Below are 115,343 nucleotides of genomic sequence, written 5' to 3' on the forward strand. Positions count from 1 at the left end.
AACCGAAGGGGAAGGTTGATATGCCACCCCGACAGCCTCCCACCCACACGGCCACCACACCCACCAAACTTACGAAAAGATCAGTAAAGCGTGTTTCGAAAGTCCCCCGCCACCGAGAAGCGTTCCGTCATGTCCCAGCCGAACCCCGAGCTGTCCCGCCTGCAGAAGCTCCGTGTCGTGGAGGAGTACCAGTCCTACCAGCTGGAACGGACCCGTCGGACGATCCGCGAGCTGCAGGAAGCCGAGGAGCGGCATCTGAAGCAGGAGCGTGCCGCGCGTGAGGCGTCGTCGTGGAAGGTGGAACCGTCCCGCGCGAAGGGCGAGGGGACGTGCGCCATCCTGCACCGGGGCGGCTGCCAAATGTTCAAGAACCCGATGGGCCGACTGAACCGGGAAGAGGCCCTGATCGCACTCGGGGAGCCGGACATCAGGTCGTGCGAGATCTGCCGCCCCGAGACCGGGCTCGCCGGCCGCTAGGACGCCTTCGGCTTCCGGCCGGCCGTCTTCTTCGCAGCCGCCTTCTTCGCTGTGGTCTTCTTCGCTGTGGTCTTCTTGGCGGGTGCCTTCTTGCCGGCCTTCTTCTTCGGCATCTCGTGAACGGTGGCGTCCTCTCCCCGGGATTCACGGGCCTTCGCAACCGACTCGCTCAGCGCCGCCATCAGGTCGACGACCTGCCCGGTCGGCTCCGGGGCGCCTTCGGGCCGGGGCAGCTTCTTGCCCTCTGCCTTGGCGGCGATGACCTCCTCGACCGCCTCGCGGTAGTGGTCGTGGTAGTCGGGCAGGTGATCCTCGCTCATGGTGTCCATGAGCGCCATGGCTCCCTCGATCTCCTCGTCCGTGAGGTCTACGGGGTCCGGGGTGATCTCGTCAGGGCTGCGGATCTCATCGGGCCAGTGCATCGAGTGCAGCAGCAACGCGTCGCCCTTGATGCGGAGCAGCCCGAGCCGCTCCCGGCCGCGGAGCGCGAACTTGGCGACGGCGACCTTGCTGCTCCGTTCGAGTGCCTGGCGAAGCAGCTTGTAGGGCTTGGCTGCCACGGCTCCGTCGGCTTCCAGGTAGTACGAGTCGCCGATGCGCACGGGATCGATCGAACCGGCCGGCACGAACGCGACGATCTCGATCGCCTTCGCCGTCGGGAGGGGCATGTCGGCGAGGTCCTCTTCGGTGACCGCGACGAGGGTGTCCTTTGAGACCTCGTAGCCCTTGATGATCTCGTCGTCGCGCAGCTGCCGGCCGTCGACCTCGCAGATCTTGCGGTACCGGATCCGGCCGCCGTCCTCCGTGTGGATCTGACGGAACGAGATGGAGTGCGACTCGGTCGCATTCACCAGCTTGATCGGGATGGTCACCAGGCCGAAGCTGATGGCGCCGGTCCAGATGGGGCGGGGCATGACGAACCTCCGTGACAGCCCCGAGCACGGCCAGTGTGCAGGCTCTCGATTCTCGTGTCATTTTTTCCGTTGCGCTGTCATGTGGTGCCTTGGCCCCCGGCCGGGGGCACTGCGGCCCGTTGCTGACAGCCGCTGTGATCGACATGAGCGTGGATCACAGCCACCACATGTATCGGTCGCCCCGCAGCAGAGCGGTGCCAGTTGCGACGCCGCAGGCCGGCGAGACCCTGGAGAAGGCCGCAGTCGATCAGGAACAGGGGCAACAGCTCCTGGGACACTGCACCTCCGGTCCGGTCCGCCTCTCCTGGCATCGGAAGGACGACCGGGAGGGGCCGAGAGGACCCAGGCCGGGGTCGTCCGGCCCAAGCGTCTGCGGGCCGGACCAGGAGACGCTGGCGGTGGGGCACCCCAGGAAAGCGGGGCGGCCGGTTCGGGAAGACAGAAGGAAGGCCGACGTCATGAAGGCACTTGTGTTTCAAGGCCCGGGGCAGACGTCCTGGCAGGACGTCCCCGATCCGGGCGTCGAAGACGCCGCGGACGCAGTGATCCGCGTCGATGCCGTGACGATCTGCGGTACCGACCTCCACATCATCAAGGGCGATGTTCCCGAAGTGGCCCCGGGGCGGATACTGGGGCACGAGGCCGTGGGCGAGGTCGTGGAGGTCGGCAGCGAAGTACGCACCGTGCGCCCCGGCGATCGCGTGCTGGTGTCCTGCATCTCGGCGTGCGGGCGATGCCGTTTCTGCCGGGAGAACCGCTACGGCCAGTGCCGCGAAGGCGGCGGCTGGGTACTGGGGCACTTGATCGACGGAACCCAGGCCGAGTACATGCGCGTGCCGTTCGCAGACCTTTCCGTGCACCCGCTTCCCAACGCCGTCGACAGCAACGACGCGGTACTGCTGGCCGACATCTTCCCCACCGCCTATGAGGTGGGTGTACTCAACGGCCAGGTGCGTCCGGGAGACACGGTCGTCGTGGTCGGTGCCGGACCGATAGGCCTCGCCACGGTCGCGACCGCGCGCCTCTACACCCCCGGGCGGATCATCGCGGTCGACCTTGCCGAATCCCGGTTGTCTGCTGCTCGGGCCATGGGAGCGGACGCCACGGTCAATGCGGCCGAAGGGCCGGAGAAGCTGGTGGAGGATCTCACTGAGGGCCTCGGAGCGGATGTCGTCGTCGAGGCTGTCGGCGTGCCGGAAGCGTTCGAGATGTGCACGCGAATGGTTAGTCCCGGCGGTCATGTTGCCAATGTCGGTGTCCACGGCAAGCCCGCGGTCTTGCACCTCGAAGACCTGTGGATCAAGGATGTGACCATCACCACCGGGCTCGTCGATACACACACCACGCCGCTGCTGCTGCGCATGCTGGCGGCAGGCCAACTGCCTACCTCCCAACTGGTCACCCACCGCTTCGAGCTGGGGCAGATGGAAGAGGCGTACGACGTGTTCTCCCGCCCGGCGGACACCGGTGCGCTCAAGGTCGTGCTCGGCGGACCTCAGCACGACGCCATCGAGCTGCCCGCCTAGGTCCTGTCCGGGCGATCTTTGAGGATCAGCCCGCAGCGTCGGATGCATTGCCCCTCCCCCAGCCCGCCAGGGCCGAGGGGACGCATCGCAAGACGGTGGAGGCACCACCGGCCGCCAGGCCGGGGGAAATCGTCCTCGCACTGGATGTACTCGGGCGACTTTGACAACACAGCGTGGGGGTACTCCTCCTGGCTCCGCCGGGGGGACCCCCACCGGCCGAAGGCTGGGGGAGCGCCGCAGCGGCGTCAAGGGCCCGAGAAGACCGCCCGAACAGCGCCTAGCGGGCTGCACAGGACGGGGCCGGTGCGACGGCGCACGGTTCCCTTCGTCTGGCGGTCGCCGCGTTCCCTGCTGAGGGCCGCCGCGGACGTCCCACATCTGCCGACCGGGATGGGCGAAGGACCGAATGGGCCCTGGTGGCGCGCCCGGAAGGTGCTTCTCTGGAATTGACGGGGAGAGCCCCCGAAGGACACGGGGAAGCGGACGCGAGCCGTGCACCGTCGTCCGCGCAGGCGTGACACCCGAACAACTGCGTCCCGGGCCCCGTCACTCACCGGGGACGCCGCTGCTGCCACCGCTCAGCGTTGTCCTGTGCTCCTCGGCCTCGACCTGGACTCTGCCGACGACGAACTCATCGCCTTCGAGGCGGCGGCGGTCCATGGGGTGCCGCTGGATGTGCTGCACAGCTGGAGGCTACCGCCGCTGTACTCCTACGGCCGGACCTACGACCCCTTCCCGACACCGGGTGCGGACGTCCTGACGGCCGAGAAGGGGCAGGCACTGTCGACAGCTCTGCATCCCTGGCATGACAAGTACCCCGGTCTGCCGGTCACGGCCCGGCTCGTCGAAGGCGGCGCAGCCGGCCACCTGCTCACGGCAGCCGCCCGGGCGAGCCTTCTCGACGGGCCCCGTGCGGAGTCAAGTCAGCGACGCGAGCGTGAAATGCCGCACCTCGAGTGGCGCGACGAGGTACTCGTCCTCGCCTTCGAGAACCACCGGCTGGTCACGCCAGTTCTCACCGGCGTAACCGACCAGGTCCTCCTCGCTCCGCCAGCGACTGACGTACAGCAGTGAGTGCGGCGGCGCGAGCAGAACTTCGTGGTCCACCAACCCCGGGTAGCGCACCGGGAACTCGCGCACGGCAGTGACGATCATGTCGTGGAACGCCTCGAAGCGATCAGGGCGTACTCGGGCCTCGCTCATCCTGATGATCACGGCCCTCAGGCTGCCAGACACCCCGCCACCCTGAAAACCCCAGAGCGCAGGTGTGGGGCTTCCTCGGCGTCGGCCCCGCGCTTGCCGCGCCGTAGCCCTGGTCTGTCCCGGCCACCGCAGATCGCCGGCCCCGGCTGCCGCTCCTGTCCCAGGAACACAGTCCCGGCTACAAGGTGATCCAGATGGCGCCCACCACACCAACGGGCGTCAGAACGCACAGCACCCCCGCCGCCAGGAACACGTGGGAAACGACCTTCAACGCCCGCTGCTGCTGAGCACGACATGCGGCGAAGCAGGTGAAACAGACAATGGCGAGAACGGGCAGCGAGATGAAGACGAAGCCCAACGCACCCATGATCCCGCCCCGCCCTGCCCCGTCCTTGCCTGCCCCTTGCGACGGGATGCTATGAGGGCGGTCGGGACGAATCACAGTCCCTGCATGAAATCGCGGTCGGAGCGCCGAGAATCCCGGACTCTGCCGGGGCCTCGCAGGTGAACGGGCATTCGTGCAGTGCTGGGCTCAGTGAACGGAGAACCCGCCGTCGACGAAGATCGCCTGCCCGGTGACGTAGCCGGATGCGCGGCCGGCCAGGAACACCGCCGCTCCGGCGAAGTCCTCGGCCAGGCCGTTGCGCCCGACCATCGTTCGCGCGGCCAGCGCCGCCACCTTCTCCGGGTCGGACGACAACTGTGCGTTGAGTGGGGTCATGACGAAGCCGGGCACGAGCGTGTTGCAGGTGACGCCGTGCGGCGACCACGCCTCGGCCTGGGAGCGGGCGAGCGACTCCAGCGCCCCCTTGGAAACCCCGTAGGCGCCACTGCGGACGAACGCCCGGTGCGCCTGCTGGGAGGTGATGTGGATGATCCGCCCGAAGCCCCGCTCGGCCATGCCGGGCCCGAACCGCTGGCCCAACAGGTAGGGCGCCTCCAGGTTCACCGACATCGTGGCGTCCCACACCTCCTCGCCCAACTCGTCCATCGGCGGCCGCACGTTGATCCCCGCGCAGTTGACGAGAATGTCGGGCTCGCCGTACACCTCGGCTGCCTGCTCCGCCGCCGCGCGCACCCCGTCGCGGGTGCTCAGGTCGGCGCTCACCCAGGCCGCCCGGCAGCCGTCCGCCGCCAGCTCGTCGACCGTGGCGGCCAGTTCCGGCTCCTTGCGCGCCACGATCACCACGCTCGCCCCGGCTCGCGCAAGAGCCCCGGCGATGGCTCGGCCGATGCCGGAACTGCCGCCCGTCACCACGGCGACCCTGCCGTCCAGCGAGAACAGTTCGGAGAGGTAGTTGTGCGAGATCATGACCGCACCCTAGACGGCGCGTCCACGGCGGCAGCGTCCGGGGCAGACGCAATGGCATGAGCACCGGGTCGGGGTCGAAGAGCGGCGGTCTTCTGCTCCCTCGCCGCATTCATGCGGCTGCGGGAGGTGGCGCCGGAGGCGCGGGATGCGCGACGGACCGCAAACGGAGACGGCCGCGATCGAGAGTCCCGCCGGCCGACCAAGGGCCGAGCTGCGCGGCGCCGGATCCAATGCCATGTTGGAGGGGAAGCTGCGGAGGCCGCCATGGGGTTCTACGTCGACCAGGTACTGCCGCGGATCATCAACGTCGCCTGTGGGGCAAAGACAGGACGGCCGTCGCGTCAGCAAGTGTGTGAGGGATTGTCCGGCGAGATCGTGGAGATCGGCTTCGGGACGGGGCACAACGTGCCCTTCTATCCGGACGAGGTCACAGGGGTGGCCGCAGTCGAACCCTCGGATCTGGGATGGAAGCTCGCCGCCGGGCGCGTCGCGGCCACGCGCGTGCCGGTGAGACGGGCCGGGCTCGACGGGCAGGCGCTGCCCTTCGGGAACGCCAGCTTCGACGCGGCCCTTTTCACGTGGACGATGTGCACGATCCCCGACGTCGGGGCGGCGCTGCGGGAGATTCGGCGTGTCCTGAAGCCGGGCGGCGCCCTGCACTTCGTCGAGCACGGGCTGGCACCCACGGGGGACGAGAACGTACGCCGGTGGCAGCGCCGCCTCGAACCGGTGAACATGCGGCTCCTCGGTGGGTGTCATCTCACCCGGCGGGTCGTCGAGCTGCTGAACGAAGCCGGGTTCACCATCAACTCGGTGGATGTCTTCTACGAGAAGGGGACACCAAAGCCCTGGGGCGCGCTGTCCCTCGGCACCGCCACCCCTGCCTGACCGCCGCCCCCGCGGCTGCTCTCGGATCATCCAATGGCTGGTCCGAGGTGTCATCGGGTGATCCCAGTGCGCACCCGGGAAGCTGCAAGACCTCGTGCTGCGGGAAGCACAGCACCACCGCAGCTGGAGGGGCCTGCAACTACAGGGCGGACGGCCGGGAGCGGTGTGTCGATCAGCCGACGTGGGCGGCGATGGTTCGCGCGCACAGCAGGGACTCGGTGTGCGTCGTGTCCACCTCCAGGTCGTAGAACACGCCCTCGTGAACCACATCCGCCTGCGACGCTGCCATCCCCTGGGCCCGATCTCCTCTTGCGACCTCACGGCCCGCGGCGACCGCACTCTCACACCTGACGCCGACCCACAACACCGCCAGTCCGCCGAGAGCCTTCTGCCACCGCTGCTGGGACGCCGTTCCGCCCAGGAAGACGTCGTCGATGATGACCCTGGCGCCCGCACGGGCCATTGCCACGACTCCCTCCGTCCAGGCCGCCTCCAACGCCCGGAAGTCCGCCCCGACGCTCACCCCGCCGTCGGCAGCGAACGTGATCCCCTCGTCCGACGCCTGCATCTTCGCGGGCAAGGCGTCGACGAACGAGTCGCACCCGAACGCCAGCCACGGATCCGGCAGTACGGCCTGCAGGCACCGTACGATCCCGGACTTGCCCGAGCTGGAACCACCGTTGAGAATGATCATCCGAGTCGTCACCGCGCCACAGTAGGGCGCTTCCCATACGACACGAAACGAATTTTCGGCAGGCACTGGCCGCAACCCGGTGAGCGTTCCGGGTCACGGCAATAGGGCCCGTCTTCAAACACGTTGATGCCGCAGTTCGGACGTTCCATGCCGCTCGGCGTAGAACGCGAGCAAGGGACAGAGCTTCCTCGACATCCGAGCGGTCAGGTCAGCAGGGCGGCCAGGAATGTCTCGCGGTGGGCCGCCAGCCAGGCCTGCATGCGGTCCCAGCGTTCCCATCCACCACGCTCGGCCAGCGCCTGGAGGTAGACGGGGGCGCCGTCGGCCGCCCGGCGGGCTACGAACGCCCGGCAGGTTTCGGTGGCCTGTTCGATGACCGCGGGCAACTCGGCACGTTCCTGCGGCGAGAGGCCGTAGCTGTCGGCGAGGATTCGCAGCCGCGCGGACGCATCCAGCCCGGCGGGGTAGAGGGCGATCGCCGATACGGGATCAAGCGCAGGTACCCAGTAGCGGGCGGCCATGGCGACGTCCCAGAGGGGGCGGCCCGGGGCCGCCATGTCGAAATCGATCAGGGCGACGGCCCGGCCCTCGCGGAAGACCACGTTGTCCGGGCACACATCGTTGTGGCACAACATCGTTCCCCCCTCCGGGTCGGCCAGGACCCGCGGCCACGCGACGCGGGAGTCGACCGCGATGGCGGCTCCGGCCTCGTGCAGGCGCCGCAGCAAGCAGCCCACCGATTCGAGGGCGGTGTCCGTCATCACCCAGCGTGGGAACGGCGGCAGAGCGACGTCGCCGGAGATGAAGGTCAGCTGCTCGCGACCGTCGACAGAGAGACGGACCGGGCTCGGAGCCGAGTCGAAGCCGTGCTCTCGCAGCGCGAGGAGGTGAGCGTGACTCCTCCCCCTCGTGAGCGAGGGGGCTTCTCGCTATGCCGGTGCGGCTTCGCGACGGACCAGCCCGGCCCGTAGGATGTTCAAGGCGCCCACCGTGTCAGCGTGCGCCTGGTGGCCACAGCCGACGCAGTGGAACTTCTCCTGTGTGAGCCGATTCTTTGCCGAGACGTGCCCGCATTCGGGGCAGGTCCGGGAAGTGTTGCGAGGGTCCACGGCGATCACTTCCCGCCCGGCACTCTCAGCCTTGGCATGCAGGATCGTCAGGAACACCCCCCACCCGGCATCCGAGAGCGAACGGTTCAGCCCCGCCTTTGCCGCCGCGCCATTGGGCAGAAAGCTGCCCGGCGCCTCGGGGTCAGGCTTCGGGAGCGGGGCCTTGACCATGTTGCGGATCTTGAGGTCTTCGTGCGCAACGAGGTCGTGCTCACGCACAAGAGCGAGCGCGGTCTTGTGTACGTGGTCGAGGCGTTGACGGCGCACCTTGCCGTGCAGGGCGGCGACCTTGTCCACGGCCCGCTGATGGTTGGCGGTGCGCTTGTCGCGGCGCACACGCGGGAACCGTGCGAGGGCCTGCTGTGCGGCTTCCAGCTTCGCGGCGGCACGCCGGCCGTGGCGGGGGTTGGGAACGAACTCGCCGTCGGAGTCGGCGAGGAAGTTGGCTATGCCCAGGTCGATGCCGATCACGGATCCGGTCGCGGGCAGCGGCTCGGCCGGGCCTGCTCGGCGGTCAGCACGACGAACCACTTGCGCCCCTCGCGCTTGACCGACACGGTCTTGACCTTGCCGACCACCGGCCGGTGCTGGTTGACCTTGACGTGCCCGACGCCCTGGAAGCGGACGCGGGTGACCCGGTCGTGCGGGGTGGAGTCCCAGCGACAGCCGTCACCGTCCTTGGGGAAGTCCACCGTGCCGAACCAGTCCACCCCACGAAAGCGCGGGTAGCCGGGCATCTCGCCGGACTTCATCCGGCGGAAGAATGCGGCGAACGCCTTGTCGAGGCGCCGCAAGGTGGCCTGCTGGCTGGAGAACGACCAGCGGCCCCGCCGGTCCGGATCGAACGCCCGGATCTCCTTGAGCTGCGCCGACTGCAGCCCGTACGTGATGCTCGTCTTCGACACATGTCGGTAGGCGTCACGGCGTTCCTGTAACGCGCCGTTGTAGAGGGAGCAGTGATCCCGCAGCATCTCGCCAAGCGCAGCCTGCTGGCCCACGGTGGGCCGCATGAGGAACTTGTACGCACGCATCATCTGGCACACCCCCTTGAGGTCATTGCCTGATCAACGTAGTGGAGGCCACTGACACAGCGAACTCCGGCGCTTCGCGCATGCGCGGCAAGGATGCGTTTCCCTCCCCGGCTGAAGCCGGGGATACCCACGCAAGATCAGGATGGAGGGCGTGCGCGTTGTGCGGCGGCGGTCCACCAGCGCACCGGGACGGAAGACCGCCCCGGCGTTCGCCATGCCGCCGGCCAGCGCTTCGCCGTCCGCCGCCAGGAACGGGTGCGCGAAGCCTCGTCCCACGCATGGGGGCTTCGGTAGTGGTTCCTGTGCCCGTCGGCGAGCACAGTGCGCAGCTCCGCGAGATGCTGCGTGTCCGGCGGAAGGGCCAGATCGACAAGGAGTGACAGCGCGGCGGACGGCTGGAGACTCCCGTAGAGGTCGTGATAGCTGCTCAGCAGGCCCTTGAAGAGCGCCGGGTGGAGCACGGGGAGCCGAGCCGCGATTCCATATGCCGCTTCCTTCGCCTGCCAGGGCACCGGGCCCGAACTCTCCAGGACCCGCCGGGCGCGGCGGAGCAGGGCATCCGGCGCACGTGTGAGCAGCCGATCGATGTCGTGCCCGAGAACTTCGGCGAAGGCCGTCGCAGCGGTCTCACGGTCCTCGAACCAGTCGACCCACAGCGAGTAGGTCACGGCTTCGGCCGCTCGGGGCGCCTCCAGCCGCCGTCGATATCCGTCCCAGAGCACCTTCGGCGGCAGGGGACCGTCCGGCCCCCGGTCGGCGAACCGGATCTCGCACGTCACCCAGTAGTCGTCGAGCAGATCCAGCAGCCCGAACGCCAACCGCAGCCGCCCGGCCATGTCCAGGCGCTCGTCGGTGAAGGCCTGCCCCGCCCAAGCGTGTGCGACGTCATTGGCGGTGAGCCGTGCGTCCGGGGTGTCGTCATCGGCCCATTCGCCGTCACCGACCTGCCTGATCCCCTCCTCCGCCAGCCACCGCCGGGCGTCGTCCACGGCCTGCGCATCCATCCCGACAGTATGTCCCGCACGATCCGGGAGGCAGCCGACGGGCGGCTTCCGTTGCCACCCGGCCGATCGCGTGTGCCGGCCGTTGGACTCGGTGCTGCATCAGCCCGGTCCGAGCACAGTGGGCGAATGTGCCTGGCCACCCGGTACCGGCCACGGTGGGTAGCTCCGCTCCTGCATCGCGCGCCCCTGACATCCGGTCAGCCCAGGGGCGGACGGCATCGGTCGTGGCTGCTCCGGGTGGAGCAGGTGCGGTTGCTCTCCGCGGACGACGACCGGGCGCGGCATGCCGCCAAGGATGACAACAACCGTCCCAAGGAGCCGACATGCGCAGTACCGCGGCGATTCTCGCGTGAACGTGCTCACGGTGTGAGGGTTCGCTACCGGGCCGCTGACGGCAGCCGGGTGGACACGACGCTCAGCCCGGGCGGAGGTTCGTGACCGGCAGGCCGTGCTCGGCGCGCATGCGCGCGGCCACGAGCGAGCGGTGGCAGGCTTCCGGATCGCGCTCGACGCAGAAAAGGGCGGTTGCCGAGTCGCTCGGAAGCTCGGCCACGAGCGCGCCGAGGTCGAACAGGGCGAGGATCTCACGGGTGTAGAGCTCGGTGTACTCGGGCGCCAGCGCGATGCGGTTGCGCTTGCCCACGCCCTGGCGGTCGTCCTCGCGGTACTGGAGTTGGCGCAGCTCGGTCGTCGGCGCCAGCTCCTTCACGTGCCGGTAGCCGATGTCCCCCGCGGCGAGCGCGCGCTGGAGCCGCGCCGAGTTCGCCCATGAGTAGTCGGGGCCCCGAACGCCGCGGCGCTGGCGGAGGTCGAGCAGCAGCCCCACGCCCCCGCCGGTGAGTTTCTCGAGGAAGGCTCCGGCCGTGAAGCCGTAGACGCCGATCGTCACGATGCGCCTCATCGCAGCACCCGGCCGGCTCGGTGGCGTAGTGGGACGTCAAGTCCATGTCCGAAGCACTTGCCGAAAGCGGTGCGGCGCGCGCGCCGCTGGTCCGCACGCCGCTGAGCGGCGGTGGGCTCGGTCACGCCGGCCCACCGCCGCCCCGCTACGGCGCGAGTGCCGGCTGGTCCGCGGCCCACAGCCACGACCCGTCCGGCTGGCGACGGGCGACCTCGACGGTCACGTCGCCGTTGGTCAGCGTTGCCGCTGTCAGTGCCAGATCGCCGGTCACCAGCGCTGGGTGCTGCCTACCCGGCGAGAGCACCGGCGCGGCCCCGACGAACTGCTCGTACACTTTGCGGATCTCCGCATGTCCGGTCGCGAGGTTGCCCGGCGGGAACGCCAGCACGGCGTTCGGCTCGTACAACGCCACCAACCCGTCGACATCGCCCGCGTTGGCTCGCTCGATGAAGTACCTGCCCAGGTCGTTCGGCTCTGTGGCCACTTCCTTGTTTGTCATGCTGATAAGCCTCCCAAGGAATACACGACACCCTATGTCGTGTATTCCTGTAGCGTTTTCATATGCGCGCCGACCGGTTGGTATCGCTGGTGCTGCTGCTGCGGCAGCACGGTCGGCTGTCCGCGGCCGCGCTCGCCCGCGAGCTGGAGGTATCCACCCGCACCGTGCTGCGCGACATCGAGGCGCTGTCCGCAGCGGGCGTCCCGGTCTACGCCGAACGCGGCCGGCACGGTGGGTTCGCATTGCTGCCCGGCTTCCAGACCGAGCTCACCGGACTGAACCACGACGAAGCACTTGCCCTGCTGGTCGCCGGATCGCGGCGCGGCGCGCAGGCATTCGGCCTCGGCGCGGCGCTCGCTTCGGCCATGCGCAAGGTGGTCGACGCGCTGCCCGAAAGCTATCGGGCCACCGCGGCCGGCGCGGCTCAGCGATTGCTCATCGACCCGGAGACCGACCTCCTCTCGCGTCGGCTGGTTGCCGAGGAGGTGCCTGACACCATCGTGGCCGAGGTCCGGCGCGCGGTGTTCGCCGGACACAAGCTGCGCATCCACTACGCGGCCGTGGACCAGACCCCGAAGTGGCGCACGGTGGACCCGATCGGCCTGGTCACCGTACGCGGCCAGGGCTACCTGCTGGCCACGAGGTCCGGCGCGGACCGCACCTACCGGCTGTCCCGGGTACTGGTCGCAGAGGAACTCGCCGAACCGGCGCAGCGACCCGACCGGGTCGATCTGGACCGGGCCTGGCAGGAACGCAGCACGCAGTTCCGGACCGGCGGTGACCAAGTCACCGTGCTGGTACGGGTGAACCCGGCGCGGCGGGAGGACCTGGTGGGCACCGCGCTGGCCGTCCGCGCCGAAGAAGCCGACGCAGACGGCTGGCTGCGTCTGGAGGTGACCTTCCAAGATCCGAGGCACGCCGAATGGGCGCTGTGGCAGCTCGCCACGAACGCGGAGGCCCTGGCCCCGCAGTGGTTGCGCACCTCCCTGCGCGACCGCGCCGCCGCGATCGCCACCTGCTACGGAGTGTCATCCTGAGAGTTGTCGCCTTCTGCGGGCCGCCGCCGAAGCCGGCAAGCGCCGGCCGGGCTCGCCGGAGTTCGACCTCACCCCGCGGTACCTGTCACCGCTCGCGGACGCCCCCTGTTCAGCGGACCCTCACCGCGCAGCCCCCCAGCTTCGCCGCGTAGAGCCAGGAAGCCTCGGCTCGCTGGACCCAGATCGATCAAGCGGAACCCCACCGTGGCCGTGAACATCGGCAGCGCCGGAAGAGCCGGTCGGCCTCGGACCGGACGTGGGTCGAAACGAACCATCTAGCGCCGCTGTGCCTCTTCCAGGATGCGCAGGCAGTTCCGCTGCAACTCCTCGTCCTCGTCCACGTGATGGCGCGTCCGGCGTGAGGGGGCGTCGTTGCCGTGCCGCCTGGCGCCGGCCAGCTCCGCCTGTGCCAGAGGTGCTGCGCCGGCCGCTGCCGGGCCGAGTTCGGCCAGGCAGGCGGCGATCTCCGGACGCAGGAAGGGCGTCTGTGTCCACTCCTCGACAAGGACCTGGGCGACCTCGTCCGCGGTCCCGGTAACGCGCCACAGAGCGACGGCCGCCTCGACCCGACGGTCGGTCTCCGCCATGCGTCCCCGCAGCAGCGGGGCCAGCGGTCCGGCGGATGACCCGATGCGCCCCCCGGCCTCGTACCCGTCCCTGCGGTCGTTCGGCCGTTCCAGGCAGAGCACCGCCTCGACCGCCCCGAGCACCAGTTCCAGGTCCTCCTCCCCCGTGACCGCCCACAGCGCCTCGGCTGCCTTCATGCGGCGGTAGGCCGACGGGTCCGACGTCACCGACTCCCGGATACAAGTGGCGTGTTCAGCGGCGCCGGCCCCGTACCGAGCCACCGTTCCCAGCGCTGAGATGTGGGTCGCGATGTCCTCGCTGCCCAGGAAGGACGCCGCGACGGGCAGCGCCTGTGCCGGCGCGGGCACGGCCAGGGCGTCGAGGAGCCGTGCCCTTCGCCGGTGTGCCTCGGGATGCAGGCCGACGAGCCGTTCCAGCAGTACCGGTCCCAGGGGGGCCGAGTAAGGCGCCACCGACTCCACACACCGCTGCAGGTCGTAAGGCAGAGGCCCCTCCCTCAGGACCCGCATCAGTTCCGGCACGACCCGCGGGTCGCCCTGCATCGCCAGCATCTGAACCGCTCGGCCGTAGCGAGTCCACCACCAGTCCTCGTCGCCGGCCTCGTGGCGGAACGCGGGCAGCGATTCCGCAACCACGTCGGCGTAGCCCCGCGCGAGGGGGTACAGATGCGCCAACTCGGCAAGTGCGGCACACGCCAGGCGCTCGTCCTCGTCGAGGACCTGGCGGGCCAACAGCCGTACCGGTTCCTCGCTGGGCAACCGCCATCCGGACAGCAGCATGCCCGCCTGCTCCGTCGCCGCGAGGCGCTGTCCGGGGGACGCGCTGCGCAGCTGATCCACCAGCAGTGTCAGACGCTCGTCCGTGCGGTCCGCGAGCGCCGTATGGAACTGCTGGAGCAGCTCGATCGCCTCGTCGGATTCGGCCTCCGCGCGATGCTTCGCCTGCAGTTCCCGCAGATAGGACACGAGGGTGTCCGTGCGGGGGCGGCTGGGCGCCGGCACAGGCACCGTCCCCTCCCTGGCGGCGCGCATGGCCTCCCGGGCCGCCACCACTGCATCGGGCGGCAGCAGGCCGGGCGCACACCGCGCCAGCCCGGTCAGCGCCGTGAGCACCAACTCCGGGTGCGGCTGCGCGTCGTACACCACGCGCACCAGGCAGGTCCCCGCTTCCCCGGCCGGCTCCCCGCCGTGCCGTACGCCGAGGTCGCCGATCGCGGCTACCAGGGCGCGAGCCACCCTGGCGCTCGGCTCCGCCTGCAACCGCTGCCGCAGGACTGCCAGGACGCGCCCGAAGTCCGCATGGAGCTGAACGAGCGCACCCGGCACCACGGCGCGCAGCTCCGTGTCAGGGTCGTCCAACAGCCCGAACAGGCGCACCGAGCGCCCTCGGATCATCTCGGACGCCTCCACGTAGTTGGCGACCCACGCGGCGTGCTCCTCCTCGTCGTCGAAGTCGGTCCAGATCTCGTCCGGTTCCGGCACCTCCTCGCCCGCGATGCTGCACAGCAGCCCCAGGATGGCGCCACGGTCCCGCACTGTCGGCAGAAGCAGGAGTTCGAAAAGGAAGGGGATGCAGGCGACGGTGCAGGCGTAGACATCGCCCTGATGATGAACCGCGCCGTACATGCCGTCCAACGCGACGTCCCGCTCGGCTGGATCGTCCGAGGCGAGACCGCCCAGCAGCCGGGGCACGTCCGAAGCGTCGCCGTAGGCATGCTCCATCGACGCCCAGTCCACGTCCTCGAGCCCCGTCAACACAGTTCTGTCCTCCATTGCCATGCGTGCCGCCACCACTGATCACAGTGCAGCACGCCACTGACAAGCGATCGCAGGAGACCCACCAGCCGACGGCGCCGAGTGGCCACCTACCCTCCAGGTACACGCCCAGACCGTCCGAATATGCTTGTCCGCCGTTCCGGCACCGCACTACCTTGCCGATGTGGACCACTTCTCACGCTCGTGGACGGCGTTGCGCGCAGCGGTCGCCGAACTCCCGGACAAGGACTTCGCGCAGCCGTCCGGCTGCACCGGCTGGCTCGTGCGGGACCTCGTGTGCCATCTGATCATCGACGCGCAGGACGTCCTGATCACCCTCGTCACCCCCGCCGAAACGGAACCGACCGTCAACGCCGTGACCTACTGGAGCGTCGAGGACCGACCGCCGACCGGCGAGGACCCGCTCGACGCGCTGATCGTCCGGCTGGCCGCCGCGTACGAGGAGCCGCGCCTGCTCAAGTTCCACCTCGACGACGTCGGCTCCGCCGCCGGACGCGCCGCCGAACTCGCCGACCCCGACGTCCGGGTGAGCACCCGCGACGAGGTCCTCACCGTGGGCGACTACCTCACCGCGTACGTCCTGGAATGGACGCTGCACCACCTCGACCTGATCGCGCACCTCCCGGACGCGGCGGAACCGCCCATGGAGGGCCTGGCCCGATCCCGGGCGATGCTGGAGAAGATCGCCGAGGCCGCGTTCCCCGCGTCGTTCACCGACAAGGATGCGCTTCTGGTCGGCACCGGTCGCCGGGCACCGACTGACGCGGAGAAGGCCGAACTCGGCGAACTTGCGGCGAAACTGCCGCTCGTCGTCGGCTGATTCATCCGCCGACGCTGCCTGGGTGCCGGGCCGTGCGGCCTTCGGGCGCCGCACGGCCGCCCACATGGGCAGCCCCAAACCCGGCGAGAACAACCAGGTCACGGCAGAGTCGCTGACCGGTCCTTCGGCTGAAGCACTCCGAACTGCCAGCGAAAGCGCAAATCCGTCGGCTGAACCGCTAGTTCCCACCCTGTGTGGCTGAGCGTTCCGGTTTCTCGGCAGCCCACCCCGGCACCGTCGGCAGCACCTCCTCGGCGACGCGGAGCAGCGCCGCGTCGTCCGGCCACCTGCCGTCCTCCCGCCAAAGGATCACGTCGAAGGAACCACCGCTGCCCTTGGCGTCCTGGGCCACGGTGAGAGCACGGACCGGGACGCCGGGACCGCTCTCGGTGGCGCTCCCGTCGAGGCGGAAGCTGACGCTGATGGTGCGGTCCGAGTAGAGGACCGCCGGGTGGCCCAGAACCTTCCGCTGCTGCGCGTCGTAACCCAGAAGTACGGCGGACCCGGCCACCGGAAGGCGGCCGTAGGTGGCCGACAGCTCCACGGTGTAGGTCCCGAACTCGACCCGGGCCGAGGGAGTTGCGGTCTCCTTGCCGCCGGCCGACTTGAAGGAACCATCGCCGCCGCTGGCGGTCTTCGCGATCTCCCCCGGTGTGCCCAGCAGTTCAGCGAGGTCGGGACGGTTCAGTGCCTCGCACAGTTGCACCCCGGAGACGCGCCGAGGCGCCTTCCCGGTCTCCGCCGGCGCCTTCTCGGGCTCCCCGTCCGAGCATGTGGCAGGCGACGGGGCGCTGCCAGAGGACGACGTCTCCCCGAACGCCCACAGGCCGAGACAGAGCGCCGCCACCAGTGCCACTGCCGCGACGGCCTGCCCCCACGCACTCGGCTCCTTCGTGGGCGCGTCGATATCGTCTGCCATGTCCCCCGCCTGCAGTGATCCCCCGATATGTGCCCGGGGACCTTAACCCGTGATCATCTGGCGGGCAAGAACGTTTCGCCGCCACCGCTGCCAACGTCGGCCGGCGTCCCCGGCCTTGCCAACTACTCCACGGGGCCACTCGAACCCGTACGCCGGCCCGTACGGAGGCCGGGACGAGGCCCGGATCTTTGTGGCTTCTGCCAGTACGACGGTCTGCCGGGGTGCGGGAAGACTGCCCGCCAGAGGCTGCGGCGTGTCCCGGTGGCGGGGGCGCCGAGGCCAAGGACATGGCGAAGCACAGGGGAGGACAGCAAGTGAGCGTGCAGCAGTACGACGAGATCGGTGAGGCGTTCGAGGGCTTCAAGGCCCTGCCACTGGCGCAGTACGGGGAGGTACCCAGCTTCCTGGCCATGGTCGGGGACGTGCGCGACAAGTCGGTCCTCGACCTGGCCTCCGGCACCGGCTTCTACAGCAGGGAGTTCAAGCGGCGCGGCGCAGCGGACGTGTTCGGAGTCGACATCTCCCGTGAAATGGTCGCCGTGGCACAGGCATTTGAAGAGCGCGATCCGCTGGATGTGCGCTACGAGGTGGGCGATGTGGCCGAACTGCGTTCCCTCGAGCAGCCCTTCGACGTCGCCGTGGCGGTCCAGCTGCTCAACTACGCGGAGGACGTCGCCGCCATGGAGCAGATGTGCCGCAACGTGCACCGGAGCCTGACACCCGGCGCCGAGTTCTTCCTGCTCAACCAGACACCCGACTACCGCTTCGACGGGCCGCCCCTGGACAAGTACGGCTTTCGAGCCGAGCTGACCGGTGAGGAGGCCGAGACCGGACCGCGAGTCCGGATCACGGCGCTGCTCGACCAGCCGATCGGGTTCGTCACCACCTGCCCGCGCCGCGAGGTCTACGAAAGGTGCCTGCGGGCGGCCGGATTCAGCGACGTGACCTGGGTCCCACTGGAGGTGTCCGACGCCGGCGTGCGCACGTTCGGTGCGGAATTCTGGGCGGACCTCCTCGCCAATCCCCCACTGGAGATGTTGCGCTGCCGAGCCTGACGACCGACCGGACATCCCGGTGGCCCGACCTCTGGAATCCCGAATGGGGGCCGGGCCGCCGGTCGTTGGTCCTGGCCACGGAGAGGTCTCGGGGAAGTAGCCGGTGCGGTTCCTCGTGCTCCAAAGGGCGCGGGGGCTGTGACGTGGTGCGGCTTCGCCGCGTGGGCGCGACAAGTCACGGCACACCCGCAGGTGGTGCACCGCGATCGCCGTTCACCGAGCTGGAGAAGCACGGCAATAGATCGAATTCGGTGACACGTGCACGGGCGATCCGGCTTTCGTTGCCAAGGGACACCCAGGTCACCTGAGACCCCAAGCGAATCGGACCGGATCACCTGAGACGGAGACCAGATCCTCGGAGACGGGACATCGGGCTCGGAGCCGGATGACCTGCGGTGTTTTCGTTCGGAGCGGTACGACTGGCGCGTGACGGGCACTGCGTCAAGACGTTCTCGAAGAGACGCGGCAGAGGATGTCCAGAACGGCGTGGCGGCTCCGTCTCAGGGGCGGATGCGGCCACCGTGGCCGTGCCACACCGAGGAGGCCCACCATGACGATCCAGCGGATGGACAACGTCCTCATCGTTGTCGACGACCTTGACGCTGTTATTGCGTTCTTCGTCGAACTCGGCATGGAGTTGGAGGGCAGGATGCCGGTCGAGGGACGTTGGGTGGAGCGTGTCATCGGGATCGACGACGTCCGACAGGACGTCGCCATGCTGCGGACCCCGGACGGCCACGGCCGAATCGAGCTTGCGCAGTTCCACACGCCGAAGGCGATCAGCGCCGAGCCGAAGGACGCGCCGGCGAACACGCTGGGCATTCGTCGCATCATGTTCGCCGTCGACGACATCGAGGACGTCGTTGCCCGCCTGCGCACCCACGGCGCCGAACTCGTCGGCGAGCTGGCGCAGTACGAGGACACCTATCGGCTCTGCTACGTCCGCGGCCCCGAGGGCATCGTCGTCGGACTGGCCGAGCAGCTCGGCTGAAGGCCGGCGAAGGGAACGAGCACCCGAAGAACCATCCGGGACCCGCGCCCGGGCGGTGCGCCGGACCGCCGGTCGCGTACGCACCCGCGAGCCCACCGCCACCCCTGACGACCAGGTACCCCGTGCCACCAAACTTCGATGGCACGAACCCAATGATCGTCAAGGTTCGGTGGCAACAATCAAGGTTCACTGTCAGAGGACCTCAGTCACAACACCCCTGCGCTCGGACAGCGGCCATGCGTCGTAATTCGAACATGTGCCCTAATTGAAGCGTGACGTTCCCGCCCTATCCCGACGACCTCGTGGCAGCCCAGCAGGACTGGGTCCGCACCTACAGCGCCCTCGCCCACATCGGCCCCGGGCAGGGGACCACGGCGCTGCGACGCAGGCTGCTGCGTCTGTCGGCAATGGTGTGGTGGCATCCGTTCTGGTCGACGCCCGCAGGTCGCTCCCCGGCGGGCAGAGTCGAGCTGCGTCGCCGTGCGCAGGCGGCGGCGACCGGCGGGGCGGTATCGCCCGCCGATACGGGGCAGGCAGGTATGCGGACCGTGAGGCGGTGGTCCCCCGGACAGCGATGAGTCCGCCCCCTCGTGCCGGTCTGTATCCGCGAGACGACCGCAAGTCGCATCCGAGAGCGGAGTGATCATCGTGACCGGGAACAGAGCAGAGGCGCTGGCACGCCTGGACGTGTTCGTCGGCGAGTGGACCGTGGAAGCCCGGTTTCCGGGCGACGCGCCGGCACCCTCCGATACGCACGAAGGGGGCCCCCTCGCGCACAGCCGGTTCGAATGGGCCCTGGACCGCCAATTTCTGCTGCAGCACACCGCCATTCCGATCCCCGAGGCGCCGGACAGCCTGACGATCGTCAGCGCCGACCTGGAGACCGGCGCGTACACGCAGCACTACTACGACTCCCGCGGCGTGGCCCGCGTGTATGCCATGACTCTCGCGGATGGGACGTGGACGCTCACGCGGGAGTCGCCCGACTTCACGCCTCTGGACTTCCGGCAGCGTTTCCGCGGCACGTTCAGCGAGGACGCGAACACCATCACCGGCGCCTGGGAGATCTGCTTCGACGGCCGCACGTGGGAGCACGACTTCGCCCTCGTCTACCGCAGGGTGGGATGACATGAGCACCAGCGATTCCGCCGCGCAGATGGTGCGGGAGATCATCGAGGCCAACCGCTACCTCGTCCTGTCCACCGCCGACGCGGCGGGACGGCCGTGGGGCTCCCCCGTCTACTTCGCGCACATCGACTTCGCCGAGTTCTTCTGGGTTTCCTCGCCCGATGTCACGCATTCCCGCAACATCGCGGTGCGACCGGATGTGGGCATCGTGGTCTTCGACTCGCAGGCGGCGATAAGCACCGGACAAGGCGTGTACATGTCCGGCGTCGCCCAAATGCTGGAGAGTGACGGGATCGCCCCGGGCGTCGAGGCGTTCTCGCGCCGGTCGGTCGCACAAGGCGGACGGGAGTGGACGACCGAGGACGTGGGGCCCGGCGGGGAGCTGCGGCTGTACCGCGCCACCGTCGACTCCCATTGGATCCTCGCCAAGGACGGCCAGCCCACCATCGCATGCCCGCACCGCTCACCCGACCCCGCGCCTGAGCACGAACTCCGCGCCGCAGTACCGCGTACGGGAAGGGGTGCATGGACGTACCGCGCTCGGCGACACCGGGCAGTTCGGCGCCCAAGCGGGGCGGCCCAGCCCTGCCCTGCCCTGCCCTGCCCTGCCCTGCCCTGCCCTGACGGTGACACGGCAGATATCCCGCTGGCGGGAGCCCGGGCCACTCCAGCAGAGTGAGGCCATGGAAACCCTCGTGCCCGTCAGCAGCGGCGAACTGTGGGCGGACGATTCGGGAGGGCACGGGCTGCCTCTCGTCCTTCTTCACCCGGGCGTCGGTGACTCGACGGTGTGGGATCCCGTCCTCCCGGCACTCACCGGGCGGCACCGGGTGATCCGCTACGACACCCGTGGCTTCGGCCGCTGGCCCGCACCCACTGCCGCCTATTCCGTGGTCGAGGATCTCGCCGAGGTCCTCGACCACTTCGGACTGGACCGTGCGGTGCTCGTGGGCTCCAGCATGGGCGGCGCAACCTCGATCAACTTCGCTCTGGACGCCGCGGACCGCGTGGCGGGCCTCGCACTCTTCGTGCCCGGGGTCACGGGGTACGAAGGGCTGACGCCGCCCGGTTTCTACGAGGAGGTGGGAAAGCTTGCCGCAGCCGACGACATGGAGGGCATCGTCCGGCTCGGGCTGGGCATCTGGGGGCAGGCCGGCAGCGGCATCCCCGAGGCCGATCCCGACGCGGCCGCCCAGCTCCGCAGTGCGCTGCCAGGCTGGTTCAGCAACATCGGCCACCAGGGGACCGACGCCCCCGCGTTCGACCGGCTCGGAGAGATCGCCGCGCCCGCGCTGCTGGCGCTGGGGGAACTGGACCAGCCGGAGGTCGTGCGCTGCAACGAGGAGATGGCCGATCGCATCCCCCACTGCCGACTGGCCCGGCTGGCGGCCTCCGACCACTTCCCGTCGCTGCGTCAGCCAGGCACCGTCGTCCAGCTGATCGAGGAGTCGTACGCCGACGCGCAATGATCCCCGGCGGCTCCGGGGTACACGCACGAGGCGACGCGCACCCTGGTCGTGTGGCGTCGTCGCTGGAACGGCCGCGCCATGTGCTGCTATTTCGGTCGCGGAGCAAAGATCCGGAACGTGTTGCCCTCAGGATCGCGGAACTCCACCCACTTGGCGCCGTCCTGCTCGTTGTCACTGATGCGCTCCGCGCCGAGCGTCTCCACGCGATCTGCCTGCCGGGACCAGTCGGGTTCACCGCCGAGGTCGAGCATCAAGCGGTTCTTCCCAGGCGGAACTTCACCGTTCGGCCGGTGGAACATCCAGGTCGGCCCGTCGCCCTCGAAGCCGATCGTCGCGAAGGCCTGTGTCGCGCCGTCGTCGACGGGGCGCATCAGCACCCTCGACCAGAATTCCGCCAGGGCTGCCGCGTCGCGGCAGTCGAAGGAGTACATGCGTACGTTCATGCTGTCCTGGGTGGTCGACATGGCTCGCTCCTCCGTTCCGGATGGGGGGCCGGGCAGGTGACACCGGCCATATGAGGTGGACCGTTCGGAACGGAAGATGTCATCGCCCGGCTGCCGGGGCCCGGTCCTGAGCGCCGGTACGGCGGACATGCCGTGGGACCGGACGCGGCCACGGATGATCGGGCTGTGCCTGAGGCAGTCATCCGCTGCGATGCTGCGGCCGGACAAGAAGCAAGGCGATGTCGTCGGTGCGGGCTGCGGCACGCAGAGCGTGGCGGATGAGGACGTCGCACAGGTCGTCCAGGTCGGCGGCCTCGGCTCGCCCTTCTGGAGCTCAGCGGAGCGACAAACCGCGGCTCGGCGGGCGGCAGGAGTCGACCGCTTCGCGTTCGGGTGCGTCGAGCTCCGGCGGATGCGAGATCGGCCACAGCAGCACGATGCCACCCCACACATGACTGTGGCTGCTGATGGGGGCGGCGCCGAGCATGAAGTCGTACGGGAGGACGATCCCCAGGCGCGGATACCGCCGAGCGATCTCTTCCTGGCTGCCCAGCCACAGCAGGCGCTCGCTGCGGATCGCGTCGGCCACCGGAATGGGAGCATTCACCGGGATGCGGGCCCACGGCGCCGTGATCTGTTCGGACGCCCCTGACACCAGTGCCAGGTAAAGCACCCGCTCACCGGGCTCCAGCAGGTAGACCAGCCCCACCGAAGCCCCGGTGTCTCGCATGACAGCGGCCATGCCGGCGTCCAGCTGCTCCAGCCCAGGACCGGAGGATGCATCCGTTCCAGCAGGCTGCGGCATACCACTCACCTGGCAACAGCGTGTGACGAGACGTCGCGATGGACTGCGAAGCACCGCCGGGGTACCTCGGTGCGGACTCCCGGGCCCCGGCCGATCCGAGCCGCTCGGGAGTCCAGGGGACCACGGAACCTCGGGCCCGGCCGGTGAACACCGAAGCGGTCACGCGGCCCGTCGCCCATACACGGACGATACGTCCGCTCCATGGCAAGGGCACCTGGCGGCACGGCCGGACCGTGGTGCCGGGAAGTACTACACCGTGCCGGCCGGTCACCGAACGCATCGGAGGCGATCACGCCAGGACACGTGGTGAATGAAGAGACGAAAGTCCGGCAGCGGAGCGACAGACGGTGGCGGTCATGGCTCGGCCGGTGTGGACCGCCGCTGCGGCCGGTACCCGGGACGCAAGAAGTCGTGCCCCGCCCCTGGCGCGATACGGCGCCGCCGTCCTCCACCGGGAGTTCCGATGCGCTCCCCTGCTGCCGGCTCGAACGCGCGACAGGCCGTCGTCTTCAGAACGCCGCCCTGAGGGCCGGGAGCAGCGTCTTCGCCGACCAGTCGAGGAATTCGTGCTGGCTGTCGCCACCGATCTGGACGAGGGCCGCATCGGTGAAACCCGCCTCGAAGAAGGGGCGTACGGCGTCCACGAAGTTCTCGGGGTTGTCTCCGCAAGGGATGGCGTCGGCCACGTCCTCGGGGCGAACGAACTTCGTTGCGGACTCGAAGGAGTCCGGGTGCGGGAGTTCCGCGTTGACCTTCCAGCCGCCCCCGAACCATCGGAACTGTTCATGGGCCCGCCGCACCGCCTCCGCACGGTCGGTGGCGTAACACACCGGCAGTTGCCCGATGCGCGGCTTGCCTTCCCCGCCGTGCCGGTCGAATGCGGCGAGCAGATCCGGCTTCGGCTCCGTCGCGATGACGAAGTCTCCCAGGCGCCCGGCGAGGGAACAGGACTGTTCGCCGGACACCGCGATGCCGATGGGAGGTAGTTCTTCGGGCAGGTCCCACAGTCGTGCGGAATCGACGTCGTAGTGGGCGCCGTGGTGGGTGACATGACCGCCCTCGAACAACGCGCGGATGATGCCCACCGCTTCCTCGAACATCTCGTGCCGCACATCCACGGGCGGCCAACCGGCCCCGACGACATGCTCGTTGAGGTTCTCCCCGGAACCCAGTCCCAGACGGAACCTGCCTTCCGACAGCAACTGCATCGTCGCTGCCTTCTGCGCCACCACTGCCGGGTGATAACGGAACGTCGGGCAGGTCACGTACGTCGTGAGCGGGATGCGTGAGGTCGCCTGCGCGGCGGCCCCCAGTACGCTCCAGGCGTAGGACGAGTGGCCCTGAGAGCGCAGCCACGGAAAATAGTGGTCCGAGGTCACCGAGAAGTCGAAGCCCACGTCCTCCGCGTGCACAACATGGTCGACCAGCTCACGCGGTGCCGCCTGCTCGGTCATCATCGTGTAGCCGATGCGCATTGATGGTTGCTCCCTTGCCTGCGGAATGCTCTCGTCCGTGTGCCACATGCTCTCGGGCGTGGCTGCGAAAGCGACGGACCCACGCCGGACGGTCGGCTCGGCAGGTGCTGCTCGCCGGTTTCCCACAGGAGCGGGATCGACACCCTCGGACCGCCCGCCGGGGCGATCGCTGCGGGGCTGCGCCCCACGCGGCGGAGCAACCGCCTGCTGCCCCGAGGCCGGAGGCGTTCACGCATCTGGAAGGCTGGGCGCATGACGTCAGGCAAGACCGGGGAGTTCACAGCCCAGCGCTCCAGGATGTTCGGCCTGGCCTACCAGTTGCTCGGTTCCGCCGAGGAGGCGGAGGACGCGGTGCAGGACGCCTATCTGCGCTGGAGCAACGCCGACCCCGATACGATCCGGCACCCGGGGGCCTGGCTCGCCAAGGTCGTCACCAACCTCTGCATCAACCGGCTCACCTCGGCCCGTTCGCAGCGCGAGCGGTACGTGGGGCCGTGGCTGCCGGAACCGGTGTTCACGCAGGACGGTTCGCTCGGCCCCTTGGAGTCCGCCGAGCAGCGTGACGCGGTGTCGACGGCGCTGCTCGTGCTGCTGGAGCGGCTCACGCCGACGGAGCGTGGGGTCTACGTGCTGCGCGAGGCGTTCGGCTACGGCCATCGGGACATCGCCGGGGTGCTCGACCTGAGCGAGGCCAACTGCCGCCAGGTGTACCGCAGGGCGGTACAGCGGGTCGCGACGGACGAGGCCCGCTTCACACCGACCCCCGAGCGGCAGCACCAACTCGTCGAGTCCTTCGTCATGGCCGCACGCGACGGCGACCTGGCAGGGCTGGAGGAGCTGCTCGCCAAGGACGTCATCTGGTGGAGCGACGGCGGGGGCAAGGTCACGGCGGCGCGGCGCCCCATCGTCGGCCGGGAGAAGGTTCTGCGCTTCCTGGGCGGCGTGCAGCGGTTCGCGGGCGGCGTGGGCCTCACGGTCGCCGAGGTCAACGGCGCGCCGGCGCTGGTGGCGCACGCGGCGGAGCAGCTCATCGGCGTCGCCTCCTTCGAACTCCGGGACGGCGTCGTCGCCGAGGTGCGGGTCGTGATGAACCCGGACAAACTCGTGCTCGCGGGCCGTCAGTTCGCCGCGATGGCGCTCCGAGGCGTCACCCACGGATGAGTGCGGTCACGAGGGGCTGTCACATCTGCGGAGGCTCGTCGGTTCTCAGTGGATGACCGGCGCTCCGGCAAGGAGCGCACGCCTCCCGAAGGGACGACCACTGCAATGACCACATTCCTGGTGACCGGCGGCACAGGAACGCTCGGCCGGTTCGTCACCGAGCAGCTGCGAGCCGGGGATCCCACCCGGGCCGGGGGCTCCGGCGGCGGGAACGAGGTACGCGTACTGAGTCGGCACTCCCGGCCTTACGCCGTGGACCTGCGCGAGGGCACGGGGCTGGCCGCGGCGCTCGCGGGCGTGGACACGATCGTGCATTGCGCGACGTCGCCGCGCGGCGGAGACGAGCAGGCGGCACGACATCTGATCGAGGCGGCCGGGCGGGCCGGGGTGCGGCATCTGGTGTACGTCTCGATCGTCGGCGTCGACCAGGTGCCACTCGGTTACTACCGGACCAAGCTCGCCGTCGAGGGGCTGATCGAGGAGTCGGGGCTCGGCTGGACCATCCTGCGCGCGACACAGTTTCACGACCTGGTGCTCAAGGTCCTGCAGGGCTCGGCGAAGCTGCCGGTCATGGTGCTCCCGGCAGGGGTCTCCGACCAGCCGATCGAGGTCGCGGAGGTTGCCGCCCGACTGGCCGAGCTGGCGACCGGGGCGCCCGCGGGACGGGTGCCGGACATGGGTGGCCCCGAGGTCCGTACGTTTCCGGAGCTGGCCCGCGCCTATCTGCGCGCGAGCGGACGACGCCGTCCCCTGCTGAACGTGCGACTCGGGGGCAAGGCCTACGGCGGATTCCGGGCGGGCGGGCATCTCGCCCCGGAGCAGGCCCTCGGCAAGGTGACGTTCGAGCAGTTCCTGGCGGGGCGTTTTCCTGTGCGGGGCTGACACCCGGACAGGGCGTGTGGGCTCGCGAACTCTGCCCTGCCGGCCTACTTCAGCACCGGCAGGGCTTCCCACCTGCGGGGTGCGCGACGCCGGTCGAGCCAGAAGAGGTATCCGCGCAGGTACTTCTCCAGCCCGTTGTCGATGTACGCCACGAAGTCCAGGTGTCCCTGGGCGGCGTCGTGGTAGTGCCCGTGAAATTCGGCGGATCCGTTACTGCCCCAGTTGGGGTGGGTGTCGGCGCCCCAGTCGGCCGCGATGGCCAGGGCCCACTCGCGAACCCGTTCACGGTCGCGCCACCAGGCAACGACAGTGGCAGGGGTCCAGTGGTCGTCGCCGTCCCAGGCGTATCCGCTGTACAGCTCCAGGCAGGCAGCCGAGACCAGGGCTTGTGTCTCGGCCTCGTTCACGGGCTGCCGGTAGACGAATTCCGTCCCGAAGCCGCCGCCGAGGTCGTCGTCGTAGGCTATGTGGTTCGGCGCGTCCAGCCGACCAGTGGCCATGGAGTCGGTGGCGGCACCGTAGAACGGGCCCGGGACATTGCGCCAATTCCGTTCCGCCCAGCGGCCGGTGAAGACGTCCCTCGTCGGAGCCGCTGCGGTGACGAGCCGCCGGGCTGTGGGCAGTGGGTCCCAGTAGCCGTGCAAGACGCCCCCTCCTCGGTCGAAAACGAGCCTGAGAAGATCATCCTCTTCCGGTCGTCGAGTCCCTCGGCGGGGTGGCTCAGCTCACCCGGCCAGAGCCACGTCCGGACCCCGGGCGCGCGAGTCCGCCGGGGCGATCACCGGGTCGATCTCCCGCCGTAGCGGCATGAGGTGCGCCACAACCACCGCTGAGCAGTGATCCACAGAAGGGCACCATTTGCCCGGTTCTGCAGCTTTCACAGCCATTCCACTCATCCAGATTGCCCATATATGTCCATTATCGCGAGGCCAGCCGCGGGCACCACGGCCCGCGCCCGCCCCCCTTCCGCGCTCGGCTCCCCCTCTGGTAGACGTGGCTGCTCCCGTTCGATGTCACCCGAAAGCACCCCCATGAACCAGGGCCCCGCACCCGACCACGTGACCTTCACGATCGACCTCACCACGGAGGAGGCCCGGCGACGGGCCGAGGTCGTGGCGGCGCTCGGCCCCGACTGGGACCCCGTGGCCGCCCTTCGTTCCGAAGAGGCGGCGCACGCGCTGCTCTACTCGGGCCTGGACGCCGACCAGCAGCAGATCCTCGACAAGCTCGTGGCAGCCGGCGTGCTGCCCCGACCGGAGCAGGGTCATGCGGCTTCCCATTGATCCCCAGGCCGATCGCGCCCGCCGGGCCTGGGTGGCCTGCCCGGGGTGCGACGACGCACGTGACTGCACGACGTGCTCCGAGCGGCGCAACTGCTCGGAGCACTGGCGATACCTCATCGCGAACAAGGGGCCGCGGGTCCATCTGCAGTGCCCGAACTGCACGCACACATGGACCCTCGACACCGCCCGCGGGAGGGGCCGCCGCACCGTGGACTGACGGTCAGCAGATCCGCGGCAGTTGTTCACCGAGCGGCATGTCCACGACTCGCGTGCCGCCGAGGCCGGTGCGTGCCACCACCATCCCCGGATGCGCATCTACCACCTCGCCGATCACCGTCGCCTCCGCTCCCAGAGGGTGCGCGCGCATGGCCGCCAGGACCTTCTCCGCGTGTTCGCGCGGGACGAAGGCCACCAGCTTTCCCTCGTTCGCCACGTACATCGGGTCCAGGCCGAGCACGGCGCACGCGTTGGCCACGGGCTCGGGAACCGGTACGGCCCGTTCCTGAAGGACGACCCCCGTGCCCGAGGCGGCCGCGATCTCGTTGAGCGAGGCGGCCAGTCCACCGCGTGTCGGATCACGCAGTACGTGCAGATCCGGCGTGACGGCGAGCATCGCGTCGACGAGTCCGCCGAGGGCGGCGCAGTCGCTCTCGATCCCGACCCCGAACTCCAGGCCCTCCCGCACGCTCATGATGGCAACACCGTGCGCCCCGATGGCGCCGCTGACGATCACCACATCGCCGGGAACGACGCGCTCGGGCCGGAGATCGACGCCATGGGGGATCAGACCGATCCCGGAGGTGTTGATGTAGACGCCGTCACCGTGGCCGGCTTCCACGACCTTGGTGTCTCCCGTCGCCACCTCCACGCCGGCCGAGCGGGCCGCCGCTCCGAGGGTTTCCGCGATCCGGGTGACGACATCGATCCCGACGCCCTCCTCGAGGATGAAGCCGCAGGAAAGGTACGCCGCGCGTGCGCCGCTCATGGCGAGGTCGTTCACCGTTCCGTTGACGGCCAGGTCACCGATGCTGCCGCCGGGGAAGAACAGGGGACGTACCACGAAGGAGTCGGTGGAGAAGGCCAGCCTGGCACCGCCGAGTTCGAGCGCGGCCGCGTCGGTCGTGGCCGACAGAGCCGGGCCCCCGAATGCAGGGGCGAAGATCTGCTCGACGAGTTCGGCGGACATGGCGCCGCCCCCGCCGTGCCCCATCACCACCCGGGGCCGGTCGCGCAGCGGTGCCGGACACGTCCAGGCGAGCATGTCGGGTGCGCCCTCCCGAGGGGCAGCACTGGTGGTGTCAGACAACGGAACTGCCCTCCAGGGACGGGGACTTCTGCGACGGGGTGCCGAGGTCGAGCCGCCGGTAGAGGTAGTAGGCGGCGCACGCCCCCTCGCTGGAGACCATCGTGGCTCCCAGCGGGTTGCGGGGGGTGCACGTGGTGCCGAACGCCTCGCACTCGTGCGGCTTGAGCAGGCCCTGAAGGACTTCTCCGCTGCGGCACTCGGCGGGCTCGCGCGTAGCGATGCCCTCCACCGAGAAGCGGTGCTCGGCGTCGTACTCGCGGTACCGCTCGGAAAGCCGCCAGCCGCTGTCCGGGATGACGCCGATCCCGCGCCATGCGCGGTCGGTGACCTCGAAGACGTCGTCCAGCATGGCCTGGGCGGCTCGGTTGCCCTCCGGTGTGACGGCACGCGGATACGCGTTGTCGACCGTGTGCTCGCCGCGCTCCAGCTGGAGAACACTGCGCCGCACCCCTTCGAGGATGTCCAGCGGCTCGAACCCGGTGACCACGATGGGAACCCGGAAGCGGGCGGCGAGTTCGGGATACTCCCCCGTACCCATCACACTGCACACGTGTCCCGCGGCGAGGAAGCCCTGCACGCGGCAGCTCGGGGACTGCATGATCGCCTCGATCGCCGGAGGGACCCGTACGTGCGAGACCAGCAGGCTGAAGTTGCGGATGCCCAGCTTGCGCGCCTGATGGACCGTCATCGCGTTGGGCGGTGCCGTGGTCTCGAAGCCGATGCCGAAGAAGACGACCTCACGGTCCGGGTTCTGCTCGGCGATCCGCAGCGCGTCGAGCGGTGAGTACACCACCCTGACGTCGCCGCCCTGTCCACGGACCTGGAAGAGATCCCGGTCCGAACCGGGGACGCGCAGCATGTCCCCGAAGGAACAGAAGATCACACCGGGGCGGGCAGCGATGTCGAGCGCCTTGTCGATCACCTCCAGCGGTGTCACACACACCGGGCAACCCGGGCCGTGGATCAACTCGATCTCGTCCGGCAGGAGTTGGTCGATCCCATGACGGATGATGGTGTGCGTCTGACCGCCGCAGACCTCCATCAGCGCCCAGGGCCGGGTCACGGTTGCGCTGATCTCGTCGAGCAGCCGCCGGGCCAGCTCCGGATCCTGGAACTCGTCGATGTACTTCACCGCTGCGCCTCCCCGGCCGCACCGTCGTGCGCCGCCCGTTCGTTTCCCGTCGCTTCGGCGGCCGACTCCCACGGGTCGCCGAACTCCTCCTGGAGCATGCCGAGGGTCTCGAACAGCTCCAGCGTCTTCCTGGCCGACTCCTCGTCGAGGCGCTGCAGCGCGAACCCGACGTGGACGATGGCGTACTCACCGACCTTCAGGTCCGGCAGGTACTCCAGGCACACCTCCTTGACCACTCCGCCGAAATCGACTGTGGCCATACGGGTGCCGTCCCGGTCCTCGACACCCAGCACTCTTCCGGGTACCGCCAGGCACATGTGTGTCTCCTCACTGTTGCTCTCCTGGTCCCGCGCCGTCAGCCGGCTCGGCCTGCACGCGGGCGGCCACGACGAGCTGGCCGAGAGCCAGTCCCCCGTCGTTCGGTGGGATCATGCGATGGCGCAGCACGGTGAAGCCGTCCTGCCGCAGGCCGTCGGCGCAGGCCGAGGACAGCAGCACGTTGGCGAACACCCCGCCGGTCAGCGCGACGGTCTCCAGCCCGAATTCCTTGCGGGCGGCGACACAGACCGTGCGCACCAGGCGGGCCACGCCCCGGTGGAACCGCGCCGCGATCACGGGTGCGGATGTACCGCCGCGTACGTCGTCGACGGCCGCCGCGAGCAGCGGCGCGGGGTCGGCGACGAGCGGCACGCCGCCTCGCTGCCCCAGCCGGAACGTGTAGCGCTCGTCGTCCTCGGCCTCCGCGCGCAGCGCCGCGGCCTCGAGTTCGATCGCGGCCTGCGCCTCGTACCCGGCCTGGTGACAGACGCCGGCAAGGGAGGAGACGGCATCGAACAGACGGCCCATGCTGGATGTGGGTGCGCAGTTCAGTCCGCGCGCCAACTGCTGTTCCAGCAGAGGAAGTTCATCGGGCGGGCAGGCCACGGTGCACGGCAGGTCGGGGCTCCGGGCGATGCCCGCGGCGTGCAGATGCGCCAGGGCCATCCGGTAGGGGCGCCGCACTGCCGCGTCTCCACCGGGCAGCGGAACGTAGGCGAGGTGCGCGAACCGGGAGAAGCCCGCGTAGTCCGCGAGGAGGAACTCGCCGCCCCACACCGCGCCGTCGTGACCGTAGCCGGTGCCGTCGAACGCGACGCCGATCACCGGGCGGCTGCCGTCGAGGCCGTGCTCCGCCATGGCTGCGGCGACATGCGCATGGTGGTGCTGCACCTTCACGACCGGGCGGCCCGCGGCGTTCCGCCGCGCCCACCGGGACGATCGGTAGGCCGGGTGGCGGTCCGCGGCAACGAGTTCCGGCCGCACCCCCGTGATCGACTCCAGTTGCTCCTCGGCGCGTGCGAAGGCCTGCTGGGTGGCCAGGTCGTCCATGTCCCCGATGTGAGCCGACAGCCACGCCTTGCGGCCGCGCCCCAGGCAGAAGGTGTTCTTGAGATCGCCGCCCACGGCGAGGGCGGGTGCGACCTCGACGGGGAGTGTGACCGGCAGTGGTGCGTGGCCCCGGGACCGGCGCAGCATCAGCGGCTCTCCGTCGCAGACGCGTACCACCGAGTCGTCGCAGGGCACATGGATGGGACGGTCGTGCAGCAGCCAGGCGTCCGCCAGACCGGCCAGCCGGTTCAGCGCCTCGGTGTCGTCGGTGACGATGGGCTCGCCCGAGAGGTTCCCGCTGGTCATCACCAGCAGGCGAGGCACGTCCGGGTCCTGCGACCCCAGCCCGAGGAGCAAGTGGTGCACCGGGGTGTACGGGAGCATGAATCCGAGGTCCGGGCTGCCCGGTGCGACAGCCGCCGACGGGACGGCCCCGGGCCGCGGCCGGGCGTCGTCGCGACGGCGCATGAGAACGACGGGGCGGACGTTCGCGGTGAGGAGCTCACGCTCCACGGGCCCGATGCGGACCAGGGGTTCGATGTCCGCGAGGTCCGCTGCCATCATCGCGAACGGCTTGTCGCCGCGTGCCTTGCGGCGGCGAAGCTCGGTCACGGCCTCGTGGCTCGTCGCATCGCAGGCGAGGTGGTATCCGCCCAGGCCCTTCACGGCGAGGATTCCACCGGCCGCGAGCAACCGCCGGGCTGCGGCGACCGGATCGTCGCCACCGAGGGCAGGGTCACCGGCCGGTGCGGCCGGCGTTCCGCGGTCGGCCGGGCCGGTGACCAGCCGCAACCGGGGGCCGCAGCGAGGGCAGGCGACGGGCTGTGCGTGGAAACGCCGGTCGGCCGGATCCTCGTACTCACGCGCGCAGTCCGGGCACATCGGGAAGCCGGCCATGGTCGTGTGCCGACGGTCGTACGGCAGTCCGGTGACGATGGTGAAGCGCGGGCCGCAGTGTGTGCAGGTGACGAAGGGATGGAGATGGCGGCGGTCGGTGGGGTCCGCGAGTTCGTCGAGACAGTCCCCGCAGGTGGCCGTGTCGGGGGAGACCAGTGTGCGCACCGGTCCGCCCGCGAGTGAGGGGACGATGGCGAATCCGCTGCCGCCGGTGGCCGGCACCTCGGTCGTGTCCACCGATTCCACCTCGGCGAGGGGCGGTGCGTCGGGGGCAATGCGTGCGCAGAAAGCCGCAACGGCGGCGGGCTCACCCTCGACCTCCGCGATGACGCCGTCCGACGTGTTGGTCACATGACCGGAGAGCCGCAGCCCTGTCGCGAGGGCGTAGAGATAGGGCCGGAACCCCACTCCCTGGACCACGCCCCGCACGACCACCCGGCTGCGCCGCACGGCCGCGGTCCGGGTGGCGGGCTGCGAAGTGATCACGCGCCGGCCTGTGCCATCACCGGGGCATGGACCGGGGTGCCCTCGGCCGCCGACAGGGCCCGATCCAGCAGACCGCCCGTCCCTTGGGCGCTGCGTACCGAGGTGAGAAGCACCTCGACGCCGGGGTTGACCTGCTGCACATTGCGGCGGAAGCCCGTCTCGTCGAACTCGGCGGCATCGGCCATGTCGGTCTTGGTGACGACCACCAGCTGCGCGAGACCGAAGGCGGTGGGGTATTTCAGCGGCTTGTCCTCCCCTTCGGTGACCGAGGCGAGGACGACCCGCAGCGACTCGCCGAGGTCGTACGAGGCCGGGCACACGAGGTTGCCGACGTTCTCGACGAACAGCAGCCGGGTGCCGTCGGGAAGCCAGTCGTGCAGGTGGCGCGCGAGCATGTCCGCCTCGAGGTGGCAGAGCCCGTCGGTGAGCACCTGCTTGACGGGTACGCCCGAGCGGGCCAGGCGTTCGGCGTCGTTCTCGGTGGCCAGGTCGGCGGTGAGTGCCGCGGCGCTGATGCCGCGTTCGCGGGCCAGCAGCAGCTCGCGCTCCAGCAGGGCAGTCTTTCCGCTTCCGGGGCTGGAGAGCAGATTGACCACCGTGGTGCCCCGCGCCGTCAGTTCGCTGCGCAGAATCTGTGCTGCGGCCTCGTTCTTGGCGAGCACCGCACGTTGCAGATCAACTACTCGGCACATGATCGGCTCTCCTGGGGAATCGGTTCGCTCGGTCGTTCACGGGCTGTGGCGGGTTCGGCCCACCGCACTTCGGAGATCCGCAGTTCACGGCCGGAGACGAGCTCGCCGGTGGCCATGCCGCACGCGGGGCAGAGCAGTTGCGGAGGCATCCCGACGTCCCAGTCGCTCTCGCACGGCTCACAGCGCGCTCTGCCCGGGACTGTACGAATGATCAGCTCCGCGCCTTCGAGGACGGTGCCTGCGCAGGCCAGTTCGAAGCAGAAGGTGAGCGAGTCGGGAACCACGCCCGCCAACTCGCCCACCTCGAGCCGGATGCTGCTCACGCCGACGGCCCGGCCGGAATGCGCCGCCTGTTCGACCTGGTCGATGACGGCCAGCGCGATGGACATCTCGTGCATCGGTCTCCGTCCTGCGCCTGGGGCTGCCTTCTCCGGCGCCATTACAGGACGGACATGCCGCGACCGGCCGACCGGCGCGCCGGGAGGCGGCGGTGTGTGGTCCGTTCGGTCCACCCGTCTCCCGGCCGGTCCGGTTCACCGACGCGGGAAACCTCGCCGTGGCGGGCGCGGACCCATCGGCCCACGTCCACCACGGCACCGCGCGGCACCGGACAGCGGTGCCTCACATCCTGCGGATGCGCAGGTAGCGCCGGAGGTCGGGGAGGACTCCCACGACGAACGCGACGGCCGAGGCTACGGTGACGGCGGCAGCGCCGCCGATGAGGGTCTTCTTCATCGGTTCTCCTTCGTGGATACCCCCGGCTTCAGCCGGGGAGAGCCGTTCGATTGCCAGGGCGGAGCGCCTCGGCGTTGTCTGTGGCGGCCGGTACGTTGGTCATGTGTATCTGCGGTATTCGTTCCGGATCGAGCCGACACCGGGTCAACGCATCGCGCTGGCCCGTACGTTCGGCTGCGCTCGGGTGGTGTACAACGATGCCCTGGCTGCCCGTAAGGCTGCCTACAAGGCGGACAGGTCCCGCATCGCGACAGGGGCCCTCGCCAAGCAGGTGATCACCGACGCGAAGAAGACGGCCGAGCGCGGATGGCTGGCCGGAGTGTCGGTGGACGCCTTGCAGTCCTCACTTCGCGATCTCGATACGGCGTACTCGAACTTCTTCGCGTCGGTGTCGGGCAAGCGTCGTGGGCGGCGGGTCGGGCTCCCGGTGTTCAAGTCCAAGCGCGAGGCCCGGCAGTCGGTCAGGTTCTCGAAGAACGGGTTCCGGCTGCGGGACAACGGACGGCTGAACCTGGCGAAGATCGGTGACGTGCGGGTGCGCTGGTCGCGCCCGCTGCCGTCCGCCGCGTCCTCGGTAACCGTGATCAAGGACGCGGCCGGCAGGTATTTCGCGTCGTTCGTCGTGGACGCGGCATCCGAGCCCCTGCCCGAGACGACAGCCGAGACAGGTATCGACCTCGGTCTGTCCGCCTACGCCGTCCTCTCCGATGGCACAGTGATCGACAATCCGCGCTTCCTGCGCCGCGCCGAGCGACGCCTGAGGAGGGCGCAACAGACCTTGAGCCGGAAGGCGAAGGGGTCGAAGAACCGGGCCAAGGCTCGTATCAAGGTCGCCCGCGCACACGCTCGGGTGGCCGACGCACGCCGGGACTGGTGCCACCAGCAGACTACGAGGCTGATCCGCGAGAACCAAGCGGTCTACCTCGAAGACCTGGCGGTGTCCGGCCTGGCGCGCACCCGTCTCGCGAAGTCCGTCCACGACGCGGCATGGTCCACCTTCCGGCGCTTGCTTCAGGAGAAGGCAGGCCGCCACGGGCGTCACGTGGGCGTGGTGTCGCGGTGGCTGCCGTCGTCCCAGACCTGCTCGGTGTGCTGGGTCGTGGACGGGAAGAAGCCCCTGCACGTGCGAACCTGGACGTGCCAGGCGTGCGGAACCTTGCATGATCGTGACCTCAATGCGTCGCGTGTGATCCTCGCCGCCGGGCAGGCGGAGAGGCTAAACGCCCCTGGAGGACCGGTAAGCCCCGGCGTGGCAATCCCACGCCAGGCACGGCCCGTTGAACGGGGAACCCACCCGAAGGACCAGCCGGTGACCACCGGCAGCCAGACGGGAATCCCCGCCCCCTAAGGCGGAAAGGATGCCAAGGTGTTCTCCGTATCGCGCTTCATACGACGGCTCCCTGCCGCACCAGTTCTGTCACCATGCGGACTGCTTCCGGCACCGCGGCGGCCACGTGCAGGCTGAGCCCGATGCCTTCGTCGAGGCAAGCCGGTTCGCATCCGACGACGAAAGTTCGCCTCGGTGGACTGGCCCCAGTACCCGCGCACAGGGTGTCCAGCAGGGCCAGGACGGCGTCCGGCGACATGCGGTGGCCGTCGAGGGGCACAGCCTCCACGGCCTGCGGGCCGGCAGGCGTTCCGGCGTCGATCAGGTACAGAGTGCCCGCATCTCCTCCCCGCGCTGTCGCGTCGACGAGGACGAGCGTGTCGTACCCGTCGAGGAGTTGGTAGGCGAGATGGACGCCGCGCACTCCGATGTCTGCCACCTCGACACCGAAGGGCAGTTGCTCCTCGGCAAGCCGTCGCACGGTTTCGACTCCGAAGCCGTCGTCGCCGAGGAAGATGTTGCCGACGCCGGCCACGAGGGTCCGGGCGGATCCGGGTTCGGTGCCGCTCACGCGTCCTCCAGTGCTTCGACCTCGTCGGGCTGGAAGTAGAGGAAGCGGCCCTGCTCGCGACGGATGTCGGCACCGGGGTCGTCCTCCACGGTCACGGCGATGTGCACGCCCCCGTCGACGTCGTGGAGGACGGCTTCGACCAGGGCACTGCGACCGCTCACGAACAGGTCCTGTGCGTCGGTGTGCCGCAGCCGCGGGCGCAGTACGACTCTGCTGCCGGCGCGCACGGCACGGCCGTCGACCAGCACATGGTCACGAGCCGGATCGACGCTCGTGTCGCCGCCGGGGTCCCACCAGGGGGTGTCCGGGCGCAGGACGCCCTGCGTGGTCTCCTCGTGCGGTGCTGTGACTTCCCGCAGGCTGCGCACCGCTCCGTGCAGGCGCTCCAGGACTTCCGGTGGCATCGAGTCCGCCAGGTCGATCACGGCCGCGGCGCGCGGGTCCGTTCCTCTGGCCTCGCGCTTCTCCTCGTCGGTGAGGGCAGCGGTGCGCAGGGCGAGGATCTCGTCGATCTCGGTGGCGTCGTACAGCGCCCCGGGGCTTTCGGGTGCGATGGCCGGGTGGTCCTCGAGGATGATGGGCGAGGAGAGCACGAGGTCGCCGCGGCCCGGTTCGCCGGCGAGGACGGGCCAGGTGTGCAGATTGCGGCAGGCTGCTGCGGCGCCTTTGGCCCATTCCGGCGGGTCGGTCATCGAGAGGAACGCTCCGGCGTCGAGCTGCAGGAGGGTATGGCTGGCGACCAGCGAACGAGGCAGGGCGGCATGCCGGTCGCCGCCCTGTTCGGCTCTCCAGGCGCTGGTGTTCTCCACGGTCACCGAGAGGCGCTGGGCGCGGTAGGGCCCGTCGAGTTCGGTCGCCGAGAGCCGCACGGCGCCGCTGATCTCCTCGCGACGGCGGATCAGGCGGCCGACGATGCGCCCGTCGGCGTCGGCGACCGGTTCGGTCTCCTCGGCGGACGGCCGGGTGAAGTGATGGACCGTGCCCTCCCCGGCCAGGTCCTCGACCGGGACGACGAGTGCGACCTTCTCCTCGACACCCTCGTCCCACGGGACCAGGACCCGGTCCTCCAGGCGCAGTTCACGTACCGGCGCGAACGTGCCGTCGTCGCGGGCCTCCTGCACGACGCGGCGCTGCGCGTGGAGGAACCGGACCTCCACGGCGAGTTTCGCTCCGCGTTTGGGTTCCATGAGGCATTCGGTGTGCTGGAAGTCGTGTTCCTCCGTCGCGGCACTCCAGGCCGGTGGGACGAGCACGCCGAACTGCCAGCGGAGCTTGTTCTTCGCGGCCGATGCCCGGTACGGGTAGAGCACATAGCCCTCGAAGAGGACAGCGTCCGCGACCTGCCGGGCTACGGCGAGTCGGTCCTGCGTCTCGGGTGTGAAGGTGACGGTCATCCTGCCCTCTCCCCCGCGGTGTCGAGCAGGTTCTCGACCGTCGCCTCCCATGAGGGCAGCGCCCGTCGCGACCGGTAGGAGAGCAGCGCGTCCATCGCCTCTCTGGGGAGCCGGATCCAGCCACAGCCCGGGAAGTGCTGCTCGATCATCTCCTGCCATACCTTCACCGGCATCCGGTGGGACACCTCTTTGTCCCAGGGCACGGGTTCGACGTGGAATCCGCCCGCGCCGGTGAAGGCGGTGCCCGAGAACAGCATCAGCAGCGGCACGTCTCCGTCGGACAGTGCGCGGAAGTAGCGTGATGCCGCGATGTCGGTGTCGTAGGTGCAGGGCACGACCAGGTCCGTCTCGATCTCGCCGGTGAAACCGGGGACCATCACGGAAACCTGCGCGAACTGCACCGGGTTGAGGCTGCTGCCCCACCGGGAGCGCTCGCCGAACAGGTCGGCCAGCGCCTCGGCCTCCGCGTCGTCGTATCCGCGCCGGGCCGGTTCGATACGGATCTGGCAGCGCAGCGCGAGGGCGTGCACCCGGGTCCCCTCGGACGCCGTGATCCGAAGCCGGAACACGAGGGTGGGTCCTGCCGCGTAGGCGTCGGCGCGCACACCGGTGCAGCCGAAGGAGAACTCGGTCACGGCCGGCTCCCCTGCGGGTCGCGTGCCCGGTCGCGTACGTGGAGGAAGAAGGCGTCGAGGTCGGCCCGGGCCTCCGCGCCGCCGTCGAAGCCCTGCCAGCGCAGTCGCATGCGGCCCACCAGTTCGTAGCAGATGTCGATCGGCACGAGGAAGCACTCGGTGAGGCCCTCGTGGCGGCGCAGCAGCAGGGCCTCCACATCGGGTTCGAGAAGTGCAGCAAGTTCGGTCGCGGCGAGCACCGACTGCCAGGACGACTGCTCCAGTTCGCTCTCGGTCGCTCCGGCAGGGCTCGGGTAGAGCGCCACCAGCCGGTCGAGAGCGGAGTTGTGGAAGAAGAAGGCCACTCCGACCGGGATCCGCAGCGCCTCCCAGGCGCCGTCGTCGATGCGGTGACCGGGGTCGCTCAGATAGCGGCCGGGGACCGCCCGGAAGCGGCCCTGCCGCCCGCCCGAGCGGTCCAGCAGCTGGGCGCAGGGACCGCATGCGCAGGCCAGTGCCCGCTTCTCGATGTCGACCAGATGCGGGTGACGCTCAGGTGACAGGGGCGCTGCGCACAGTTCGCACCGGTCCTCGCGTGGCCGCCGCGGGGTGGTGAAGCGGCGAAGGCCCGTCGGTCCCTGCGGGCGGCGTGAGTGCCCCGTGCCGATCAGGTGCCCGCTCACGGCGCGGTGGCCGATGAGCGGGCGTCCACGCCGGCGAGCGACGGGCCGGTGCCGATCTGGAGCAGTGTCGGCTCGCGCGAGGCGCCCGCCGGTTCCAGTTCGACGCCGGTCACCTCGGGCGCGAAGCACGCGAGCGCGTCCACGGCTGCCTGGCGGACGGACTCCTGGGTGCTCGGGCATCCGCACCCCGTCGAGGCGGTGACCCTCAGCCGCAGCGTTCCTGTCGCCGGGTCGAACCCCGCGTTCTCGGCGGGCTGCGGGAGGCTGCGCAGGGCGCGGGCGATGCGCGTGGGCACATCCTCCGGGTGCAGTCCGTGCAGATTCAGCAGGCCGGAGACGAGCTCGTCGCCGAGCAGCGCGCTCAGCGCGTCGGGGGACGTCGGGGTGCCGGGACGGTCGAGGAGCTCGACGAGGCGGGTGAGCCCGGCGCCGTAGAACTCCATCAGGGTGCGCACGAGTTCCTCCGCCGCAGCGCTGGTCTCGGCGTCACCGGTTCCCGCCAGCCGGTCGAGCACTTCCTCGACCTGCCGGCCCGCCTGCTCCGCGGTCGCCGGGCTCATCCGGCGAGACCGCTCAGGCCGGTGGGCACATGCATCGACTTCACCGTCTTGCCGCCGCCCACGTACATGTGGACACCGCACGGCAGGCAGGGGTCGAAACTGCGCACGGCGCGCATGATGTCGATGCCCTTGAAGTTCTCGGGCGGGTTCTCCTCGAAGATCGGGGTGTTCTGCACGGCGTCCTCGTAGGGGCCGGGGGTGCCGAAGGTGTCCCGCGTGGAGGCGTTCCACGGGGTCGGCGGATAGGGGTGGTAGTTGGCGATCTTGCCGTCCCTGATGACCATGTGGTGCGACAGGACGCCTCGTACGGCCTCGGTGAAGCCGACGCCGATGGACTCGTCGGGCACCTCGAACTTCTCCCAGGTCTGGGTGCGTCCGGCGCGCACTTCCTCGAGTCCCTTCTCGGCGCAGTGCAGGGCGACGGCGGCCGCGTACGCCTGGAAGTAGGTACGGGCACGGTTGCGCTCCAGCGCATTGCTCCACTGCGGGATCTTCCACTCGAAGGTGGTCTCCGGCTTGGTCATCGTGCGGGGCAGGTTGATGAGGACGCTGTGGCCGGTGGCCTTGACGTAGCCGATGTCGACGAGGCCGGACAGGGCGGTGGACCACAGACGGGCGATGGGGCCGCCGCCGGTGTCCAGCGCCAGGTGGTCCTTGCCGTCGAACCACCGCGGGGACATGACCCAGCTGTACTTGTCGTCGAAGTCCCGCTTCTGCGGGGCGGGAATGGTGTGCTGGTTCCAGGGGTGGCGCGGGTCGACCGGGTTGCCCAGCGGGTCGTGGGTGACGAACTGCTCCTGGCCCTGCCAGTCCTCGTAGTACGAACTGCCCAGCAGGATACGGATGCCGAGGTTGATCTCGGTGAGGTCGTTGGTGACGAGTTTGCCGTCCACGATGACTCCGGGGGTGACGAACATCCGCCTGCCCCAGTCGGTCATGTTGGCGTAGGTGAAGTCGCAGTACTCGGGGTCGTTGAGCGCACCCCAGCAGCCCAGCAGGACGCGACGGCGGCCGACTTCCTCGTATCCGGGCAGCGCCTCGTAGAAGAAGTCGAAGAGGTCGTCGTGCAGCGGGACGACGCGCTTCATGAACTCCACGTAGCGCATGAGGCGGCTGAGGTAGTCGGTGAAGAGCTGCACCGACGCGACGGTGCCGACGCCGCCCGGGTAGAGCGTGGAGGGGTGGACGTGACGTCCCTCCATCAGGCAGAACATCTCCCGGGTGTAGCGGCTCACCTGGAGCGCTTCGCGGTAGAACTCGCCCTCGAGGGGGTTGAGTGAGCGCATGATGTCGGCGATCGTGCGGTAGCCGTGGTCCGCGGCGTGCGGCGCCTCGGTGCGCTCGGCCAGTTCCAGGACACCAGGGTTGGTCTCGCGGACCATCTTCTCGCAGTAGTCGACGCCTACCAGGTTCTCCTGGAAGATGTTGTGGTCGAACATGTACTCCGCGGACTCACCGAGGTTGATGATCCACTCGCCGAGATGCGGCGGCTTCACGCCGTACGCCATGTTCTGCGCGTACACGGAACACGTGGCGTGGTTGTCGCCGCAGATTCCGCAGATGCGGCTGGTGATGAAGTGTGCGTCACGCGGGTCCTTGCCCCGCATGAAGACGCTGTAGCCGCGGAAGACCGAGGACGTGCTGTAGCACTCGGCGACGCGCTTCTGCTTGAAATCGATCTTCGTGTGGATACCAAGACTGCCCACGATCCGGGTGATGGGATCCCAGGCCATCTCCACCAGGCCGGTGCCGTCACCCGTCGTCTTCGCCGGAGATGCCATTGTGTGTGCGATGCCCTTCGTCAGCTCTTCGACTACGCGAACAGCAGGGTGGGTTGGGGTCGTGAGGGTGGTGGGAGTGTCACCAGGGCGGCCGGTAGCCCGTGGTGATCTCCTCGCCCGTGTGCCGCCACTTCGGCTCCTTGTCCACGGTCCTGGCCGTGATCGTCCGGAGCCTTCGGATCACGGAGCCGTACACTCCGCTGGCAGTGCTGGAGACCTTGCCGCCGGGCGGCTCGTCCATGAACGGCATGAACTTGTCCGGGAATCCGGGCATGGTGCACGCGATGCAGATACCGCCCACGTTCGGGCAGCCGCCGATGCCGTTCATCCAGCCACGCTTGGGGACGTTGCACTTGACGACGGGGCCCCAGCAGCCGAGTTTGACCAGGCACTTGGGCGAGTCGTACGTGGTAGCGAACTGTCCCTGCTCGTAGTAGCCGGCCCGGTCGCAGCCCTCGTGGACGGTCGCGCCGAACAGCCAGGTGGGACGGAGCTTGTCGTCCAGCGGAATCATCGGCGCGGATCCGGCGGCCTGGTAGAGCAGGTACGTCAGAGTCTCCGCGAAGTTGTCGGGCTGGATCGGGCAGCCGGGGACGCACACGATCGGGATGCCCGCATGGGACTTCCAGTCCCAGCCGAGGTAGTCCGGCACACCCATCGCGCCGGTCGGATTGCCGGCCATGGCGTGGATGCCGCCGTACGTGGCACAGGTGCCGATCGCGACAACCGCCAGCGCCTTGGGCGCCAGCCGGTCGATCCACTCGCTCGTCGTGATGGGCTGTCCGGTCTCCGGGTTGTCGCCGAAGCCGCACCAGTAGCCCTCCTGCTTGATGGCCTCGTTGGGGATCGACCCCTCGACCACCAGAACGAACGGGTCGATCTCGCCCCGCTCCCCCTTGAAGAACCACTCGATGAACGTGTCGGCGCCCCCGACCGGACCGCACTCGAAGTCGATCAGCGGCCAGTGGACCGCGATCTTGGGCAGTCCGGGCAGCCCGGCCAGGGCGATCTCCTCGATGCTGGGCTGCATGGCAGCGGTCAGGGCCACCGAGTCGCCGTCACAACTCAGCCCCGCGTTGATCCAGAGGATGTGGATCGGCTTCTCGTCGCTGCCGGGAGCGGCGGCGCCCTGTTCGTCGACCGTGGTCGGCGTTGCTGCATTCATGAGTGGCCTCCTGGGGAGGTTTGCGGCGATGGGTCTCGTGTTGGCCTTCGTTCTTGCTAACAGTCGACGGGCGCGCCCGCCTCCGCACCCGGTCCGTTCGAGTGCCCCGGGTGCGGAGACTCCTTGCGGACGAACGCCCGGCGCAGGGCGTGGTACGGCGCGTCGGGATCGGAAAAAGTGCGCAGCATGCGGGCCAGTTCCTGCTCCCTGTAGGCAGCCAGGGGTGTGGCGGACTCCCGGCGCTCGTGTTCCTCCTTCTTCGCGGCGAGGCGGAGCTGAGCGCCGGGAAGCAGTGCGAGGCGTGCCGCCAAGCGGGTGACCTCGGCGGTGAAAGCCTGCGACCCGCAGTCGACGATCCGGTCGACCAGTCCCGCGCTCAGCGCGGCGACGGCGGACATCGGCCGGGCCTCCTCGGTGAGCCGCTCGGCCATGGGAGCGCCCACTCTGCGGGGCAGCGTGTACGTCCAGTACTCCGACCCGTACAGACCCATGCGCCGGTAGTGCGGGTTGAGGACCGAGCCCGAGCGGCACCAGACCTCGTCCGCGGCCAGCGCGAGCATCACCCCGCCGGCGGCTGCATTGCCGCCGATCGCGCTGACGACGAGCCGGTCGGTGGTGGTGAGGACCGCCTCGACGAGGTCGTTCATGGCGTTGATGTTGGCCCAGGACTCCGCGGAGGGGTCTGCCGCGGCCTCGATGACGTTCAGGTGGATGCCGTTGGAGAAGAAGTCTCTTTGACCCCCCAGCACCAGGACGGAGGTCGGGCGGGAGCACACCGTCCGATAGGCGTCCAGCAGGCGGCGGCAGTGGCTCGTGCTCATCGCTCCGCCCGGGAACGAGAACGACAGGACGCCGACCGGGCCCTCCTCCCGGTACCGGATGTCGGACCAGGTCCGCATGCCTGCCGACGACCGTGACTGCGTGGGCAGATCCGGCAGCACGGGCAGCCGGTCGGCGAGAGCCACGGTGGCGGGCAGTTTGCAGGCCCGCGGCCGCCCGGGCCCGCAATGGGCCCGGAGCTCGGGAATCCACACGGCGCCGTCCACCGTGGCGCGACAGACCCCACCCGCACGGGTGGCCAGGAGATCGCCGGGCCGGCCGCGCAGGCCGTCCTCCGGATGACCGCCGTGAAGAAACCACTCGGCACCGAGCAGCTCGTCCCGTACGCCCGGCTGGGAATCGGCGCAGCGCAGTTTGCGAAGGACCGTCTCGGTGGTGTCGTCGTCCCAGGAGATCCTGCGCATCTCCTGGCGGAAGTACGGGCGCGTCCGCACGCCGCCGACCGCCGGGCCGACGGTCGCCTGCGGTCGGGGGGCACAGGTGCCGGTGGCGAAACGCTCGACCGCCAGAAGTACGGCGTCGACAGCGGCGTCCGAGACCTCGTTCCGGTAGAGGTCGCTCTTGGCAACCTCCGGCACGCGGAAGTCCGACGTGGCCCATACGTCGCCTGCGTCCATCTCCGCGTCGGCCTGGAGCACTGTGACGCCCCACTCGGCGACGCCCTCGTGGATCGCCCAGTCCAGGGAGGACGGTCCACGGTCACCCACGGGTCCCGGATGCACGATGAGGCAGGTGCGCGCCGACCACACGTCCTGCGGCACGACGGCCTTCAGCATGGGTGCCACGACCAGGTCGGGCTCGTGCCGGAGCACCGCGGTACGCACGGCAGCACCCTCGGGCGTCACCTCCACGGGGACGGCATGCCCTCGGTCGCGCAGTTCGGCCTGAACGCGCTGCGTAAGGCTGTTGTAGGCGCTGGCGACGAGCAGAATGCGCATGGCGGCCCTCCCGCGGTTGCTGTGGCCCTCGGTCGGCGGTCACACCCGGCCGCCAGCGATCGTCGGACATGTTCGTCCGCGAATGCCGACACCGAATCCCCCACCTCACCCGTAAGAGGCGCGATTCCCACCACATGGCCGCCGCGCGGATCCCCGTCGCAGGATCCCACCGCGGGGTCATTTCAGGAGGAGATTCACCGAAATGCCGAGTCCCTCAGGGAATGGGAAAATTCTGCTACAACCGGGTGCGCACGGGTGTGCCCATGACACGGGACAGGCAGGTCGGCGCATGGCCAGGAAACCGAAGTCCTCTCAGCCCTCTCACGGCGACGGCCCGAGTCGGCACCGGGGCACCGAGCAGCACGGATGGTCTCCCGACGTGGACGAAACCCGACAGCAGGACAATCCCAGCGCCTCGCGCTCGTTCCATCCTGAGGAGCACGCACCGGCCCCCGGCAAGGGGCGGAAGGTCTCCAAGGAGGAGAAGCGTGGCGTCCCCGGCGACACGGCGAAGAGCACGAGCGGACGCGGCGAGGAGTACGGCAAGGACTCCGAGAAGGGGATGCGGGACACCGGCAGCAAGGGTCGTTCGCAGCGTCCCAGCGGAACGAAGGACGACTCCGCGTTCACGGGCGTGGACCCGGACGACTCCTCCAATCAGAAGCGGCCGGGCTAGGGTCTTTCGTTTGGATCAGGCCGGAGCCCGGCCTGATCCAAACGAAAGGCCCCAGGGCGTCCGGATCTTCCGGCAGTGCCCTTGGCTCACCGTCGGCTCCTTGTCCGCGTTCTCCACCGGAACGCCGGCGGTGGCGCCTGCCCCGGGGCGGCCCGCTCGGGCTGCCGTCCGACCTCGCCGATCAGCCGGGAGCGTGGGGGCGCATGAGTTCATGGAGGCTCGATGGCCGTACGACACCGATTGATCCACCGCACTCCGCAGCAGGTGTGGGCCGTCCTGGCAGACGGTGACCGCTACGGGGAATGGGTGGTCGGACCGTCCCGATCGAGGGAGCACGACGGCACCTGGCCCGAGGAGGGCGCCTCCCTCACGTACACCGTGCAGCTCGGACCGTGGCAGGGCGAGGGGCGGACAGTGGTGCGGTACAGCGAACCGCCGAAACGACTCGAGCTCGAGGCTTTGAGCGGCCCGCTCGGCACGGCGAGGATCGCGATCGAGATCAGGCCGTGGGGCGAGGACACGTTGGTGATCCTCGACGAGCATCCGCTGCAAGGGGCCGGCGGCACGCTGCACAACGCGGCGGCGGACGCGCTGCAACAGCTGCGGCATCGCACCATGCTCAAGCGCCTCGCCGAGACGGTCGAGCGGTCTGTTCCCGCAGTTGGGCGATGACCCCGGCTGCCGGTACCCGCCATGGCCGAGCAGGCCGCCGCCCGCGGCAGGCCCCACCCGCAGGTGTGGCCGTCGGCCGCCGCCACCTTGGCGGAATCGCCCTGCCCCGCCCTGCCCCGATCGTCTGCCCCTGCCGACTCCTCTGCCATCCTGGCGCAGTGCAGAAGCCGGCCTCCGTCACGCCTGACGCCCCCACCGCCATACACACCCCGCTCCTCACCCAGCAGTGGCTCGACCTCTGCTTCATCCACTGGGCCGTCGAGCCGGGCGCCGTGGCGGACCTCTTGCCCAGCGGGATCGTCCCCGACACGCACGACGGGGTCACCTACATAGGCCTGGTCGCCTTCCGTATGCATCGCGTCGGATGGCTTCGGCTGCCCGGCGTCCCGTACCTCGGGTCGTTTCCGGAAACCAACGTGCGCCTGTACTCCGTCGACGCGCACGGCCGGCGCGGTGTGGTCTTCCGGTCGATGGACGCGTCACGGCTGATACCCGTGGTGATGGGGCGCGTCGGCTTCCGCCTGCCGTACCTGTGGTCCCGGATGAGCGTCCGGTCCGACGGCGACACCGTCACCTACACCAGTTCCCGCCGCCGGCCCGGCCCGCGCGGTGCGTACAGCCGCATCACCGTGCGGCCCGGTGAACGCATCGAGGAGCCCACGGACCTGGAACATTTCCTCACCGCCCGCTGGGGCATGCACAACGCCTTCTTCGGCGGGGCGGCCTATCTGCCCAACCACCATCCGCGGTGGCCCCTGTACCGCGCCGAACTGATCACGTGCGAGGAGAACCTGATCGCGGCGGCCGGACTCCCCGTGCCGAGCGGTGACCCGGTCAGCGTCCTGTACTCCCCCGGCGTCCCGGTCCGCCTCGGCCGCCCGGCCCGGCCGGCGGGCATCCCTACGCCATGAGGTCCGGGGCTTCCTCGCCGCGGCCCGCCGGGCGGCAGAGGCGATCCCGGGCGGCCTCGTACGCGCCCCGCGTCACCCCGTACGCCGCTCACGCCCCTGCCCGCACCGGTCGCCTGAGCAGGTAGACGGCCGCGATCGAGACCAGGGCGGCCATGCACGCGATGAATACCAGCCCCGCGCCCTCCAGGCCGATCGGACCCACCAGTACCCCAACTCCGACCACCGGCACGGAGATACCCGCGTAGGCCACGACGAACAGCGTCGAGATCACGGCCGCGCGGCGGTCGGCAGGTGACGCCTCCGCCACCGCGGACAGCGCTCCGCGGAACGCCAGTCCCTGCCCGAACCCGCCGACGAGCGCGCTCAGCACCACCAGCGACAGCAGGTCCCACCACAGCGCGCCCGCGAGCAACACCAGCCCGGCGAAGAGCGCTGCGGAGCCCAGCGGCAGCGATCGCGGCACCCCGGCCCGGCCGACCGCCAACTGCCCGGCGGTCGAGGCGAAGAAGGCCAGCGCGACGACCGACCCGCTCACGGCGTGATTGTCCACGTTCAGGGACTCGGACAGGAACGCAGGGCTGACCGACGTGAACACTCCGAACAGAGCGAAACCCACGAAGGAGGCGATCGCCGCAGGCCCGAACACCGCCCGCACCTGGGTGGGCACGCCGGGCCGTTGCGGCCGGACCGTGCTCAGCGGCTGCTGCTCCCCCACTGTCTCCGGGAGCCCCAGCAGGACGGCGGCCGCGCCGACGACCAGTGAGAGGTGCACGACGAACGGCAGGTACAGCGGCCAGGGAGCGTACTGCGCGAGCACTCCGGCGAGCAGCGGACCGCAGCCCAACCCGCCCATGTTGGCGGCCGTCGCCACGAACGTGGCCCGGGAAGCGCCGCCGTGCGGTGCCAACTCGATCACGTACACCGTGGCGGCCCCGGTGAACAGGCCGGCGGACAAGCCCGACAGCAGCCTGCCCGCATACAACCAGCCCAGCCCTGTGGCACACAGGAAGCAGACGGCGCTGGCAGCCGCGAATCCCAAGCCCGCCAGCAACACCGGCCGCCTCCCCACGGCATCCGAGGCGTTGCCCGCCAGCAGCAGCACGCCGATGACGCCGAACGCGTACACGGCGTACACGACGGTCACCGTCAACTCGGAGAACCCGAACTTCTCCTGGTAGAGGCTGTAGAGAGGGGTCGGCAGCGTGGTGCCGGCCATGCACACCAAGAACACCGACCCGGCGAGCAAACACCGGCGCCACCCTCGACGATCACCGTCCATGCCGCCGACGGTATCCCCGAGCACCGCGCCGGGCCCCACGCGGCGTGCCCGACGCGCCCGGCGGTCGCCCGCGGCCGCCGGCAGGCGGCATCAGGCCGGGAATGCGGTGGACTCGCTCACGTGGGACCAGGAATCGAGCTCCTGCGACTGGGTGCCGAGCTTGTCACGGATGGCCGCAACAGCTTCCTCGCCAAGGGCGAGACGCAGTGGGGGTTCGTCGGCTTCGACAGCACGAAGAACTGCCGCAGCGACTCGCGCCGGGTCGTTGGGCTGCTTCCCGGCAATGCCCTCGAACCACTCGAGAGCGGCTCCGACGCTGTCGGAGTAGTCCCTGATCATGGGTGCCCGGACCGTCGCGTGACTGCCGAAGCCGCTGCGCACGGGACCCGGCTCGATGATCGTCACGCGGAGACCGAGATGGGCGACCTCCTTCGTCAGCCCCTCGCACATGCCCTCCACAGCGAACTTCGTTGCCGCGTATGCACTCTCCCCGGCCAGCGCGGGGGCTGCGCCTTCGAGGGAGGACATCTGCACAATGTGCCCCGAACGCTGGGAGCGCAGTTGTGGCAACGCGGCACGGATCATGTGGAGCGATCCGAACACATTGGTTTCGAACTGTGCCCGCAGTTCGTCGTCCGAGAGTTCCTCCAGGGCACCGAACAATCCGTAACCGGCGTTGTTGACCACCACGTCGATGCGGCCGAACGCCGCAACCGCCTCGGAGACCGCGTTTCGCGCGTGTGCGGGGTCGGTGACGTCCTGTCGCACCGTGACGACACGGCCGGGAAGCGCTCGGCAAGGCCGGTGACCCGTTCGGGGCTGCGTGCGGTTGCGACCACGCGCCCGGCACCCTCCAGTACCGCTTCCGCCAGGCTCCTTCCCAGACCCGCCGAGGCTCCGGTGATCAACCAGACCCGGCTCGTTCCGGTCGAAGTGCTCATGTGCCCATGATCTGTGCCGCGTCGTGTGCGGCGCGACCCGAGCCCTGCGCAGTGAAGGCCGGCCCGTCCTCCGCGTTCCGTGCGAACGGCCACGTCAAGCGCCGGGAGGAATCATTTGACCTCAATCTTGGTTGAGGTCCTAGCGTGCTGGGTGTGCCCCGGGCCACGCCGGCCGAGGGGCCCGCGTCGGCCAACAAAGATTCCGGAGTCGCCCCCGTGGACATGGAAGTCACCGCGTGGACATCGCTGCACAACGCGATGAACGCCCAGCAGGACCGGAGGCCGTTCTCCCGGGCCACCCTGCGCCGTATCGCCTCCTTCGCCCAGCCGCACCGCGGGGAGCTGTGCCGCTTCCTCCTGCTCAGTGTGGTCACGGCGCTGCTCGCCGTGGCCACACCCGTGCTCGCCGGTCGCGTCGTCGACGCGATCGTCAAGGGCCAGGAGACAGGGACGGTCACCCGGCTCGCGCTGCTGATCGCTGTCATCGCCGTCGCCGAGGCCGGATTGGGTCTGCTCACCCGTTGGCTGTCGGCCACCCTCGGCGAGGGGCTGATCCTCGATCTCCGTACGGCGGTCTTCGACCACGTCCAGCGGATGCCGATCGCCTTCTTCACCCGCACCCGCACCGGCGCACTCGTCAGTCGGCTCAACAACGATGTCATCGGGGCCCAACGGGCCTTCAGCAACACCCTGTCCGGCGTCGTCTCCAACACCGTCACCCTGCTGATGACGCTTGCCGTGATGCTGACCATCTCCTGGCAGATCACCCTGCTCGCTCTCGTACTGCTGCCGGTCTTCGTCATCCCCGCCCGCCGGATGGGGTCCCGCATGGCCAAGCTGCAGCGTGAGGCCGCCGATCACAACGCCGCCATGGGCACCCAGATGACCGAACGGTTCTCCGCGCCCGGCGCGACTCTCGTCAAGCTCTTCGGACGCCCGGCCGACGAGTCCGCCGAGTTCGCCGTTCGTGCACGCCGGGTGCGCGACATCGGCATCCGTACGGCCATGGCCCAGTCCGTTTTCATCACCGCCCTCACCCTGGTCTCGGCCCTGGCGCTGGCGCTCGTGTACGGACTGGGCGGCTACTACGCATTGCGAGGCAGCCTGGACCCGGGAGCCGTCGTCGCCCTCGCCCTGCTCCTCACGCGTCTCTACGCCCCGCTGACCTCGCTGGCCGGCGCCCGTGTCGAGGTCATGAGCGCCCTGGTCAGTTTCGAGCGGGTCTTCGAGATCCTCGACCTGGAACCACTGATCGCCGAGAAGCACGACGCCCGCCGGGTGCCGGACGGGCCGGTGTCCGTGGAGTTCGACGAGGTCCGCTTCGGCTACCCCTCCGCCGACAAGGTCTCCCTCGCCTCACTCGAAGATGTCGCCACCCTCGACTCCCGTGGTGGCGCCGAGGTGCTGCACGACATCTCGTTCCGCGCCGAACCCGGGCGGATGGTCGCACTGGTCGGCTCGTCCGGCGCGGGCAAGTCCACGATCGCCCAACTCATGCCGCGGCTGTACGACGCCGACGCCGGTTCCGTACGGCTGAACGGCATCGACGTACGCGACCTGACCTCGGACTCGATCCGCGAGACGATCGGCATGGTCACCCAGGACGGCCATCTCTTCCACGAATCGGTGCGCGCCAACCTGCTCCTTGCCCGGCCCGGGGCAACCGAGGAGGAGATCTGGGACGCTCTGCGCCGGGCCCGACTGACCGGACTGGTGGCCTCGCTGCCCGACGGCCTGGACACCGTGGTCGGCGAGCGCGGCTATCGGCTCTCCGGTGGCGAACGCCAGCGGCTGACCATCGCCCGGCTGCTGTTGGCCCGCCAGCGGGTCGTCATCCTCGACGAGGCAACCGCCCACCTCGACTCCACCTCCGAGGCCGCCGTACAGGAAGCCCTGGGGGAGGCGCTCGAGGGCCGCACGGCCGTGGTCATCGCGCATCGGCTCTCCACCGTGCGGGCAGCCGACCTGATCCTGGTTGTCGAGGGAGGCCGGGTCGTCCAACGCGGAACCCACAGCGAGCTCATGGCTGCAGGCGGGCGGTACGAGGAGCTGTACCGCACCCAGTTCGAACGCCCAGGGGCGGATGAGGCGCGCACGTCCACCGACGTCCACTGACCTGCTCCGCCTCTCACCGAGGGTGGCAGGTCTCGCCTTCCGTCGGTCTGCCGTCATCCGCCACACGACATCGATGCCGACCTCAGCAGGGGCCCCCGTTGCCCGACCGGTGGGGAGGCACACCGACCGGGCCGGTGGGCGGGCCGTCGAGCAGTGGTCAGCCGGTGCGTACCGCGGTGATGGTGAAACGCTCGACGTCGGCGACGTGCCCGCCGGTGGATGCGACGACCGTGAGCACCGGGTCCCTGGCTCCGGAGAAGGACACCGACACCTTCCATGGCTGGTCGTTGCCGCCGGCCGCAGTGCAGCACGCGGAGGTGCCCAACGGCGCAGCGGACGACGGCTGGTGAACCGTCACGCGGATGCTCTCATCCACCCCGGTGATCCGCCCGCCGGTCACCACCGGGGAGCGCACCAGCGACCCGTACGCGGGGGTGGTGAGCGAGAACGTCGTGTCGTCGGTGCCGACGACCTCCCACGGGGCGTCCTTTCCGGTGCCGTAGCGCACGAGGTGAATCACCGCTGCGGTGCCGCTCTCGGGTCCGGTCGGTGCGACACCGATGCGGGCCTGCCGACCACGGACCGAGCGGGAGGACACCCGGTCGATCTCCTTGAAGCCCAGGTAGCCACGGGTGAAGGACAGCGCGGTCTGCTCGGGGTCGAGATGCCAGGGCTGGTGGCCGCTGGAGCGGTAGGCACGCTCCCACGCCTCGGCTTGGGCGAGCGTGGCGAACGGCCACACCGGCTGGAGGCTCAAGGAACCGAGCGGTGGTGTGCCGTGGGGAGCGGGCGTGGTCGGTGCTTGCGTGCCCGCCGGGGTGGTCGTCGGCGGCGCGGAGGGGCGGGGCGTTGCGGACTGCGCGGAGGTCCCCGTTGCGGCGGACGGCGATCCCGATGCGCCCGGGGACCCGTCGGAGCCGCTGCAGGCGGTGAGCATCAGGCCTGCCACAGCCGTTGCGGCCAGAAGTCGGAACGGGAGCCGGATGTTCATGAGTGCCCCAGGCGTGTGGACTGGACCGCCGATACGGCCTGTTCGGCCAGTGTGCCACCAGTCCGGCCCCTGTCACAGAGGGCCGTGTCGTCCTGCCGGCCGCAGCCGACGCCGACGGGCCGACCGGCGTGACACGGGCGACTTGAACGTGTTCAATAGGGCAGCGGCCGCCACGGTGGACGGCGCGCTCCCCGGCGCCTTTGGGCACAGGGCCTCACCCATAGACCGACAGGGAGACCGCATGCCGCTCGGACGCAGGCACGCCCGGTCCACTGCCTTTGCCGCAGCGGCCGGCTACGTCGCCCTGGTGACCGTCGCCTCCCTCGCGGCCGGCGCGACGGGCGAACAGGACGGCTGGGCCGCACCGCTGTATCTGGCGACCTTCCCAGGGTCCACCCTGGTCACCGTCCTCGTGTACGCGCTGGCATCTGCCATGGGCGCCGAGACGTCGACGGCCGAACACCCACCCGGCACGTTCGACCTGCTGATCCCGCTCGCCGGCGGAGCGCTGGTGAACGTTCTCCTGCTCTGGGGTGCCGTCGCCTTCGCCCGGCACTTCGCGCGCGAGGCCCGCGCCGCCCGCGACCTCCGCCGTACGGCCCGCCGCGGCGACTGAGCGCAACAGCTCGCCCTTACGGGCCCGGCGCCTGGAGGGAGGCACGTGCGCCCTCCCGGCGCCCTGGGCCGGCAGCCACGAATCGCCGCGGCAGCAGTCGCAGGGGCCGGCCGTGCACGCTCAGCCGGCCCGATGCGCCACGGGCTGTTGTGCCATGCGCCGGGCGACGAGCGACGCACGGATCTCACCCGCCCGTACGGCCGTGTTCGACAGCAGCGTCGAGGTGATGCCGTGGGTGTGCTCGGTGCCGCCCTGGAGATAGATGTCCGACGTGACGTTCGTCAGCGTGGCGACCCGATGGTCTCGCCCCACCACCAGGGCGTCCTCCTCGTCACGCAGGCAGAGTTTGGTGATCTCGCCGAGTCGTTCGCCGATGCCCCGCGGCTGATAGCCCGTCGCATGGACCAACAGGTCGGCGGTGAGCACGTCGCGCTCTCCGGTCGGCAGGTACTCCACCGTGATGTCGAGTCGGTCGCCGCTCGTGTCGACCTCCCGGATCCGGGACACGTTCAGCATCCGCAGCCGCTCGCGGCCCTGGACCTTCTCCTGGTACATCGTCCTGGACAGGGCCTCGATCAGGTCCATGTCCACGACGGAGTAGTTGGTGCCGCGGTGGTAGTCGAAGAGGGACTGCTTCACATCCCGCGGCGCCTGGTAGTAGATGTCGACCGCCTCGGGGTCGAAGATCCGGTTGGCGAACGGGCTGTCGTCGGCCGGTGTGTAGCCGTACTTGGCGAAGACCGAGCAGATCTCGGCGTCCGGGAAGCTGCGGTGCAGGTAGTCGACGGCTTCCGCGGCGCTCTGTCCGGCGCCGAGCACGACGGCGCGGCGTACCGGTGTTCCGTCGCCTACGAGTTGGGCCACACGGGGCATCAACTCGCTGTTGTGCCAGATGCGGTCGGACAGAACGGTGTCCGGCGGGAGGTGGGGTTCCATGCCCGTGGCGATGCACAGGCTGCGTGCGCGGCGGACGATCAGGCGTTCCGGGTCGGCCGGATCACGGCCGGCGACGTCGAACCAGCGGACCTCGCCGCCCTCGGTCACCGGCTTCACCGAGACGACTTCGGCGGAGTACTCCACCAGGCCGGAGACGCGGGCGGCGGCCCACTCGAAGTAGTCGTGGAACTCGATGCGGAGCGGGAAGAGCGTCTTCTGGTTGAGGAAGTCGACCAGACGTCCCCGCTCGCGCAGATAGCACAGGAAGCTGAAGTCGCTGGTCGGATCGCGCATCGTGACAAGGTCCTTGAGGAACGACACCTGCATCGTGGCGTCGTCGATGAGCATCCCGCGGTGCCAGCCGAACCGCGGCTGCTTCTCGAGGAAGCCCGCCTTGATGCGGTCGTCTTCGGCGACTTGTGCGTTGTACTCCTGGACGGCTATTGCGAGAGCAAGATTCGACGGCCCGAACCCAATGCCCAGAACGTCGTAGATGGTGCCCGGCCCACTCTGCAGTGTGTTCACCGCGTCATCGCCTCCCTAAGCACGCATATGTTAGATAAGGTTAGCCTTACCTTGCAATGTCTGAGGAGGAATCACATGCGGGTCGTCATGTTCGGCTACCAGACCTGGGGCCACCGCACGCTGCAGGCCCTGCTGGACTCCGAGCACGAAGTGGTCCTCGTCGTCACCCACCCCAAGAGTGACCATGCCTACGAGAAGATCTGGGACGACTCCGTGGCCGACCTGGCGGAGAAGCACGGCGTGCCCGTGCTGCTGCGCAACCGGCCCGGGGACGACGAACTGCTCAGCGCCCTCAGGGACGTCGAGCCCGACATCATCGTGGCGAACAACTGGCGCACCTGGCTTCCCCCGGAGATCTTCGACCTGCCTCCGCACGGCACCCTCAACGTGCACGACTCGCTGCTGCCCACCTACGCGGGCTTCTCGCCGCTGATCTGGGCCCTGATCAACGGCGAGCCCGAGGTCGGCGTGACCGCCCACCGCATGGACAGCGAACTCGACATGGGCGACATCGTGCTCCAGCGCTCCGTGGCGGTCGGCCCCACCGACACCGCAACGGACCTCTTCCGCAAGACCGTTGACCTCATCGGCCCGATCGTCCACGACGCGCTCGCGCAGATCGCCTCCGGCACGGCGGTGTGGACCGAGCAGGACCGTTCGAAGGCCAGCTTCTTCCACAAGCGTTCCGTGCGGGACAGCAGGATCGACTGGTCCTGGCCCGCCGAGGACCTGGAGAGGTTCGTCCGCGCCCAGTCCGACCCCTACCCCAATGCCTTCAGCCACCATCGCGGGCAGCGGATACGCATCGTCTCGGCATCCGTGTCGGAGGGACGTTACGGAGGCACCCCCGGGCGGATCTTCATCCGCGAGGGGGACGGAGTCGTCATCGTCGCCGGTGCGGACGCGCGCTTCGGACGCAACCGGGGCCTGCTGCTCAGGCGGGTGAGGACCGAGGACGGTACCGAGTTGGCCGCAACCGACTACTTCCGCACGATGGGCGGCTATCTGACGGACCGTCCGTGATCGGCTCACGACGACGGATCGTCCGTGACCGGCTCGCGATGACGGACCGTCCGTGAACGGCTCACGATTGTCCGTGAACGGCTCACGATGACGGTCCGTCCGTGACTCACCGGCCCGGCGGGGCGGGCCCGTTGCCCGCCGTGTCGGCCCGCCCCGGTGTCAGCCGGCCGACCCGGTGACGGCGACCGCGTCCGCACCGGCGTCCGACGCCGCATGCAGGACCGTGTCCGCGACCTCGTGGTGACGCCCGATCGGAATGATCATCGGCGTGCCGCTGACCGGGTCCGTGGCGACCTGGCAGCGCAGCCCGAAGACCTCCTCCACTGCGGCGGCGGTGATGACGTCCCCCGGCACCCCCTCGGCGACGATCCTGCCTTCCTTCATCGCGATGACGTGATCGGCGTACCGGCAGGCCTGGTTGAGGTCGTGCAGGACCATGACGACGGTGCGCCCCTGGTGCCTGTTGAGGTCGGTGACCAGGTCCAGCACATCGATCTGGTGGGCGAGGTCGAGATAGGTCGTCGGCTCGTCGAGCAGCATCATCGGTGTCCCCTGCGCCACGGCCATCGCGATCCAGGCGCGCTGACGCTGCCCGCCGGAGAGTTCGTCGACGGGGCGGTCGGCGAGCGGAGCCATCGAGGTGGCGCGCAACGCGTCGTGAACGGCCTGTTCGTCGGACCTGGACCACTGCCGCCACCAGGTCTGGTGCGGCGAGCGGCCCCGCCCCACCAGGTCGATGACGGTCAGTCCTTCCGGCGCGACCGGCGACTGCGGCAGGATGCCCAGCCGCTGGGCCAGTTCACGGGTCGGCACGGACTGGACGGAACGGCCGTCCAGGAGCACCTGGCCGGCCCTCGGCGCCAGCAGGCGCGCCAGCGCCCGCAACAGCGTCGACTTGCCGCACGCGTTCGCCCCCACGATCGCCGTCACACGGCCGGGAGGTATCGCCACGTCGAGGCCGTCGACGACGACGCGGCTCTCGTACGCCAGCCGCAGGCCTTCGGCCCGCAGATCGGGGCCCGCGGGGTCCACAGACTTCGATGACACGTGTTCAGCCTCCTGAGCCGGCGCGATTGGCACGGACGAGCAGCCACAGCAGTACGGGAGCCCCCAGGACCCCCGTGACGATCCCGACCGGAAGCTCCGTACCGGAGATCAGCTTCCGGGCGATCAGGTCGGACGCGAGGACGGCGAGCGCGCCGGTGAGCCCCGAGGCCACCGGCGGCGGCCAGGCCGTGCCGGCCAGCCGCTGGGCGATCTGGGGCGCAGCGAGCGCCACGAACGCGACCGGGCCGGCGACGGCCGTGCCGAAGGCCACGAGCCCAACTCCCGTCAGCAGGACGGCGAGGCGGACGGGCTGCACCCTCGTCCCCAGCCCGCGCGCGACGTCGTCGCCGAGTTGGAGCGTGCGCATCAGCCGGCCGAGCAGCAGGGCCGCGGGCACGAGAACGGCCATGGCCACCGCCAACGATGCGACCTGGTCCCAGCCCCTGCCGTTGAGGTTGCCGACGAGCCAGCCGAGTGCGGCCTGCGCCTGGAACCGCTCGCCCCGGGCCATCAGATAGTCGGTGGCGCTGGTGCAGATCCAGGCGATGCCGATGCCGACGAGGACGATGCGGTAGCCGGTGGTGCCGCGCTTCCAGGCGAGGGCGTAGACCAGCAGTGCGGCGGCCAGGGCCCCGAACAGACCGAGGGCCTGGGTGCTCAGGCCGCCGTCCCAGCCCAGCACGATGCCGGCGACGACCGCGGCGCCCGCTCCCTGAGTGATGCCGATCATGTCGGGGCTGGCCAGCGGATTGAGCGTCATGGTCTGGAACAGCGCGCCGGAGATGCCGAATGCGATTCCTACGAGGAGCCCGGCCACGGCCCGCGGCAGGCGCAGTTCCTGGACGATGAGCAGGGTGCCGGCATCGCCGGTGCCCACCACGGCGCGCATGACGTCGATGAGCGAGAAGGGGATGTCCCCGACGGTCATCCCGAGACAGAACAGCAGGAACGTGGCGGCCGCGAGGAGTGTGCTCACCCACACCAGGCGTGGCCGCAGCACCCCGGAGACGGGCGGGACGGACAACCGGAAGGTGACGCGGCCGGGGGTACGGGACAGGAGATCGGTCATGCTCACAGCTCCGCGAGTCGTCGGCGGCGGACCATCGCGATGAAGAACGGGCCGCCGATGAAGGCGACGAGGATGCCGGCCTGGATCTCGGTCGGCCGGGCGAGAAGGCGACCGGCGATGTCGGCGGCCAGCAGCAGGCAGGGGGCGAGTACGGCCGACAGGGGCAGCAACCAGCGGTGGTCGGGGCCGACTCCGGCGTACTGGGCGAGCACCCGGGCGATGTGCGGGACGACGAGGCCGACGAAAACCACCGGGCCGATGACGGCGACGGCGCCGCCGGTGAGCAGCGTGACGGCGAGTACGCCCTGGATCCGGGTCAGGCCCAGCCGCAGGCCGAGCGATGCGGCGACGTCGTCGCCGAGGGCGAGGCTGTTCAGCGCCGGGGCGCAGGCCAGCGCGAGTACGGCTCCGACGGCGAGGAACGGCAGGACGCGCACGAGGACTTCGTCGCCCTGGTTGGCCAGCGATCCGGCGGACCAGAAGCGGTAGCGGTTCAGCGCGTCCGGGTCGGTGAGGGCGATGGCGCTGGTCAGGGAGAACAGCAGGGAGGTGACGGCGACTCCGGCGAGGGCGAGTTTGACGGGGGTGGTGCCCGACCGTCCGAGTCCGCCGAGCAGGTACACCAGGACGCTGGCGGCCAGTGCCCCGGCGAACGCGAACCAGATGTAGCCGTAGACGGAGCCCAGTCCGAGGACGCCGACGGAGAACACGATGGCGAACGCGGCGCCGGCGCTGACGCCGAGCACTCCGGGGTCGGCGAGCGGATTGCGGGTCAGTGCCTGCATCAGCGCGCCCGACAGGCCGAGAGCGGCTCCGGCCGCGAGACCGAGGGCCGTTCTCGGAACGCGCACGGACCAGATGACATTCTCGATCCTGGTGCTGGGCGCGTGCCCGGCGAGGGTGTCCCACACCTGGTCGAGCGGAACGCTGAGCGCTCCGAAGGCCATCGACAGCACACACAGGGTGAGAAGGGCCGCGGAGGGCAGCGCAACGAGCAGCGCTGCGCGCGGTCTTCCGGCGCCGATCACCGAGCTCCCCCCCACGTCAACTTCCTTAGGTTAGGCACGCCTTAAATGTAGGGCAGTGCCGTCGCCGGGCCCACCGCCGCATGAAAGCCTGTTGGATTAGGTAATCCTTACCTTAGTATGACGCCGACCGACCCCGGCCGGGAGCCGGGAACGACTGCTGGGGAGGCTCGGCCACCGTGTCCGGTTCTGAAGAAGTCGTGGCGTACTGGCGGCAGTTGCTCACACCGCTCCCCCAGGAGACGGCGCTGCCCGCAGACCGGCCCTACCCGCCGGCCGCGACGGCCGAGCGTGCGGTCCGGACGCGGCCTCTGGGGCTCGACGCCCCGGACGAGACCCTGCTCGGTGCGTATGCCGCACTACTGCACCGCTACAGCGGCGCCCCCGAGGTGACCGTGGGACACGGCGGAATGCCCGTGCGCGTCACCTGCGACGGCGAGCCCGCATTCGACGAGCTCGTACGGCGCGCGGCGGCGGCCCGCGACGAAGCCGAGGCCCACCCGATCGAGCTCACCGCCCTCGTCGACGAGCTGCGCCCCGAACCGACGCGCGGCGGTGGCCTGTTCTTCAACACCGCGTTCGCCACCGCCTCGCGGCCGTTCACCGGGGCACCGGGCCCTGTCGACCTGATGCTGGAGGTACTGCCGGGCGAGGTACGGGCGGTCTACCGGCCCGACCTCTTCGAGGACAGCACCGTCGACCGGCTGCTCGGCCACTACGCCACCGTGCTGGCCGACGGCCTGGAGCACCCCGCAACTGCCGTCGGCGCCCTGACACTGATGACACCGGACGAGTACCGGCACGTCGTCGTGGAGTGGAACGCCACGGAGCACACGGTGCCTTCGGCCACCTGGCCCGAGATGTTCGCCGACCAGGTGCGCCTGCGCCCCGACGACATCGCCCTGGTCTTCGAGGACGAGCGGCTGACCTACGCCGAACTGAACGAGCGGGCCAACCGGCTCGCCCACGCCCTGATCGCCAGGGGCGCCGGTCCCGAGCGCATCGTCGCGCTGGCCCTGCCCCGCTCGGCCGAGCTGATCGTCGCCGAGGTCGCCGTGCTCAAGTCCGGCGCCGCCTACCTGCCGATCGACCACGACTACCCGGCCGACCGGATCGCCTACATGCTCGGCGACGCCACGCCGGTGTGCCTCGTGACGACGGCGGACACGGCTCAGGACATCCCCGAGCACGAGGGCATGGCGCGTGTGGTGCTCGACTCCCCCGCCGACGTGGCCGAGTTGGCGGGCCGCCCGGTCCACGACCCTGCCGACGCGGACCGCGGCGGAGCGCTCACCGTCCTCAACGCCGCGTACGTCATCTACACCTCGGGATCGACCGGCCGGCCCAAGGGCGTCGTCCTCGCCCACAGCGGTGTGGCCAAGCTCGTGGCCACCCAGAGCGAACGCTTCGGCATCGGCCCGCACAGCCGCGTCCTGCAGTTCGCCTCGCCCAGCTTCGACGTGGCCTTCTGGGACCTGTGCCTCGGCCTGCTGTCCGGCGGCCGTCTCGTCGTCGTCCCGGCCGAGCGCCGGGTGCCCGGCGCACCGCTCGCGGAGTACGCCCACGACAACGGCATCACCTTCATGATCCTGCCGCCCGCCCTGCTCGCGGCCATGCCGGAGGACGTGCACCTCCCGGCGGCCGCCACCCTGCTGGCGGGCACGGAGCGGGTCTCCCCCGAACTGGTCGGCCGCTACGCACGCGGCAGGATGATGTTCAACGCCTACGGCCCCACCGAGGCGACCACCAACTCCACCCTCGGACTGTGCGACCCCGACACCCCGGCCGGATCCGTGGTCCCCATCGGCGGCCCCGACCCGGGCACCCGCGCCTATGTGCTGGACGCCCGTCTCCAGCCGGTCCCGGCGGGTGTACCGGGTGAGCTGTACCTCGGCGGGGCCGGACTGGCCCGTGGCTACCTCGACAGGCCCGACCTCACCGCCGAGCGGTTCGTCGCCGACCCCTTCAGCGACCCCGGCACGCCGGGCGAGCGGCTCTACCGCACCGGCGACCTGGTGCGCTGGAAGGCGGACGGGCGCCTGGAGTTCCTCGGCCGCGCCGACACCCAGGTCAAGATCAGGGGCTTTCGCATCGAGCCGGGCGAGATCGAGTCCGCACTGCGCCGCCACCCCGCCGTGGACCAGGTCACGGTGGTCGCGCGCGAGGACCGGCCGGGCGACCGGCGCCTCGCCGCGTACGTCGTGCCCTCGCTCGACGCCCGGCCGGGCCACGACGAGACCGAGCAGGTCGAGGAGTGGAAGGACCTGCACGAACTCCTCTACGGCGCCGCCGGGTCCGAAGGTTTCCGCGAGAACTTCGCGGGCTGGAACAGCATGTACGACGGCCTCCCGATCCCGGTCGCAGAGATGCGGGAGTGGCGGGACGCCACCGTGAACCGCATCCTCGAACTCACAAGCCCCCGCCGCGTCCTGGAGATCGGCGTCGGCAGCGGTCTCCTCCTGTCGCGCATCGCACCCGGATGCGAGACCTACTGGGGCACGGACGTCTCGCACGAGGCGGTGCGGGCGCTGCGCGCCCAGATCGACACCGTCCCGGAGCTGTCCGGCCGGGTCGAGCTGAGCGCCCGGCCCGCGCACGACACCGACGGACTGCCCGAAGGATTCTTCGACACCGTCGTCATCAACTCCGTGGCGCAGTACTTCCCGAGCTCCGACTACCTCGCCGACGTCCTGCGCAAGGTGTCCTCGCTGCTGGCGCCCGGCGGCCGCGTGTTCGTCGGCGACGTGCGCAACCTGCGCCTGCTGCGCACCCTGCGCGCCGCCGTGGAGGCCCGGCGCGCCGACGGCGAGGGCGAGACGGACAAGGCCGCGCTGCGCGCCGCCGTCGAGCGGTCCGTGCGCTGGGAGGGCGAGCTGCTGCTCGACCCCGACTTCTTCGCCGGGCTCGACGGTTTGGACGCCGAGGTACGGATCAAGCGGGCCGGCCACCACAACGAGCTGAGCCGCTATCGCTACGACGTCGTGCTGCGGCTCGGCGACCCCGCGCGCACCGCACCCGCCGAGCAGGAGGTCCACTGGTCCGAGGCCGCGGGCATCCCCGAGGTTGCCGCCCTGCTCGCGGACCGGCCCGGCCGGCTGCGGCTGACGGCGGTGCCCAACGCCCGCCTCACCGACGACCTCTCCGCGCTGCGGCGGCTGGAGGACAGCAGCCGCCCGGCCGCCGTCGGCGTGGACCCGGAGGAGCTGCACGCCGTGGGTGCCGAACACGGCTACCGCGTGGCCGTCACCTGGAACGGTGACGCCGACGAGGGCTCGCTGGACGCCGTCTTCACCCGGAGCACGGACACCGGCGGCGCTGTCGACGGGCTCTACCGTCCCGGCGGCCGGTGCCCGCACGCGAACCGGCCCGTTCCGTTCCGCGACGTCGGCGCGCTGATGAAGTCCCTGCGCGCGCACGCCGCCGAATGGCTGCCCGACTACATGGTCCCCTCCGCCTTCGTCCCCCTGCACGTCCTGCCGGTCACGCCGAGCGGCAAGCTCGACGCCAAGGCCCTGCCCGTACCGGACTACGGGGCGCTCAGCTCCGGGCGACTCCCGCGCACAGCCCGCGAGGAACTGCTCTGCCGCCTGTACGCCGAGGTGCTCGGCCTGCGCTCGACAACCGTCGACGACGACTTCCTCGCACTGGGCGGCGACAGCATCACCGCCATCCAGCTGCTGGTCCGCGCCCGGGAGGCCGGACTGCGGCTGACACCCCGGGACGTCTTCCGCCACCGCACGGTCGCGGCGCTCGCCGAGGTCGCCGTCGACCTGGCCGAGACCCCCGCGGACACCGCTCGCTCCCCGCTCGTGGAGCTCTCCCCCGGCGAACTCGCCGAGATCCAGGGCTCCGAGCCGCTCGCGGTACGGGAGCTGTTGCCGCTGACGCCCCTCCAGGAGGGCTTCTTCTTCCATGCCCTGGTCGGCGGGCCCGGCGACGACGCCTACGTCGTCCAACAGGTGCTCGACCTGTCGGGTCCGGTCGACGGCGGGATGCTGCGCCGCGCCGCGCAGGCGCTGCTGGACCGGCACGCGCCGCTGCGTGCCGGCTTCCGTCAGCGTTCCGACGGCACCCCCGTGCAGATCATCGTCGGGGACACCGCACTGCCGTGGCGCGAGGTCGACCTGTCCGCGCAGGACGGCGCGGTACGCGAGACGCTGGCGGAAGCGGTGGCCGCGGACGAACGTGCCGCACGGTTCGACCTGGGCCGGCCGCCGCTGGTGCGCTGCGCCCTGGTCCGGCTGGGCGCCGAGCACTGCCGTCTGGTGCTGACGTTCCACCACATCGTCGCGGACGGCTGGTCGTTGCCCGTGCTGCACCGCGAACTCATGGCGTACTACGGCACACCCGAGCCCGGCCTGCCCGCGGTCACCCCGTACGCCGACCATCTCGCCCGGCTCGCCCGCCAGGACCGGGACGCCGCCCGTGACGCCTGGCGCTCCGCGCTCGCCGGGGTCGACGAACCGACGCGTCTGGTCGCGTCGCCGCCGGACGGCGGGCCGCTGCGGCCCGGGCAGGTCCGTGTGGAGCTGTCCGAAAGGACCACCGCGCTGCTGGCCGAACGGGCACGCGAGCACGGTGTCACGCTCGGCACCGTGGTCCAGGCGGCCTGGGGGCTGCTCATCGGGCGAATGACCGGACGCCACGACGTGGTGTTCGGCACGACCGTCTCGGGCCGCGACACCGAGGTCGCCGGCATCGAGTCCATGGTGGGACTGTTCATCAACACCCTGCCGACACGCTTCCGCTGGCAGGCCGCGGAGACACTCGCCGCTCTGCTCACCCGGCTCCAGGACGAGCAGGCGCATCTGCTCGACCATCAGCACCTGGGGCTCGCCGAGATCCAGCGCATTGCGGGCCCGGCGGGCAGCGGCGAACTCTTCGACACTCTCGTCGTGTTCGAGAACTACCCGTCCGACGGGGACCTGCGCGACGCCTCCGGCTCGGTGCGGATCACCGGCCACGCCTTCCACGACGCCGTGCACTATCCGCTCGCCCTCATCGTCAAGCCGGGCCGCAGGCTCGACCTGCGGCTCAAGCACCATGCCGGACGCCTCGACGCCGACACCGTCCGCGCCCTGGGCGACCGGCTGGCGCGGATCCTGGAGACGGTCGCGGCCGACCCCGGGCCGGCGGCCGCATCGGTGGACCTGCTGTCCCCGCGGGAGTGGGAGGCTGCCACGAGCGCCGGGGACGAGCACACCGTCCCGTCGACCACCCTGCCCGCGGCCGTCGCCGAGCAAGCCGCCCGCACACCGAACGCCACGGCCGTCGTCTTCGAGGACGAACGGCTGACCTATGCCGAACTGGACGCCCGGGCCGAGGCGTTGGCCCACCGGCTGAGCGCCCTGGGCGCGGGCCCCGAATCCTTCGTCGCGGTCGCCGTACCCCGCTCGGCCGAGCTGATGGTGGCACTGCTCGGCGTCCTGAAGTCGGGCGCCGCCTATCTGCCGGTCGACCCCGACTACCCGGCCGACCGCGTGGCCCACATGCTCGCCGACTCCGGTGCGGCACTGGCCGTCACCGTGCCCGGCACCGCGGGCACTGTGCCGCGGACCGATGACCTCACCGTGCTCGTGCTCGACGCGGAGACCCACAAGGTGCCGGAGCGGGACGCGTCCGTCCGGGTGTCGCCGGCCGGACCGGACGATCCCGCCTACCTCATCTACACCTCCGGCTCGACCGGCCGCCCGAAGGGCGTCGTCGTCACCCACCGCGCCATCGTCAACCGTCTGGCCTGGATGCAGGACGCCTACGGGCTGCGGCCCGACGACCGCGTGCTCCAGAAGACGCCGTCGAGCTTCGACGTCTCCGTCTGGGAGTTCTTCTGGCCGCTGCTCCAGGGCGCGGCCGTCGTCCTCGCCCGGCCGGACGGACATCGCGACCCCGCCCATCTCGTCGATCTGGTCCGTGAACAGCGGGTCACCACACTCCACTTCGTGCCGTCCATGCTGGACGCGTTCCTGCGGGCGGACGAGGTCACCGGGGATCCCGCCTGGTCCGCTTCGCTGCGCCGTGCCTTCAGCAGTGGCGAGGCGCTGCCCGTGTCCGCCGCGGCGCGGTGGCAGGCGCTCACCGGCGTACCGTTGCACAACCTGTACGGGCCCACCGAGGCCGCCGTCGACGTCACGCACCACACCTACGACGGGGACCAGGGCCCCACCGTGCCCATCGGACGACCGGTGTGGAACACGGGCCTGCGTGTGCTCGACACCTGCCTCCGGCCCGTCCCCGACGGAATCGCGGGAGAGCTGTATCTGAGCGGTGTGCAGCTGGCGCGCGGCTACCACGCCCGCCCCTCGCTGACGGCCGAGCGGTTCACCGCAGATCCGTACGGCCCGCCGGGGAGCCGGATGTACCGCACCGGGGACCTGGTGCGACGCCGGGCGGACGGTGTGATCGAGTACCTGGGCCGCACCGACCGTCAGGTCAAGCTGCGCGGCAATCGCATCGAACTCGGCGAGATCGAGGCGGCCCTGGTACGCGAGCCGGAGGTCGCCCAGGCCGCCGTGACGGTCCGCGACGACGCGCTGGTCGCCTACGTCGTGCCCGCAAGCGACACAGGCCCGGACGCGGCAGGGCTCCGTGAGGCCCTCACCGCCGTGCTTCCCGCTCCGATGGTGCCAGGCGCCTTCGTCGTCCTCGACGCCCTGCCGCTCACCCCGAGCGGCAAACTGGACCGGGCCGCGCTGCCCGCTCCGTCGACTGTACGCGCCGCCGCCCGCGCCCCGCGTGATGCCCGCGAACAGGTGCTGACGGAGATCTTCGCCGCCGTGCTGAAACTGCCCGAAGTGAGCATCGACGACGACTTCTTCCTGCTCGGCGGCGACAGCATCAGCTCCATCGGCGTCTCCAGCCGCGCGCGCCGCGCCGGGCTCGCGCTGAGCCCCCGCGACATCTTCGAGCACCGCACCCCGGCGGCGCTGGCCGCCGCCGCAACGGTCGGCGAGGACGGGTCCGCCGACGGGACGGCCGCCTCCGCCTTCTCGCTGACGCCCGAGGAGCGCTCCCGCGTGGAGCGGCTCGCGCCGGGCCGGATCGAGGACGTGTGGCCGCTCGCGCCGCTCCAGGAAGGCCTGTTCTTCCACTCCACGTACGACGACAGCGCGCTGGACGTCTACACCGTGCACGAGTCGTTCGACTTCGCGGTACGCGTCGACGCCGAGCGTCTGCGGACGGCCGCCCGCGCGCTGCTCGACCGCAACCCGAGCCTGCGCGCCGGTTTCACGAGTGAAGGACTGCGCGAGCCCGTGCAGTTCATCGTCCGCGATCCGCAGATCCCGCTCGAAGAGGTCGACCTGTCCGCGCTCCCGGCCGCCGAACAGGACGTACGGCTGAGCGCGTTGATGGACGAGGAGCGCTCCCGGCGCTTCGACCTGACGCGGCCCCTCCTCTTCCGGATGCTGCTCGTACGCCTCGGCGACGACCGGGGCGACCGGCTCGTCGTCGGCCGCCACCTCATCCTGTGGGACGGCTGGTCCGCCTGGCTCTTCCTCGACCAGCTCTTCGCGCTGTACGAGAGCGCGGGCGATCCCGCCGGGCTGGAGCGTCCCGGTTCGTACCGTGACTATCTGACCTGGCTGGAGCACCAGGACGACAGCGAAGCCACGGACGCCTGGCGCCGCGCCCTTGACGGCCTGGAGGAGCCCACGCTCCTGGTGCCGTCGGCCGCGGACCGCGGACTGGAACCGGTGATCCCCGAGCACTTGGAGACCGTGCTCCCCGCAGGGTCGGGCGCACGGCTGCGGGAGTGCGCGCGACGCCACGGCCTGACACTCAACACGCTGCTCAACGCGGCGTGGGGACTGACGCTCGCGAGCGCGACAGGCCGCAGTGACGTGGTGTTCGGCACCACCGTGGCCGGACGGCCCAGCGAGGTGCCGGACGTCGAGAACGTGATCGGCATGTTCCTCAACACCGTCCCCGCGCGCATCGCCTTCGACCCGCGCGAACCGGTCCTGGACCTGTTGCGCCGCGTCCAGGGCGAGCGGCTGGAGCTGATGCCGCACGAATACCTGGGGCTCGGTGTGCTCCAGGCCGAGACGGGTCACCGGCGGCTCTTCGACACGCTGTTCGTGCTGCGCAACGCAGACACGGACGAGCGCCTCGCCGAACTGCGCGAACGGCACGGCGCGACCGCCGTGGCCAATGTGGATGCCACCCACTACCCGGTCAACCTCGTCGTCACCCCCGGCGAGAGTGTCCGCGTCACCCTCGCGTACCGTCCCGACCTCGTGGAGGGGCCCGATGCCCAGGCCCTGCTGGACCGCTTCGCCCTGTGGCTCGACCGGCTGGTCGCCGACCCGTCGGCGCCCGTCGGTTCCCTCGATCCGCTGCTGCCCGCCGAGGCCGCCGCGCTGACCCACGAGGACGCGGCAAGCCGCGAGCCGGTGCCGCACGAGACGGTGGCCGACATGCTGGCCGCCCAGGCGGCTCGGACCCCGGACGCCACCGCCCTCGTCTTCGGGCAGCAGGTCCTCACCTACGCCGAACTCGACGCGCGCTGCAACCGGATGGCCCGGCTGCTGATCACGCGCGGCGCAGGCCCCGAGACGGTCGTCGCCCTCGGCCTGCCGCGCTCCGTCGACATGGTGGTGGCGCTGTTCGCCGTGCTGCGCACCGGCGCCGCCTATCAGCCGCTGGAGCTGGACCACCCGGCCGACCGGCTGTCGCTGATGCTTCAGGACGCCCGGCCGCTCCTGCTGCTGTCGAACGCGGCCGTCTCCGGGACCCTCACGGGCACGGTCCCCCGGGTGCTGCTGGACGATCCCGGCACCGCCGCCGAACTGGCCGACTGCTCCGCCGCCCCCGTCGAGGTGCGCTTCAGTCTGGAGCACCCGGCCTACGTCATCTACACCTCCGGCTCGACTGGCCGCCCCAAGGGCGTCGTCACGCCGTACCTCGGTCTGACGAACATGCAGCTCAACCACCAGACGGAGATCTTCGCCCCCGCCATCGCGTCGGCGGGCGGGCGCCGACTGCGCATCGCGCACACCGTCTCCTTCGCCTTCGACATGTCCTGGGAGGAGCTGCTGTGGCTCGTCGAGGGACATGAGGTGCACATCTGCGACGAGGAACTGCGCCGCGACGCCACCGCGCTCGTCGCGTACTGCGAGACGCACCGCATCGACGTCGTCAACGTCACGCCGACCTACGCACATGTGCTGATCGAGGAGGGTCTGCTGGAGGGCCACCGCCCGCCGCTGGTCCTGCTCGGCGGCGAAGCGGTCACCGAGACCGTGTGGAACACGCTGCGGGACACGGAGGGGACGTACGGCTACAACCTGTACGGGCCCACCGAGTACACCATCAACACACTCGGCGGAGGTACGCACGACAGCGCGACGCCCACCGTGGGCCGCCCCATCCGCAGCACCCGCGCCCGCATCCTCGACACGTGGATGCGGCCGGTGCCGGACGGGGTGGCGGGTGAGCTGTACATCGCGGGTGTGGGTCTGGCGCGCGGCTACCTCGACCGGCCCGGTCTGACCGCCGAGCGCTTCGTCGCCGACCCCTACGGCCTGCCCGGCGAGCGCATGTACCGGACCGGCGACCTGGTGCGCCGCCGCGCGGACGGCAATCTCGACTTCCTCGGCCGCACCGACGACCAGGTCAAGATCCGCGGCCACCGGGTGGAGCTGGGCGAGATCGAGACGGCGCTGGCGCAGCATCCGCAGGTCGCGCAGGCCGCCGTGGTCGCCCGTGACGACACGGCGGCTCCCGGCACCCAGCGCCTGGTGGGCTATGTCGTACCGGCCGAACCGGACGACGAGGCACGGGAGACGGCCGAGCGCGAGCAGATCGGCGAGTGGCAGGAGATCTACTCCGCCGAGTACAGCGAGATCGGCACCGCGGTCTTCACCGAGGACTTCGCGGGCTGGGACAGCTCGTACGACGGACAGCCCATCCCGCTGGAGCACATGCGCGAGTGGCGCGCGGCCACCGTGGAGCGGATCCGCGAGCTGCGGCCGAAGCGCATCCTGGAGATCGGCGTCGGCTCCGGTCTGCTGCTCTCACAGCTCGCCCCCGACGCCGAGTCCTACTGGGCCACCGACTTCGCCGCACCCGTGATCCGCAAGATCGGAGAGGACCTGAAGGCCGATCCGGAGCTGGCGCACAAGGTGGAATTGCGGTGCCAGCCGGCCGAGGTCACCGACGGGCTGCCGACGGGCTTCTTCGACACGGTCGTCATCAACTCCGTCGTGCAGTACTTCCCGAGCCTGGATCATCTGCGCAAGGTGATCCGCGGCGCGATGGGGCTGCTGGCACCGGGCGGCGCGCTGTTCCTCGGCGACGTACGCGATCTGCGACAGGCCCGTGTGTTCCAGACAGGTATCCAGCTCGCCCGCGCGGGCACGGACACCGATCCGGAGGCCCTGCGCCGGGCCGTGGACCGGGGCCTCGCACTGGAGAAGGAGCTGCTTGTCGACCCGGACTGGTTCGCCACCCTCGGTGTCGGCGCCGAGGTGCGCACCAAGGCGGGACAGCACCACAACGAGCTGACGCGGTACCGGTACGACGTGGTGCTGTACGACGACCAGTCGGCACCGGATGACGCACTTCGGCTGAACGACGCCCCGATGCACGAGTGGTCCGGGCCCGGCGCGCTGCTTGCCGGCCTCGAAGGACTGGAGCTGCTTCGGGTACGGCGGATTCCGGACGCGCGGACGGCGGGCGACCTCGCTGCGATGCGGGCGATCGACGCCGGGCGGGTGCCGGGGACGGTGTCGGCGGGTGTAGAGCCGGAGGAAGTGCGCTCGCTGGGCGCGGCCCACGGTCACCGCGTCCTGACCACCTGGTCGGACGAGCCGGGCTTCTTCGACGCGGTCTTCGTACGGGGTACGGCCTACCGGCGCACAGCCGACCTGCACCTCCCGCGCCCGGACAGTGGCGTCGCCCCGTACGCCAACACTCCGACCGCCACACGCGGCAGCGGGGCCCTCGTACGGCGGCTGCGCGACGACCTGGGTCAGCGGCTGCCCGGCTACATGGTCCCGGCCGCTTTCGTGGTGTTGCCCCGGCTGCCGATGAATGACAACGGCAAGCTCGATGTGCGGGCGCTACCGGATGCCGAGCCTGCGGTCGCCCTGTCGGAGGGGCGGGGCCCGGAGACTCCCGTCGAGGAAGTGCTGTGCCGGCTCTTCGCCGAGGTGCTGGGGCTGCCCCGCACCGGTGCGGAGGACAACTTCTTCGACCTGGGCGGCCATTCCCTGCTCGCGACCCGGCTGATCAGCCGGGCCCGCACCGAGCTGGGCGCGGAACTGGCCATCCGCGACCTGTTCGAGGCGCCCACCCCCGAGGTGCTGGCATTGCGGGCGGAGGACGGACGGCCCGCGCGGCCCGCGCTGCGGCCGGTGTCCGAACGGCCCGCGCGCATCCCGCTGTCGGCGGCCCAGCGGCGGCTTTGGCTGGTGGAGCGCCTCACCGGCGGCGGTGTCGCCTACAACTTCCCCCTCGTCTTCCGACTGCGCGGCGAGCTGGACCTCGACGCGCTGCGGGCGGCGCTGGGTGACGTGACAGATCGTCATGAAGGTCTGAGGACACGATTCCTGGAGTCGGACGGCGAGCCATATCAGTGGATCGTGCCGCCGGGCCGGGCCAAACCCGACTTCCAGGTCGCCGATGTCACCGAGGGAGAGCTGGCGGCGCGCATTGAGGCGGCTCAGCGGCGGCCGTTCGATCTGAGTGCGGAACTCCCCGTACGGGCCGAGGTATTGAGGCTCGACCCCAGCGAGCACGTGGTGGCGCTGGTGCTGCACCACATCACCACCGACGAGTGGTCGGACCGGCCGTTCCTCGGTGATCTCACCAACGCGTACCGGGCCCGTCTCGAGGGCCGCCCCCCGGAGTGGGCGCCGCTGCCGGTCCAGTACGCCGACTACACCCTGTGGCAGGACACGCTGCTCGGGCAGGTCGGCGAAGCCCAGCTGGCCCACTGGACCGAGTACCTGCGCGAGCTGCCGGAGGAGCTGTCGCTGCCTCTCGACCGGCCCCGGCCGGACGAGCCCACCGGACGTGGTGGCAAGGTCCGCCTGGACCTCGCCGGCGACACCGGCCGCGCCTTGCGCGAACTGTCCGGCGCCACGAACACCAGCATGTTCATGCTGTTCCAGGCGGCCACGGCGGCGATGCTGCACCGGCTCGGCGCCGGGGACGACATTCCGCTGGGGGCGCCCATCGCGGGGCGCACGGACAACGCGCTCGACGACCTGGTCGGCTTCTTCGTCAACACGCTCGTCCTGCGCACCGACCTGTCCGGCAGCGAAGGGCATCTCACCTTCCGTCAACTCCTGTCGCGAGTGCGGGAATCCGCCTTGAAGGCGTTCGAGAACCAGGACCTGCCCTTCGACCACGTCGTCGAGGCTGTGAACCCGCCCCGGGTCGCCGGCCGCAATCCGCTCTTCCAGGTCATGCTCGGCTACCACTACCGGCCCGACGGCGACCCGGATGTGCTCGGCATGCCGACCGAGTGGTTCGACATGGACACGGGCATGGCCAAGTTCGACCTCCACTTCACCTTCGTGGACGAGGTGGGCCAGGACCGCCTCACCCTGCTGCTGGAGTACGCACTCGACCTGTACGACGAGACGACGGCCCAGCGGCTGGCCCGCCGCCTGGTGCGACTGTTGGAGCAGGTGGCCGCCGACCCCGACCTACCACTACGGGATGTGGAAGTCCTGGAGGCAGCCGAGCGGGAGTCGGTGCTCGTCCGGTGGAACGACACCCGGCACGACGTACCGGCAACGACCCTGCCGGAGCTGTTCCGCGCGCAGGTGGCGCGGACGCCGGACGCACTCGCTCTCGTGGATGACGAACAGCGGCTGACGTACGCCGAGTTGGACGTGCGGGTCGACCGGACTGCACAGGTCCTGGCCGGAATGGGCGTGGGCCCGGAGCGCACGGTGGCGGTGGCGTTGCCGCGTTCCGTGGACCTCGTCGTCGCCCTGCTGGCGGTACACCGCGCAGGCGGCGCCTATCTGCCGCTGGATGCCGATCAGCCACGGGAGCGACTCGCCCTCATGCTGGAAGAGGCACGGCCTGTGTGCGTCATCGAGGACGCGCTGCCGCAGGGCCCGGAAGGTGAACTGCCCTCCGTGTACGACCCGTTGAGCCCCGCCTACGTGATCTACACCTCCGGCTCGACCGGCCGCCCCAAGGGTGTTGTCGTCCCGCACGAGGGCATCGTCAACCGGCTCCTGTGGATGCAGGACGCATACGGCCTCGGACCCGAGGACCGGGTGCTTCAGAAGACCCCGTCCGGCTTCGACGTGTCGGTGTGGGAGTTCTTCTGGCCGCTGATCACCGGGGCCACGCTGGTGGTCGCCCGGCCGGAAGGCCACAAGGATCCGGCGTACCTGGCGGCGCTGATCCGCGAACAGGGCGTGACGACCACACACTTCGTGCCGTCGATGCTCCACGTGTTCCTGGAGGAACCGGCCGCCGCCCGGTGCACGAGTCTGCGGCGGGTGATGTGCAGCGGTGAGGCACTGCCCCTACCGGTGGCGGAGCGCTTCCACGAGGTGCTCTCGGCCGAGCTGCACAACCTGTACGGGCCGACGGAGGCCTCCGTCGACGTCACCGCCGGCCAGGTGGTTCCCGGGGCCGACCGGGTGGTGATCGGGCGTCCCGTGTGGAACACCCGGGCCTATGTCCTGGACGCGGCGCTGCGACCGGTGCCGCCGGGCGTTGCGGGTGAGCTGTATCTGGCAGGCGTCCAACTCGCCCGTGGCTACCTCGACCGCCCGGTCCTCACGGCCGAGCGATTCGTCGCGGACCCGTACGGCGGCCCGGGCGCCCGGATGTACCGCACGGGCGACCTGGCCCGCCGGTGGCCGGACGGCACGCTCGACTTCCTCGGCCGCACCGACCACCAGGTCAAAATCCGTGGCGTGCGCATCGAGCCCGGTGAGATCGAGGCCGTGCTCGCCCGGCACGAGTCCGTGGCCCACGCGGTCGTCGTACCGCACGAGCAGCGGCTCGCCGCGTACGTCGTCCCCGCCACCGGAGAGGGCACCGACTCGGAGACGCTGCGGGCCCACACCGCAGCGGCCCTGCCCGAGCACATGATCCCCGCGGCCTTCGTCGTCCTCGACGCGCTGCCGCTGACGCCGAACGGCAAGCTGGACCGCCGGGCGCTGCCCGCGCCCGACTTCGCGGCGGCGAGCGGTAACGGCGGCCGGGCGCGCGATCCCCGTGCGGAGATCCTCTGCGGTCTGTTCGCGGACGTCCTCGGCGTGGACCAGGTCGGTGTGGACGACGACTTCTTCGCCCTGGGCGGCCACTCACTGCTCGCCATGCGGCTGGTCGCCGGGCTCCGGGCGGCGTTCGGGGCCGACGTGTCGCTGCGTACGGTGTTCGACGCGCCGACGGTGACCCGGCTCGCACAGCGGTTGGCGGGGGGCTCCACGGCCGATGTCCGGGCCCGGCCGGCGCTCGGGGTGCGGACGCGTCCCGAGCGGCTGCCGCTGTCCTCCGCGCAGCAGCGCCTGTGGGTGCTGTACCAGGTGGAGGGCCGGAGCGCGACGTACAACATCCCCTCGGCCTGGCGGCTGACCGGTGAGCTGAACGTCGAGGCGTTGCGGGCGGCGGTGCACGATCTGGTCGTCCGGCACGAGACGCTTCGCACGATCTTCCCCGACGAGGAGGGGCGGGCCTACCAGCGGGTGCTGGACGCGGACGAGGTGCGCGTGCCGTTCGAGGTGGAGGACACGGACGCCGGTCAGCTGCCCGAGCGGCTGGCCCGGGCGGGCGCGTACGGCTTCGAGCTGGACCGTGAACTGCCGTTGCGCGTCGATGTGTTCCGGACGGGCCGTGAGGAATGGACGCTGCTGCTCCTGCTGCACCACATCGCCGGTGACGAGTGGTCGGAAGGGCCGCTGAACGGGGACCTGGCGGCCGCCTACGGAGCCCGTACGGCGGGACGGACGCCCGAGTGGTCGCCGTTGCCGGTGCAGTACGCCGACTACACGCTCTGGCAGCGGGACGTCCTCGGTGACGAGAAGGACCCGGAGAGCCTGGCGGCACGTCAGATCGCCTACTGGCGGCAGGCGTTGGCCGGGCTGCCGGAGGAGCTGGCGCTACCCGTCGACCGGCCGCGTCCGCTGGAATCGACCTATCGGGGTGGCGCTGCCGACCTGTCGCTCGACGCCGACCTGGCTGCGGAACTGCACCGGTTGGCGCGCGACAACGGCGTCAGTGTGTTCATGGTGATGCAGGCCGCCGTGGCGACCCTGCTCAGCAGGCTGGGTGCGGGGCATGACATCCCGATCGGCAGCCCGATCTCCGGGCGGACGGACGCGGCCCTGGAGGACCTGGTCGGGTTCTTCCTCAACACGCTGGTGCTGCGGACGGACACTTCCGGTGAGCCGACGTTCCGGGAACTGCTGGCCCGGGTGCGCGAGACCGACCTGGCTGCCTTCGACCACCAGGAGGTGCCGTTCGAGCGGCTGGTGGAGGTCCTGAACCCGGCTCGGTCGCTGGCCCGACACCCGCTGTTCCAGGTGATGGTGGTGTATCTGGCGGCCGGCGGAGAGGACACCGGGCTGCCCGGGCTGCGGGCCCGCCGGGACGAAGTCGTCAACACCACCGCGAAGTTCGACCTGTCCTTCGACTTCGTGGAGCGCGGTGACGGCAGCGGTGTCGACGGTGTGCTGGAGTACAGCGCCGACCTGTTCGACGAGGCGACCGCCCGGTCGTTCGCCGACCGGCTGCTGCGCATCCTGCGGGCCGTGGCGGCCGACCCGGACCTTCCGGTCGGCCGGATCGGCATCCTGGGCGACAGCGAGCGCCGCAGCATCCTCCACGACTGGAACGACCGGCCGCTCACGGCGCGGCCGACCACCGTGCCCGCCCTCTTCGAGGAGCAGGTGCGCAGGTCCCCCGACGCGCCCGCGATCGCCTCGGACGGCATGGAACTCACCTACGCGCAGGCGAACGCCGAGGCCAACCGGCTCGCAAGGCTGCTCGTGGCGCACGGCGCCGGACCGGAGCGGTTCGTCGCCCTGGCCCTGCCGCGCACGGCCCACACCCTGCTGGCGATCATGGCCGTGCACAAGGCGGGCGCGGGCTATCTGCCGCTCGACCCGGACGGGCCCGACGACCGCACGCTCGACATGCTCGACGACGCCGATCCGGTGCTCGTCCTCAGCACCGCCGCACTGGCCGGTGAACTGCCCGCCGGTTCTGGCGTCCCCGTGCTCGTGGTGGACGACCCCGCGACCGCGGCACGTGTCGCCGCCCAGGGCACGAGCGACCTCACCGACAGCGAGCGCATGGCCCCGCTCGTTCCGCAGCATCCCGCGTACGTCATCTACACCTCCGGTTCCACGGGCCGACCCAAGGGCGTGGTGGTCACCCACGAGAGTGTGGGCAACCTCTTCCACAGCCACCGGGAAACGCTGTACGAACCGGCCGTCGCGGCCACCGGCAGGCGTCACCTCCGGGCCGGCCACGCATGGTCGTTCTCCTTCGACGCCTCCTGGCAGCCGCAGCTGTGGCTGCTCGACGGGCACTGCGTCCACGTGGTGTCCGAGGAGGTCCGGCGCGACCCGGAGCTGCTCGCGAAGGCCGTCGTCGACCACGGATTCGACTTCCTGGAGGTCACGCCGTCGTTCTTCGCGCAGATGGCGGAGACCGGGCTTCTGCGGGACGGACGCTGCCCGCTCTCGGTGGTCGGCGTCGGCGGGGAGGCCGTACCGACCGCACTGTGGGAGCAGCTCGCGGCCCTGCGCGGAACCGAGGCGTTCAATCTGTACGGGCCGACCGAGTCGACCGTCGACGCCCTGGTGGCACGGGTGCGGGACAGCGAACGGCCGCTCGTGGGAAGGGCGGTGGCCGGCACCAGGGCGTACATCCTGGACGCCTCGCTGCAGCCGGTGCCCCCCGGTGTCACGGGTGAGCTGTATCTGGCGGGCGGCGGCCTGGCCCGCGGATATCTGGGCAGCCCGGCGCTCACGGCGGAGCGGTTCGTCGCCGACCCGTTCGGCGGGCCGGGCTCGAGGCTGTACCGCACCGGCGACCTGGCGCGCTGGACGGCCGAGGGCCGGATCGACTACCTCGGCCGCGCCGACGATCAGGTCAAGATCCGCGGCTTCCGCATCGAACTGGCCGAGGTCGAGTCCGCTCTCGCCGCTCATCCGGCAGCCGGACAGGTGGTCGTGACGGCACGTCAGGACGGCCCCCGCAAGCAGCTGGTGGCGTACGTCGTCCCGTCCGCCGGTCAGTCACCGGATCCGGGGCAGCTGCGCGGCCATCTCGCCGCGCGGCTGCCGGACTACATGGTCCCGGCGGCCGTGGTCCTGCTGGACCGGCTGCCGAAGCTGCCCAACGGCAAGCTCGACCGCGCCGCACTGCCCGCCCCCGACTTCTCCGCCGTCTCCTCGGGGCGGCAGCCCGCAACACCCGTGGAGAAGGCCCTGTGCGCGGTCTTCGCCGAGGTGCTGGGGCTCGAACAGGTGGGCGCGGACGACGACTTCTTCACGCTGGGCGGCGACAGCATCGTGGCCATGCAACTGGTCAGCAGGGCCCGCGCGGCAGGTGTGCGGATCACACCGCGGCTGGTCTTCCGGCACCGCACGGTGGCAGGGCTGAGCACGGTCGCCGAGCTCACCGGCACGGACCACCCTGCGCACACCTCCGACGACGGCACCGGCAGGGTGCCCCTCACACCGGTCATGCACTGGCTGCGGGAACTCGGCGGCCCCTTCGGGAGCTACCACCAGGCGGCACTCGTCCGCACTCCCCCGGATCTGGACAGCACCGCTCTGACCGCGGTGCTCCAGGCGCTGGCCGACCGGCACGACCTGCTGCGAGCCCGGCTCGTGCGGCCGTCCGCCGACGACACCGAGAACTGGGTCCTGGAGGTTCCGGAGGCCGGGCGGCTCGACGCCGGTTCGTGGACCGAGCGGGTCGATGTTGCCGGTCTGGACGCCGAGAGCTTGCGTTCGGCGGTCGCGGAGCACGCACACATCGCCCGGGCCCGTCTCGACCCGGACGCGGGCGACATGGTCAGGGCCGTGTGGTTCGACGCGGGCACACAGCCCGGACGTCTGCTGCTGATGGCCCACCATCTTGTCGTGGACGGTGTGTCCTGGCGGGTGCTCCTGCCGGACCTGGCCGCTGCCTGGCAGGACGTGGCGGCGGGCAGGCCGGCGCGGCTGGAGCCCGTCGACACGTCGTTCGCGAGCTGGTCAAGGCTTCTGTCCGAGCTCGCGCAGGACCCGGCGCGGGAGGCCGAACTGCCCACCTGGACAGCCGTACTCGACGGCGGCACGGAACCGTTCCCCCTGGCACGGGAGCTGGACCCGGCACGCGACACGACAGCGTCGATGCGCGAGCTGGACCTTCGCATGCCGGCCGGACGCACGGGACCGCTGCTCTCCAACGTCCCGGCCGCGTTCGGCGCCACGGTCAACGATGTGCTGCTGGCCGGCCTCGGGCTCGCCGTTGCGGACTGGCGCCGTCGCAACGGGGGCAGCGACACGTCGGTGCTGGTCGACCTCGAGGGCCACGGCCGCGAGGAGGAACTCGCCGGGGACAGCGCGAACCTGTCCCGCACGGTGGGCTGGTTCACCAGCGTCTTCCCCGTCCGTCTCGACCCCGGACCGGTCGACCTGGCGGACGCCTTCGCCGGCGGCCCGGCCGCCGAGGAGGCGGTGGCGCGCGTACGGGAGCATCTGGCCTCACTGCCGGCGAACGGCGTCGGCTACGGCCTGCTGCGCCATCTCAATCCGCGCACCCGCGAGGTACTGGCGCAGCGGGAAGCGCCCCGGATCGAGTTCAACTACCTGGGCCGCTTCGGCATCCCGGAGGCGGCGGACTGGTCGTACGCCCCGGAGGAGGACGTGGCCGACATCGGCCCGGAGCCCACGATGCGCGAGGGCCACGCACTGAACATCAACGTCGTGACCGAGGACCGCGCGGACGGCCCGGTGCTTGCCGCTCACTGGTCCTGGCTGGAGGGCCTTGTCTCCCGGGACACCGTCCAGGACCTGGCCGAGACCTGGTTCCGGGCACTGGAAGGACTCTGCACCCGGGCGTCCCGCATCACCCCCGACAACTGACCGACCCACACCATCCGTACCGAGGAGAAGGACACCATGAGCAACCCGTTCGAGAACCCCGAGGGCGTCTACTCGGTGCTGGTCAACGACGAGAACCAGCACAGCCTGTGGCCGGACTTCGTGGACGTCCCGGCCGGATGGACCGTGGTCCACGGGCCTGCGTCCCGGCAGGAGTGCCTGGAGTACATCGAGACCCACTGGACGGACATGCGCCCGACGAGCCTCGCCCGGTCGATGGACGGCTGAGGCCGCGGACGCGGGACAGCAAAGGAAAGGAGCCTGGCCGCGAGAGGACTCGCGGCCAGGCTCCGGTGCTTCCGGCTCGTCGGCCCGGTCTGCGGGCGTGCGGGCTCAGGAGGCGGGCTGCTCCACCTTCGTGGCCGGCTTGCCGTCGACAGCTGCCGCCAGCTGCGGCACCAGGCGCTCGATGACGTACGGCAGGCTGAGGACGGACACGAAGGACGTCGCGTTGCCGTAGTCGCCGGTCTCGGGGATGTAGACCTCGCGGCCGGTCTTCACCACGTTCAGGTCGCCGTACGAGGCGTCCTTGTGGAGCTTCGCGGTGTCCTTGGCGACGTCGCCGACGATCCAGACGATCGCGTCCTGGTCGAGCAGGTCGGTGCGCTCCTTGCTGATGTTCGCGCCGAACTTGTCACCGATCGCGGTGTCCAGGCCCTCGGGCAGCTTGAAGCCGAGATTGGTGAGGATGCGCGAACGCGGGTCCTGGCTGCCGAAGACGAACATGCCCTCGTACGGGGTCGCCATCACTCCGGTGGCGTTCTTGAACTCGGGGTGCTGCGTGGCGGCGGCCGCGAGCTTGGCCTCGACGTCCTCGACGGCCTTCGTGGCCTCGGCAGGCTTGCCGATCGCGGTGCCGACCTTCTTCGTCAGCTCCTGCCACGGGATGCCGTAGTCGTTGTACTCCTTGGGCTGGGCGACGACGGGAGCGAACTTCGACAGGGACGCGTACTGCTCCTTGGTGAGCCCGCCGTACAGCGCGAGGATCAGGTCCGGCTTGAGGGCCGCGATCTTCTCCACCTGGGGTCCGGTGCCCGTGTCCTTCAGCACGGTCGGCACGGCCTCGCCGCCCAGCTTGTCCGCGGCCCACGGGCCGATCGCGCCCTTGTACTCGCCGAGCCACTCGGTGGTGCCGACCGGTACCTTGCCGAGCGCCAGGACGGCGTCCTGGTCGGTGAGTCCGACAGTGACGATCCGCCGGGGCTCGGACTTGATCGTGGTCTTCCCGTACTTGTGCGGGATCGTCACGGGGAAGGCGGAGTTGCCGGACGCGTCCTTGCCGGTGGATCCGGACGTGTCCGATCCGGAGTCGCCGCCGCAGGCGGTGGCGGTGCCCAGGAGCAGCAGGACGGAGGCGAGCGCGGCAGCGAGCCGGGCGGCTCTGAGGGTGCGGGCCATCGGTGGTCCTTCGGTTCGGGTTCCTGTGGAGCGGTGACGTGCGGGGGGTGGGTTCTACGAGCCGTTGTCTCGGCTGTCCGACCACGCCGCCCACAGGGCGGCGTAACGACCTTCGGCGTTGCGCAGTTCTTCGTGGGTGCCGGTCTCGACGATCCGACCGCCGTCCATGACGACGATGCGGTCGGCGGTCGCCGCCTGGGTGAGGCGGTGCGCCACGATCAGCGCGGTACGGCCGTCCACCGCGCAGGCGACGGCTTTCTCCAGGGCGCGTGCGCCGGTGCTGCCGGCCTCGGCGGTGGCCTCGTCGAGGATCGCGACGGGCGGATCGGCGAGGATCAGCCGGGCGAGCGCGAGTGCCTGCGTCTGGGCGCTGCTGAGCCGGTGTCCGCCCTCGCCCACCACGGTGGCCAGGCCGTCGGGCAGCGCTTCGGCCCAGCCCAGCGCGTCGACCCGGTCGAGTGCGCCGCGCAGTTCGCCTTCGCTCGCGCCGGGCTTGGCCAGCCGGAGGTCGTCGGCGAGCGATCCGGCGAAGACATGGGTCTCCTGGGTGATGAGGGCGATCGTGCGGCGGGTCGTGGCGGGTCCCAGCTCGTCGAGGAGGGCGCCGCCGAGCCGCACGGTGCCGGACGACGGCCGATGGACGCCCGCGATGACCTTGGCGAGGGTGGTCTTGCCTGCCCCGCTCGCCCCGACGAGGGCGACCCGCTCGCCGGGCCGCAACGTCATGTCGATTTCGTGCAGGACGGGATGTCCCGGCTCGTACGCGTGGCCGAGGCCGGTCACGGTGATCGAAGCGTCGCGCGGCGTCGCGGGCCTCCCGGGCTGTTCGGGGAGCGGCTGGTCGGCCACCCCGACGAGGCGGGCGAGGCCGGCGGCGGCCGACTGGGCGTCGTCGATGAGCACAAGGGCGGAGTTGATGGGGGTGAACAGGCTGTGGAAGTACAGCGCGGCGGCCGTCGCCGTACCGAGCGACGCGCTCCCTTCGCGCACCAGCCAGAAGCCGGTGCCGAGGACTGCGGCGAGCCCGATGAACTCGCCGAGGTGCAGGCGGCTGTAGAAGCCCAGTACGAGCTGGACACCGCGCATGGTGAGCTCGACCACGGACCAGGAGCGCCTGCCGACCCGCTCGGTGTGCTCCCCCTCCAGCCGGTACGCCTGCACGGTGGTGCTGCCGCCGATGGTGTCGAGCAGTTGCTGCTGCTGGGCGCCGTTGGCGATGCGCTGCTCGGCGTAGAGCGGTACGGCCCGCCGGACGTACCAGCGTGCCGTGTACACCTGGACGGGGACGGCGAGGAGAGCGGCGAGCAGGAACCTCCAGTCGAGCACCGCGAGGGCGCCGAGGGTGAGAACGATGGCCAGCAGTGAACGGGCCAGCTCCGGAAGGGCGTTGCGGACGGCGTCGGCGATGAGGGACACGTCGCCGGTGACGCGTACGGTCAGATCGCCCGCGCCCGCCTTCTCCACCTGCTCCAGGGGCAGGCCCAGGGCGCGTTCGACGAACCGCTCGCGCAGCCGGGCCAGGACGGTTTCGCCGAGCCGGGAGATCAGGGAGAGTCCGAGTCCCGTGGTGAGCCCCTGGACGACTGCGACAGCCACCAGCAGCACCACGGTCGTGGTGATCGCGTCCGGCGGCCTGCGGTCGGCGGCCAGGTCGACGACGCGTCCGAGCAGGGGCTGGACGAGCAGTCCGACGGACGTCGCGCCGACCATTACGGCGAAGCCGGCGAGAGCCGGCAGCCGGTGCGGGCGCAGGAGTTCACCGACGGCGGCACGCGTGCGTACTGCGGTGGCGGTCGGCAGCAGTTGACGGGCCGGCTCGCTGTGCCGGTCGCTCTGCTCGGCGCTCGTGTGTTCCTCGTTCTGCGGATCCGTCTGTCGCTGTGTCATGAGAGCACTGCCGAACGGTAGGAGATGCGGTCGCGGACGAGTTCGGCGTGCGTGGCGCCGGCCGTCACGTGCCCGCCTTCGATGAGGACGACCCGGTCGGTCACCGCGAGGAGTGCGGGGCTGGTGGTCACCATGACGGTGGTGCGGTGCCCGCGGATCTCGCGGATCCCGTCGGCGATCCTGGCCTCGGTCACCGCGTCGACCGCGGTGGCCGGGTCGTGCACCACGAGGACGGGGGTGTCGGCCGCCAACGCCCGGGCGAGCGCCACCCGCTGGCGCTGTCCTCCGGACAGGGAGCGCCCGCGCTCGGTCACCGCCGTGTCGCCGCCCTGGGGCAGTGTCCGGGCGACCTCGTCCGCGCCCGACGCGGCGAGCGCCGGCCCGATGTCGGAGGCGGGGGGTGCGGCGGCGGAGACGTTGGTGACGAGTGTGCCTTCGAAGAGGTCGGCGTCGTGTTCGGCGACCAGGATCACGGTGCGGATCTCCGCGGGGTCGAGGGTGGTGAGGGGCACGCCGTCCAGTTCGACCGTGCCCTCGTCGGGGTCGGCGCGCCGGGCCAGGCAGCGCAGCAGCGCAGTCGCGTCGGCCGGGTCGGGGGTGACCACTCCCACGATGTCGCCGGGTGCGATGTCGAGGTCGAGGTCTCGGAGCGTGCCGTACGTGACGCCACGCAGACGGATCCTGCCGTCGACCGGCTGCGGCAGCCGGCCGCCGCCGGGGAGCACCGCTGCGTCCGCGGCGAGCACGTCGGCGATCCGGGCCGCGGAAGCGCGGCCCTGCGCCAGTTCCGAGTTCACCCAGGAGAACTCCGACAGCGGGCCGAGGAGGAACAGGGCGAGCCCTACCGCCGATACCAGTTGGCCGAGGCTGATGTCGCCCTGTGTGGCGAGGCGTCCGCCGACGAGGGCGACAAGGGCGATGAACACGCCGGTGAGAGCGAGCACCAGCCCGTTCTGCCAGGCCCGCGCGCGTGCGGCGCGCAGGGTGGCTGTCAGGGACGCGCTGCTGGTGTGGCGGTAGCGTGCGACGGCGGCGGACTCGGCGCCGATGCCCTTGAGTACCCGAAGTCCGGCCACGAGGTCGGCGGCGATGCCCGACGCCTGTGCGGCACGCTCCTGTTCGGCCTCGCTGCGGCGCTCCAGCGGCTTGCTGAGCAGATGGCCGAGCCACAGCAGCAGGGGCGTGCCGAAGAGCACCACCAGACCGAGCGGGAGCGAGATCTGCACGAGGACCACCGCGCTGACGAGCAGCCCTGTCATAGCCGAGACGCCGACGATCACGGCCATGTTGACGGCGCCGACCCGCTTCGCGTCCTCGGTCGCGATGTTCGTGAGCTCACCGGGAAGCCGTCCGCTGTCCGCGCCGCCCATAGGGGAGAGAATGCGGCCGACGAGTTCGGTCCTGAGCCGGTGCGCGGAGGTCTCGGCGGCGCGTTCTCCGGCGCGCGCTCCGAAGCGGAAGCTGAAGGACAGTCCGACGTAGACGACGGCCAACGCCGCGATGCCCAGGAGGAGTCCCCCGCTGTCGCTCTCGGCGACGCCCTGGTCGATCACGACGCCGATGAGCACCGGGACCAGCGCTTCACCCGCCTGATGCCCCGCTCCCAGCACGGAGCCGAGGACGACGTCGCGGCGCTGCCTCATGACGGCGCGCCGCAGAACGTGCCGCCCCGACAGGCCTGTTGCCCCCACCGCACCCCTCCGGACGTGCTTGGCGTGCCTCATGGACCTAGGTCGTGTCCGCAGGGTCTCGTGCCGTCCGCGACGGGCGGACGACGGTACGTTGCGGACGCTCCCGAGCACGAGAACTTAGGTAAGGCTAGACTAACTGGAGGCTGATGGACCACCTTTCGGCGAAGACGGCCACAGCTTCGCCGGTCGCGCACAGGGGCCGGACAGCGCCCCTCAGCCGCATTCCGGGCGGGCGGAATCCCGAGGAGCGTGCACACCTCTCCCGCCGTCGAGACTGACCAGCCGGTAGTGGTGCTCGTACTTGGATTTCCCGCGCCGGTCGGCCCTCTTCGACCGCGCCCGCCTGGCAGCCGCCACCAGCGCCCCGACCTCGGGATTCTCCCTGCGCAGCCGGTAGAGCGCGCTCTTCGACATTCCGACGAGCGCGGCCGCGGGCCCGTGAAGCGCTCCACCGCGCACGGCCGTCAACAGCACACGAAGGGAGGCCGGGTTCAGCGCCGAACCCGAGTCCGGGTCGTGGGCGCGGGCCATGGAGGTCGCGGCGGCCATGGCCGCCGCGAAGGAGGGGTCCTGCGCCTGCCAGGCGCGCAACAGCCGCTCGGAGACGCCGCCACGGCGCAGCCTGGCGGGCCCAGACCGAGCGCGGCCGCCCGGACCGCGTCGGCCATCCGCGCGGCGGTCTCCTCACGCAGACTCGGAGTGCTCCGCAAGGCATGGAACAGGGCCCGGTCGACATCCTCTTGCGCATCCAGGTCCGCCACCACACGATCGGCCCACGACTCCAGCCGTTTCGCGGGGTCAGCTCGTCGGTCATCCACTCGCCAACACCTTCTTAGGTTAGCCTCACCTAAGCATAGTCCGGAGCGAGATGACGACCCGTTCGAAGGAGAGGATCTCTTCGTGCTCTGCACCAGGTTGACCAACGCCCGTGTCATCACGATGGACCCGGCCCGCCCCACCGCCCGGGAGATCGGCATGTGGCGGGGACGCATCGTGGGCCTGGACGAGGAAGTGGCCGGACTGCCCGCCCGGCGTGTGCTGAACCTCGACGGGGCGACCGTGCTCCCGGGTTTCATCGACAGTCATGTGCACCTCGCCTGGACAGGGCTCAAGGCGCAGGTGCCGAGTGTCGCTCCGAGCAGTCACGTCGACGACGTCCTCGACGCCGTCTCGCGCGCCGTGGCCGACACACCGCCGGGCAGCTGGGTGGACCTGGGCGGATACGACCAACGCCCCCTCGACCGGCCGCTGGGCGCCAAGGAACTGGACGCCGTGAGCCGGGGACGCAAGGTGTACCTGGGGCACATCTCGGGCCATGCCTGCCTGGTGAACACCGCAGTCCTGGAACTTCTCCCGAAGGAAGTCGCGCACACGGACGGCTTCCTGGCGGAGGAGGCCATGGGAGCGGCGCTCCGACTGAGGCCGCCGCACTCACTGGCCGAGCTCGCCGGCGCGATCGGGACAGCTGCGCGGATCTGCCGCAGCGAGGGGGTGACGGCATGCGTCGAGGCGGGCATCGGAAGCGAGCTGTTCGCCCACAGCCCCGTGGAGGCCGCTGCGTACCAACTCGCCCACGAGTCGGGCAGGTTGCCGGTACGGCTGCAACTGATGGTCGCGGCGGACGCCCTGAAGCCTGTCACCACCGCGCAGGAGGACCTGACGTCCCGCGCCTTCGGGCTGGGGCTGCGCACCGGATTCGGGGACGGCCGGCTCTCGCTCGGCGCCCTGAAGATCTTCACCGACGGCGGCATGATGGCGCGCACCGCCGCACTCACCGAGCCCTACCGGGGCACGCAGTCGGCCGGACAGCTCCAGCTGCCTGCCGAGCAGTTGGAGGAGAGGATCGTCCAGGGCCATCTGGCGGGGTGGCAGCTGGCGGTACACTCGATCGGCGATCGCGCAGTGGACGTGGCACTGAACGCGCTGGAGCGAGCCCAGCGCCTGCACCCCCGCCCCCACGCCCGGCACCGCATCGAGCACGCCGGCCTCGTGCGCCCGGACCAGCTTCCCCGGTTCGCCGCGGTAGGGGCCACCGCGGTCATCCAGCCCAGCTTCCTCCGGTACTTCGGCGACGACTACGCCGCGATCATGGGCGAGGAACGTGCGCCGTGGCTCTACCGCGGCCGGGGCTTCCTCGACCACGGCATCCGCCTGGTGGGAAGTTCGGACCGCCCCGTCGCCGACGGCGCGCCGCTGCGTGCGATCCAGTTCATGGTGGAACGGGCATCGGAGTCGGGGCAGGTGATCGGTCCGGCCGAAGGCATCGGCGTGGACGAGGCGCTGCGCGCGTACACCACGGACGCCGCGTATGCCTGCCACTGGGAGGACAGCGCAGGGAGCCTCGCCTCCGGAAAGCGTGCCGACCTCGTTGTCCTGGGGGATGATCCGCGGCGTGTGGCCACGTCGAGGATCGGGGAGATCGAGGTGGTGCAGACGTTCCTCGAGGGGAGCGCGAGCATGTGACCGCAGCTCATGGGCCGTTGCCGGGCAACCGGCGCCCCGCCGATGGCCCGGCCCGCCGTTCGGGGCCTCGTGAACGTCCCGCCGATCCCCTCGGCCCGACAGCATCGCGGGTACGCGCAGAGGCGGCCACCGGAAGATCCGATGGCCGCCTCCGGCGTGGTGCGGCGGATGCTACTCGCAGGTGCCCGCGAACGTCGCGCGAGTCACCACGTCCGTCGCCGCGGCCGTGGTGTCCAGCCAGGCGATGCGCTGTCCGTCACCGAGCGACGGCGCCAACTGCGCACCGGAGGAGCAGGACACGGAGCGGAAGTTCTTCAGCCCTGCCAGCATGTCCGCCGTCGTCGAGACGTTGATCTTTGTCGGACCGTTCCAGACGCCGAGAGCGGCCCAGGCGTCGTACGTCGAGTAGGCGAAGTACTCGTCGCTGACCGAGAACTGGGCCGAGGACAGGCTCGTCGGGAAGGCCAGGTTCTTCATCTGGGTCACGTCGGCGGCCGGCGTCGATCCGATGTTGTCCAGCGGGATCAGGAACCCGCCGCTCACGCGGTAGAAGACCCGGCCCGCGGCAATCTGGACGTCCGAGATCCTGTTGAACAGGAAGCCGGAGATCCGCTTGTTCTGGGTCGTCCCCGTGGCGATGTCGTGGACGTACAGGTACGTCCCGTCGACGCCGGCCCAGGCGATGGTGCCCTTCTTCATTGCGAGGCGCGCGGCCTTGGTACCCGCCTCGGGCGTCACGTTGACCGTAGTGCCGTCGGCCTTCCGGAGCATCACGTCCTGCTCGCCGTCGGCGGTCGTGCTGATGTACGCGAGGGCGCCGTTCTCGGTGACCGGCTCGGTCTCGCCGGCGTCCGGGGAGTCCACCAGTCTCTTGATCGCACCCTGCCCGTTGGCACCCGCCCGGTAGATGCCGACACTGTCGGCGGAGATCCGGGTGAAGACGACCCGCTCGTCGTCGAGGGACGGGTCCATCAAGTAGGCGTTCCGCTGTGCCAGTTCATGCTGGGGCTTCTTGCCGAAGCGGCCGACCGTGATGCCGAACGCGGCGCCACCCCTGTCCCAGGCGATCGCGTCACCATGACCGATGGCGTAGACATCGCCGCTGATCAGGGCGGCCTGCTCGTCGATTCCGCTGTAGACCTCGTAGGCGGGCAGGACGTCGGCGCTGATGGTGGTGCCGTCATGGGTGCCGGACCTGTGCTCCCATCCCTGCTCGATGCCATGGTCGTCGAAGGCCCGGCCGATGGCGTCGAGCTGGGCCCGGGAAACCTTCAGGGACTTCGCGGCGAGTGTGACCGCGTTGCGCATGTCGGTGAAGCCGGACAGCGGGGTGAGGTAGTTCTGCGTCGCACGGTAGGTGATCCGGTCGGCGAGATCGGCACCGATGCTCTTGCGGATGTCCCACAGCGCGCCACCGACGATGGTGGAGTTGGAGTGCACACCGCCGTTGTCGAAGTCGAGCGTCATGAGCTCGTAGTCCGTCTGCGCGTTGCGGCCGTCGTTGAGGTCGCGCAGCGCGCACTCCTCCAGAGGCACAGTGCCGTTGCAGAGGTACTCGCCGACGAGGCCGGACGTCGGATCGCTCATCGCGACACCCTTGTCGGCGGTTTCCATGGCGTTGCCGAAGTAGTCGGAGATCGCCTCGTTGAGGGCGCCCGACTGGTTCAGGTAGACGAGTCCGGCGGAGTGTTCGGTGACGCCGTGGGTCATCTCGTGGCCCACCACGTCCAGGCCCACGGACAGCGGCACGCCCTTCATATGGCCGTAGACCATCATCGAGCCGTCCCAGAAGGCGTTGGCGTAGTCCCTCCCGTTGCTCGCGACGTTGACAACGGAGTGGATCGTGCCGCCCTTGCCGTCGATGCCGTCACGGCCGAGCTCGCCCTTGAGGTACTCGTAGACCTTCGCCGCGTTCAGGTGCGCGTCGACCGCACCGGAGGAGGTTGCTGCCGTCGAACCGGTCACTCCCGGAGGTCGCCGGCTTGATGTCCTCGGAGACCGGGCCGCCCGCCACCAGCAAGTAGCTCTTGCGCTCGGCGTCGTACGCGCGTATCTGGCCGCCGGTCCGCGCGCACATGGCCCGGGTGGAGTCGACGAGCGTGTACGAGCCGTTTGTCTCCTTGTTGACGTTCAGCTCCGCCTCGGAGCCGTCCGCGCGCACGCCCGTACCCTTGGCCGGCGCGACGTCCGCGGCGTCGATGTTGTTGTACGAGAGGGCGATGCCGCCGATGTTCGCGTCGACGTACACCTCCTGGCGCACCGGACTGCCGTCCGCCTCGGCACCCGTGACGGTGAAGTGCCAGGCCAGCGTGCCCCCTCGGGCGTCCGGCAGGACGATCAGGCCATGGCCCTCGGTCCTGGCGCCCTTGACCCGCGAGAGCTTCCCGTCGAGGGAGAACATCCGCTTCTCCGCGGCGGCCTCGGAAACGCTCGGCGTGGTGGGGACCGACAGGTCCGTGAACAAGGTGCCTGTGGCGGACGTGACGCTCTGGCCTCCGTCCGCCGCCTCGGTCTGCACGGCATACGCCGCGCCGAAAACAGGCACCCCGTTGTGCTTCTGCCGGAAGCGGACGGACGACTGCTTGCCGTCCTTGCTGGTGCTTTCGGTCTGAAGGTCCGTCACCGGAACCTTGTACGTGTCCTGGTGAGCCTTCAGGTGCGCCCGTGCGGCCTGTGCCGGCGTACCCTCGCGGACCGTGTCGTCAAGACGCTGAGTCATCGCAGGGGCGACCGGCACCCCGTCAGCGGCCGTGGCCGTGGCCGGCAGTGCTTCCTCTTCGGCCCATGCCGGCGACATCAACGGCAACGATCCGGTGGCCGCCGCGACGACCACTGCCGCGGCCACAAGCCGGCGAAGCCGGCCTTCACTTCTCGAGAACACGCAAGCCCTCCCCTAGTGCACAGGTGCATGAACTCGCCCCGCTGCGTGGGGTACGGGGGGTTCATGCCTTCGGTGCCCCAGATGCTTCGGCATGATCGGTGGGGGGTACAAGAGATGCCTCGAGGCGTGAAACCGCCGAGGCGTAAATACGCCTCAGACGGCGCCGTTTACACACTGCTTCGGGTTGGATTGCGCTTCCGCACCATCCATCCAGCCGCTGCGCGCCGTATGCCAGCCGAGCTGGAAGCGGGTGGTCGCACCCACCTCGACCATGAGGGACTGCAGGCGACGCTGGACGGTGCGGTGCCCCATGCCGAGTTGGCGGGCGATGGCCAGGTGAGTCCCACGTACAGCAGGGAGACGATCTGGCGGTCCACAGCGTCGAGTCCGGGTCCCTCGGCGTGCCCGGCCCGGGAGTCGGCGCCGGAGGGAAGCAGGCGCCAGCCCCTGAGGAAGTGCGCTTCGAAGAGAGAGGTGAGTGCCGTGAGCAGCCCGGTACCGTGCACGACCAGCGCGACCGGATCGACGCCGTCCCGCTCGGGGGCGAGCGGCAGCAAGGCGATCCGCCGGTCGACGATGATCAGTTTGATGGGCAACTCGTCGACGACGGAGATGAGCTGGCCCTGGGCGGCGTAGGCGGTGACGGCCGCCGCAGTTCCCGGATGCGCGAGCCAATCCCGCTCGATGACGCCCCGGATGGCGACGCCGCGCCGGATCAGTACGTCCTCGATCTCGTCGTGGTTGTCCTCGTAGGTGATCACCTCGTGGACCTCCAGCGGGATCAAGCTGCACACCTCGACGGTGGCCTGATCCTGCAGCAGCAGAAGCCTGCGCCGGATCGCCGCAGCCCCCGACAGCACCTCGATCGGCGCTCCGGAAGCATGAGCCTGGGCGGCACGGTGCCGTTCGGCGAGGGTCGTCACGAGCGATTCGACGCGGTGCAGGGCCGCTCGCCGGGTTTCCAGCAGCGGCCCGAGAGCGAGCACCGGGGACGAGGCCCGGTAGTGAAGAACGGCGTCACCGGCTGATCGGACGCTGGCGAGACCGCGATCGACAAGGACGTCGAGGGCGCGTGCCACGTCGTCGGCGCACCCCGTCGACTCCCCTGCGAGCTCACCGGGTTCGCTGTCGGGCCGGTCGACGAGGAGCCGGTACACGGCGTCCTCCATCGGCTCCAGACCAAGGAGCATGAGCAGGGATGCCTCTGCCACGTCCGGCGCGGCGTGGGGACCGTCCGACGGGCGAGGGCGGTCGGCGCTCAGTGCCGGCCCTCGACGCAGTGACACCGCGAAACACCGGCCCTGCGAAACCGATCCACGTCGCCGTACCGGAGCGACCCGGACCCTCCTCCACCCTTGGCCACCCGTCCCCGCCCTCTTGTCGTCGTGCGGCTGTCGCCGAGGTGATCACACTATCCAGCCGGCCCGGCGGGCGGAACCACGGCTTCCAGGGCGGCCCGAAGGGCGTTCCGGTGCGCCCGGCGTCTCTTCTCCTCGGGAATGTGTCGCACGGAGCGACATGGGGATGAGCGGCCGAAACCGGAGCAGACGAGAAGCACGGGCCGGACGCACTGCATCGGTTCGCCGAGACAGTCGACTTCTTGTGGTGGTGAGATGAACACGGACCCGCTTCCGCCGGTAGTGGTGATACTCCCGGACGGTCAGCAGCTCAACGGCCTTCTCCACGCGCGGCTGCAGACGCAGCGAGCCTGCATGTACCAGGTCGGACTGCCCATGTGGCAGGCGACGGCCGATGAGTGGGTGGAACCGACCCAGTACGTGGTCTGGGTTCCCGCCGACCATGTCCGGCTCCTCACGGGCGTCTCGTATGAGGACGTACTCGCCCGAGGACCGGAGCCGGGCGCACAAGCGCCGCCACACGCCATGCAGGCGACGCAGGCCACACAGGTGACGGGTGCGACTGGTGCGACGGATGCGGGGCAGGCCTCAGGCGCCCCCGTGGCCGCAGGAACGTGGCGGATCCAGCGGTTGCCCCGTGAGCGCGGCCGTCCGGGGTGGAACGTGATGCACGTCCACGACTGCGAGGACGCGGACGACGGCGACATCCTCGACGTCGGCCAGGCGTTGGACGTGGTCCGGCAGCCGGGCACGCGGGTGTGTACGAAGTGCGCGGCCGCCGAAACACTCCCGCCCCTGATGTAGCCGCCCAGTCGGCGGCGGGGAACTGCGGCAGCGGCTCGCTGCACTGCGCCGCGTGTGTGACGTTCGGCCCTTGCGACGCGTCCTCGGACGGCCGGCCCGGGTCCGGGTCAGCGCGCTGTGTGCACCGCTCGACCGCCGGCGATGCCGACGCTCATGCGGGCGGGTCCGCGGGCAGGTCGGCGAGGATGCCCTTGAGCAGGCCGGTGGCTTGGCCCACCTCGATGAGGTAGCCGTCCGGGTCGCGCATGTAGCAGCGGATCTCCGCCTTGCGGTCGATGGGCTCGGTGAGGAAGTCGGCGCCCTTGCTGCGGGCTCGGGCATGGAACGCGGCGATGTCGGCGACGCGCACGTTCAGGAACGAGGAGACCGGGTCACCGGGCTCCGGTGCCCGCAGGGTGATGCCGGGTTTGTCGGGGGTGGGGCCGCCCCCGGGGTTCATGATGATCCAGGTGTTGGCGACCTTGACGATGCACGGATTCTCCTCGAGCACGACCTGTCCGCCGAGGATGTCGGCGTAGAAGGCGCGTGAGCGGGGCACGTCGGAGACGGTCAGGAAGTGCGTCACCAGCAGCCCCGTCTCCGGTGTGGGCAGATCGTCGGCGTTCATCACACCATCTTCGAATGGGCGGATGCCGTCCGCCACCGCGGCCGGCCGGGTCCAGGGCATGAGCCCCGGGACGAGCAGCACCCGCCGGCCACCGCGCCGCGTACAGCGGACAAGGTGGCCGCCCCTCTCACCACGTGTCGACGAACGGGCGGCGCTTGCCCGTGGCCGCGCGCCGTTCGGGGACCCAGCCGTCCAGCGCCGACACCACCCAGGCGCGCGAGTCCGCCGGGTCGATCACCGCGTCGATCTCCAGCGCGGCGGCCGCGTTGACCGCCTTGCCCTGCTCGTACAGTTCCGCGACCCGCTTGTCGAAGACCCGCTCACGCTCCTGCGGATCCTCGATCGCCTCCAGCTCCCTGCGGTAACCGAGCCGCACCGCACCTTCCAGTCCCATGCCGCCCAGTTCTCCGCTCGGCCAGGCAGCGGTGGCCAGCGGGGCGCGGGTGGAGCCGCCCATCATGGCCATCGCGCCGAGGCCGTACGCCTTGCGCAGGATCAGGCAGACCAGTGGCACGGCGAGGTTGGCGCCGGTGACGAACAGCCGGGAGAAGTGCCGGACCGTCGCGGTCCGTTCGGCGTCGGGGCCGACCATGAAGCCCGGGGTGTCGCAGAGCGAGACGACGGGCAGGGCGAAGGCGTCGCACAGCTGGAGGAAGCGTGCCGTCTTGTCGGCAGCGTCGCGGTCGATGGCCCCGCCCAGGTGCTGTGGATTGTTGGCGATCAGCCCCATCGGCCGGCCCTCGATCCGGACCAGCGCGGTGATGATCCCGGTACCGAATCCGGCGCGCAGCTCCAGTACGGAATCGAGGTCCGCGAGCCCTTCGACAGCCGCCCGCACGTCGTAGGCACGCCGCCGGTTCTCCGGGACCGTGTGGCGCAGCAGCCGCCCGTCCGGCGCCTCCCAGTCGTCCTGCGGACCACCGAAGTACGACAGGTACTGCCGGGCGAGGCGCACCGCCTCCGCCTCGTCCGCGGCGGCGATGTCCACGACGCCGCCCGGCACGTGCACGGAGAGCGGTCCGACCTCTTCGGGCCGGTAGGTGCCGAGCCCGCCGCCTTCGATCATCGCCGGGCCGCCCATGCCGATGGTGGCTTCCGGGGTCGCGATCACCACGTCGCAGCAGCCGAGGAGTGCGGCGTTCCCCGCGAAGCAGCGGCCCGACGCGATGCCTACCAGCGGCACGAGTCCGCTCAGCCGGCCCATCTGGTGGAACGTCGTCACATCGAGGCCGGCGACCGCGGTGGTGTCCGTGTCTCCGGGGCGTCCGCCACCGCCCTCGGCGAACAGCACGACAGGAAGTCCGCGCTGCTCGGCGACGGACAGCATCCGGTCCGTCTTACGGTGGTTGTGATGGCCCTGGGTGCCCGCGAGCACGGTGTAGTCGTACGACATGGCCACGCACGGCCGACCGCCCACGGTGCCGGTACCGGTGACCATTCCGTCCGCGGGTGTGGACACGATCAGGTCCTCCAGCGAGCGCCGGCGTCGTTGCGCGGCGATGGCCAGGGCTCCGAACTCGGTGAAGGAGCCCGCGTCGCAGAGGTCCTCGATGTTCTCGCGGGCGGTGCGGCGGCCGATCCGGTGCCGCTTGGCCACGGCCTCCGGCCGGTTCGCGTCCAGGCCGATGTCACGGCGGCGGAGCGCTTCGGCGAGATCGGGCCTGATGGCGTCGAGATCCGCGTCCGCCGTTTGCAGCCCGTCGTCCGTCTGCTCGTCCAGCGTCTCGACGACGAGCAGAGGGCTGCCCTCGGTCACCGTGTCGCCCACTGCCGCCCGGACGGCCCGTACGGTACCGGCCGACGGTGCCCGCACGACATGTTCCATCTTCATGGCCTCGACGACGAGGAGCAGTTGGCCCGCCCGCACGTCGTCGCCCGCGGCGACGTCCACCGAGACGACCGTGCCGCTCATCGGCGCGCCGAGCACCCCCTGCGCGGCGTCCGGGGAATCGGTGCGTTCCTCGGGCAGTCCCGCCGTGAGCGCGGCGAGCCGATCGGCCACGAACGCGGTGTCCGTGCCCCCGGCCGTGAAGTCGGGGTCGGCCAGTACCGCGCGCAGCAGCGGCAGCCCGGTCCGTACGCCCTCCACCGCGAACTCGCCCAGCGCACGCCCGGCCCGGTCGCACGCCGACGCGAAGTCCGGTGCGCGGACGATCACCTTGGCGAGCAGCGAGTCGTACCGCACTCCGATTTCCAGCCCCGCCCGAGCCGCTGTGTCCACCCGCACGCCACGGCCGGTCGGCACGTCGAACCGGGTCAGCATGCCGGTCGAAGGGCGTACCGTTCCGTCCGGGCCGGTCACCTCCGCGTTCACCCGGGCCTGGAGCGCGTAGCCGCGCGGGGGCTGCGGCGGGCCCGACAGGCCGAGCGACGCGAGCGACTCGCCCGCCGCGAGACGCAGTTGGGCTGCGACCAGATCGATGCCGGTCACCTCCTCGGTGACCGTGTGCTCCACCTGCAGGCGCGGATTGGCCTCGATGAAGTGGAACGGGGCTTCGTCGCCACCCGGTTGCCCGTCCCTCCGGGATCCGGGCCCGCCGGGGACCAGGAACTCGAAGGTGCCCAGACCTGTGTATCCCACGTCCTGGGCCATACGCAGCGAGGCGTCGATCAGGCGGTCGCGCAGCGCGGGATCCAGTGCGGGTGCGGGAGCGATCTCGACCAGCTTCTGGTGGCGGCGCTGGGTGCTGCAGTCCCGCTCCCACAGGTGCGTCACCGCCCCGCTCGCGTCCCCCAGCACCTGCACCTCGATGTGGCGGGCGCCCTCCGACAACCGCTCGACATACAGCTCGTCCCGCCCGAAGCCCTGCAGCGCTTCCGACCGGCAGCGCTCCCATGCGTCGTCGAGCTCCGAAGCGTCCCGCACCGCCCTCATACCGCGCCCGCCGCCCCCGCCGACGGCCTTCACCATCACCGCGCCGCCGGGGCCGAGACCGGTCAGGAACTCCCGTGCCTCGTCGAGCGTCGTCGCCCCGTGCGTACCCGCGAGCACCGGCACTCCCAGGCGCAGCGCCAGCGCCCGGGCGCGCGCCTTGTCGCCGAAGAGGCCGAGCACCTCGGCGGACGGCCCGACGAAGCCGATTCCTGCCTCCTCGCACCGGGACGCGAACCCCGCGTCCTCGCTCAGGAAGCCGTAGCCCGGGTGGACCATGGTGCACGCTGCTCGCCTCGCGACGGCCAGCACCGCCGCCGCGTCCAGATGGGCCGCCGCTCCCGTGCCCGGCAACAGGTGTGCCTCATCGGCCAGTTGGACGTGGAGTGCGCCCGCGTCGTCCTCGGCGTACACCGCGACGGTGCGCAGGCCCGCCTCGGCGGCGGCCCGCACGACGCGTACGGCGATCTCCCCCCGGTTGGCGACGAGTACGGCATCCGACCCCATCAGCAAGCCCTCCAGTCGTACGGTCCCGCCAGCGTCATTGACATTGGCGTCAACGTCAATAGGCTCGCCCCGTGGAAGGCGATCAGGAACGCGGGCAGGAACGCGGCGGGGCACGCAGGCAGGAACCCTGGGCGACCAGGACCGCACGGGACAGAACCGACACCCCGGCGCAGGGCCGGCTGCTGGACGCCGCCGAGACCGTGTTCGCACGGCGCGGCTACGGCCCGGCGACCATCGCCGACATCACCGCCGAGGCCGACCTCTCACGGGCCAGCTTCTACGTGTACTTCGCCTCCAAGGAAGAGATCTTCCGGGTGCTCGCCAAGCGGGTACGGGACGCCTTCCTCACCGCGCAGGACGTCCCGGGCGTCGATCACACGGACACCGAAGCCGTCGCCCGCGCCTCCACCGCCGCGTTCATCCGCGCCTATGCGCGCCATCTGCCGCTGCTGCGCCTGCTCGAACTGCAGGCACAGTCGGACGACGGCGTACGCGCCCTGTGGGACGAGATCCAGGAGCGGCCGGTCCGTCGCTCCGCCCGCCACATCCGCCGCCTGATGGCCGAAGGCACGGCGCACCCGCCCGCCGCTCCCCTCGCCGTGGCACGCGCGGTCGGCGGCATGAGCATCCAGTTCGCCCGCCTCGTCGCCGAACGGCCCGAGGCCTACGACGACGCGGTCAGCGACGTCACCGCCATGTACCTGCACCTGCTCGGAGTGAAGTCCCAACGCGAGGAGTAGTGAACCAGCAGTGAGCCGCACCATGACGATCGAGGAACACGTTGCCGACCTGCGTGCCCGTCAGGCGAAGGCCAGAACACGCCGGCAGCCGGACGCGGCAGTCCACCCGGCGGAACGGCTGACCGTCCCCGCCCATGTACGGCGGTGGGCGGAACGGACCCCCGACAAGCCCGCCCTCGTGTTCGAAGGCACGGAGCTGACGTACCGGGAGCTCGATTCCCGGACCGACCGGCTGGCCGGAAGGCTGCACTCGCTCGGCGTGCGCGAGGGCGACCGGGTCGCCGTACACCTTCCGAACTCGCCGCACTTCGTCGTCGCGATGCTCGCCGTGCTGCGCCTCGGCGCCGTCCACGTCCCGGTCAATCCGATGTTCCGGGCAGCCGAACTGCGTCATGAACTCCGCGATGCGGGACCGGAGATCGTCATCACGCAGGAGCAACTGCTGCCGGTGCTGGACGAGGTGCGGGCCGACACGTCCGTACGCGACGTGCTGCTGACCCGCGACTGGGAACAGATCCTGGACCACGCTCCGCTCGGCCGGATCGCCGACGACCTCGACGCGCTCGCCGCCCTCAACTACACCGGCGGCACCACGGGTATGCCCAAGGGGTGCGAGCACACACAGCGCCACATGGTCTACACGGCCACCGCCATCCAGAGCGGCATGCCGGGCGCACGGGACGGCATCGTCTCCCTCTGCTTCCTGCCCGTCTTCTGGATCGCCGGCGAGAACCTCGGCGTTCTCGCCCCGCTGGTCTCCGGCGGCACGAGCGTCCTGCTCCCCCGGTGGAACGCCGAAGCCGTCCTCGCCGCCATCGAGACGTACCGTGTCACGACCATGGCGGGGACCGTCGAGAACTACCTCGAACTCCTCGGCATACTCGAATCCGACGACCGCCCGCGCCCCGACCTCAGCAGCCTCACCGCCCCGCTCACCGTCTCCTTCATCCGCCGCCTCACCCCGGACGTCCGGGACCGCTGGCGTCGGGCCGCCGGAGAGGCGAGCGTGCTCCGTGAGGCGTCGTACGGGATGACCGAGACGCACACCAGCGACACCAACACCGTCGGCTTCCAGGACGAGAACCACGACCTGCTCGCCGAACCGGTCTTCTGCGGACTGCCCGTGCCCGGCACCGACTTCATGATCGTCGACTTCGCCACCGGCGAGCCGCTCCCGCTCGGCGAGCGCGGGGAGATCGTCGTCCGCGGCCCGTCCGTCCTCACCCGCTACTGGCAGTCGCCCGAGGCCACCGCCGCCGCCCTGCGCGACGGCTGGCTGCACACCGGGGACATCGGCAGCCTCGACGAGGAAGGCTGTCTGCACTACCTCGGCCGCGACAAGGACATGATCAAGGTCAACGGGATGAGCGTGTTCCCCACCGAGGTCGAGACGCTCCTCGCCCAGCACCCCGAGGTACTCGCCGCCGCCGTGGTCGCCGTCGACGACGAGCAGCGCGGCCAGCGGCCCTACGCGTACGTCCGCGCGGCCCCCGGCAGCACACTGACCGCACAGACCCTGCACGAGTGGGCTGCGCGGGCCATGGCCGGATACAAGGTCCCCGGGATCGAGTTCGTGGAAGCCTTCCCGATGACGGCCACCGGCAAGATCAGAAAAACCGAACTGACCGAGCGGGCCCGAACCCGCACGGCAGCCACCCGGTCGCGGCCCGCGCCATGACGTCGTCGCAACTCCGGGGCGCTCAGGCGCCCATGGACGCGCGCCGGATCGCGTCGAGGGTGCGCGTCACGTCGTCGTCGGTCGTCGACCAGTTGCTCACCGAGATACGCATGACGCGACGGCCGTGCCAGGTGGAGCCGCTGATCCACGCCGTGCCCTCGTCGAGCAGCCGGGTGAGCACCCGTTCCGTGCGATCGTCGTTGCCGAACTCGGCGCAGACCTGGGTGAACACCACGTCGTTGAGAACCCTCGCGCCCTCGATCCCGGCGATTCCGGCGGCGAACGCGGAGGCGTGTCGGCACAGCCGCTCGACGAGGTCGGCGACACCTGACCGACCGAGGGACCTGAGGGCGGCCCACACGGTGAAGGCTCTGCCGCGCCGGGAGAGTTCGGGAACCTTGTCGATGGGGTCGCCGTGTTCGGCCTGGATGAGGTAGTCGCCCTGCAGGCCCATCGCCGCCCGGAGCGCGAACGGGTCGCGCACGATGGCAAGGCCGCAGTCGTAGGGGACGTTCAGGGTCTTGTGGGCATCGGTCGCCCAGGAGTCGGCCCGTTCGCAGCCCACCGTCAGGTGTGCGTAAGCCGGGGAGGCGGCCGCCCACAGTCCGAAGGCGCCGTCGATGTGCACCCAGGCGTTCGCCTCGCGCGCGATGCGGATCGTCTCGACGAAGGGATCGAAGGCGCCGGAGTGGATGTCTCCGGCCTGGAGGATCACGATCGTGGGACCCTCCCCGCCGGCCGCCAGGGCGTTCCGCAGGGCCGTGGGCTCGATGCGTCCCTGGTCGTCCGCCTTCACCAGCTCGGGCCTGCCGAGCCCGAGGTAGCGCAGCGCCAGGTCAATGGCCATGTGGCGGTGCTCGCCGGCGACGACGTGTACGGCCGGCCCACCGACGAGTCCGTCGCGGGCGACGTTCCAGCCGGCGCGCCCCAGCACCGCGTCGCGCCCGGCGGCGAGGCAGGTGAAGTTCGCCATCGTGGCGCCTGTGGTGAAGCCGACGGCGCTCTCGCTCGGCAGGCCGAGCAGATCGAGCAACCACGCGCCTGCGATGTCTTCCGCCGCCGTGTAGGCGGGTGTCACGGCGCGCATCACACAGTTCTGGTCCCAGGCACTGACCAGCCAGTCCGCAGCCAGCGCGGCCGGTTCGGTGCCGCCGACCACGAACCCGTAGAAGCGGCCGCTGGGAAACGCGGTGAGACCGGGCTCGCAGGCCGTGACCAGCAGGTCCACCACATCGGCAGGCGTGCTCGGCCCCTCGGGCAGTTCGACACCGAGCGCGCGCACGGTCTCGTCGACCGAAGCGCGGGCGGGAACCGGGCGATCGGACAGGCTCGCCAGCCAGCGGACGGCATGGCCGTATGCCTGTCGGAGCGCCGACTCGCGCGCGTCCATACCTCGGACTATGAGACCGTCGCCGCCGCCGCGCAAGCCACGACTGACGGTCCTCCCGGACACAACCGGGTCCGCCACGGGACCCGAAGCCGTCATGTGGCCGGCCGGACAGCCGAGGTCACGAGTCTGCTCGCGCCCGACCGCTGAGCGGCGTTCCTTGATCCTTCTCGGTGGCAACGGCGGAGGCGGAGAGGAGCGTCGCACCGGCGAGGCTGCCCCAGAGGGCGGCCGGGCCGTGGGGTGCGAGAGCGGTGATGACCGCCGGGGAGACGGCGAGGCCGAAGCCCGTGGAGAGCTCGAAGCGGGCGAGGGTGCGTCCCAGAACACGGGCCGGGGCGAGGACGGTGACGAGCGCGGTGGCGCTGCCGGCATAGATGATCTCGCCGATGGTGCAGACCACGGACACCGCGGCGACGGCCGGGGCAGCCCAGCCGTGTCCCAGTGAGGTGGCGGCGAGGAAGCCGAGGTAGGACGCGCCGAGCACCACGCCGGCCAGAGCCAGCACGGTCCGCCGGGAGAAGCGGGACATCAGGACGGTGAGCGGAACCTGCAGGGTGACCACCAGCACCGTGTTGGCCACGAAGATGGCTGCCGACCACACCGGGGATGCGTTCAACTGTGTCACCAGGACCAGCGGGAGCGCGATTTCGGGGACGTTGAGGCAGAAGACGTAGATCACGTTGGCGGCCAGCAGCCCGCGCATTCGAGGTGCGGGCTCGTCGTCCGTGTCCTTGGCCGGGGCAGCTGCCGGGTGCGCGTCTACGTGGACCGACCATGCCAGGGCCGCCGCAGTGAGATAGGCGAGCCCGGTGACGGCTGCCAGCGCCTGCAACGCGGTGGCGCCGCCCGCCAGGCAGGCGGTGGCGAGGAGCGCGCCCACGCCCAGGCCGGCGTTGCGCAGGGCGCGGCCTGCCGCGAGAGCCGTGTCGCGTTCCCGGCCGTGGGCGATCGTGGCCACGAGAGCTGCGTGGGCGGCCGGCCATGCCTGGTTGCCGATGCCGAGGAAGAGCGCCGCCGTCGCGAACAGCCAGACGTTCCCCGCCGGAGTGGCCAGCAGCAGCGCCACGCCCAGCACGCGCACCAGCATCGACGCTGCCACGACGGTGCTGCGTGCGCCCCGGTCCAGCCATCGGCCCACTGCGGGCATGCACACCAGACCCACGACGATGCCGACCGTCATGGCGATGCCGGTGGCCGGTGCTGACAGCCTCAGCACCATCACCCCGTAGAGCAGCAGAAAGGGGCGCAGCATGCCGGTGCCGAGCGCGTCCACGGCCAGGGCGACGGCGTAGCGGGGGCCTCCGGAGGCACGGACGAGGGCGCGGGGCCGGATCTTGGTGGTGGTTGGCATGGCGTCAACGGTGCGTTCGGCCACACGGCTTGCTACGTCGGTTGACGGACATCGTCAACCGACGCCGTCGCCGGCCGTCCGGTCGGTGATGATGAGGGGGTGACGTTGAGGATCGACATCAGCGGCCTGCCGTCGGAGCGCCTGCGGTTCGCCGCCTCCCCGCTGGCCGAACTGACCGCGATGCTGCACGTGTTGGCCGAACCCGGGCATCATCCGCAGCTCGCCGGCTGGGCCGGGGATGTCTGGGCCGGGCTGCGGCCGGAGCTGGCCGAGCGGCTCAGGGAGGCGGAGTTCCTCTGGCGTTCCTCACAAGCCGACTTCCTGATCCCCGCCCGGCCTCGACCGACCCTCGCCGAGGAGTTGGACGACGTGGACCGGATCGACGACGAAACGTATGTGACCGCCGCGCTCGTCACCACATGCGGCAGCAACCGGGTCCACTTTGCCGCACCGTCGCCGCTCACCGATGCGAGTGCGCGCGAGCGGGCCCTGGACCTGGCCCAGGCCCGCGGCGCGCTGCAAGAGGCCTTCGCGGAACGGCTGCTCGCGGACCCGGCAGCTGTGCGGGCGCGGGTGCGCCACACCCTCGAACAGTGCGCCGAGGCCTTCTTCGACGCCGCCTGGGCGGGCGTCGCCGTGCAGCTCGCCACCGATTTGCGCCTGAAGAACGACCTGTTGAAGCGCCAGGGCATCGGGTCGGCACTCGCATCGGTCTCCGCCGCGGTCACCCTGGCACCGGACGGCGACTGCATAGTCGTGGACAAGGTGCAGGACAAGGCGACCGCCGCCCACGGCACCGGGGTCACCTTCATCCCCAGCGTTTTCGGCCGCCCGCACCTGGTGGCCGTCCACGCGCCCGGGTGGCAGCCGGTGGTGCAGTACCCCGTCGCCGAGCCGAGTCCATCAGAGCCGGTATCGCTGGAAACGGTCACGCTGCGGCTGGAGGCACTCGCACATCCGGTACGGCTTCGGCTGCTGCGCACCCTGGCCCGCGGCCCGCACACCACCAGCGAGCTGGCCCACGCCTGGGAACTTTCACGACCGGAGGTCTCCCGCCACCTCGCCGTCCTGCGCCGTGCGGGCCTGCTCACGGCCCGGCGGGACGGTCGCTACGTCCGTCACACCCTCAAACTGCCCGATCTGACGGCGCTGGGCGCCGACCTGCTGGCGGCCGTACTGCGCTGAGCAGTTCGGTCTGCCGGCACGCGGGCGACCGCCGCCCTCGCGCTCGGCGTCCTGGACGCGTTCGGCGTCGATGCTGCCCACCTGGTGGGTGCGTCCCTCGGCGGCATCATCGCCCAGCGGCTCGCCGTCACCCACCCCCACCGGGTCCTGACCCTGACCAGCCTCTCCTCCCAGCCTCTGGGCAAGGACACGGCCGTCACGGTCCGGCGCGCACTCGCAGGCGAGCCTCCGCTCCCCGGTGAACTCCCGCCGCCCGCACCCCAATTGCTGGCCGCGCTCGTCTCCACGTTCCCCGAACCGGAGGCGACGCTGCAGGAATACCTCGCCGCCAGGCTGCCACTGTGGCGCGTACTGCACGGCCCGGCACTGCCGTTCGACGAGGACGAGTACCGCGCGATGGAGGAGCAGGTGTACGAGCGGGCACGCGATCTGCAGGCCGCGCTCAACCACACGTTCGCCGGAGCGGCCGGCGAGGACCGCAGCACCGAGGACCTGGCGTCCGTCACCGCACCCACACTGGTCCTGCACGGCACCGAGGACCCGATGTTCCCGCCTGCGCACGCCGAGGCCACCGCCGCAGCAATTCCCGCGGCCCGTCTGGTCATGGTCGACGGCATGGGCCACACACTGCCCACGGCACTTGACCACCGGCTCGCCGAGGAGATCCTCCGGCACACCGCGGGCGTTTAGGCCGTTCCGCAGGTCATCGGCCGCAAGGCGCCCCAAAGGGGGAACTCCGGGTGCAGCAGCGCGGGCCGGGCCCTGACGCTGCGACGCTCGGCTCCCCGCGGCCGCGGAAGGCGCCCCCGTACCTGCCCTGACGGGCCGACGGGGCGCCTTCCCGCCGCACGACGATCTCCCAGACCGGCGGACCTCAGCAGTGGCGGTCCGCCGAACACCGAGCCGTGTCCCGGTCCCGGCGCCGGACGCGATCAGCGGGCATCGAGCTCCGCGATCAGCTTCTTCGTGGCGATGACTCGATAACTCTCCTCCACCCAGTCGCACAGCACCTCCGCCGACGGTGCGCCCTTCGGCGAAAGGGGGATCTGTACCCAGCCCGCCTTCCCCAGTCCGTAGCCGGACGGTTCGGCACCCGGGCAGGACAGAGCGTGCGCATGCATGGCCTCGTCCTTCAGCTTGACGCCGACACCCACGGGGTAGCTGCCGTCGGTCACTCCCAGAAAGACGAAGATCTTCTTATTGACCTTCACCACAGTCTCGCCCCAGGGAAAATCCTCGCCCGCGGACGGCAGTCCCAAGGCAAAACTCCGCACCTTCTCCCACTTCGCCACGACGTGCTTCGCCGGTGCCGCCATGCCGTCCTCCCGATCGCGTGACCCGTTCCCTATCACACCAGCCTCGGCTGCCGATTTCGGCCGGACAAGTCGGGGCGTGCCGAGAATCCTCGGGGTTCGGTGCCGGCCATGTCCTGGCGCTGCCCTGATCCGCGGTCCCCGCGTCATGACCGATCTCACCACCCCGGGATGCGGAAGCCGCCACGCTCCCGCATCCCGGGGCACCCGCACGGTCGTCAGACCATCACGTGCTTGACCTGCGTGTAGTCCAGCAGGCCGGCCAGCGAGAGATCGCTGCCGTAACCGGAGTGCTTGACCCCGCCGTGCGGCATCTCGGACACGGTGGTGCCGTGCGTGTTCACCCACACGATCCCGGTGTGCAGGGCCCGGGTCGCCCGCATCGCGCGGTCGTGATCCGTGGTCCACACGCCGGCGGCCAGACCGAACCGGATGTCGTTGGCCCATCGCAGCGCCTCCGCCTCGTCGGTGAACCGCTGCACCGTCACGACGGGACCGAAGATCTCCTCCTGCACGATCTCGTCGTCCTGACGCACACCGGCGACAACGGTGGCCTCGTGGAAGAAGCCGGGACGCCGGAGCCGCGCCCCGCCGGTGACGATCTCGGCGTGCTGCGGCAGACGGCTCAGCATGCCCTGCACCGAGGCGAGCTGGGTCGCGTTGTTGAGCGGGCCGTAGTCGGCGTCCCCCTCCCCCGGCGCGGCGGTACGCAGTTTCTCCGCGCAGGCGGCGAACGCGGTGAGAAAGGCGTCGTGAACACGGTGGTGGACCAGGAACCGGGTGGGCGCCGTGCAGTCCTGGCCGGCGTTGTAGTACGCGACGGCGGCGAGTTCCTCGGCGGTGGCCTCGATGTCCACGTCGTCGTGGACGATGACCGGGGCGTTGCCCCCGAGCTCCAGATGGACCCGCTTGAGGTCGGCAGCCGCAGCGGCGGCGATCTCCTGGCCCGCCCGGACACTGCCGGTGAGGGCGATCAGCCTGACGGCGCGGTGGGCGGTGAGTGCCCGGCCGGTGTCGCGGTCGCCGCAGACCACGTTGAGCACGCCCGGCGGCAGGTGCTCGGCCGCGAGCCGGGCCAGCAGGGCGGACGACGAGGGCGTCGTGTCGGCCGGTTTGAGTACGGTCGTGTTGCCGGCCGCGATCGCCGGGGCGATCTTCCACGCCGCCATCATCAGCGGGTAGTTCCAAGGGGTGATCTGGGCGCAGACGCCGACCGGTTCGCGGCGCAGCAGTGAGGTGCGTCCCTCGGTGTACTCGGCCGCGGCGGCGCCCGGCAGGTTCCGGGCGGCGCCTGCGAAGTAGCGCAACGCGTCGGTGATCGCGGGCAGTTCCTCGGTCCTGAACAGCTCCGGGGGCTTGCCGGTGTCCCCTGTCTCGGCTGCCACGAACTCGTCGGCGTGCGCTTCGATCTCGTCCGCGATGCGCAGCAGGGCCCGCTGCCGTTCGGCCGGGGTGGTCGTGGACCAGCCCTCGAACGCCGCTGCCGCCGCTTCGACGGCCGCGTCCGTGTCGGCCCGGCCGGAGCGCGGCGCGTTGCCGTGCACCAGGCCGGTGGCGGGGTCGGTCAGCTCCATCACTTCGCCGGAGGCTGCGGGAAGGTCCGCTCCCCCGATGTGATTGAGCACCGTCCGATCCGAAGGAGTCTCAGCCACGGCGCAGCGCCTCCCTGGCCGCGGCCCGTCCGGTCCGCACGGCGCCCTCCATGTAGCCGGCAACCCACTGGTCGGATCCGCAGACGTAGAAGGGCGGTTCGTGGGTTCCGTGCAGGGGGCCGACGGCCATCACGTCGCCGGGGGTCCACTGGGTGACGTACCCCTGGGTCCACGGGTCGGTGCCCCACATGCGCACGTACGTGGCGAGCGGCCGGTGGGCGTCCCCGCCGTACAGGCGCGCGATGTCGGAGAGGAGTTCGACCTCACGCAGCGGGGCAGGCATGCCGAGCAGCACGCCGAACCGCTCGGGCGGGACGAGCGCGGAGAGGATCCCCTCGTTCTGCGGCCAGGTGCTGCCGAGCACGCCTTCGCATTCGGAGAGTCCGTTGAGGTCGCGGCTGCGCCAGAACGGCTTGTCGTACGCGGCGACGAACTTGGCAGCGACCGCCTGGCGTTGGCGGTGCAGCGATGCGAGGCGCTCGTCGGAGACTCCGGTGACGGTGACCGAGCGGAGCGGGCCGACGGGCAGGGCACTGACAACGGCGCCGGCGGAGAGGGTTTCCCCTCCCGCGAGGCCTACCGTGCAGCCGCCCGGCCGTACGTCGATCGTCCGGGCGGGCGCCCCGAGCCGTATGCGGTCACCGAGCCCGGCTGCCATGCGCAGCGCCACGGTGGCCGATCCCTCGGCAATCCTCAGCCCCTCCCAGTCGTCGTAGTCGTAGTGGTCGGACTGCTCACCGCCGGGGACGGCGGCGTTCTTGCGCAGTGCGGAGAGCAGGGAGGTCCGTTCGTACGAGCCGCTCGCCAGCGCAAGTTGGCCGATCTCCCAGAGGCGTACGACGGCCGGTGTCGCCCCCTGGGAGCGGAGCCAGTCGCCGACGGAGAGCCGGTCGAGGGCCGCGGCGTCGGGGTGGGACCACGGGTCGTCCGGGTCGACGGTCCGGGCGAGGGCGGTGAAGGCGGCGGTGACCTTCTGGTGGCTGGTGTCGTCGCCGGGACCGAACCAGTGCGGCGGGTCCCCGGCGGAGATGCCTTCCGCGGTGGCGCGGACGATGGCCCCGGGCTCGGCAACGTAGCTGGGGATCGGAGTGAGTCCGAGTTCCGCGGCGAGCGCCAGGTAGGCGGTGTGCGCCCGGCCCACCACCTCGCCGCCGAGCTGGACGAGCCGGCCGTCGGGGAGTTCGGTCTGTTCCACGCGCCCGCCGACCCGGTCGCGGGCCTCGAGGACGACGACGTCGGCCCCGCCTGCGGCCAGGTCACGTGCGGCGGCGAGACCGGCGAGGCCGGCGCCGAGCACGATGACATCGTGAGTCATGGGGTGTTCCTTCGATCTGGGGAGAACATCGGGAGCGGCCGGCGGTCAGCCGAGGACCTGGCAGTGTTCCGGCTTCCAGCCGATCTCGACGCTCTCTCCGCCGCTCCAGCGGTCCTCCATACGGGAGCGGTCGGTGTTCTGCTCCAGCACGGACACGGTGACGCCGGCGGCGAGTTCGATGAGGTAGGTGGTGGTCGGGCCCGAGTAGACGGTCTCCCGGACGACTCCCGGCACCTTGGCCATGCCCGCCTGGAAGTCGGAGAGCCAGATCTTCTCGGGTCGGATCGAGAGGCTGACCCTGCTGCCGTCGGTGACATCGGGCCGGGGGCCGACGGGCAGCGCGGGGCCCTGGTCGATGACGACCTCGCCGGAGCGGTAGGTGCCGGGGACGAGGTTGGAGGTGCCCATGAACGAGGCCACGAAGCTGCTGGCCGGCCGTTCGTAGACGTCCTCCGGGGTTCCGCACTGCTCGACGCGGCCCTCGTTCATCACCGCCACGCGGTCCGACATGGTCAGCGCCTCGTCCTGGTCGTGGGTGACGAAGACGAAGGTGATGCCGACCTCGCGCTGGATCTGCTTGAGTTCGACCTGCATCCGGCGCCGGAGTTTGAGATCGAGAGCGGCCAGCGGCTCGTCGAGCAGCAGGACCTGGGGGCGGTTGACCAGGGCTCGCGCCAGGGCGACGCGCTGGCGCTGACCACCGGAGAGCGTGGGGGGCTTGCGGTCGGCCAGGCCGCCGAGCTGTACGAGGTCCAGCATGGTGGCGACGCGTTCGCGGATCTCGGGCCGGGCGACACCCTTGCGCTTGAGGCCGAAGGCCACGTTGTCCGCCAGCGAGAGATGGTCGAACAGGGCGTAGCTCTGGAAGACGGTGTTGACGTTGCGCTTGTTCGGCGGAAGGGCGGTGACGTCCTCGCCGTCGAGCAGGACGCAGCCTTCGGTCGGGTCGGCGAAGCCGCCGATCATGCGCAACGTGGTGGTCTTGCCGCAGCCGGAGGGGCCGAGGAGGGAGAAGAACTCGCCCTGTGCGATGTCCATGGAGATGTCGTGGACGGCGTAGGAGTCCCCGTACTGCTTGCTGACGTGGTCGAGCCGGACGGCGGGGGTCGGGTGCATGGGTGTCACTTCCCGGAGAGCAGGTCGAGGCCGCCGCGGCGGCCGAACAGACGCGGGATGAAGAGCGCCAGGGCGATGAGGCAGATGGATCCGGCGAGCATGAGGGTGCCGACGGCGTTGATGGTGGGCTGGACGCCGAACCGGATCGCCGAGTAGATGCGTACGGGCAGAGGCTGCGGGTCGACGCCGGTGGTGAAGTAGGCGAGGACGAAGTCGTCGAAGACGAGGGCGAAGATCAGCACCGCGGAGGCGAGGATGCTGGGGAGCAGGGCCGGCAGGGTGACCAGGCGCAGTGCCTGCCAGCGAGTGGCCCCGAGGTCCATCGCGGCCTCCTCCACCTCCGGGTTGAGTGCGGCGATCCGCGAGCGAAGGATGACCGTCACGTAGGAGATGGAGAACGTGATCTCCGCGAGCATCACGGTGCCGGTGGACAGGGTGATCCCCATGCCCTTGAAGAGCAGCATCGCCGCGACGCCGGTGACGATCTCCGGGGTGATCAGCGGCACGAGCATGACCAGGCCGGCGAAGGAGCCCAGGCGGCTGCGGCAGCGGACCAGGCCGAGGGCCAGGGCCACCCCGAGGATCAGGGAGCCGACCATGGCCACCAGGGACACCCGCAGGCTCATTCCGAGCGAGTCGAGCAGGACGTCGTCGCGGAAGAACGCCGCGTACCAGCGGAGGCTGAAGTCCTGGAACACCGTGAGGGACTTCTGCGAGTTGAACGAGAAGAGGATGACGACGCCGATGGGGAGGTAGAGGAGTGCGAAGAACGCGGCCGTGACGGCTATGGCGAACCGGGGCCGGCTGTCGGCTCCGCGTCGGGCCGGCCGGAAGAGGCGACGGCGCCCCGGAGTGCGGGCAGGGCCGGTGTCCGACTCGGCGGTGGGGCGAAGGCTCGTGCGCTTGGCCGTGCGGTGGGGTGGCCGGAGGGCGGGGCGGAGTGTCATCGGGCCGCCACCTCCTCGTCCTTGCGGGTACGCCGCAGGTAGCCGAGCATGCCGAGGAACAGGACCGCCATCAGCAGCATGGTGAGGGCGGAGCCGAGCGGCCAGTTCTGGCCTTGGAAGAACTTGTCCTGGATCAGGTTTCCGATCATGATCTGGTCGGGGCCTCCCATGAGCTGGGCGCTGACGAAGTCGCCCATGGCGGGCAGGAAGACGAGGACGCAGCCGGCCGCGGCCCCCTGACGGGTGGCGGGCACGGTGACGAAGAGGAACGTCCGCAGCGGCCCGCCGTAGAGGTCGCGGCCCGCCTCGATCAGCGAGACGTCCATCCGTTCCAGCGCCGCGTACAACGGAATGATCATGAACACGATGAAGCCGTAGACGAGCCCGGCGACGACACCCACCCCGGTCTGGAGGATCTTGGTCCCGCCGTCGGCGATTCCGACCGCGCGCAGGGCTTTCAGCAGCGGTCCGTCGTCGGAGAGCACGACCGACCAGCCGTACATCCGCACCAGGTAGTTCGCGAAGAACGGGACGACGATCGCGGCGATCAGCAGGTTCTTGAACCTTCCGCCGCGCAGCGCGATGGCGTAGGCGACCGGGTAGGCCACGACCAGACAGATGACGCAGGTGAGCAGTGCGTACCCGAGTGAGCGCAGCAGCACGGAGCGGTACGCGGGGTCGGCCATCGCCGCGATGTTGTCGAAGTTGAGCCCGAACTGCGGGTTGCCGAGCGCGTCGGTGGTGCCGAACGCGAGTGTGGCCACCAGCAGGAGGGAGCAGATGAGGAAGCCGGTCATCCAGAGGGTGCCGGGGATCATCAGCCAGGTCCACAGCCGGGTGCCGGAGGCGGAGGGTCCGCTGCGGGGGCGCGGGCCCTTCGGAGGGGTACGTGGTGCCATGTCAGCCGGCCTTCACATGGGTCCAGGCGGTGTCGCGGGCCTTTTCGCCCCGCGAGGTGCCGTTGCGGAAGAAGAGGTCGTTTTTGAGGTCGTCCGCGGTGACCAGGCACTCGGGGAACGGCTCCACCAGCGCGCTGTACGTGTCCTCCGTACCGCCGACCGGCATCGGATAGCCGATGTACTCGATGTTCTTCTTCACGTTCTCCGGGCGGAGCATGTAGTCGATGAAGAGCATCGCCGTGCCGGGGTGCTGGGCGTTGGCGGGGATGGCGTAGCAGTCGGAGTTGACCGGGGCACCTTCGCGCGCGACCTGGAAGCCGAAGACGGAGGGGTCCTTGGCCTGGCCGAGCATCGCGGCCATGTCCCCGCTCCAGGCCTGGGTCATGGCCGCGTTGCCGTTGAGGAGGTTGTTGTAGCTGTCGCTGGAGAATCCGCGCAGGTGGGGCCGGAGCGACGTCAGGGTTTCGGTGATGCGGTCGAGGTCGTCCTCGTCGGAGGTGGTGAGGCCGAGGCCGAGCTTGAGGGCGCCCATGCCGAGCACCTCGTCGCGGTCGTCGAGCACGAAGACCTTGCCCGCGGCCCGGGCGTTCCACAGGTCGCCCCAGGAGCCGGTCAGCTCGCCGAGTCGGTCCCTCCGCCAGCCGATGCCGGTCTTGTACATGGTGAACGGAACGGTGTGCGCGGAGCCGGGGTCGTACCAGGGGTCGGCGAAGTAGTCGTAGTTGCCGAACACCGCGTCGGCGTGCTTCAGCCGGGTGTGGTCGATCCTGCGCAGCGTGCCCGCAGAGGCCAGTCGCTCCGCCCATTTCGCCGTGGGAAAGATGATGTCGTAGCGGTTTCCGGCGTTGAGCTTGGCGGCCATGCCTTCCATGGAGTCGAAGTTCGACTGGATGACCTTGACGCCGTACTCGTTCGCGAAGCCTTCGAAGACGGCCGGGTCGACGAAGTCGGCCCAGTTGAAATAGACGAGGTCGCCGTCGGGCTTGACCTCGATCGGCGCTTCCGCGGCCGCCTTGTCGGCCGGGTCGGGCGCGAATCCGCAGCCGGCGACCGTGAGGCCCAGGGCGGCGGCGGTGCCCCCGCGCAGGAGCGAGCGTCGGGACAGCAGGGGTGCCTCGGGGGACATCGGTGGTCCTCTCCGTAGGGGCCGCAGGGGGACGGCGAAGGACGAGCTGTTTCAGGGCGCGGTCAAACGGTGCACGGAGCCCTGACTCCGTGCTCGACCAGGGAGCCGCGGGACGGTGGGGGACGGAACCGCCCGGACGGCTGGGACGGCTCGCTCACCGGGAGCGGCTCACTGCTCCGATCCGTCGAGTTCGGCCCGTACACGCCCGGCGAACCAGCCGACCGCCGACTCGCGACGCGACAGCGGACCCGGTTCGAAGCCCGGCGTGGTCAGTCCGTGCTGCACCCGGGCCACCAGTTCGGCGTCCTCGTCGTTGGTGATCCAGCCGATGTGGATGTTGAGCCGGCGGGCGAGGCGGGTGCGCAGGCTGGTCCCTCGGCGGGTGTAGAACGCGCCGGGTACGGCCACGCGGTCCACCGCCGTCGGGATGGCAGTCCAGGCAAGCACATGGTCGGGGTAGAAGTCGAGGAGAGTGTTGGGGTAGATCACCGCGTACCGCCAGACCCTGCGGTCGGCTTCGGTGAGGCCGGGCATGGGGGCGGCAATGCGCTGGTAGAGACGTTCGGCCCAGTTCGAGGACGGCTTGTCCCTGAGCGGCGAGGCGAACAGCGCGTACGACTTCTCGATCTCGCACGTGTAGCTCTGGTAGTCCAGCAGCCGCATGAGCCCCGGGTGGGCGACCGGAACGTGGTAGCCCTCCAGATAGTTGTCGACGGCGACCTTCCAGTTGGCGTGCTGGACCTCGGCGCCGGCCAGGTCGTGGATCCGGCTGCGGCCGACCGGCACGAGATCGGTTCCGGCGTAGTGGCCGACCGCTTCGGCGAGGCCGGCGCACTGCTCGGCGAGCGGCTGCGCGTCAGGGTCGAGATTGGCGAAGACGAAGCCGAGGAACGATTCGACCCGGGCCGGGAACAGGCCGAGCCTGGGCTTGTCCAGGCACGGGATCTGTCGGGCCTCGGGGGCGCCGACCAGACGGCCGTCGAGTTTGTACGTCCAGCCGTGGTACGGGCAGCGAATCGCCTTGCCCGACGGTTCCGGGACGGTGACCAGCCGAGTTCCGCGGTGCCGGCACACGTTGAGGTGCGCGGCTAGGTCACCGTCCTCGGTCCGCACCACCAGTACCTCGCGGTCGGCGACGGTGGCGGCGAGCCGGGCTCCCGGTCCGGGCAGGTCGGACTCGTGGCACACGAGCTGCCAGGACTTGGCGAAGATGTGGCGGGTCTCGGCGGCGGCCGTGTCGGGGTCGGTGTAGTAGCGGGCGGGCAGAGCCTGCCCGGGACTGCCTTGGCTGAGCTGATTCAGCGGTGCTTCGGGGGCTTGGGGCTGCATCGGCTGACTCCTCCATGCCGCACGGGGCGATCGGTGTTGAGGCGGCCCTGGGGCGGTCGGCGGGCTGTGTCGAAGGGAACTGAACCCGCCTTGACTAATTGGTCAGTCAGATTGCTGGGGGGTTTCCGCAGTGTCAAGACTTGTGGACTGACTAATTGATTAGTTAGCGTAGTCGCCATCGCAGATCGCCGCGATGCGTCGTTCTCGTCGTAGTCGTCGTTCACGTCGTTCACGTCGTCCTCGTCGGACCGAACGCCGCAGCCGCCCGGACGCCCCACGTCCGGGCCCGTACTGCAAGGCCCCCGTCGCACGGCATCGCCACCCCGGCGGTGTGCCAAGGGCATCGCACGTCGCCCCTTGCCCCACTGCCGGCCACGGTCCGGCCGCGCCACGGCATCCCCTTCCCCTCCCCCGGAGGCACGCATGAGCGGTCGTCGGAGTCTGGTCTGGCTCGGGCTCACTCCCGAACCGGAGCGGGAACTGCCCCCCGCCATCGCCGCACTGCGCACCGGTGCGCTCAATACGGCCACGGCGCCACCAAAACTGGCGGCCGCCGAGCGGCGGCGGGTGGAGACCTTGATCCTGCGCGGCAGCCGACGCAGCTGGCTCCGCTATCTCGCGGAGGTCACCGCCCTGGTGACCGATGTGGCCGACGGCTCCCGGCCGGGCGACCGGCGGGCCGCACTGCTCGCAGGAGAAGTGGTGCTCGACCACCACCGCATGCTCATCGGCCTGCCCGGACCCGGATACGACCGGACCGCGGCGGACCGCAGGGCCCTCGAAAGGGCGGTACGCACCCTGCGCACCGCCTCACCGGACGCACCCGATGGAGGCCGAGGATGACTGGGATCCGATCCCTGGTGCCAAAACTGCCGGGCTCCGTACTCGGCCCGGAGCCGGACGTGACCGAGACGGCCGATGCCTACCTCGCCGCCGGCGGCTACCGGGAGACGACCGGCACGGACATGCTGCTCGACCACATAGCTGCGGCCGGTCTCCGCGGCCGCGGCGGCGCCGGTTTCCCCGCCGCGGTGAAACTGCGGGCCGTCCGCGACGCCGGAGGAAGGCCGGTCGTCGTGGCCAACGGCGAGGAGGGCGAACCCGGATCGGCCAAGGACCGCTGGCTGCTGCGGGCCAGGCCGCACCTCGTCCTGGACGGCCTCGCCCGCGCCGCGGCCATCACCGGCGCCGCACGGGGATATGTGTACCTCTCCGATCCGGCGGCGGGCGACAGCGTCCGCCGAGCCCTCGACGAGTGGAGTCCCCCGATCCCTGTCGAGGTGATCGAGACCGTGCACACCTATGTCGCCGGCGAGGAGACGGCGGTGGTCCGCAGGATCAACGGCGGGCCGGCCCTGCCGACCGCCAAGCCGCCCCGTCCATACGAGCAGGGCGTCGGCGACGAGCCGACCCTCGTCGCCAACGTCGAGACCCTCGCACGTATCGCCCTGATCGCCGCATGGCCGGACCTGCGTCGGCAGATCGCCCGCACCACCCTGGTGACGCTGTCCGACGGGCGCGGTGCGCCGCTGCTCACCGAGGTTCCGTACGGCACCACTGTGCGGGCGCTCGCCGAGGCCCAGGGCACCCCCGATGCGACCGGTGCCCTCATGGGCGGACTGTTCGGCGGACTGATCGGGCCCGACTCCCTCGGCCTCGGGCTCGACCCCGACACACTGGCCCACGCGGAGACCGCCCTGGGCTGCGGAGCGATCCGCTTCCTCACCCCCGGCGAGTGCCCGGTGACGACCGCCGCCGACGCCGTCGGCCACCTCGCGGCCGAGAGCGCGCGGCAGTGCGGCATCTGCGTGTCCGGCACCGCCGCGATCCGCGAGGCCCTGCACGGCCTGACCACAGGAACAGCCGGACCCGATGCACTCCCCAAGCTCCTCCGATGGTCCTCCACCCTGCCCGGGCGGGGCGCCTGTGGCCTGCTCGACGCCGCAGCAGGCACGGCAGGAAGCCTGATCCGCGCCTTCCCCGAACTCGTCCGGTCCCACATCGGCGCTCCGTGCGCCGAGTGCGCCTCCCGTCCTCAGGACGGAGGACCCCGCCTCGCGGTGCCCGTACCGACGGTCGCGTACCCGCCCGCCGCCACGCTGCCCGGCCCCTCCCCGGTGCCCTCGCTGAAAGGAACGCCGTGAAACTCCTGCTGGACTCCACTCGCTGCCAGGGCTACGGCCTCTGCCAGGAACCCGCTCCCGACCTCGTCGAACTCGACGAATGGGGCTACGCAACCGTCGTCGCCGCCTCGGTGCCGTCCGGCGGCGAGGAAGCGGCCCGCGCATGCGCCGAGGCCTGCCCCAACTCCGCGCTCAGGCTGGAGAAGTGACATGGGCCGTGACCTGAGCGCTCTCTTCGATCCCAAGTCGGTCGCCGTCGTCGGCGCCAGCGACGACCCGGCGAAATACGGTCACGCAGTGGCCTCCCAGGCCCTGCGCGCCCCCGGCCGGCGCCCCGTGCACCTGGTGAACCGCCGCGGCGGTACGGTCCTCGGCCGCACCGCCGCCACGAGCCTCGCCGACGTGGGCGAGCCTGTCGACCTGGTGGTCGTTTCCGTACCCGGCGCCGGCTTCGAGGCCGCCGTCGACGACGCACTGGCGTGCGGCGCGCGGGCGATCGTCGGCATCACCGCCGGCTTCGCCGAGGCGGGCCCCGCCGGGCTGGCCCGACAGCGTGCGATCACGGAGCGCGTGCGCGCCGCCGGCGCCGTCCTGGTCGGCCCCAACTGCCTGGGGATCGCGGACAACACCACCGAGCTCTACCTGGCCTCCGACACCTTCACGCCCGGCGGTGTCGCCCTGCTGAGCCAGAGCGGCAACCTCGCCCTCGAACTCCAGCTCCGCTTCGCGCCGCACCGGATGGGCTTCTCCCGCTTCGTCTCCCTCGGAAACCAGGCCGACGTCACCCTCGTCGACCTCGTCGAGGACTGCGCGCGGCACGAGGCCACGCGTGCCATCGCCGTGTATGCCGAGGACTTCGGCGACGGCCGCGCCTTCGCCGCCGCCGCCGCGGCGGCGGGCAAGCCGGTCGTGCTGCTGACCGCCGGCCGCGGCAGCGCGTCGGCCCGCAGTGCCCAGTCGCACACCGGAGCCCTCACGACCTCGGCGGACGTGGTGGCCGCCGCCTGCCGCGACGCCGGGGTGGAACTCGTCCCCACACCACGGGACATGACCATCGTGCTGGCTGCCCTGAACGCCGGGCAGCGAGCGAGCGGAAGGCGGACAGCGGTCTTCACGGACGGCGGCGGCCACGGCGCCATCGCCGCCGACGCCGCCGAGGACGCCGGGCTGGACGTGCCGGAACTCGGCGCGCCCGCGCAGGAGCGACTGAGGAGCGTGCTGTGGGAGCAGTCGTCGGTCGGCAACCCGGTCGACCTGGCCGGGATGGGTGAGCAGAACCCCCTCTCGTACGCCGACACGGTCGCAGGGCTGCTCGCCACCGACGAGATCGACACCGTCCTGATGACGGGCTACTTCGGTGGCTACGCGGCCTCCGAGGGCGGTCTCGGCGGCGGCCCGGCCGGCGGTGCCGCGCTCGCCGAGGGCGAGTCGGATGCCGCTCGGGAGATCGTCGCGCACCTGAGGAGAACACCGAAGCCCCTGGTCGTGCAGTCGATGTATCCGCAGTCACCGAGCTGCCGGTTGCTGGCCGACGCGGGGATACCGGTGTTCGCCGCCACCGAGGACGCCGTCCGCGCACTGGCGGCGATGACGGGTCCGGCGGCGGGCGCCGCGACAGGGGTCACCCCGCTTCCGCCCGCAGCGGCGCCGCTGCGGGACACCGGGTACCACGGAATCCGGGCGCTGCTCGACGCCTCCGGTGTGCCGTTCCCGCCGGCACACGAGGTCACCGACGAGGCCGGACTGCTGGCCGCGGCCGAGGAGTTCGACGGTCCGTACGTGCTGAAGGCCCTGCACCTCCTGCACAAGTCCGACGCGGGCGGCGTGGCCCTGCGGCTGGCCGACCGGGCTGCACTCCTCGCCGCGTACCGGGACATGCACGCCCGGCTCGGCGCGCCCTCCTATTCCGTCGAGGCGATGGCCGACCTCACGGACGGCATCGAGCTGATCGTGGGCGTGAACCGCGACCCACGGTTCGGACCGGTCGCCATGGTCGGCCTCGGCGGAGTCCTCACCGAGACCCTGCACGACGTCGCCTTCTCGCTCGCCCCCGTCCCGGCCCGGCGTGCCGAAACCCTGCTGCGAGGCCTGCGGACCGCTGCGCTGCTGTCGGGCGTGCGGGGCCAGCCGGCCGTCGACGTGGGCGCCGCGGCAGCCGTCATCGAGCGCATCACTACCGTCGCCGCCGCGCACCCGGAGATCGCCGAACTCGAGGTCAATCCACTGCTGGTGCGTCCGGACGGTGCCCTGGCCCTCGATGCCCGTGCCGTCCTGGGCTGACCCCCTGCTGTCCCAACCCCTCGAGTCCCGGAGGACACCATGGACTTCCGCTACACCCCCGAACAGACCGACCTCAAGACGCGGGCCGCCGCCTACACACAGCTCCTGATGCAGTACGAGGACCAGTCCGAGGAGGCCGGCGGGCCGCTGCCCGCCGAGACGGTCCGGGAACTGACCCGTGCCGCCATCGACGCCGGCGTCTACGCGATCAACATGCCGGCGGAGTGGGGCGGTCCCGGCCTCTCCCTGCTGGACCAGGTCATCGTCGAGGAGGAGTTCGGCAAGGTCACGAACTGCCTCTGGGACATCCCCTGGCGGCCCGCCAACGTCCTGGCGTACGGCACCGAGGAGCAGCGGGAGAAGTATCTGCTGCCGGTCATCCGGGGCGAGCGGTTCGACGCGTTCGCGGTGACCGAACCGGGTGCGGGCTCCGACCCCGGCTCGGGCACCAGTACCGCTGTCCGCACCGACGGCGGCTGGCTGATCAACGGCGAGAAGTGGTTCGTGACCTGCGGTGACATCGCCGACTTCCTGCTGGTGCAGGCCGACGCGGGACCGGAGCGGGCGCCGACCCTGTTCTTCGTGGACAAGCAGGCGCCGGGTGTCGCGATGACGCGCGTCCCCCGGTTCATGCACTCCGCGGTGAACGGGCACCCCGAGTTCACCTTCACCGACGTCTTCGTCCCCGACGAGGACGTGCTCGGCGGCGTCGGCAACGGCTACGAGCTGACGAAGGAGTGGTTCACCGACGAGCGGCTGATGATCGCCGCGCGGACCATCGGCGCTGCCGAACGCGCCCTGGAACTCGCCCGCGACTGGGCCGTCGAACGCCGCCAGTTCGGCTCCCGCATCGCCGACTTCCAGCTGATCCAGGGCATGCTCGCCGACTGCGCCGTCGACATCGCCGTGAACCGTGCCTACAGCCACCAGGTCGCCTGGGAAGCCGACCAGCCGCACACCGACCGCAAGACCCTGCACGCCAAGGCGTCGACGGCGAAACTCGCGGCGAGCGAGGCCGCCGGCCGGGTCATCGACCGGTGTGTGCAGATCTTCGGCGGCCGCGGCTACGACCGCTCCTACCCCGTCGAGCGCATGTACCGCGAACTGCGCGTCGACCGCATCTGGGAAGGCACCTCCGAGATCCAGCGCCTCATCATCGCCAACGAACTCATCAAGCGCGGCACCCGGGCACTCTCGCTGCCCGTCTCCTGACGCCCTGCCACCCCGTGACCACAACCCCCGAGGAATGACATGGACTTCCGTCTCACCGCCCGTCAGGAAGAGCTCAAGAGCTCCGCGCGCGGGCTCACCGAGTTCATCATGAAGTACGAGCTCGGCTGCGAGGAGAACAACGGCCTGCCCCCGCAGGCCCACGCCGAGATCCGTGACGCCGTGCTCGACAGCGGCCTGCAGGCTGTCAACATGCCGACGGAGTGGGGCGGCGCCGGCCTCACCGTCCTGGAGCAGGCAACCGTCCAGGAGGAGCTCGGGCGGCTCACGGGCGCGCTGTGGGACATGGTGTGGCGTCCGGCGAACGCGTTGCGCTTCTGCACCCCCGAGCAGCGCGAGCGGTACCTCGTCCCCGTCATCCGGGGCGCGCGCCGGGACTGCTACGCGGTGACCGAGCCCGAGGCCGGATCCGACCCGC

General features: G+C 70.6%; 91 protein-coding genes and 3 pseudogenes (1 of these 94 running past the window's edge). 36 read left to right on the forward strand and 58 right to left on the reverse strand.

Translation table 11 applies throughout. The features are described from left to right. Nucleotides 1-129: 129 nt before the first annotated feature. Nucleotides 130-477, forward strand: a complete 348-nt coding sequence (locus tag AC067Z_RS29355; protein ID WP_478792655.1) for a DUF6233 domain-containing protein — start codon at nucleotides 130-132, stop codon at nucleotides 475-477. On the opposite strand, the gene ku is transcribed toward AC067Z_RS29355, so the two are convergent. Further along, complete coding sequence (gene ku, locus AC067Z_RS29360; RefSeq protein WP_478792656.1) at nucleotides 474-1,391, reverse strand: non-homologous end joining protein Ku; 918 nt, start codon at nucleotides 1,389-1,391, stop codon at nucleotides 474-476. The two genes, AC067Z_RS29355 and ku, sit on opposite strands and share 4 nt — an antisense overlap. A gap of 458 nt (nucleotides 1,392-1,849) precedes the next feature. On the opposite strand from ku, the gene AC067Z_RS29365 reads away from it, so the two are divergent. Continuing rightward, entirely contained in the window at nucleotides 1,850-2,917 is a 1,068-nt protein-coding gene (locus AC067Z_RS29365; protein WP_478792749.1) for a zinc-dependent alcohol dehydrogenase family protein, read from the forward strand. A gap of 546 nt (nucleotides 2,918-3,463) precedes the next feature. On the opposite strand, the gene AC067Z_RS29370 is transcribed toward AC067Z_RS29365, so the two are convergent. The 4 genes from AC067Z_RS29370 to AC067Z_RS29385 form a co-directional block, all read right to left on the reverse strand. Beyond that, nucleotides 3,464-3,601 carry a hypothetical protein gene (locus AC067Z_RS29370; RefSeq protein ID WP_478792657.1) on the reverse strand — a complete coding sequence of 46 codons (138 nt, stop codon included), beginning with the start codon at nucleotides 3,599-3,601 and terminating at the stop codon, nucleotides 3,464-3,466. A 234-nt stretch (nucleotides 3,602-3,835) separates the two neighbouring features. After that, entirely contained in the window at nucleotides 3,836-4,132 is a 297-nt protein-coding gene (locus AC067Z_RS29375; RefSeq protein WP_478792658.1) for an antibiotic biosynthesis monooxygenase family protein, read from the reverse strand. Nucleotides 4,133-4,298: 166 nt separating this feature from the next. Next, the gene (locus AC067Z_RS29380; protein WP_478792659.1) at nucleotides 4,299-4,478 is read right to left on the reverse strand and encodes a hypothetical protein; all 180 of its coding nucleotides are present in this window, start codon (nucleotides 4,476-4,478) and stop codon (nucleotides 4,299-4,301) included. 174 nt (nucleotides 4,479-4,652) lie between these two features. Further along, the gene (locus AC067Z_RS29385; protein ID WP_478792660.1) at nucleotides 4,653-5,432 is read right to left on the reverse strand and encodes an SDR family NAD(P)-dependent oxidoreductase; all 780 of its coding nucleotides are present in this window, start codon (nucleotides 5,430-5,432) and stop codon (nucleotides 4,653-4,655) included. A gap of 264 nt (nucleotides 5,433-5,696) precedes the next feature. Here AC067Z_RS29385 and AC067Z_RS29390 point away from each other — a divergent pair, with 264 nt between their 5' ends. Further along, nucleotides 5,697-6,320: a class I SAM-dependent methyltransferase gene (locus tag AC067Z_RS29390; RefSeq protein ID WP_478792661.1), complete on the forward strand. Its 624-nt coding sequence runs from the start codon at nucleotides 5,697-5,699 to the stop codon at nucleotides 6,318-6,320. Between the two features lie 172 nt (nucleotides 6,321-6,492). Here AC067Z_RS29390 and cpt read toward each other — a convergent pair whose 3' ends face one another. The 6 genes and pseudogenes from cpt to AC067Z_RS29420 form a co-directional block, all read right to left on the reverse strand. Next, nucleotides 6,493-7,026, reverse strand: a complete 534-nt coding sequence (gene cpt, locus AC067Z_RS29395) for a chloramphenicol phosphotransferase CPT (RefSeq protein WP_478792662.1) — start codon at nucleotides 7,024-7,026, stop codon at nucleotides 6,493-6,495. Nucleotides 7,027-7,217: 191 nt separating this feature from the next. After that, a pseudogene (locus AC067Z_RS29400) lies at nucleotides 7,218-7,916 on the reverse strand (phosphotransferase); the annotation flags it as partial. Between the two features lie 27 nt (nucleotides 7,917-7,943). After that, nucleotides 7,944-9,157 (reverse strand): annotated as a pseudogene (locus tag AC067Z_RS29405) (RNA-guided endonuclease InsQ/TnpB family protein). 134 nt (nucleotides 9,158-9,291) lie between these two features. Further along, nucleotides 9,292-10,158: a hypothetical protein gene (locus AC067Z_RS29410; protein WP_478792663.1), complete on the reverse strand. Its 867-nt coding sequence runs from the start codon at nucleotides 10,156-10,158 to the stop codon at nucleotides 9,292-9,294. A gap of 415 nt (nucleotides 10,159-10,573) precedes the next feature. After that, nucleotides 10,574-11,059 carry a DUF488 domain-containing protein gene (locus AC067Z_RS29415; RefSeq protein ID WP_478792664.1) on the reverse strand — a complete coding sequence of 162 codons (486 nt, stop codon included), beginning with the start codon at nucleotides 11,057-11,059 and terminating at the stop codon, nucleotides 10,574-10,576. A gap of 145 nt (nucleotides 11,060-11,204) precedes the next feature. Then, nucleotides 11,205-11,558 (reverse strand): YybH family protein, encoded by a 354-nt coding sequence (locus tag AC067Z_RS29420; RefSeq protein WP_478792665.1) that lies wholly within the window; start codon nucleotides 11,556-11,558, stop codon nucleotides 11,205-11,207. Nucleotides 11,559-11,620: 62 nt separating this feature from the next. Between AC067Z_RS29420 and AC067Z_RS29425 the strand changes: the two genes are divergently transcribed. Beyond that, complete coding sequence (locus AC067Z_RS29425; RefSeq protein WP_478792666.1) at nucleotides 11,621-12,595, forward strand: helix-turn-helix transcriptional regulator; 975 nt, start codon at nucleotides 11,621-11,623, stop codon at nucleotides 12,593-12,595. 275 nt (nucleotides 12,596-12,870) lie between these two features. On the opposite strand, the gene AC067Z_RS29430 is transcribed toward AC067Z_RS29425, so the two are convergent. Further along, nucleotides 12,871-14,937, reverse strand: coding sequence for a HEAT repeat domain-containing protein (locus tag AC067Z_RS29430; protein ID WP_478792667.1), 2,067 nt, complete (start codon nucleotides 14,935-14,937; stop codon nucleotides 12,871-12,873). Nucleotides 14,938-15,121: 184 nt separating this feature from the next. On the opposite strand from AC067Z_RS29430, the gene AC067Z_RS29435 reads away from it, so the two are divergent. Next, complete coding sequence (locus tag AC067Z_RS29435; RefSeq protein WP_478792668.1) at nucleotides 15,122-15,778, forward strand: maleylpyruvate isomerase N-terminal domain-containing protein; 657 nt, start codon at nucleotides 15,122-15,124, stop codon at nucleotides 15,776-15,778. A gap of 178 nt (nucleotides 15,779-15,956) precedes the next feature. Here the strand turns inward: AC067Z_RS29435 and AC067Z_RS29440 are convergent, their stop codons facing one another. After that, nucleotides 15,957-16,697, reverse strand: coding sequence for a DUF6215 domain-containing protein (locus tag AC067Z_RS29440; protein ID WP_478792669.1), 741 nt, complete (start codon nucleotides 16,695-16,697; stop codon nucleotides 15,957-15,959). Nucleotides 16,698-17,011: 314 nt separating this feature from the next. On the opposite strand from AC067Z_RS29440, the gene AC067Z_RS29445 reads away from it, so the two are divergent. The 6 genes from AC067Z_RS29445 to AC067Z_RS29470 all read left to right on the forward strand — a co-directional run bounded on the left by AC067Z_RS29445 (nucleotide 17,012) and on the right by AC067Z_RS29470 (nucleotide 21,340). Continuing rightward, the gene (locus tag AC067Z_RS29445) at nucleotides 17,012-17,752 is read left to right on the forward strand and encodes a class I SAM-dependent methyltransferase (RefSeq protein ID WP_478792670.1); all 741 of its coding nucleotides are present in this window, start codon (nucleotides 17,012-17,014) and stop codon (nucleotides 17,750-17,752) included. 550 nt (nucleotides 17,753-18,302) lie between these two features. Beyond that, nucleotides 18,303-18,743, forward strand: coding sequence for a VOC family protein (locus AC067Z_RS29450; protein WP_478792671.1), 441 nt, complete (start codon nucleotides 18,303-18,305; stop codon nucleotides 18,741-18,743). A gap of 272 nt (nucleotides 18,744-19,015) precedes the next feature. Further along, complete coding sequence (locus tag AC067Z_RS29455) at nucleotides 19,016-19,321, forward strand: hypothetical protein (protein WP_478792672.1); 306 nt, start codon at nucleotides 19,016-19,018, stop codon at nucleotides 19,319-19,321. Nucleotides 19,322-19,391: 70 nt separating this feature from the next. Continuing rightward, complete coding sequence (locus tag AC067Z_RS29460) at nucleotides 19,392-19,871, forward strand: hypothetical protein (RefSeq protein ID WP_478792673.1); 480 nt, start codon at nucleotides 19,392-19,394, stop codon at nucleotides 19,869-19,871. Nucleotide 19,872: 1 nt separating this feature from the next. Then, the gene (locus tag AC067Z_RS29465) at nucleotides 19,873-20,550 is read left to right on the forward strand and encodes a pyridoxamine 5'-phosphate oxidase family protein (protein WP_478792674.1); all 678 of its coding nucleotides are present in this window, start codon (nucleotides 19,873-19,875) and stop codon (nucleotides 20,548-20,550) included. 4 nt (nucleotides 20,551-20,554) lie between these two features. Next, nucleotides 20,555-21,340: an alpha/beta fold hydrolase gene (locus AC067Z_RS29470; protein WP_478792675.1), complete on the forward strand. Its 786-nt coding sequence runs from the start codon at nucleotides 20,555-20,557 to the stop codon at nucleotides 21,338-21,340. 86 nt (nucleotides 21,341-21,426) lie between these two features. On the opposite strand, the gene AC067Z_RS29475 is transcribed toward AC067Z_RS29470, so the two are convergent. The 3 genes from AC067Z_RS29475 to AC067Z_RS29485 all read right to left on the reverse strand — a co-directional run bounded on the left by AC067Z_RS29475 (nucleotide 21,427) and on the right by AC067Z_RS29485 (nucleotide 24,063). Next, a complete protein-coding gene (locus AC067Z_RS29475) occupies nucleotides 21,427-21,804 on the reverse strand; it encodes a VOC family protein (RefSeq protein ID WP_478792676.1) in 378 nt (125 codons plus the stop codon). A 313-nt stretch (nucleotides 21,805-22,117) separates the two neighbouring features. Beyond that, a complete protein-coding gene (locus AC067Z_RS29480) occupies nucleotides 22,118-22,525 on the reverse strand; it encodes a hypothetical protein (RefSeq protein ID WP_478792677.1) in 408 nt (135 codons plus the stop codon). Between the two features lie 572 nt (nucleotides 22,526-23,097). Next, nucleotides 23,098-24,063: an LLM class F420-dependent oxidoreductase gene (locus AC067Z_RS29485; RefSeq protein WP_478792678.1), complete on the reverse strand. Its 966-nt coding sequence runs from the start codon at nucleotides 24,061-24,063 to the stop codon at nucleotides 23,098-23,100. A 252-nt stretch (nucleotides 24,064-24,315) separates the two neighbouring features. Here AC067Z_RS29485 and AC067Z_RS29490 point away from each other — a divergent pair, with 252 nt between their 5' ends. Next, complete coding sequence (locus AC067Z_RS29490; RefSeq protein WP_478792679.1) at nucleotides 24,316-25,224, forward strand: RNA polymerase sigma-70 factor; 909 nt, start codon at nucleotides 24,316-24,318, stop codon at nucleotides 25,222-25,224. Nucleotides 25,225-25,329: 105 nt separating this feature from the next. Then, the gene (locus tag AC067Z_RS29495; RefSeq protein WP_478792680.1) at nucleotides 25,330-26,106 is read left to right on the forward strand and encodes an SDR family oxidoreductase; all 777 of its coding nucleotides are present in this window, start codon (nucleotides 25,330-25,332) and stop codon (nucleotides 26,104-26,106) included. 44 nt (nucleotides 26,107-26,150) lie between these two features. Here AC067Z_RS29495 and AC067Z_RS29500 read toward each other — a convergent pair whose 3' ends face one another. Beyond that, entirely contained in the window at nucleotides 26,151-26,750 is a 600-nt protein-coding gene (locus tag AC067Z_RS29500) for a ferredoxin (protein ID WP_478792681.1), read from the reverse strand. Nucleotides 26,751-27,137: 387 nt separating this feature from the next. Here AC067Z_RS29500 and AC067Z_RS29505 point away from each other — a divergent pair, with 387 nt between their 5' ends. Together AC067Z_RS29505 and AC067Z_RS29510 are read left to right on the forward strand one after the other, a co-directional pair. Next, complete coding sequence (locus tag AC067Z_RS29505) at nucleotides 27,138-27,389, forward strand: DUF6400 family protein (RefSeq protein ID WP_478792682.1); 252 nt, start codon at nucleotides 27,138-27,140, stop codon at nucleotides 27,387-27,389. Further along, on the forward strand, nucleotides 27,373-27,606 hold the full coding sequence (locus AC067Z_RS29510) for a hypothetical protein (RefSeq protein ID WP_478792683.1): 234 nt from the start codon (nucleotides 27,373-27,375) through the stop codon (nucleotides 27,604-27,606). The genes AC067Z_RS29505 and AC067Z_RS29510 overlap by 17 nt, the downstream gene beginning before the upstream one ends. Before the next feature lie 3 nt (nucleotides 27,607-27,609). On the opposite strand, the gene hypE is transcribed toward AC067Z_RS29510, so the two are convergent. From hypE to AC067Z_RS29545, 7 genes are all read right to left on the reverse strand, one after another. Continuing rightward, nucleotides 27,610-28,650 (reverse strand): hydrogenase expression/formation protein HypE, encoded by a 1,041-nt coding sequence (gene hypE / locus AC067Z_RS29515; RefSeq protein ID WP_478792750.1) that lies wholly within the window; start codon nucleotides 28,648-28,650, stop codon nucleotides 27,610-27,612. A gap of 37 nt (nucleotides 28,651-28,687) precedes the next feature. Then, the gene (gene hypD, locus AC067Z_RS29520) at nucleotides 28,688-29,827 is read right to left on the reverse strand and encodes a hydrogenase formation protein HypD (protein WP_478792684.1); all 1,140 of its coding nucleotides are present in this window, start codon (nucleotides 29,825-29,827) and stop codon (nucleotides 28,688-28,690) included. Beyond that, the gene (locus AC067Z_RS29525; protein ID WP_478792685.1) at nucleotides 29,824-30,144 is read right to left on the reverse strand and encodes a HypC/HybG/HupF family hydrogenase formation chaperone; all 321 of its coding nucleotides are present in this window, start codon (nucleotides 30,142-30,144) and stop codon (nucleotides 29,824-29,826) included. Before AC067Z_RS29525 ends, hypD begins: the two co-directional genes overlap by 4 nt. A 10-nt stretch (nucleotides 30,145-30,154) precedes the next feature. Further along, nucleotides 30,155-32,575 carry a carbamoyltransferase HypF gene (hypF, locus tag AC067Z_RS29530; RefSeq protein ID WP_478792751.1) on the reverse strand — a complete coding sequence of 807 codons (2,421 nt, stop codon included), beginning with the start codon at nucleotides 32,573-32,575 and terminating at the stop codon, nucleotides 30,155-30,157. Further along, nucleotides 32,575-33,270: a hydrogenase nickel incorporation protein HypB gene (gene hypB / locus AC067Z_RS29535; protein ID WP_478792686.1), complete on the reverse strand. Its 696-nt coding sequence runs from the start codon at nucleotides 33,268-33,270 to the stop codon at nucleotides 32,575-32,577. The genes hypF and hypB overlap by 1 nt, the downstream gene beginning before the upstream one ends. Further along, nucleotides 33,258-33,668, reverse strand: a complete 411-nt coding sequence (gene hypA, locus AC067Z_RS29540; protein WP_478792687.1) for a hydrogenase maturation nickel metallochaperone HypA — start codon at nucleotides 33,666-33,668, stop codon at nucleotides 33,258-33,260. Before hypA ends, hypB begins: the two co-directional genes overlap by 13 nt. A gap of 223 nt (nucleotides 33,669-33,891) precedes the next feature. After that, nucleotides 33,892-34,005 (reverse strand): DUF6893 family small protein, encoded by a 114-nt coding sequence (locus tag AC067Z_RS29545; protein WP_478792688.1) that lies wholly within the window; start codon nucleotides 34,003-34,005, stop codon nucleotides 33,892-33,894. A 103-nt stretch (nucleotides 34,006-34,108) separates the two neighbouring features. Between AC067Z_RS29545 and AC067Z_RS29550 the strand changes: the two genes are divergently transcribed. Beyond that, complete coding sequence (locus tag AC067Z_RS29550) at nucleotides 34,109-35,353, forward strand: RNA-guided endonuclease InsQ/TnpB family protein (RefSeq protein ID WP_478792689.1); 1,245 nt, start codon at nucleotides 34,109-34,111, stop codon at nucleotides 35,351-35,353. Between the two features lie 37 nt (nucleotides 35,354-35,390). Here AC067Z_RS29550 and AC067Z_RS29555 read toward each other — a convergent pair whose 3' ends face one another. The 8 genes from AC067Z_RS29555 to AC067Z_RS29590 form a co-directional block, all read right to left on the reverse strand. Beyond that, nucleotides 35,391-35,903: a hydrogenase maturation protease gene (locus tag AC067Z_RS29555; protein WP_478792690.1), complete on the reverse strand. Its 513-nt coding sequence runs from the start codon at nucleotides 35,901-35,903 to the stop codon at nucleotides 35,391-35,393. After that, complete coding sequence (locus AC067Z_RS29560; RefSeq protein ID WP_478792691.1) at nucleotides 35,900-37,297, reverse strand: hypothetical protein; 1,398 nt, start codon at nucleotides 37,295-37,297, stop codon at nucleotides 35,900-35,902. Before AC067Z_RS29560 ends, AC067Z_RS29555 begins: the two co-directional genes overlap by 4 nt. Beyond that, nucleotides 37,294-37,932, reverse strand: a complete 639-nt coding sequence (locus AC067Z_RS29565; protein ID WP_478792692.1) for a DUF6084 family protein — start codon at nucleotides 37,930-37,932, stop codon at nucleotides 37,294-37,296. Before AC067Z_RS29565 ends, AC067Z_RS29560 begins: the two co-directional genes overlap by 4 nt. Beyond that, the gene (locus AC067Z_RS29570; protein WP_478792693.1) at nucleotides 37,929-38,594 is read right to left on the reverse strand and encodes a DUF5947 family protein; all 666 of its coding nucleotides are present in this window, start codon (nucleotides 38,592-38,594) and stop codon (nucleotides 37,929-37,931) included. The genes AC067Z_RS29565 and AC067Z_RS29570 overlap by 4 nt, the downstream gene beginning before the upstream one ends. Next, nucleotides 38,591-39,154: a hypothetical protein gene (locus tag AC067Z_RS29575; protein ID WP_478792694.1), complete on the reverse strand. Its 564-nt coding sequence runs from the start codon at nucleotides 39,152-39,154 to the stop codon at nucleotides 38,591-38,593. Before AC067Z_RS29575 ends, AC067Z_RS29570 begins: the two co-directional genes overlap by 4 nt. Further along, on the reverse strand, nucleotides 39,151-40,935 hold the full coding sequence (locus tag AC067Z_RS29580; protein WP_478792695.1) for a nickel-dependent hydrogenase large subunit: 1,785 nt from the start codon (nucleotides 40,933-40,935) through the stop codon (nucleotides 39,151-39,153). The genes AC067Z_RS29575 and AC067Z_RS29580 overlap by 4 nt, the downstream gene beginning before the upstream one ends. A gap of 79 nt (nucleotides 40,936-41,014) precedes the next feature. Next, nucleotides 41,015-42,100, reverse strand: coding sequence for an NADH-quinone oxidoreductase subunit B family protein (locus AC067Z_RS29585; RefSeq protein ID WP_478792696.1), 1,086 nt, complete (start codon nucleotides 42,098-42,100; stop codon nucleotides 41,015-41,017). 56 nt (nucleotides 42,101-42,156) lie between these two features. Next, entirely contained in the window at nucleotides 42,157-43,878 is a 1,722-nt protein-coding gene (locus AC067Z_RS29590) for an enoyl-CoA hydratase-related protein (RefSeq protein ID WP_478792697.1), read from the reverse strand. A 289-nt stretch (nucleotides 43,879-44,167) separates the two neighbouring features. Here AC067Z_RS29590 and AC067Z_RS29595 point away from each other — a divergent pair, with 289 nt between their 5' ends. The 3 genes from AC067Z_RS29595 to AC067Z_RS29605 all read left to right on the forward strand — a co-directional run bounded on the left by AC067Z_RS29595 (nucleotide 44,168) and on the right by AC067Z_RS29605 (nucleotide 46,137). Continuing rightward, on the forward strand, nucleotides 44,168-44,554 hold the full coding sequence (locus AC067Z_RS29595; protein WP_478792698.1) for a hypothetical protein: 387 nt from the start codon (nucleotides 44,168-44,170) through the stop codon (nucleotides 44,552-44,554). A gap of 222 nt (nucleotides 44,555-44,776) precedes the next feature. Then, nucleotides 44,777-45,226, forward strand: coding sequence for an SRPBCC family protein (locus AC067Z_RS29600; protein ID WP_478792699.1), 450 nt, complete (start codon nucleotides 44,777-44,779; stop codon nucleotides 45,224-45,226). A 158-nt stretch (nucleotides 45,227-45,384) separates the two neighbouring features. Further along, nucleotides 45,385-46,137, forward strand: a complete 753-nt coding sequence (locus AC067Z_RS29605; protein ID WP_478792700.1) for a YqjF family protein — start codon at nucleotides 45,385-45,387, stop codon at nucleotides 46,135-46,137. Between the two features lie 88 nt (nucleotides 46,138-46,225). Here AC067Z_RS29605 and AC067Z_RS29610 read toward each other — a convergent pair whose 3' ends face one another. Both AC067Z_RS29610 and AC067Z_RS29615 read right to left on the reverse strand, forming a co-directional pair. After that, nucleotides 46,226-47,416 (reverse strand): MFS transporter, encoded by a 1,191-nt coding sequence (locus AC067Z_RS29610; protein ID WP_478792701.1) that lies wholly within the window; start codon nucleotides 47,414-47,416, stop codon nucleotides 46,226-46,228. 90 nt (nucleotides 47,417-47,506) lie between these two features. Then, complete coding sequence (locus tag AC067Z_RS29615) at nucleotides 47,507-48,409, reverse strand: SDR family NAD(P)-dependent oxidoreductase (protein WP_478792752.1); 903 nt, start codon at nucleotides 48,407-48,409, stop codon at nucleotides 47,507-47,509. Between the two features lie 164 nt (nucleotides 48,410-48,573). On the opposite strand from AC067Z_RS29615, the gene AC067Z_RS29620 reads away from it, so the two are divergent. Next, a complete protein-coding gene (locus tag AC067Z_RS29620) occupies nucleotides 48,574-50,472 on the forward strand; it encodes an ABC transporter ATP-binding protein (RefSeq protein WP_478792702.1) in 1,899 nt (632 codons plus the stop codon). A 157-nt stretch (nucleotides 50,473-50,629) separates the two neighbouring features. Here AC067Z_RS29620 and AC067Z_RS29625 read toward each other — a convergent pair whose 3' ends face one another. Next, nucleotides 50,630-51,229, reverse strand: a complete 600-nt coding sequence (locus tag AC067Z_RS29625; RefSeq protein WP_478792703.1) for a hypothetical protein — start codon at nucleotides 51,227-51,229, stop codon at nucleotides 50,630-50,632. Nucleotides 51,230-51,704: 475 nt separating this feature from the next. On the opposite strand from AC067Z_RS29625, the gene AC067Z_RS29630 reads away from it, so the two are divergent. Further along, complete coding sequence (locus AC067Z_RS29630; protein ID WP_478792704.1) at nucleotides 51,705-52,079, forward strand: hypothetical protein; 375 nt, start codon at nucleotides 51,705-51,707, stop codon at nucleotides 52,077-52,079. A 120-nt stretch (nucleotides 52,080-52,199) separates the two neighbouring features. Here AC067Z_RS29630 and AC067Z_RS29635 read toward each other — a convergent pair whose 3' ends face one another. Beyond that, nucleotides 52,200-53,540, reverse strand: coding sequence for a lysine N(6)-hydroxylase/L-ornithine N(5)-oxygenase family protein (locus AC067Z_RS29635; RefSeq protein ID WP_478792705.1), 1,341 nt, complete (start codon nucleotides 53,538-53,540; stop codon nucleotides 52,200-52,202). Nucleotides 53,541-53,615: 75 nt separating this feature from the next. Between AC067Z_RS29635 and AC067Z_RS29640 the strand changes: the two genes are divergently transcribed. Next, nucleotides 53,616-54,563: a methionyl-tRNA formyltransferase gene (locus AC067Z_RS29640; RefSeq protein WP_478792706.1), complete on the forward strand. Its 948-nt coding sequence runs from the start codon at nucleotides 53,616-53,618 to the stop codon at nucleotides 54,561-54,563. A 159-nt stretch (nucleotides 54,564-54,722) separates the two neighbouring features. Here the strand turns inward: AC067Z_RS29640 and AC067Z_RS29645 are convergent, their stop codons facing one another. The 3 genes from AC067Z_RS29645 to AC067Z_RS29655 are packed head-to-tail and all read right to left on the reverse strand — an operon-like array spanning nucleotide 54,723 to nucleotide 57,722. Beyond that, nucleotides 54,723-55,595, reverse strand: a complete 873-nt coding sequence (locus AC067Z_RS29645) for an ABC transporter ATP-binding protein (protein ID WP_478792753.1) — start codon at nucleotides 55,593-55,595, stop codon at nucleotides 54,723-54,725. A gap of 19 nt (nucleotides 55,596-55,614) precedes the next feature. Beyond that, complete coding sequence (locus tag AC067Z_RS29650) at nucleotides 55,615-56,679, reverse strand: FecCD family ABC transporter permease (protein WP_478792707.1); 1,065 nt, start codon at nucleotides 56,677-56,679, stop codon at nucleotides 55,615-55,617. A gap of 2 nt (nucleotides 56,680-56,681) precedes the next feature. Next, complete coding sequence (locus AC067Z_RS29655; protein ID WP_478792708.1) at nucleotides 56,682-57,722, reverse strand: FecCD family ABC transporter permease; 1,041 nt, start codon at nucleotides 57,720-57,722, stop codon at nucleotides 56,682-56,684. 161 nt (nucleotides 57,723-57,883) lie between these two features. On the opposite strand from AC067Z_RS29655, the gene AC067Z_RS29660 reads away from it, so the two are divergent. Together AC067Z_RS29660 and AC067Z_RS29665 are read left to right on the forward strand one after the other, a co-directional pair. Continuing rightward, a complete protein-coding gene (locus tag AC067Z_RS29660) occupies nucleotides 57,884-76,765 on the forward strand; it encodes an amino acid adenylation domain-containing protein (protein WP_478792709.1) in 18,882 nt (6,293 codons plus the stop codon). Between the two features lie 36 nt (nucleotides 76,766-76,801). Then, nucleotides 76,802-77,011 (forward strand): MbtH family protein, encoded by a 210-nt coding sequence (locus AC067Z_RS29665; protein WP_478792710.1) that lies wholly within the window; start codon nucleotides 76,802-76,804, stop codon nucleotides 77,009-77,011. Nucleotides 77,012-77,116: 105 nt separating this feature from the next. Here the strand turns inward: AC067Z_RS29665 and AC067Z_RS29670 are convergent, their stop codons facing one another. From AC067Z_RS29670 to AC067Z_RS29685, 4 genes are all read right to left on the reverse strand, one after another. Continuing rightward, on the reverse strand, nucleotides 77,117-78,181 hold the full coding sequence (locus tag AC067Z_RS29670; RefSeq protein ID WP_478792711.1) for an iron-siderophore ABC transporter substrate-binding protein: 1,065 nt from the start codon (nucleotides 78,179-78,181) through the stop codon (nucleotides 77,117-77,119). 54 nt (nucleotides 78,182-78,235) lie between these two features. Then, nucleotides 78,236-80,068, reverse strand: a complete 1,833-nt coding sequence (locus AC067Z_RS29675) for an ABC transporter ATP-binding protein (RefSeq protein ID WP_478792712.1) — start codon at nucleotides 80,066-80,068, stop codon at nucleotides 78,236-78,238. Then, nucleotides 80,065-81,711, reverse strand: coding sequence for an ABC transporter ATP-binding protein (locus AC067Z_RS29680; RefSeq protein WP_478792713.1), 1,647 nt, complete (start codon nucleotides 81,709-81,711; stop codon nucleotides 80,065-80,067). The genes AC067Z_RS29675 and AC067Z_RS29680 overlap by 4 nt, the downstream gene beginning before the upstream one ends. A gap of 261 nt (nucleotides 81,712-81,972) precedes the next feature. Further along, on the reverse strand, nucleotides 81,973-82,350 hold the full coding sequence (locus AC067Z_RS29685) for a hypothetical protein (protein WP_478792714.1): 378 nt from the start codon (nucleotides 82,348-82,350) through the stop codon (nucleotides 81,973-81,975). Between the two features lie 309 nt (nucleotides 82,351-82,659). Here AC067Z_RS29685 and AC067Z_RS29690 point away from each other — a divergent pair, with 309 nt between their 5' ends. Then, complete coding sequence (locus AC067Z_RS29690) at nucleotides 82,660-84,222, forward strand: amidohydrolase (RefSeq protein WP_478792715.1); 1,563 nt, start codon at nucleotides 82,660-82,662, stop codon at nucleotides 84,220-84,222. Nucleotides 84,223-84,393: 171 nt separating this feature from the next. Here AC067Z_RS29690 and AC067Z_RS29695 read toward each other — a convergent pair whose 3' ends face one another. From AC067Z_RS29695 to AC067Z_RS29705, 3 genes are all read right to left on the reverse strand, one after another. Next, complete coding sequence (locus AC067Z_RS29695; RefSeq protein ID WP_478792716.1) at nucleotides 84,394-86,187, reverse strand: M4 family metallopeptidase; 1,794 nt, start codon at nucleotides 86,185-86,187, stop codon at nucleotides 84,394-84,396. Further along, on the reverse strand, nucleotides 86,090-87,103 hold the full coding sequence (locus AC067Z_RS29700) for a hypothetical protein (protein ID WP_478792717.1): 1,014 nt from the start codon (nucleotides 87,101-87,103) through the stop codon (nucleotides 86,090-86,092). The genes AC067Z_RS29695 and AC067Z_RS29700 overlap by 98 nt, the downstream gene beginning before the upstream one ends. A gap of 167 nt (nucleotides 87,104-87,270) precedes the next feature. After that, nucleotides 87,271-88,314: a TrmB family transcriptional regulator gene (locus AC067Z_RS29705; protein ID WP_478792718.1), complete on the reverse strand. Its 1,044-nt coding sequence runs from the start codon at nucleotides 88,312-88,314 to the stop codon at nucleotides 87,271-87,273. A 402-nt stretch (nucleotides 88,315-88,716) separates the two neighbouring features. Between AC067Z_RS29705 and AC067Z_RS29710 the strand changes: the two genes are divergently transcribed. After that, a complete protein-coding gene (locus tag AC067Z_RS29710) occupies nucleotides 88,717-89,265 on the forward strand; it encodes a DUF6233 domain-containing protein (protein WP_478792719.1) in 549 nt (182 codons plus the stop codon). 151 nt (nucleotides 89,266-89,416) lie between these two features. Here the strand turns inward: AC067Z_RS29710 and AC067Z_RS29715 are convergent, their stop codons facing one another. Then, nucleotides 89,417-89,872 (reverse strand): VOC family protein, encoded by a 456-nt coding sequence (locus AC067Z_RS29715; protein WP_478792720.1) that lies wholly within the window; start codon nucleotides 89,870-89,872, stop codon nucleotides 89,417-89,419. A 127-nt stretch (nucleotides 89,873-89,999) separates the two neighbouring features. Beyond that, nucleotides 90,000-93,251: an acetyl-CoA carboxylase family protein gene (locus AC067Z_RS29720; RefSeq protein ID WP_478792721.1), complete on the reverse strand. Its 3,252-nt coding sequence runs from the start codon at nucleotides 93,249-93,251 to the stop codon at nucleotides 90,000-90,002. Between the two features lie 71 nt (nucleotides 93,252-93,322). Here AC067Z_RS29720 and AC067Z_RS29725 point away from each other — a divergent pair, with 71 nt between their 5' ends. Both AC067Z_RS29725 and AC067Z_RS29730 read left to right on the forward strand, forming a co-directional pair. Then, nucleotides 93,323-93,991 carry a TetR/AcrR family transcriptional regulator gene (locus AC067Z_RS29725; protein ID WP_478792722.1) on the forward strand — a complete coding sequence of 223 codons (669 nt, stop codon included), beginning with the start codon at nucleotides 93,323-93,325 and terminating at the stop codon, nucleotides 93,989-93,991. Nucleotides 93,992-94,013: 22 nt separating this feature from the next. Further along, nucleotides 94,014-95,669: an AMP-binding protein gene (locus tag AC067Z_RS29730; RefSeq protein WP_478792723.1), complete on the forward strand. Its 1,656-nt coding sequence runs from the start codon at nucleotides 94,014-94,016 to the stop codon at nucleotides 95,667-95,669. Nucleotides 95,670-95,691: 22 nt separating this feature from the next. On the opposite strand, the gene AC067Z_RS29735 is transcribed toward AC067Z_RS29730, so the two are convergent. Together AC067Z_RS29735 and AC067Z_RS29740 are read right to left on the reverse strand one after the other, a co-directional pair. Further along, on the reverse strand, nucleotides 95,692-97,059 hold the full coding sequence (locus AC067Z_RS29735; RefSeq protein ID WP_478792724.1) for a pyridoxal phosphate-dependent decarboxylase family protein: 1,368 nt from the start codon (nucleotides 97,057-97,059) through the stop codon (nucleotides 95,692-95,694). A gap of 118 nt (nucleotides 97,060-97,177) precedes the next feature. Further along, a complete protein-coding gene (locus AC067Z_RS29740) occupies nucleotides 97,178-98,410 on the reverse strand; it encodes an MFS transporter (RefSeq protein ID WP_478792725.1) in 1,233 nt (410 codons plus the stop codon). Nucleotides 98,411-98,509: 99 nt separating this feature from the next. Here AC067Z_RS29740 and AC067Z_RS29745 point away from each other — a divergent pair, with 99 nt between their 5' ends. Then, nucleotides 98,510-99,595: a DUF5937 family protein gene (locus tag AC067Z_RS29745; protein WP_478792726.1), complete on the forward strand. Its 1,086-nt coding sequence runs from the start codon at nucleotides 98,510-98,512 to the stop codon at nucleotides 99,593-99,595. Nucleotides 99,596-99,637: 42 nt separating this feature from the next. Further along, nucleotides 99,638-100,285: pseudogene (locus tag AC067Z_RS29750) on the forward strand (alpha/beta fold hydrolase); the annotation flags it as partial. Between the two features lie 242 nt (nucleotides 100,286-100,527). Here AC067Z_RS29750 and AC067Z_RS29755 read toward each other — a convergent pair. From AC067Z_RS29755 to AC067Z_RS29790, 8 genes are all read right to left on the reverse strand, one after another. Then, nucleotides 100,528-100,911, reverse strand: coding sequence for an MmcQ/YjbR family DNA-binding protein (locus AC067Z_RS29755; RefSeq protein ID WP_478792727.1), 384 nt, complete (start codon nucleotides 100,909-100,911; stop codon nucleotides 100,528-100,530). A gap of 215 nt (nucleotides 100,912-101,126) precedes the next feature. Continuing rightward, entirely contained in the window at nucleotides 101,127-102,560 is a 1,434-nt protein-coding gene (locus tag AC067Z_RS29760) for an aminobutyraldehyde dehydrogenase (protein ID WP_478792728.1), read from the reverse strand. Then, nucleotides 102,553-103,875, reverse strand: a complete 1,323-nt coding sequence (locus AC067Z_RS29765) for a flavin monoamine oxidase family protein (RefSeq protein WP_478792729.1) — start codon at nucleotides 103,873-103,875, stop codon at nucleotides 102,553-102,555. The genes AC067Z_RS29760 and AC067Z_RS29765 overlap by 8 nt, the downstream gene beginning before the upstream one ends. A gap of 45 nt (nucleotides 103,876-103,920) precedes the next feature. Then, complete coding sequence (locus AC067Z_RS29770) at nucleotides 103,921-104,991, reverse strand: ABC transporter ATP-binding protein (protein ID WP_478792730.1); 1,071 nt, start codon at nucleotides 104,989-104,991, stop codon at nucleotides 103,921-103,923. A 5-nt stretch (nucleotides 104,992-104,996) separates the two neighbouring features. Next, nucleotides 104,997-105,938: an ABC transporter permease gene (locus AC067Z_RS29775; RefSeq protein ID WP_478792731.1), complete on the reverse strand. Its 942-nt coding sequence runs from the start codon at nucleotides 105,936-105,938 to the stop codon at nucleotides 104,997-104,999. Then, nucleotides 105,935-106,837 (reverse strand): ABC transporter permease, encoded by a 903-nt coding sequence (locus AC067Z_RS29780; RefSeq protein ID WP_478792732.1) that lies wholly within the window; start codon nucleotides 106,835-106,837, stop codon nucleotides 105,935-105,937. Before AC067Z_RS29780 ends, AC067Z_RS29775 begins: the two co-directional genes overlap by 4 nt. Nucleotide 106,838: 1 nt before the next feature. After that, nucleotides 106,839-107,963 (reverse strand): polyamine ABC transporter substrate-binding protein, encoded by a 1,125-nt coding sequence (locus AC067Z_RS29785; RefSeq protein ID WP_478792733.1) that lies wholly within the window; start codon nucleotides 107,961-107,963, stop codon nucleotides 106,839-106,841. 168 nt (nucleotides 107,964-108,131) lie between these two features. Beyond that, nucleotides 108,132-109,292 carry an aromatic ring-hydroxylating oxygenase subunit alpha gene (locus tag AC067Z_RS29790; RefSeq protein WP_478792734.1) on the reverse strand — a complete coding sequence of 387 codons (1,161 nt, stop codon included), beginning with the start codon at nucleotides 109,290-109,292 and terminating at the stop codon, nucleotides 108,132-108,134. A 423-nt stretch (nucleotides 109,293-109,715) separates the two neighbouring features. On the opposite strand from AC067Z_RS29790, the gene AC067Z_RS29795 reads away from it, so the two are divergent. The 6 genes in view from AC067Z_RS29795 to AC067Z_RS29820 are tightly spaced (at most 39 nt apart) and all read left to right on the forward strand, a layout consistent with a single transcriptional unit that may run on beyond the window. Beyond that, nucleotides 109,716-110,135 carry a hypothetical protein gene (locus AC067Z_RS29795; protein ID WP_478792735.1) on the forward strand — a complete coding sequence of 140 codons (420 nt, stop codon included), beginning with the start codon at nucleotides 109,716-109,718 and terminating at the stop codon, nucleotides 110,133-110,135. Continuing rightward, the gene (locus AC067Z_RS29800; protein WP_478792736.1) at nucleotides 110,132-111,436 is read left to right on the forward strand and encodes an NADH-ubiquinone oxidoreductase-F iron-sulfur binding region domain-containing protein; all 1,305 of its coding nucleotides are present in this window, start codon (nucleotides 110,132-110,134) and stop codon (nucleotides 111,434-111,436) included. The genes AC067Z_RS29795 and AC067Z_RS29800 overlap by 4 nt, the downstream gene beginning before the upstream one ends. Beyond that, nucleotides 111,433-111,624 carry a ferredoxin gene (locus AC067Z_RS29805; protein ID WP_478792737.1) on the forward strand — a complete coding sequence of 64 codons (192 nt, stop codon included), beginning with the start codon at nucleotides 111,433-111,435 and terminating at the stop codon, nucleotides 111,622-111,624. Before AC067Z_RS29800 ends, AC067Z_RS29805 begins: the two co-directional genes overlap by 4 nt. Before the next feature lies 1 nt (nucleotide 111,625). Continuing rightward, a complete protein-coding gene (locus AC067Z_RS29810) occupies nucleotides 111,626-113,695 on the forward strand; it encodes an acetate--CoA ligase family protein (protein WP_478792738.1) in 2,070 nt (689 codons plus the stop codon). Nucleotides 113,696-113,734: 39 nt separating this feature from the next. Further along, entirely contained in the window at nucleotides 113,735-114,907 is a 1,173-nt protein-coding gene (locus AC067Z_RS29815) for an acyl-CoA dehydrogenase family protein (RefSeq protein ID WP_478792739.1), read from the forward strand. A 39-nt stretch (nucleotides 114,908-114,946) separates the two neighbouring features. Then, nucleotides 114,947-115,343: the start of an acyl-CoA dehydrogenase family protein gene (locus AC067Z_RS29820; protein ID WP_478792740.1), read on the forward strand. The gene runs 776 nt beyond the window's last position; 397 of the gene's 1,173 nt are visible here — the first part of the coding sequence; the start codon lies at nucleotides 114,947-114,949; its stop codon lies beyond the right edge, outside the window.

The organism is Streptomyces sp. NPDC043812, assembly GCF_056436245.1.

Excerpts from the sequence above, each read along its gene's own strand:
- AC067Z_RS29415 (WP_478792664.1), bottom strand. The coding sequence starts at position 11,059 with ATGAGGCGCATCGTGACGATCGGCGTCTACGGCTTCACGGCCGGAGCC.
- AC067Z_RS29640 (WP_478792706.1), top strand. The coding sequence starts at position 53,616 with ATGCGGGTCGTCATGTTCGGCTACCAGACCTGGGGCCACCGCACGCTG.
- AC067Z_RS29740 (WP_478792725.1), bottom strand. The coding sequence starts at position 98,410 with ATGCCAACCACCACCAAGATCCGGCCCCGCGCCCTCGTCCGTGCCTCC.
- AC067Z_RS29600 (WP_478792699.1), top strand. The coding sequence starts at position 44,777 with ATGGCCGTACGACACCGATTGATCCACCGCACTCCGCAGCAGGTGTGG.
- AC067Z_RS29675 (WP_478792712.1), bottom strand. The coding sequence starts at position 80,068 with ATGACACAGCGACAGACGGATCCGCAGAACGAGGAACACACGAGCGCC.
- AC067Z_RS29810 (WP_478792738.1), top strand. The coding sequence starts at position 111,626 with ATGGGCCGTGACCTGAGCGCTCTCTTCGATCCCAAGTCGGTCGCCGTC.
- AC067Z_RS29425 (WP_478792666.1), top strand. The coding sequence starts at position 11,621 with ATGCGCGCCGACCGGTTGGTATCGCTGGTGCTGCTGCTGCGGCAGCAC.
- AC067Z_RS29410 (WP_478792663.1), bottom strand. The coding sequence starts at position 10,158 with ATGGATGCGCAGGCCGTGGACGACGCCCGGCGGTGGCTGGCGGAGGAG.
- AC067Z_RS29480 (WP_478792677.1), bottom strand. The coding sequence starts at position 22,525 with ATGGCCGCTGTCATGCGAGACACCGGGGCTTCGGTGGGGCTGGTCTAC.
- AC067Z_RS29365 (WP_478792749.1), top strand. The coding sequence starts at position 1,850 with ATGAAGGCACTTGTGTTTCAAGGCCCGGGGCAGACGTCCTGGCAGGAC.
- AC067Z_RS29385 (WP_478792660.1), bottom strand. The coding sequence starts at position 5,432 with ATGATCTCGCACAACTACCTCTCCGAACTGTTCTCGCTGGACGGCAGG.
- AC067Z_RS29785 (WP_478792733.1), bottom strand. The coding sequence starts at position 107,963 with ATGTCCCCCGAGGCACCCCTGCTGTCCCGACGCTCGCTCCTGCGCGGG.
- AC067Z_RS29470 (WP_478792675.1), top strand. The coding sequence starts at position 20,555 with ATGGAAACCCTCGTGCCCGTCAGCAGCGGCGAACTGTGGGCGGACGAT.
- AC067Z_RS29355 (WP_478792655.1), top strand. The coding sequence starts at position 130 with ATGTCCCAGCCGAACCCCGAGCTGTCCCGCCTGCAGAAGCTCCGTGTC.
- AC067Z_RS29545 (WP_478792688.1), bottom strand. The coding sequence starts at position 34,005 with ATGAAGAAGACCCTCATCGGCGGCGCTGCCGCCGTCACCGTAGCCTCG.
- AC067Z_RS29795 (WP_478792735.1), top strand. The coding sequence starts at position 109,716 with ATGAGCGGTCGTCGGAGTCTGGTCTGGCTCGGGCTCACTCCCGAACCG.
- AC067Z_RS29730 (WP_478792723.1), top strand. The coding sequence starts at position 94,014 with ATGACGATCGAGGAACACGTTGCCGACCTGCGTGCCCGTCAGGCGAAG.
- AC067Z_RS29765 (WP_478792729.1), bottom strand. The coding sequence starts at position 103,875 with ATGACTCACGATGTCATCGTGCTCGGCGCCGGCCTCGCCGGTCTCGCC.
- AC067Z_RS29510 (WP_478792683.1), top strand. The coding sequence starts at position 27,373 with ATGCGGCTTCCCATTGATCCCCAGGCCGATCGCGCCCGCCGGGCCTGG.
- AC067Z_RS29790 (WP_478792734.1), bottom strand. The coding sequence starts at position 109,292 with ATGCAGCCCCAAGCCCCCGAAGCACCGCTGAATCAGCTCAGCCAAGGC.
- AC067Z_RS29390 (WP_478792661.1), top strand. The coding sequence starts at position 5,697 with ATGGGGTTCTACGTCGACCAGGTACTGCCGCGGATCATCAACGTCGCC.
- AC067Z_RS29595 (WP_478792698.1), top strand. The coding sequence starts at position 44,168 with ATGGCCAGGAAACCGAAGTCCTCTCAGCCCTCTCACGGCGACGGCCCG.
- AC067Z_RS29630 (WP_478792704.1), top strand. The coding sequence starts at position 51,705 with ATGCCGCTCGGACGCAGGCACGCCCGGTCCACTGCCTTTGCCGCAGCG.
- AC067Z_RS29495 (WP_478792680.1), top strand. The coding sequence starts at position 25,330 with ATGACCACATTCCTGGTGACCGGCGGCACAGGAACGCTCGGCCGGTTC.
- AC067Z_RS29440 (WP_478792669.1), bottom strand. The coding sequence starts at position 16,697 with ATGGCAGACGATATCGACGCGCCCACGAAGGAGCCGAGTGCGTGGGGG.
- hypA (WP_478792687.1), bottom strand. The coding sequence starts at position 33,668 with ATGCACGAGATGTCCATCGCGCTGGCCGTCATCGACCAGGTCGAACAG.
- hypE (WP_478792750.1), bottom strand. The coding sequence starts at position 28,650 with ATGCTCGCCTGGACGTGTCCGGCACCGCTGCGCGACCGGCCCCGGGTG.
- AC067Z_RS29465 (WP_478792674.1), top strand. The coding sequence starts at position 19,873 with ATGAGCACCAGCGATTCCGCCGCGCAGATGGTGCGGGAGATCATCGAG.
- AC067Z_RS29585 (WP_478792696.1), bottom strand. The coding sequence starts at position 42,100 with ATGAATGCAGCAACGCCGACCACGGTCGACGAACAGGGCGCCGCCGCT.
- AC067Z_RS29610 (WP_478792701.1), bottom strand. The coding sequence starts at position 47,416 with ATGGACGGTGATCGTCGAGGGTGGCGCCGGTGTTTGCTCGCCGGGTCG.
- AC067Z_RS29715 (WP_478792720.1), bottom strand. The coding sequence starts at position 89,872 with ATGAACGCCGACGATCTGCCCACACCGGAGACGGGGCTGCTGGTGACG.
- AC067Z_RS29475 (WP_478792676.1), bottom strand. The coding sequence starts at position 21,804 with ATGTCGACCACCCAGGACAGCATGAACGTACGCATGTACTCCTTCGAC.
- AC067Z_RS29450 (WP_478792671.1), top strand. The coding sequence starts at position 18,303 with ATGACGATCCAGCGGATGGACAACGTCCTCATCGTTGTCGACGACCTT.
- AC067Z_RS29800 (WP_478792736.1), top strand. The coding sequence starts at position 110,132 with ATGACTGGGATCCGATCCCTGGTGCCAAAACTGCCGGGCTCCGTACTC.
- AC067Z_RS29720 (WP_478792721.1), bottom strand. The coding sequence starts at position 93,251 with ATGGGGTCGGATGCCGTACTCGTCGCCAACCGGGGGGAGATCGCCGTA.
- AC067Z_RS29710 (WP_478792719.1), top strand. The coding sequence starts at position 88,717 with ATGAACACGGACCCGCTTCCGCCGGTAGTGGTGATACTCCCGGACGGT.
- AC067Z_RS29650 (WP_478792707.1), bottom strand. The coding sequence starts at position 56,679 with ATGACCGATCTCCTGTCCCGTACCCCCGGCCGCGTCACCTTCCGGTTG.
- AC067Z_RS29680 (WP_478792713.1), bottom strand. The coding sequence starts at position 81,711 with ATGAGGCAGCGCCGCGACGTCGTCCTCGGCTCCGTGCTGGGAGCGGGG.
- AC067Z_RS29590 (WP_478792697.1), bottom strand. The coding sequence starts at position 43,878 with ATGCGCATTCTGCTCGTCGCCAGCGCCTACAACAGCCTTACGCAGCGC.
- ku (WP_478792656.1), bottom strand. The coding sequence starts at position 1,391 with ATGCCCCGCCCCATCTGGACCGGCGCCATCAGCTTCGGCCTGGTGACC.
- AC067Z_RS29580 (WP_478792695.1), bottom strand. The coding sequence starts at position 40,935 with ATGGCATCTCCGGCGAAGACGACGGGTGACGGCACCGGCCTGGTGGAG.
- AC067Z_RS29420 (WP_478792665.1), bottom strand. The coding sequence starts at position 11,558 with ATGACAAACAAGGAAGTGGCCACAGAGCCGAACGACCTGGGCAGGTAC.
- AC067Z_RS29780 (WP_478792732.1), bottom strand. The coding sequence starts at position 106,837 with ATGGCACCACGTACCCCTCCGAAGGGCCCGCGCCCCCGCAGCGGACCC.
- AC067Z_RS29755 (WP_478792727.1), bottom strand. The coding sequence starts at position 100,911 with ATGGCGGCACCGGCGAAGCACGTCGTGGCGAAGTGGGAGAAGGTGCGG.
- AC067Z_RS29490 (WP_478792679.1), top strand. The coding sequence starts at position 24,316 with ATGACGTCAGGCAAGACCGGGGAGTTCACAGCCCAGCGCTCCAGGATG.
- AC067Z_RS29575 (WP_478792694.1), bottom strand. The coding sequence starts at position 39,154 with ATGAGCCCGGCGACCGCGGAGCAGGCGGGCCGGCAGGTCGAGGAAGTG.
- AC067Z_RS29735 (WP_478792724.1), bottom strand. The coding sequence starts at position 97,059 with ATGGACGCGCGCGAGTCGGCGCTCCGACAGGCATACGGCCATGCCGTC.
- AC067Z_RS29505 (WP_478792682.1), top strand. The coding sequence starts at position 27,138 with ATGAACCAGGGCCCCGCACCCGACCACGTGACCTTCACGATCGACCTC.
- hypB (WP_478792686.1), bottom strand. The coding sequence starts at position 33,270 with ATGTGCCGAGTAGTTGATCTGCAACGTGCGGTGCTCGCCAAGAACGAG.
- AC067Z_RS29525 (WP_478792685.1), bottom strand. The coding sequence starts at position 30,144 with ATGTGCCTGGCGGTACCCGGAAGAGTGCTGGGTGTCGAGGACCGGGAC.
- AC067Z_RS29560 (WP_478792691.1), bottom strand. The coding sequence starts at position 37,297 with ATGACCGTCACCTTCACACCCGAGACGCAGGACCGACTCGCCGTAGCC.
- AC067Z_RS29775 (WP_478792731.1), bottom strand. The coding sequence starts at position 105,938 with ATGACACTCCGCCCCGCCCTCCGGCCACCCCACCGCACGGCCAAGCGC.
- AC067Z_RS29670 (WP_478792711.1), bottom strand. The coding sequence starts at position 78,181 with ATGGCCCGCACCCTCAGAGCCGCCCGGCTCGCTGCCGCGCTCGCCTCC.
- AC067Z_RS29485 (WP_478792678.1), bottom strand. The coding sequence starts at position 24,063 with ATGCGCATCGGCTACACGATGATGACCGAGCAGGCGGCACCGCGTGAG.
- AC067Z_RS29770 (WP_478792730.1), bottom strand. The coding sequence starts at position 104,991 with ATGCACCCGACCCCCGCCGTCCGGCTCGACCACGTCAGCAAGCAGTAC.
- AC067Z_RS29665 (WP_478792710.1), top strand. The coding sequence starts at position 76,802 with ATGAGCAACCCGTTCGAGAACCCCGAGGGCGTCTACTCGGTGCTGGTC.
- AC067Z_RS29815 (WP_478792739.1), top strand. The coding sequence starts at position 113,735 with ATGGACTTCCGCTACACCCCCGAACAGACCGACCTCAAGACGCGGGCC.